Source organism: Janthinobacterium sp. UMAB-56, from assembly GCF_900095265.1.
GTDB lineage: Bacteria > Pseudomonadota > Gammaproteobacteria > Burkholderiales > Burkholderiaceae_D > Janthinobacterium.
Window position 1 is genome coordinate 322970 of sequence record NZ_LT607651.1, and the last position, 114271, is coordinate 437240.

Consider the following 114271-nt stretch of genomic DNA (forward strand, 5'->3'; position numbering starts at 1 on the left):
GAATCCTGAGATTCTGGTCGCTACCCCTGGCCGTCTGATCGACCACATGGACTCGGGCAAGATCGACTTCTCGCAACTGGAAATCCTGGTGCTGGACGAAGCCGACCGCATGCTGGACATGGGTTTCATCGACGACATCGAAAAGATCGTGGAAGCGACGCCAGAAGGCCGTCAAACCATGCTGTTCTCGGCAACGCTCGACGGCGTCGTCGGCAACATGGCCCGCCGCATCACGAAAAACCCGCTGGTCATCCAGATCGCCGGTTCGTCGAACAAGCATGAAAACATCACCCAGCGCGTGCACTTCGTCGACGACCTGTCGCACAAGAATCGCCTGCTGGACCACCTGCTGCGCGACGAATCGCTGGACCAGGCTGTTGTATTCACCGCCACCAAGCGTGACGCCGACACCATCGCCGACCGTTTGAACATCGCCGGCTTCTCGGCTGCCGCCTTGCACGGCGACATGCACCAGGGCGCGCGTAACCGCACCCTGGACGGCATGCGCCGCGGCCAGGTCAAGGTGCTGGTTGCCACCGACGTTGCCGCCCGCGGTATCGACGTGCCAACGATCACCCACGTGTTCAACTACGATCTGCCGAAGTTCCCGGAAGACTACGTCCACCGCATCGGTCGTACCGGCCGCGCTGGCCGCAATGGCCTGGCCATCTCGCTGGTGAACCACGCTGAAGGCATGAACGTCAAGCGCATCGAACGCTTCACCAAGCAATTGATCCCGGTCAATGTCATCGAAGGTTTCGAGCCAAAGAAAACGGCATCGGCACCACGTTCGAGCGCCCGTCCAGGCGGCTGGAAACCAGGCGACAACCGTGGCGGCGCGAAGCCAGGCCAACGCACGTTCAGCAAGCCGGGCGCACCACGCAAGGACGGCGCGCCTAGCACTGGCGGCGGCTACAAGGGCTCCAACCCACGCAGCACCGACGGCGCACGCCGCAGCTACGGCGACCGTTAATCACGGCGCCCCGCCGCTAATAGGCGGCAGGCAATAAAAACGGCCACCAGATCACTCTGGTGGCCGTTTTTTTATGCCAACGGCTGTTACTTCTTCGACACCTTCTGGCGTGACAGCTTGCGCAGCTTGGCTTGCTCGAAGCGCACCTGCTGCTCCGGCGTCTCCAGCACCAGCGGCGGCACGGCCACGGGTTTGCGGTTGGCATCCACGGCGACCATCGTGAAATAGCAGCTGTTGGCATGGCGCACCAGGCGCTGCTGGATATTTTCCGTCACCACGCGGATGCCCACCTCCATCGACGTCGTCCCCGTGTAATTGATCGAGGCGAGGAACGTCACCAGTTCGCCCACGTGGATGGGCTGCAAGAACATCACCTGGTCGACGGACAGGGTGACCACATAACTGCCCGAATAGCGGCTGGCACAGGCATAGGCGACGCTATCAAGATATTTCAGGATGGTGCCGCCGTGCACGTTGCCGGAAAAGTTGGCCATATCGGGCGTCATCAAGACCGTCATCGTCAGTTCGTGGGCCGACCAGTTCATCGCGCTGTCCAAAGTGTTCTCCAAAGGGGAAAATAGGGGGGATGTGAAAACCGGCCCCAGGGGCCGGCGTAGACCTTACAGGCCCAGGGTGTCGATATCGGCCAGCGAGTCGCGGCCCTTGTCGGAAATGTCGTGGCCCTCGCCGTCTGCGCGCGCCACGATGTGGGCTTTCTTGCCCAGGAAATAGGCCACATCCGACTCCAGCTTGGTCAGCGGATCGGTGGCGACTGCGCGCAAGCCCATGATGCAGCGGCGCAGGAACAGCAGTTGTTGTGCTTTCTCGGTGATGGACAGACGGCCATCACGGGCATAGCTGAGCAGCTTCAGGCCCGACAGGCGCTTGGCATTGCGGGCAACGCAAGCGCTGGGGCGCTCGGTCTTGATGCCGCGTGCAACTTGCTCCAGCGCGTCATATTCATCGGTTGTTAATTTCTCGTTCTTCATTACTCTTCCATAAAAGGCCAGGTGTTCGGCCCCCATGGTACGCGCCCCGCTGCGCATCGGCAACAGGCAACGTGAATCAAGCGCCGCCCGCCGGGCGGACGAACGACTGAAACACGCGCGTGATGGCTGTTATTTGTAGCTGCGCAGCAGCAGCCATGCCAGGCCGCAACCAGCCACGGCGCCCGCCAGGGCCAGCGCTGCGAGGTTCTTGCTGGTGATCACGGGGCGCCGGCCCAGGTAGATTTTATTATGCAAGGAATTGCCCACGATGGTCTCCTGTACAAGAATTTTTATGATGTCTCATTATAAGAACAGAATCGTGACGGCCGCATGACACTCAACAGTTAGAGCTTAATTTGTATCCACTCGGCAACATTTATTGACGTTTTTGTTGTTTAAATGGCGTGGCGATGCCGGCTATCGCGCAGTCCATTTCTGATTGGAAATAAACGCGGCGCACGCCGGCCCGCCGCGCGCCATGGCGCGACAAACCGCTCACTGCATCTTGACGGGCGGTGACGGCGGCGACGGCTCCTCGACCGGCACGGGGTCGATCTGTGGCGGCTGTTCCGGCGGCGGCATGAGGGGATCGCCTTCCGGCGGTGGCGGCATATCGGGTTCGGGCGTGCTGTGCGCGCGCAGCGGGGCATGGCGGGATTGTGCTTGCATGGTGACCTCCTTTGCCCCACTGTAACCGATGCGGCCAAATCCTGGCGCCCGCAAGTGACAGGCAAGTGCGGGAACTAAAAGGCGTAGCGCCACTCCAACTTGACAGCTATCTCCTCGTGCGAGTGCAAGCGATCCCCATGGCGCGCAAGAAAATCCTCTTTATGGCCGAGGCAGTGACCCTGGCCCATGTTGGCCGCCCCCTGAGCCTGGCCGAAGGCCTGGACGAGGACGCGTACGAGGTGCACTTTGCCTGCGCCGATGGGTACGACTTTTGTTTCAAGCAAGCCCCCTTCCGGCGCTGGCGCATCGACAGTATTTCATCGCTGCAATTTCTGCAAGCGCTGGCCCACGGCAAGCCCGTCTACACGGAAAGTACCCTGCACGCGTACGTGGAAGACGACTTGCGCCTGCTCAATGCCGTCCGACCCGACCTCGTGATCGGCGACTTCCGCCTGTCGCTATCGGTCAGCGCGCGCCTGCAGCGCATTCCCTACATTACCATCAGCAATGCCTACTGGAGTCCCTACGTGTGCCAGCACTACACGGTGCCCAGCCTGCCCCTGACAGGCATGCTGCCCATCTGGCTGGCCGCGCCCCTGTTCAAGCTGATCCGTCCGCTGGCTTTCGCTGCGCATGCCGTGCCCCTGAACCGCGTGCGTCGCCGCCATGGCCTGCCATCGCTAGGCAGCGACCTGCGGCGCATCTACACGGATGCCGACCGCACCCTGTACGCGGATATTCCGCAACTGTTCCCGCCGCACAACATGCCGCCCACGCACGACTACCTGGGCGCCGTCATCTGGGCCCCGCCGCTCGACTTGCCGGACTGGTGGCAGCGCCCCGAACTGAGCAGCGGACGGCCCATCATCTACGTCACCCTGGGCAGTTCCGGCCAGGGGCAATTGCTGCCGCGCGTGCTGCGCGCGCTGGCGCCGCTGCCCGTCATCGTGTTGGCGGCCACGGCCGGCACCATCCGTGTCGATGCCGTGCCACCGAATGCCTATGTCGCCCCCTTCCTGCCTGGCGACGCGGCCGCCAGGCGCGCCAGCCTGGTGATCTGCAACGGCGGCAGCCCTACCAGCCAGCAGGCGCTGATGGCAGGCGTGCCCGTCATCGGCATCGCCGGCAACCTCGATCAATTTCTCAACATGCACGCCATCGCGGGCACAGGCGCCGGCCTGCTGCTGCGCGCCGACCGTTTCCAGGAAACCGCCTTGCGCCATGTCGCCGCGCGCATGCTCGACGATGGCAGGGCCAGGCTGGCGGCGCGCCAGCTGGCCACGGCCATGCGCGACTATGTGCCGGGGCAACGCTTGCTGCCCCATATGCATGCCCTGCTGGACCCGCTACCGCAGGGCGACCAGGCTTGACAAATGGCGTCGGCTTTTCTTACAGCGCGTCCGGCAAGCCCTGCACCACGTCAACAAAAGCACGCCAAGTCATTGATTTCAAAAGAACCTCATGCGTTGGCATGGAAGTCGCTTGGTACTGGTCATGAGCACCTGCCGACAGGACTCAGGCACGACATCCACTCAACCCCATGATATGAGGTAAGCCAAATGAAACGGTCACATTTAAAACGACTCCCGGGCGCAGCCGCACTGGCCATGCTGTGCGTGGCCGGTAGCGCACAGGCGGGCGGCTACGGCTATTCCTACAACAACATCTTCGGTCTGCAGATCGCCGCCGCGACGGGCTCGATCACCGCCCTGGACAGCACCACCATCTCGCGCAGCACGGCCACCCTGAACGGCGTGAGCGTCATCCAGGGCGGCACAGGCACACTCGACTCGCCACGCGCCAATGTCGGTGCCGTCACCAAGGGCGAGAACGACTTCACGAAACAAGGCCCCTCTGGCAATTACTCGCGCGGCGACGCGCAGATCGTCAGCACGCAATTCCCATCGTTCCCACCGGGCTCGACTTCCACACAGACGGTCAACGTGGCCGAAGTCCACCTGGATACCCCCTCGGGCACGGCCGACGCCTCCGGACGCAATGGCTCGACCACCGGCTTTTCCGTCAACTTCGTGGTCGGCTCGCCCACGGCGACGCTGAGCTTTGACTTCCTGGCGTCGCCGTTCATGCAGGTTTTCTTGCAAAGCAATGTCGGCATCTTGTCCGCGGCGACAGCCAACCTGGTGGTCACCTTCACCATCACCGATGCAAGCGGCGCAACGGTGTTCAACTGGACGCCAGATGGCGTCATCGGCTCCGGTATCTTTGGCGGCTCAGAGAACGCCGATGGCGCCAACCTGAACACCAGCCTGGCGACCACTTTCCTCACGCGCGGCAATCTATTCACCTACGACCCATCCGGCTGCGGCACGCCCACCGGCACCGGGGTGGGCACCGCTTGCGGCAGCAACTTCAGCGCCGTCAGCAATGCCTTAACGGCAGGCAACTACACCCTGACTTTGAACGCCGTGGAAAGCGTAGACCTGGTGAAACAGGCCGCGACACCGGAACCGGGTACCCTGGCACTGCTGGGCCTGGGCTTGGCCGGCCTGGGCTATGCCCGCCGCCGCAAGGTCGCCGGCTGAACCTGGCAACAGGGGGATGCACAGGCGAGGGCTTTCCTCGCCTTTTTTATGCCGCGCCCTGTCGGTTTTCCTTACAGCGCAGCGGCCATATAGCAAGCTGCCGCTGCGCCACCGCCTGAGCAGGAAAGGGATGGCCAAAGGATTTCCATGCATAGTTCTTCTCGCACCCGACTCGCCGCTGCCCTGCTGGCCCTGCTAATGCTGGCATGGCACGCCGGCGCCAGCGCAGCTGCCTATGCTTATTCATACATGAGTGTGTTTGGCCTGGTCATCAGAAACCCCACCGGCGCCACCTCGCTCATCAGTAATATCGACCTGTCGCGCACCACCGCCACGCTCAACGGCAGCAGCATCATCAATGGCGGCAGCAATGAGATCGACGCGCCGCAAGCGGCACGCGGCGCCGTCACCAAGGGACAAAACGACTTTAGCCAGCAAGGCATGGGCAGCGCCGCGTATGCGCGCGGCGAGGCGCAAATCGTCAGCTCGCAAATCCCCCCTTTTCCACCGGGCTCGACCAGCACGCAGGCCGTGAATGCGGCGGAAACTTTCCTGGCGGGCAGCGGCAGCGCCGATGCCTCAGGCAGCAACGGTTCCAGCACGGCGATGGCCGTCAATTTCGTCGTCGGCCAGCCGGGCGCCACCCTGGCCTTCGACTTCCGGGCCCTGCCGTTCATGCAGCTCTACCTGGATGCTGCGGCCGGCGCGGGCTCGGCGGCCACCACCAACATGGCGCTGACCTTTACCATCATCGATGAAAATGGCCAGATCGTCTTCAACTGGGCGCCCGACGGTAAGCTCGGTTCAGGCATCCTGGGCGGCAGCGAACTGGCCGATGCGGCCAGCCTCAATACCGGCTACACGCAAACGCCGCTGACCAGCGGCAGCATGTTTAGCTACGACCCCGGCGGCTGCGGCACGCCCACGGGCACGGGCATCGGCACGACGTGCGGCGGTCAGTATGGCGCCGTCACGGACAATCTCATCGCCGGCAGCTACACCCTGGTGTTGCACATACTTAACAGTTCCGAGCTGGCCTATGTGCCGCGCACCACGCCGATACCGCTACCGGGCACATTGCCGCTGCTGGCGGCTGGCCTGGCAGCGCTGGCCAGCCTGGCGCCACGGCGCCACCGCTGACACTGGCGCCCGCATGGCGTCACGCGCACCTCACTGCACCGTCGTCGCCACCAGCAAGTCTTTTAGCGGACGGCGCAGCGAGCGCGCACTGGCCGCCGGGCCGGCACCGATGCGCCCGAGAAACACAGCCCGCTCAAACGCCACCGCCCCCAGCACCACCTGGCATTGCACGGCCAATGCCTGCGCCATTTCCTGCATGCCATCGGTACGCGAAAAGGTGCGCCGTTCACGCACATAGCGGGCAAAGATCAGCGGCGTCAGTTCCGGCTGCAACTGCAGGCCCAGCTGCGTGGCCGTCAGCCAGAAACGCTGCATGGCGCGGCCGGCCGCCACGTAATCGTCAATGTGGCGCGGTGACGTCTCGGCCAGCAGCACGAAATGCGCGCCGCAATACAGGCCGGGCAGCAAGTCCATCTGCAGCCGCGGGGCAATGGTGCCAGCCAGCCAGGTATTGAAAAAATCCACGCGGCGCCAGCTATGCATGACCCAGCGCATCAGGCGCGCCGTCATCGCGTCGACACCGAGCGCCAGCTCCGGGATGCGGTCACTGCTGTAGCGCGCACCCCATTCGATCACGTCGCGGTGCACCTTGTGCGCTTCGGGCATGGTCAGGCGCAGCTTCGCATTGTCGAACATCAGGCGCGCGCAGGCCAGGCGCGCGCGCCAGCCCTCGAACCACTGCACGGCGTAGCCGGGCGGCAAGCTGGCCGCCAGCACCGCCTTTTCGCTGGCGCGCAAGCTGCGCGTGCTGAGCCGGCGCCGCTGCACGCTGCGCTGCGGCAGGAAGGCCGCCAGCGGATCAGGCAACATGCCGGGGCTGTCGAGCAGGCGCACATCGAAGGTGGGCAGCGTGTCGGGCACGGACAGACGCCGACGCGCCTCCAGGCACAAGCCATGGCTGCTGGCCGCCAGTGCCATGCTTTCGAGCAAGGCGCCCAGCGACAGCTGGCTGGGATGGCCGTCGAGGTCGTACACGCAGTGGCTGCGCGTATCGAAACCATGCACGACCACGTGGCGCGGGTCCACAACTTCAAAACGCCATGGCTGCGTGTTGTCGCCGCTGGGCGCCCAACGCGCCTGCTCGAGGATGTCTTCCAGTACGGGATCGATCTGCGGTGCTTGCGCCATCTACCCTCCCTGCGCTGCGCGGCGCCGCTTGATGATGGCCATCGCCAGGCGCTGCAGCGGATGACGGTTGCCGCCGGGACGCCAGGTATGCACGAGCTTGTTGCGGTAGGCGTCGAAATGCATGCCGTGCGGCGCCGCCATCACCTTGCCCCGTCTTAACAAAATCTTCAACGCTTCCGTGGCGGCCGCCCCTGCGCACAGCTGGCAACCCATGATCGTCGACGGTCCGCGCCGCTCCTTCAGGTTGATGGCGGACGGATCGACCAGGTAGGGGCCGTGCAAGCCGGCCGGCGCCAGCCCGACGAGAAAGCGCAGGGCTTTTTCCTCTTCCGGCAAGTCGCCCCAGCCAAAATACTCTTCGAACGTCATGCCGCCCGGCATAAAGCTGAGCACGGCCGTGCCCATGCCCAGCGGCGCCGCCGTGATGGCAGGGATGCCCAGGCGCGCGCAAGTGGCGAAGGTGGCCTGGCGCGCGGCAAAGGCGAAGAAATCCAGGCCGTCCACGTACAGGTCGACACCGGCAAAAAACGCGGCCAGGTTGCTGTCGTGTACACCCTCGGGAAATGGTGTGATCTCCAGTTCGGGATTGATATCACACGCCATCCGCGCCAGCACTGCGGCCTTGGGCTGGCCCAGGGTGGACATCATGGCGCCGGCCTGGCGGTTGAAGTTGGCGATATCGAAGGTGTCGAAATCGGCGATGTGAAATGCGCCGATGCCCAGCCGCGCCAGGGTCAGCAAGTGCACGCCGCCCACGCCACCCATGCCGGCAATGGCCACGCGCTTGCCGCGCAAGCTGTCTTGCTCCGCCCGCGTGACCCAGCCCAGGTTACGGGAAAATGCCGTGTGATAGGAAAAACCGTCTGTCATGCCCCACCCCTTCTCTTCGTCCACTAAGGGCCAAGAAAGGTTAGACAGACGGTCAGGCGCTAAGTTCCCGCCAGGACGACAGCCTAGCGCGCCAGGCGGCGCTGGGCCGCCGGTCCCGTGCGCGGGGGCGGCGCTGCGTGCCGCGCCACGGCGCCCACTTTGAACACGCTGACGATCTGCGCCAGCCCCGCCGCCTGCTCGTTCATGGCTTGCGCCGCCGCCGAAGCCTGCTCGACCAGGGCCGAGTTTTGCTGCGTCATGTTATCCATCTCGACGATGGCCTGGTTGATCTGCTCGATGCCGGCGCTCTGCTCGGCGCTGGCCGAAGAAATCTCGGCCACGATATCGGTCACATGCTGCACGCTGGAAACGACTTTTTCCATCGTCTCGCCCGCCAGCGCCACCAGTTTTTCACCGGCACCCACTTGCTCGGCGGAACTGTCGATCAATTGCTTGATCTCCTTGGCTGCGGCAGCCGAGCGTTGCGCCAGGTTGCGTACTTCACTGGCGACGACGGCGAAGCCACGGCCCTGCTCGCCCGCGCGCGCCGCTTCCACGGCCGCGTTCAAGGCCAGGATATTCGTCTGGAAGGCGATACCGTCGATGACGGCGATGATGTCGCCGATCTTTTTCGACGAGGCATTGATGACGCCCATGGTGTCGACCACCTGGCTCACCACGCCGCCCGCCTGCGTCGCCACTTGCGAGGCAGAAATAGCCAGCTGGTTGGCCTGGCGCGCATTATCCGCATTCTGGCGCACGGTCGAGGTCATCTCTTCCATGGTCGAAGCCGTCTCTTCCAATGATCCCGCCTGCTGTTCCGTGCGCGCCGACAGGTCGTGGTTGCCCGAAGCAATCTCGCCCGACGCCGTGGAAATGGCATCGGCATCGTTGCGCACCTGGCTCACCAGATGCGCCAGGTTGTCGCGCATGGCCTTGATGGCCATCAACAGGCTGGACGTATCGCCGGGACGCGTGTCGATCTGCGTGGTGAGGTCGCCCTGGGCGATTTGTGCCACGATGGACGCTGCATAATCGGGTTCGCCACCGAGCTGGCCCAGGATACGGCGCAGCATCAGGGTCGCCAGGGCGCCCACCACCAGCATCAGCGCACCGCCGATGGCCAGCAGCACGCCCGCCTGGGCCCAGAATTTGTGGTTGATGTCATCGATATACGTGCCTGTGCCGATGAGCCAGTCCCACGGCGCAAATTTCACCACGGCATACATCTTTGCCACCGGGTCCTTCACGCCGGGACGCGTGCCATCGGCCTGCACCAGGCCGATGCGGCTGCTGGCCAGGGCCGCGCGGTAGCGGTCGCCCGACTGCTGCATATTCTTTTGCGGCACGCCGATGCGCGAGGCATTCGGGTGTACGTACAGCAAGTCGGTGCTGAAATCGCGCACAAAATAATACATCTCGTCCTTGACGAAGCTGCCGATGGCCAGCTTGGCCTGCTGCTGTGCCTGCTCACGCGTGAGCTTGCCCGACTGTTCCAGCGCATACGCCTTTTCCACCGAGGCATTGGCCAATTCCACCAGCACCGTCAATTGCTCGACCCTTTCCGCCATCATGGTCTGGCGCAAGGAATACAGCGAGAATGAAGCGATCAGGACGATGCCCAGCAAGGTGCTGAAACACAGGAGGAGAATGCGCGAACGGAGAGTCATGGGTGCCTGGGTAGAAAATAAAGCGTGGAATTATAAACAATTTCCAGGTGGAAATCTTTTTAAAAAAGCAAAGCGGGCGGCGCTACCAGGCTGATGCCCGGCAGGCACCGCCCGCTGTGTTGTTACTTGCTTGTTACTGGAGGATCACGCCAGCGCTTCCTTGGCCGCCTCTTCCGGTGTCAAGCCGTCGTAGAACTGGTCGGTAAACCACTCGACCTGCTCTTCAATATGGTCCTGCGCCTGCGCCACAGTGGCGCCGCCGGCCACGAGGAAACCTTCGACCTCGATGCACCAGTTGATCAACTCCAGAGTTTCCGGATCGAGCTCTTCTTTCTTAGCCATCGTATTTCCTTGCCTGTTAATTTTCAGTATCACATCAATAAGCGACAGTTTAACAGCTTCGCCACGCTGCCGCCCCTGCCGTTCAACAATGAAGGTTACTTTACTGCAACGTTTTTACGTTCCGGATACAGCACCACCTGTACATAATTGTGCATGTCCAGATAGCGCTGCGCCGCCAGTTTGACGGCTTGCGGCGTGATGGCGCGCACGCGCTGCGCGTAGCGCAGGATGTGCGCGGGGTCGCGCCCCTGGGTTACTGACGCCATCAATTGGTTCATCCAGTAGCGGTTTTCGCGCAGCGACTTTTGCTGGCGCGTGATCCAGTTCAGCTTAACCTTTTCCAGGTCCGCCGCGGACGGCCCCTCCGCCTTCATCTTGTTGATTTCGGCAAAGGCAGCGGCGATCACCTTGTCGACGTTTTCCGGTCCCGTCGGCAAGTTCAATGCCACGGAATAATGGCCATACGGATGCTGGCCCATCGAGGTTTCGAAGCCGCCGCCATAGATCATGCTCATCTTTTCACGCAGCACTTCGATGACTTTCAGGTTCAGCACCTCGCCCAGTGCCTGCAGGGTCAGCTTTTGCTCGTCCGAGTACGCAACGTCGCCATTGAAGGTGATGGAAATCGTGCTTTTGGGCTCACTGCCCATGTAGATATCCTTCTTAACGACACCGGTCACGGGCCGCATGCCCACGTCGCGGTAGGCGTGCGAAACGTCGGCCACGGGCAAGGTGCCCAGGTAGCTGGCGATCAGCGGTTTGATCTTGTCGAGCTCGAAGCTGCCCGTAAAGATGAAGGTCATGTCGCGCGCGCTGGAAAAACGCTGGCGGAAGATGTCCAGCGCGCGGTCCAGGCTCACCTTATCGAAGTCGGCCGCGCGCGGCACGCCATCGACGCGGGGGTTGTCGCCAAACATGGCGTGCTGGACGGCATCGTAAAACACGGCTTCCGGCTGCGCCATGCTGTTTTTCGCCAGGTCTTGCTGCTTGCCGATAAAGGATTGATACAGGCCCGTGTCCTTGCGTACGTCATGGAAATACAGATACACCAGCTGCAACATGGCTTCCACGTCGGCGCTGCTGGCCGAACCGCCAAAGCCTTCGCTCAGTTCGCCCAGCGAAGCGCCCACATTGACCGTTTTTCCTGCCAACACCTTTTGCAAGTCCAGCGGCGCGAGGTCTTTCAGCCCCATGCTGCCGACCACGGCGCTGGCGTAGCGGGCGCTATAGATATCGGCATCGCCAAACAGGGACTGGCCGCCGAAGCGGGTCGAGCCCATCAGCACCTGGTCATTCTTGAAGTCCGTCGGCTTGAGCAGCACGCGCACGCCATTGCCCAGGGTCAGTTCCGTCACGCCGATGGCGCTATTGAACTTCTCCGAGACGATGCTGCCGCCGGCCGGCGGCCCTTCCATCAATTTGCTGGCAAGCACTTTTTCCATGCGCGGTTCGACCTTTTGCTGCTCGGCTTGCGCCACCGCATCGAGCAATTGCTGCTGCGTCGGCACGCTGGCGCCCGCTTTCGGCTCGGCGCCCATGAAGACCACCAGTTTCTTTTGCTGATCGGGAATGACCTTGGCCACCGTCTCATTGATTTCCTGCAAGGTCACCTGCGGCAAGAGTTCCTGCGCGTACAGCAATTCATTGGCGATGCCGGGGATGGGTTCCTGCTCCAGGAAGTTGCGCGAATACTCGGCCACGAAACCGGCCGAATCGGATTTGTCGCGTTCGCTGTACGCGCGCTCGTAATTGCGCAGCATGTTCTTGCGCGCACGGTCCAGCTCATCCTGGCTGAAACCGAAGCGGCGCGCCCGTTCATCTTCTTGCACCAGCGCATCGACGGCCGGCCGCACGCCCCCCTTGCCCAGCAAGGCATACGCGCTGAACGATTCATAACCGCGCACCAGCTTGCCCATGCTGCTGCCACCCTGAATGAAGGGCGGGTTCGCCTGCTGCGTCAATTCCTGCATGCGCGCACTGAGCATTTGCCCATACAGGTTCTCGATCATCTGGCCACGGTAATCGGCAATGGTGGCGGGTTCCTGCGCGGCACGGATCGGGTAGCGGATGAAGACGGTGTCGTCGGGCGCTTCCTTGTCCGTGATCACCAGCGCTTCCGTTTGCGAACGCTGCGGCACTTCCGCATACAGGCGCGGGCGCGGTTTCGCGGGGTTTTTCAGCTTGCCGAAATGCTGGCGTATCATCGCTTCAGCTTGTTTCGGCTCCACATCGCCCACCACCATCACGGCCATCAGGTCGGGACGATACCAATCCTTGTAGAAACGCTTGATGGCTTCCGGCTTGAACGTTTTCAAGACGGATTCCTTGCCGATCGGCATGCGTTCCGCATAGCGCGAACCGTTCAGCAGCTTCGGATACAAGACCTTGTTCATGCGGTCGCTGGCGCCCTTGCCCAGGCGCGCCTCTTCCAGCACGATGCCGCGCTCGCTGTTGATGTCGGCCGGATTGAATTTCAAGCCATGCGCCCAGTCTTCCAGCACGAGAAAACCCTTTTCCAGGTTTTCCTTCTTGTTCGTCGGAATCGGCAGCACGTACACGGTTTCATCGAAACTCGTGTAGGCATTCAAGTCGGCGCCGAATTTCACGCCGATCGATTGCAAATAGGAAATGAGCTCATTGCGCTTGAAATGCGTGGAGCCATTGAAGGCCATGTGTTCCGTAAAATGCGCCAGTCCTTGCTGGTCGTCATCTTCCAGGATGGAACCGGCTTTCACCACCAGGCGCAATTCCACTTTCTGCGCGGGACGGGCATTTTTCTTGATGTAATAGGTCAAGCCGTTCGGCAGTTTCCCGACGGTCACTTCTGGTGCCAGCGGCAGGGGATCGCTCAAACGGATTTCCGCCTGGGCCATGCAGGCGCACGCCAGCAAGACGGCGCCCGAGATCAGGCGTAATTTACTCAGCTTCATGTATTCTCAACGGTAAAATTCAGTAAGCGTACCTTACACTGAAATCGTCTTTCCGCCATTAAAAACAGCTTAGGAAAACCTGCGTTCCCGAGGCAACTTTGCCGAATGACAAACGCAACCTTGCCCCGCCACGCTTTTCATCTGTGCTAAAGTATTGTCGCCGGTCATGTGGACCGGCACAACAATACGTCTTCGGGGCGGGGTGCGATTCCCCACCGGCGGTAAGACCGGCAACGGTCAAGCCCGCGAGCGCTTTCCAGGCACCGCCTGGTGAGGTCAGCAGATCTGGTGTGATGCCAGAGCCGACGGTATAGTCCGGATGAAAGAAGATGTGCAGTAAACGCGATGTCCCATCGACCTGTCGATGCGGCCAGTTGCGTCTATTCGCTTGCCCTGCAGCGTTTTTCGCCTATGCGAGGAGCGTTTCACCATGTTAGTCAACAGCTATACCCTGCTTTCCAACGATCTGGAAGGTCGCATCCAGTCCGCCCTGGCCGCCATGCGTGCCGGCATTCCCGTTATCCTGCTCGACGATTTCGACCGTGAAAACGAAGCCGACCTGATCCTGTCGGCCGAGAAAATCACGCACGAAACCATGGCGTTGCTGATCCGCGAATGCAGCGGCATCGTTTGCCTGTGCCTGCCGACGGATGTCGTCAGCGCGCTGGCATTGCCGCCCATGTCGTCCGACAATGGCAGCCGCTACGGCACGCCGTTCACCGTGTCCATCGAGGCGCGCGACGGCGTCACGACGGGTGTGTCGGCCGCCGACCGCGTCACCACCATCCGCGCCGCCATCGCCAAGGACGCCAAGCCAGCCGACCTGGTGCGCCCTGGCCACGTATTCCCCTTGCGCGCCGCGCCCGGTGGGGTGCTCGAGCGCCGTGGCCATACGGAAGGCTCCGTCGACCTGTCGCGCATGGCGGGCCTGAACCCGGCCGCCGTGCTGTGCGAGCTGATGAATCCGGACGGCAGCATGATGCGCGGCGACGCGATCGAACGCTTTGCCGAACTGCATGGCATGCCGATTCTCACCATCGAAGAACTGGTGGAGTGGCGCAGCACGCGCGAGCAATAAAGCGTCAGGCGGTCACGGCCTTCGGCAGATGCACATGCCGATACACGAGACCGGCCGCCAGGCCATACGCGACGACAATCGTCGCGTATGCCAGCGGCAGGCGCAGCGACCATTCCTGTACCATGTGCAGGATGCTGCCGATCAGCGCCACGCCCACCAGCGCGCCAATTTGGCGGTTCGCATTCAGGGCCGCTGCCGCGCTATTCGCATGCTGCTTGCCGGCCACCCGCATCACGGTGGCCGTCATGGCGGGAATGGCGATGCCGATGGCCACGTTCATGACGGCCGTGCCCAGCGCCAGCCATGCGTACGGCGTTCCCGGACGCAAGCCCATCAGCAACAGCGCCATCGCGGCCCCCACCAGCAAGCTAGCCAGCATGGGCAAGCGCGTGCCATGGCGCGCCGCGATATTTCCCGCCATGAAGTTCCCCACCGTATAGGCCGCCATCATGGGCAGCAGGCGCAAGCCCGACTGCAAGGCATCGGCGCCGCCAGACTGCTGCAAGAACAGGCTCAATAGAAAAAGCTGGCCGAAGACGCAGAAATTGATCAAGAAACCCACGCCATTGGCCGCACCGAAGCTACTGCTATGAAACAGTTCGCGCGGCAACAGCGGATGGCTGCCGCTGCGTTCGCGCCGCAGCAATTGCCCGGCCGACAGTAGCATCAAGGCCGCCGCCGCCAGCACGCCCGGCGACAACCAGCCCAGCACGGGGCCTTCGATCAGCACGAAACTCAGGCCCGCCAGCGCCGCCACGCCCAGCGCATGGCTGAACAGCGACAAATCGCGCGGCTGGCGCGCCGGCGCAAGCAGCAACAGTTGTGCCATGACGATGGCCAGCACGCCCAGCGGCACATTCACCCAGAACACGCTGCGCCAGCCGAACTGGTGCACGAGAATGCCGCCGATCAGGGGGCCGGATGCGCCCGCCACACCCACCAGCGCCGACCAGGCACCCAGCATGCGCGTGCGTTCGCGCTCCTCTTCAAAGCTGTGGGTCAGCAAGCTCAGCGAACTGGGCATGAACAGGGCCGCGCCCGCGCCCTGCAGCAAGCGCGCCACCGTCAGGAAATGCCCGTCGGGCGCGGCACCGCACAACACAGAACCGAGGATGAAGACGCCCAGGCCGCACTGGTACACGGCTTTCGGCCCGTAGCGGTCGGCCAGCGCGCCGCCAGCCAGCAGCAGCGCGGCAAACGTCAAAGTGTAGCCATCGACCACCCAGACCAGGCCCGGCAGCGGTATGGCCAGGTCGAGTGCGATATCGGACAGGGCCACGTTGACGGCCGTGACGTCGAGCATGGCCATGACGAAGCCGAAGGCCAGGGTCAGCAGAATCAAGCCGCTGGCGCGGCGCGGTGTGGAGGCATACATGCTATTCCTTGCAGTGACGACGGGGCAGCCATTATGGGAGCGTTGCGCAATGCAGTAAACAGGCATAAAATCGGCATCGTGATGCAAAAATGCATCATGAACAGCATCAGGAATATCCAATGGAAATCGCTCATGGACTGGGATAACGCGCGCATCTTTCTCGCCATCGGCCGGGCCGGCACCCTGCGCGGCGCGGCCGCCCTGCTGCGCATCGATCAGGCCACCTGCGGGCGCCGCCTGGCCGCCCTGGAGGCGTCCCTGGGCGCCACCCTGTTCCTGCGCACGCCATCGGGCTATGTGCCAACGCCGGCAGGCGAATTGGCGCTCACGGCCGCCGAAGCGATGGAACGGGCGGCCGACAAGCTGCAGCGGGAGATGCAGGGCGTCGACAACCGCCTGTCCGGCCTGGTGCGCGTGGCCACCACGGACACCATGGCCAGCCATTTCGTCATTCGCGCCATGCAGCGGCTGCACGCGGCCCACCCCGACATCCGCATCGTGCTCAACGTGGCGCCCGCGCTGGCCAGCCTGACGCGGCGCGAAGCGGACCTGGCCGTGCGCGGCGTGCGCCCCACCGACCCGGACCTGATCTCGCGTCACCTGGTCAAGCGCAGCCTGGGCCTGTATGCCTCGAAAGCTTATCTGGCGGAACGGGGCGAACCCGTGCGCGGCACGGCGCTGGCCGGCCACGACATCGTCATTTACCACCATTCCGTGACGCCGCGACACGGGGAAAAACTTGCCGGCGAATCCGTCGCCAACGCCCGGGTCGCCATGGAAGTGAACTCGGCGGCGATGCTGCAGGACGCCACGCGGGCCGGCCTGGGCGTAGCCGAGCTGGCCACCCACCTTGGCGACATCGACCCGCAGCTGGTGCGCATCTGGCCCGAGCGGATGGAACCGTACGACGTGTGGCTGGTCATGCATGCCGACCTGAACCGTTCAGCCCGCGTGCGGGCGGCGGCCGATGCGATTATCGCCAGTGTGGGCAGTCCGGCAGCCTAGCGGCACACAATCATTCTCAAAAGAAACTTTATTGCTCATGAGTCTGATAAAATTCGCAACCCCGTCGCGCACAGCCGCCGCCAAGACGCCGCGGGATCCCTCAATCCTCATGGAGAATTTTTATGCTTATCTGGCAAGGCTTCGGCATACTCGGCCCCCTAATCTGTTTTATCGTCGTACTGGCCGCGCAAGCGCTGTTTGGCGCTACCCTGGGCGAGGCCTACACGAAGAGCCACGCATGGACCATGGCCCTGGCCTTCCTGCTGGCAGCGGCCGCCAGCTGGTATGCAGGCGTGCGCCTGAACAGCGCGCCCGGACGCGAACTGATCGACCCGGCCACGCAGGAACGCGTGATCCTGCGCCAGCGCCACACCCTGTTCTGGATCCCGATGCAATACATCGCCGTGCTGATGGTCGTGATGGCCGGCTTCGCCCTGTTCGAATAGGCGCGCACGCCAGACGTGCCCGGCGGACAGACGGATGCTAAGATGCCATGATGACCCCCTTCGTCCCCCTCCTCATCAGCCTGCGCCGCCTGCACCGGACCACCATGGCCTGGCTGGTCAGCTGGTGGCGCATGCTGCATTTCGCCATCCTGGTGTTTTCGCTGGCCCTGTCGCCATCGAGCTATAACCGCGACAACCGCCCCATCCTCGCACACCGCCTGGTCTCGAACACGGCGCCCAACCTGGTGTGGTTCAGCGTCGCCAGTGCACTGGTCAGCCTGGTGCTGATACGCATCGTCGTCGTCAGCGCGCAAAGCTACGGCCTGTCGCGCTACGCGCTGGAAATGGTGGTGCGCGTGCTGGTGCTGGAACTGATACCGCTGACGGCCGCCCTCTTCGTGGCGCTGCGCCTGAGCCTGCCCGACGGCATTGCGTTCGCACAAATGCGCTCTTCCGGCATGCTCGATACCATGCAGCGCCAGGGCGTCGACCTGCTGCGCCGCGAGTACTTTCCGCGCGTCATGTCCGGCATCTTCGCCGTGTGGATGCTGGCCATCGTCAGCTGCGTCACGTCACTGATCCTCGCCTACCTCACCATCTACGGTTTCACGCCGTGGGCGCTGCAAGGCTACACGCGCGTGGTGGGACAGATCTTCAATCCCGCCGTGGCCCTGATCCTGATGCTCAAGGTGATTTTCTTCAGCTTTGCCGTGGCCCTGATCCCGCTTGCCTCCTCGTACTACCCGGACGCGCCGCATGGCAGGCGCAGCGGCCTGTGGGCCGCGCACGGCCTGTCCGAAATGCTGCGCCTGTTTTCCGTCATCCTGCTGATCGAAGTGGCTTCGCTGATGGGCAATTATTACTGATGCCCCGCCGCCACCGCCAGCGATCCCCGAACCATCCATACGAGAGCCAGAAGCCATGAGCCAGAGCCAGCCCCCCAATCCCGACCAGGTCGACGTCACGGCGCCCGCCGGTCTCACGCAAGATGCCATCCTGCCCGCGCCGCCGCCCGTGCGCCACGCCGAACTGAAGGCAGCCATCCTGCTGGTCTTCATGTTCGTGCTGATGGTCGGCTCGGTCGTCTACCTGATGTATGCGCGCGGCGCCTTCGAAGCCACGCAAACGCTGGTGCTGACGGCCGACGATTCCGACGGCGTCGGCGTGGGCGCCGACCTGACCTTTTCCGGCTTTCCCATCGGCCGCGTGCAGCGCATCGAGCTGGCGCCCGACGGCCGCGCGCGCGTCATCATCGATGTGCCGAGAAAAGACGCGCACTGGCTGCGCAGCAGCTCCATCTTCACGCTGGAACGGGGCATCGTCGGCGGCGCCAAGCTGCGTGCCTACAGTGGCATCCTGACGGACCCGCCGCTGCCAGACGACGCCACGCGCGACTTGCTGGTGGGCGACATGGCGGCGGAAATCCCGCGCCTGCTGGCCGCCGCCAAGGATCTGCTCAACAATGTGGCCAACCTGACGGGCAGCGACTCCGCACTCGACGGCACCTTGCGCAATGTGCAGGCCGTGACGGGCAAGCTGAGCGGCCCGGGCGGCGCCATGGGCTTGCTGACGGGCGACGACAAACAGTCGCGCCTGCTGGTCGAGCGGGCCAACGCCCTGCTGATGACGGCGGACCAGCTGGCGCGCCGCACGGATGGCCTGGTGGCCCATGCCGATACGCGCGTCTTTGGCGACAAGGGCGTCATGACGGATGCGCAGGCGACTATCGTGCAGCTGAACGCCCTCTTGGCTGACACGCGCGCCAGCCTGAAAAAGGTCGATGCAGTGCTGGTCGAAGCGCAAGCCGTGGGCGCCAACGCCAGGGCCGCGACTGCCGATCTGGGCCCGCTGCGCGCCGACGTGGAAAGCAATCTGCGCAAGGTCGAGCAACTGGTCAATGACATCAACCGCAAATGGCCATTCAAGCGCAATCCGGAGATCACACTGCCATGAGAAAACGCAATGTCACCTTGTCCTCCCTGGCCGCATTGTTGTGCACTGCGCTCGCCGCCTGCTCCAGCGGCCCGCCCGTGCCGGACTGGAAAATGAACGCGCATAGCGCGGTCGAACGCTACCAGGCCGCCTACCTGGGCGGCAATACCCTGGTCGAGCAGACGGAATTCCGGCGCGCCCGCAGCCAGGTGGCCGGCACGGGCAAGCTCGAACTGGTGGCGCGCATCGAGCTGCTGCGCTGCGCCGCGCGCGTGGCCAGCCTGGCCTTCGAAGACTGCACCGGTTTTGACGCCCTGCGGGCCGACGCGAATGACGCCGACCGCGCGTATGCGGCCTGGCTGGCCGGCAAGGCGCAGGCGGCCGACGTCGCCCTGCTGCCAGAAGCGCAGCGGGCGGCAGCCGGCGCCGGCACGGACACGGCCGCCGCAAGCGCCGTGGCGGCCATCAAGGAGCCGCTGTCGCAACTGGTGGCGGCTGGCGTGCTGCTGCGTTCGGGCCGTGCCACGCCGGCGCTGCTCGATACGGCCGTCGCCACCGCCTCGGACCAAGGCTGGCGCCGTCCGCTGCTGGCCTGGCTGGGCGTGCAGCGCCTGCGCGCCGAACAGGCGGGCGATACGCAAGCGGCGCAGCACATCGCGCGACGCATGGCGATCGTGGAGCAGCCGCTGGCCCCTTGAGCGCACCGATGACCGGCCCAAGGCAGGCAGAATCAGGCATAATCGAGCCAGGATGACAGCTATGCCGTGCAGGCAGCGAGGTGTGACGATGCAGTTCGAGGATTTCGACCTTTCCATTCCCGATACCGGCCGGCATGCCGGAGCGGTGCCTGGCGAAGATGCGTCGGCGGCGACGGCCGTGCGCCTGCAATACCTGCTCGACAATACGCCCTCCATCATCTATTGCACCGTGCCCAGCGGCGACTTCAAGATGACCTTTGTCAGCAACAATGCCTTGAATGTACTGGGCTACCAGCCCGAGGAGATGGTGGCCGATCCCAACTTCTGGTTCGACCACATCCACCCCGACGACGCGCCCGGCATCTTTTCCAGCCTGGCGCAGATCTTCGTCGAAGGCGCGCGCGCCTACGAGTACCGCTTCCGCGTGCGCGACGGCAGCTATCTGTGGATGCACGACAGCCTGCGCCTGGTGCGCGACGAGCATGGCGTGCCGTTCGAGGTGATCGGTTCGCTGACGGACATCACGGAACGCAAGGGCATGGAAGCGATGCTGCAGGCACGCGGCGAGGAGCAGCAACTACTGATCAGCAAGCTGCAGGAAGCGCACAACCAATTGCTGCAGTCGGAGAAAATGGCCTCCATCGGCCAGCTGGCGGCCGGCATCGCGCATGAAATCAACAATCCGATCGGCTTCGTCAACTCCAACATGAGTTCGCTGCAAGGCTATGTCGGCACCCTGTTCGACGTCATCGCCCAATACGAAACGGCGATGCAAGAGCCGCTCGATGGCCCGGCCCTGGCCGCGCACGTGGCACAGGTGCGTGCGCAGGCCGACCTGGGCTTCCTGCAGGACGACATGGTAGACCTGGTGCGCGAATCGATGGATGGCTTGAAGCGCGTGCGCGACATCGTGCAGGCGCTGAAGGATTTTTCCCACGTGGGCGAGACGGACTGGCAAGTGGCCAGCCTGCATGCGGGCCTGGACAGCACCCTCAATATCGTGGCCAACGAATTGAAATACAAGGCGCGCATCGAAAAACAGTATGGCGAGCTGCCGCCGATACTGTGCCTAGCCTCGCAGCTGAACCAGGTCTTCATGAACCTGCTCGTCAACGCGGGCCATGCCATCAGCGGCGAAGGCGTGATCAGCATCCGCACGGGCCACGCGGGCGACTGGGTGTGGGTGGAAATCGGCGACACGGGCGCCGGCATCGCGCCCGAGCACTTGAACCGCGTCTTCGAGCCATTCTTTACCACCAAGGCCGTGGGCAGTGGCACGGGCCTGGGCCTGTCGCTCTCGTACGGCATCGTCAACAAGCACGGCGGGCGCATCGAGGTGGCGTCCGAAGTGGGCCAGGGCACGCGTTTTACCGTACACCTGCCGCTGCAGCCTCCTGCGGCGCTGAAGGTCTAGGCATCCTTCAGGGGCGCATACACGCGAATGCTGAGACGGCCGCCATTCTTGCCTTCGAAGTCGAGCAGCTGGGCAATCACGCGGGCTGTCAGCACGTGTTCGGCGGCCAGCAGCATCAGGCCATCGCGGCTGATCAGGTCGCGCGACAGCACCATGCCCGGTTCCAGCTGGCCAGACAGTACGGTCAGGTCGCGCGCCGGCGGCTCCGTCTCCTCCATGATGCTGCGGAAAGCGGCCACCACGGCCGGATCATAGCGCTTGCCGACGCTGTCGTAGATCAGGCTGCGGGCCTCCTCGGCGCGCAGGCTGCGCTGCACCATGGCGCCGATCTGCAAACCGTCATAGTCCGATGCCAGCGCCAGGATGCGCGCGCCCAGCGGTATCGCCAGGCCCACCATGCCATCGGGAAAGCCGCCGCCATCGTAGCGTTCCAGTTGCGAGCGCAGGATCACGGAGACGGCGCGCAATTCATCGAGCGCCATCAGCAGCTGTTCGGCGCGCAGCGGGTGCTTGCGGAACGCGGCCAGTTGCTCGCCCGTCCAGGCGCTGGCGGGCAGTTCCAGCACATCGTCGCTCAGGCTGAGCTTGCCGATATCCTTGAGCAGGGCCGCGATGAGCACGTCGCGCGCCTCCTGCCCTTCCAGGCCCAGCGCCTGCGCCAGCTTGCGCGCCAGCTCCGCCACCCGCCGCGCATGGCCGACCAGCTTGCCGCCGCGCATCTCGATCAGGTTGGAAAACACCTTGATGGTCGTCACGAACGTGGCCTTCAGGCGCTCATTGGCCGCCTGCACCTCGTCGTGCGAGTGTTTCAGCTGCTGCGTGCGGGTGGCCACCTTCGCTTCCAGGCTGGCGTTGAGCGCCTGCAGCTGCACGTTCTGGCTGGCCGTCAGCGCTTCCAGGCGCAATTTTTCCTGCTCCAGCGCGCGCCGTTCCAGCGCGTGGCGCACCACCAGCACGATATCGTTCTCGTCCCAGGGCTTGGTCACGTAGCGGTAGATTTCGCCCTGGTTGATGGCGTCGAGGATGGACTGGATGTCGGCATAGCCGGTCAGCAGCAAACGCATGGTGCCGGGCCAGCGCTGGCGCACCTGGGCCAGGAATTGCGCGCCATCCATGTGCGGCATGCGCATGTCGGAGATGACCAGGTCCACCGTTTCGCTCTCGAGCAGCGCCAGGCCGGCTGCGCCGCCGTCGGCCGTCAGCACGCGATAGCCGTGCGGGCGGAACAAGCGCCGCAGCGACGACAGGATATTCGGTTCGTCGTCGACGCAGAGGATGGTGGGCGGCGGCGCCGCAGTGCTGGTATGCATGCTGTCCTGTTCAGTCATGGTGCGACGGCCTGCGCCTGGCGCACGGGCAAGGTGATGCGGAAGGTGGTGCCGCGGCCGATGACGCTGCGCACGTCGATGCGGCCATGGTGCTTCTGCACCGTGGTGTAGGCCAGCGACAGGCCCAGCCCCGTGCCCTTGCCGACAGCCTTGGTGGTAAAGAAGGGATCGAAGATGCGCGACAGGTGTTCGGGCGCGATGCCGCCGCCCGTGTCCTCGACCTCGATCCACACTTCCGTCGCATTGTCGCTGCCCGTGCGCAGGGTGATGCGTCCGCGCGCCTCGCCCATGGCGTGGGCCGCATTGACGACCAGGTTCATGATCACCTGGTTCAGTTCGGAAGGCTGGCATTCGATATCGGGAATGTCGCCATACTCGCGCAGCACATCGGCCTTGTACTTGACCTCGTTATTCACGATATTGAGCGTGGTATCGATGCCCAGGCGCAGGTCGGCCCAGACCCACTCCTGCTGCGCATCCGTGCGCGAAAAATCCTTCAAGTCCTGCACGATGCGGCGCACGCGCGAAATGCCTTCCTTCGACTCGCCCATCAGCAACGGTATGTCGCTGCGCAGGAAGTCCAGGTCGATCTGTTCGCGCAGCGCGCGCAGGCGCGCCGCCACCACGGTGTCGGCGACGGCCGGCTCGGCTTCCTCGTAGGCGTCGAGCATGCTGAACAGATCGTCCAGATAGCCTTCCAGGGTGCCGACATTCGAAAACACATAGCCGATGGGGTTGTTGATCTCGTGCGCCACGCCGGCGGCCAGCTGGCCGATCGAGGCCAGCTTTTCCGACTGCAACAGCTTTTGCTGGGCCACCGACAGCTTGCTGTTCAGTTCCGTCAGGGCCAGGTTGCGTTCGCGTAATTCACGGTCGGCAATCTGGCGCTGGCGGATATCGTCGGCCAGGCGCCCGTTCATTTCGGCCAGCTGGGCCGTGCGCTCGGCCACCAGGTGTTCCAGGTTGTCGTGCGCCTTGCGCAGCGCCAGTTCCGCAAGGCGCCGCTCGCTCACGTCGCGCAGGGTTTCGATGGCGCCCACCAGGCGCCCTTGGCGGTCGCGCAGGGGCGCCGCCGTGAAATGCAGCCAGTGGCCGTCGCGGCCGATATCGGCAAAGAAATCCTCGGCCTCGTAGGCGCCGGGAATCACGGGCGAGCGCTGCAGCTTGCCGATATACAGTTCATTTTCGCCCAACGCGATATCGTCGGCCACCAGCAGGTCGGCCAGGCAGGCGCGCGGCTGCGGATAGAAGGCCTTCCAGTGATCGCGCGTGCCGACCATCTCGGCGGCCGTAAAACCCAGCAACTGTTCGCAGGCACTGTTCCAGTGCGTCACCACATGGTCCGTATTGATGGCGAAGGTGGCCACGGGATGGCCATCGAAGAAGGCCGACAGCGCGATGGAATCGGTGTGGCGGCGTTCCGGCGTGGCGGGCAGCGCCTGCCCTGCGTCTGTTTCCATGGCCTCTATCCTGTTCATGCCAGCATGATCCGCGACATTTCATCGAAGGTGTGTTCGGTCTGACGCAACAGCGCAAACCAGGCTTGCTCGTCCAGGACCAGGCTGCGCCAACCCGCAAGCGACAGGGGCGGCACCAGCGCATCGTCGGCACCGGCCAGGTCGAGCGCCAGGGCGACGGCATTGGCCATATGCACGACCAGGGGCAAGCCGCCCGCCTCCAGCCGGTCGATGGCGTGGTGGTCGGCCACCGCCTGCTGTATCGCTGCGGGGAACTTCCAGTAGGCGGCCAGGGCACTGCCCACTTGCGCATGATCAATGCCGATGACGGCCAGTTCCGCCTCGGCCATCTGGCAGTCGTGCGCCTGGCGGTAGTTGCGCACCAGCGCATGCTCGGCGGGGAAGCGCGTCACCAGCACCAGCGTGCCCAGGTCGTGCAGCAGGCCGGCCGTAAAAGCGGTCTCGGGATTGATGTGCAAATGCGGTGCCAGCAGGCGCGCGGCGATGGCCGTGGCCAGCGAATGGCGCCAGAAGGCCTGGAAATCGAAGCCGCCGTTCACCGGCGCGAAACTGCCCGTCAGGGCACAGGCCGTGACGACGGTGCGGATGCTGTGAAAGCCCAGCACGGAAACGGCTTGCGGAATGCTGGTGACCTTCGATTGCATGCCGTAGAACGAAGAATTGGCGATGCGCAAGGTCTTTGCCGCCAAGGCCTGGTCCAGTTCGATCTTTTGCGCCAGCACATGCACGTCCGTATCATCCTGGTCCATGCTCGACAGCAGTTCCAGCACGACCACCGGCAGCGAGGGCAATTCCTGTATCTGGCGGATGATGTGTTCAAAACTGAGCCGTGTCATGCCCCGCTCCCTTGCCGGTAGCGCTGCAGCAGCGCCAGCAGTTCCGCCCCCGCGGAGTCGGGAGGCGTGGCGCGGAACAGCACGGCCAGCCGTGCCAGGCGGTGCAAGCGTTCCTGCTCGGCATGCGCCTGCGCGGCCGGGTCAGTCACTTCTTCGGCGACGATGTGGCAGCGCTCCACATTGCGCCTGCGCAAGGCAGTCAGATTGGCTGCCGTCAGGATGGCGCCCTGGGCCAGCAGCACGGCGCCGCCGGCGTCGCTCAGCACCCGCGCCAGCACCATGCCTTCCTGTGCCTCTTCCATGGAAATTTCGCGTCCGCTTTCACTCATGTGTCCGCCCCATGACGGCTCAGCGTGACCAGGCTGCCGCGCGAGCGCGAATGCAAGCCCATGGGATGGACCGCCACGGCATAGGGCTGGCCATCGATGGCAGCCAGGCAAGGTGCGCCCTGCCCGTCGAACAATTGCGGCAGGACCAGCACCGCCTCGTTGCCCAGCAGGGCCGCGCCGCGCTCGAAGAGGTTTTCCGCCGCCGCGTTGATGAAGGCGATCATGCCGTCCTCGTCGAGTCCGATCACGGGCAGCGGCAGAAATTGTAGTAATTCGCGCGCAATGCCGAGGCTGACTTCGTCGCGGCTGATCTGATGCTGCTGCTGGCGCAGCAGCGCCTGCATGGCGGCATTGGCGGCCGCCAGCGCATGGTTGGCATCGCGCAGCTGTGCATTCAGGCGCACATTGTCATCGTCGATACCCTTCAGACGGAAGGCTTCGGCGATATGCTCGCGCAGCTGATGGTCTTCCCAGGGCTTGGTAAGGAACTTGAAGATGGCGCCCTCGTTGACGGCGTCCGTGACGGCCTGCAACTCGGTATAGCCCGACAGCATGATGCGTATGGTTTGCGGATACAGCAGCTTGGCCTTGCGCAGGAAGTCGGCACCCAGCATGCCGGGCATGCGCTGGTCCGACACGATCACGTCGACCGCATGGCCGGCCAGCACGTCCAGCCCTTCCTGGCCGCTGTTGGCCGTGAGGATATGGTAGGCATCGCGCCGCAGCAGGCGCTTGAGGGAAGCGAGGATATTCGGCTCGTCATCGACCAGCAGCAAGGTACGCGGCTGCGTCGCCGGCACCACAGTGCCTGGCATACCATGCTCATCGTGCACGTCCATCGGACCATCCTCTCATCGCCACGGCGATACGGGAGCTTGCCTGGAGCGGGAATCTGCGGCGCGAGAGATTCTTGCGCGGCAGCCAGCTTGCGTAGAAATTATACGACTAAATATTCCTGTATGGCATTTATCCGGCACTTATCCGCGCCGCGCCGGGCAAGGCGTGTCGCGGTAAAACACAAAGCCGCCCAGGCCAATGGCTTGCGTGTCGTCCTTCACAGCGTACACCAGCGTGTTCCTGGCCGCCTCGACCCTCAGCAGATTCTTGTGCAACACCGTTTGCGCGTGCGCCAGTTCCAACGATGGGGTAGGCGCCAGTTGCAGGCGCAGTTCGGACGTGGCCGCATCATACGACCAGCGGCCCGGGTTGAAAAAGGCGAAGCCGCCGTCGAAACGCAGGCTGCCATCCTTGAACTGGGTCAGGCAAATACCGGGAAATTCGCTGGGCGGGTTATACCAGGTGGCGGCCACGGCCGCATCGGCAGAGGTTTTGCCCGGCATCTGCATGCCGGTGCTGTCGCTCTTGCCGCCCATGCCGGCGCAACCGGCCAGCGCCAGCGCGCAAGCGAGCGCGCCCGCGCGTTTGATGAATGTCATGTGCATTGCCGTCCCCTTGCCTTATAGAAGCACGATCTTAAAGCGGGATGGCTGTCCGTTCAAGCGGCCAGCGCACATAAGACGGATTTAATTGCTCTCGTCCGCCCTGGCGGCCATGGCTGCAGCCTCGCGCAATTTGTCTTTCTTGCTTTTGCGCGCGCCCTTTACGCCGCCATGCACCGTGTCGGTGACGGAGTTCACCGGCGCGGGCAGTTCCGTCGGCTCGAAACCGGCCACCACTTCGCGCACGATGCGCAAGTCGTTGCGGTTCTCGATCAGGCGGAAATGCGCTTCCGTGTCGGCCGTCACGAAACTGATGGCCGTGCCGCTTTCGCCGGCGCGGCCCGTGCGGCCGATGCGGTGCGTGTAGTCGACGGCCGAGCGGGGCAAGTCATAGTTGACGACGGCCGGCAAGCCGGCGATATCGATGCCGCGCGCGGCCACGTCGGTGGCCACCAGCACCTGCAAGCGTCCCGCCTTGAAGTCGGCCAGCAGCTGGCTGCGCGTGCCCTGGCTGAATTCACCATGGAAGGCACCCACGTGCAGGCCCGCGCGCTGCAGCTTGTCGGCCACGTGTTCGGCCGCGTACTTGGTGGCGACGAATACCAGCACCCTGTCCCACTGCTGCTGCAGGATCAAATAGCGCAGCAGCTGCGTGCGGCGCGGCACGTCGACCGTGATGGCGCGCTGCACGATGTCAGGCTGGTCCTGCGGTTCGGACGCCACCTCGATGCGTACAGGCTGCGTCAGCAGGCTGTCGGCCAGCGCCTGCACGCTGTCGGGGAAGGTGGCGGAAAAGAACAGGTTTTGCCGCTGCTTGGGCAGCAGCGCAAGGATGGCGTTGACTTCCTCGCTAAAGCCCATGTCGAGCAGGCGGTCGGCCTCGTCGAGTACGCACAGCGACACGCCGCCCAGTTTCACGGCGTTCTGGCGCAGCAGGTCCAGCAAACGGCCCGGCGTGGCGACGACGATATCGGCGCCGCCGCGCAAGTCCATCATCTGCGGATTGATCGACACGCCACCGAACAGCACGGAAATTTTCAGTTTGACGGGCAGCGGCTTGGCCAGCGCGTGCACGGTCTGCCCCACTTGCGCCGCCAGCTCGCGCGTAGGCACGAGGATCAGCGCGCGCACCTGGCGCGGGCCGGAAACGGGCGCCATCAGCGCCTGCAGCAGCGGCAGCGCGTAGGCGGCCGTCTTGCCGGAACCCGTCTGGGCAGCGCCCAGCACGTCGCTGCCGCGCAGGATGGCGGGAATGGCGGCCGCCTGGATGGCCGTCGGCGCGGCATAGCCGGCCTTGTCAACGGCGCGGACCAGGGCGGGAATCAGACCCAGTGAGGAAAATGGCATAGCGGGCCTTCTTGTATATTCGTAAAGTGAGACCGGCCGCGAATGGCGGCCGGTCGGAATAGCGACAGTATAAGGCAATGACCGTTAACACCCAACCAAACCTACTGCGCGTCGGCATAGGCGGGCTGCGATGCTCACTGTACTATTCGTACAGTTCCGCTTCTCGGCCACCTCTTCCTTCCGCTCGCTACGGTTTGATTGGGCGTCGTTGCGACAATAGATCATTGCTTGGGCAGTTGCAGCTTGGGATAGCCATTCTCATCATAGCCCGGCATGCCGCGGCGGATGGCGTGCGAAAAGTCCGCATCGTCATTCGCGGCCCGCGCGCGCGCCGTGATATGGCCGCCATCGCGCAACTGCTGGAAGCTCAAGCCGGGCACCAGGCCCTTGACGTCGAACAGATAACGATCCAGATAGCCCGAGGCCAGCAGGCGATAGTCGAACGGCAGGCCGGGCACGATGCGGCGCACCATCTCGAAGACGATGGTGGTGCAATTGGCCGTCAGGGTGTTGTAGAACTGCGGCTTGGTCTTCAGCGCTTGCGCTTCGTCCAGGTAAGCGCGGAACAGCGAGCGCATGGCCGCTTTCGGCATCATCACGCGGTACAGATGCATGTCCTCGCCCCGCGCATTCGTACGCACGCGCAGGATGTCACGCTCGTCGGCAGCGATCAGGCTCATCTCGAAATGCTTGAAGAAGCCGCCGATGGCGGAAAAACTCTCGCCCTTTTCCTTGCGGATCTCGATGGAAAACGTCAGGAAGCGCCCGTCCGCAAAGCCGAAGGAGATCAGGGTATGCGCAATATACGGCCCCGTCCAGTACGACAGCGCCGCGTCCACCGTGCGCAATTCGTCGAGGTCGTAGCTGCGCTGCTCCCACCTGACCGTGTAGTCGGTATCGCTGCGCCAGTCGAAATTTCGCACATTGTCCAGGGTGACGCGATTGCCCGCCACCGTGCCCGTGACATTGCGCGCCACGTCGTCGGCCCACACGCGCTGCTGTTTCGGCGCGATCAGGCTCCACCATAGCAGCAGTAGCACGAATCCAGCCGCATACGGCAGCAGCATGCGCGCATCGCCGCGCGTCCACCACAGCACCACGCTGGCCACACCCAGCGCGCCCCATAGCAGCGCGCCGATGCCCTGCGCCGCCGTGCCGCCGGAAAGCTGGTACCACAGCGCCAGTGCGCCCCACAATGCAGTCAACAGGAAAATCAGGGAAACGGCCATTTTGCCGATACAGCCCAGCACGCAGCGGGCACGATGTGATAAGAAAGTCATGCCCTGATTATAAGGGCAAGCGCAACAACAGGTGCGTCCGGACAAGCACTGCCGCAACAGGCCAGGGCGGCAAAATCATTGCTTGCCTGCTAATTTGTTTCATGAGAGCATGTCGCCAGAATTAAATGTATAGACAAGGCATACTGTCACGGCAGCGATGCTCTGGCCGTTCCAGGAGATAGCTTGCAGCCCCCTTCCCTCTACGCCCTCGCCGGCAGCCTCAATTCCGTCTTCATCGTCGTCAGCCTGCTTGGCTTGTGGTCGCAGCTGCAAAAAATCTGGCGGCGCAAGCGCGATGCCGGCCTGGGCGGGGGCAAGACGACGGACATCCTGTCGCTCAACCAGTTCACCGTCAGCTTCCTCGCGTATTGCGCGTTCTTTGTGTATGGCTATTCGATCACGCCATTCAACCACTACATCGCCTGGCCCCGTCTGGTCGCGTCCTTGATCGCGCTGGCCATCCTGTATGAAATCGACCGCGACCGCCGCAGCCTGGCATCGCGCAATGCGCTGCTGGCCTGCGCGCTGCTGCTGTGCGCGGGCGTGGCAGGTTTGCTATTTGGCCCCACCTTCACGGATGAAAAACGCGTGCTGTCGCAAAGCCTGATCGTCGCTGTTACCGTGCTGCTGGCGCAGGGCTATGCGCACCAGATCCGCCTGATCTGGCGCTCGGGCAAGACGGGTGCCGTCGCGTTGACAATGAGCCAGTTCATCCTGGCGATGGATATCAGCACCATCATCTTTGCCTGCGTCATGGGCTTGAAGACAGGCTGGCCCCTGCTGCTGCTCGCCTGCGTCAGCGCCACGACCAAGCTGATCATCATGTGGCTGTTCCGCTGGGAGAAAAACAGCCCCGCCGCGCGCATCAAACGGCAGGCGCTGGCTTGACGCTGGAATAGGAATCTTGCTACCTTTGTTGAAAGGACCGCCATGCAGCTGTCCCCCGCCATCCCCATCCTGCGCAGCTTCTCCGAAGCCAAGGCGCGCGAGTTCTACCTAGATTTTCTCGGTTTTACCCTGGACTGGGAACATCGCTTCGAGCCCACGGCGCCGCTGTACCTGCAGGTGGCGCGGGGCGAGCTGGTGCTGCACCTGAGTGAGCACCACGGCGACGCCACGCCCGGTGCGGCGCTGCTGATCCCCGTCGATGACATCGCCGCCCTGCACGCGGAACTGCAGGCGAAGGATTACCCGTATGCGCGGCCCGGCATCCGCGACGAGGACTGGGGCCGCATCCTGGAAGTGGCGGACCCGTTTGGCAACAAGCTGCGCTTCTGGCAAACGACGCAATAACGCTTACTCCCCGCTCAGTACGCCCATCTCCGCATGCAGGTTCGCCAGCATACCTGCAGGCGCACGGCACGCCCGACGAGCTTGAACGCCAACGCTGCATCTTGCAAAGGAAAAATGACGACGCCTACGGCATCTGGCGCTTGAGCCGTGGCCGCGCCCCCCACACGGTGAAGGTGTGCTGGACGACTATGCGCTGGCGCCGGCCGACCTGTACGCCTACTGCCCGAGCCGCCACCAGTTGCCTGCCAAAGTGCGCGCTTTTGTCAATTTTCTCGGCCAGCAGTTGCAGCCGGAAGCGGCCACGGCGACGGAATCAGGTTAAACTACAATATTGCGATATGGCAATATTATGAAGGAGTAGGTTTTGCTAGTCATACTCGGATTTCTCGTCGTGCTGTTTTCCGTCTTTGGCGGCTTCGCCATGCAAGGCGGCCACCTGGGCGCCCTGTTCCAGCCGCTGGAGCTGCTGATGATAGGCGGCGCCGCGCTGGGCACCTTCTTTGTCGGCAACGACGCCAAGGCCATTCGCGCCACGTTCGCCGCCCTGCCCACCCTGTTCCACGGTTCGCAATACACGAAGGCGCGCTATATGGAACTGATGGGGCTGATGTATGAAATCCTCAGCAAGATCCGCAAGGAAGGCTTGATGGCGGTCGAGGACGATATCGACGACCCTTACCGCAGCGCCATCTTCGTAAAATACCCGTACACGCTGGGTGACGAGCATATCCTGGAATTCATCACCGATTATTTGCGCCTGATGGTGTCGGGCAATATGGACGCTTACCAGATCGAAAACCTGATGGATAACGAGATCGAGACGCACCATGAAGATGCGGAAATGCCGATCCAGACGATTTCCCAGCTGGCCGACGCCATGCCCGCCTTCGGCATCGTGGCCGCCGTCATGGGCGTGGTGCATACCATGGCCTCCGTCGGCTTGCCGCCGGCCGAGCTGGGCGTACTGATCGCGCAGGCGCTGGTGGGCACCTTCATCGGAATTTTGCTTGCCTACGGCTTCATCGCGCCGCTGGCCAGCTTGCTACGCCGCAAGCACCATGAAACGGCGAAGATGTACCAGTGCGTGAAAGTCACCCTGCTGGCCAGCCTGAACGGCTATGCGCCGGCGCTGGCCGTGGAATTCGGCCGCAAGGTCATTTCCGCCACCGAACGCCCCTCGTTCAGCGAACTGGAAAACCACGTGCGCCAGGTCCGCACGAAGAACTGATCCGGCCTGTTTCGCTTGTTCGGCTTGTCCGGCGCCTCAGGCTTCAGGCGCCGTCCAGACCAGGTTCCACAAGTGGCCATCGATATCCTCGAAGCCCTGGTCATACATGAAACCATGGTCTTCGGGCGGATGCGGTATGCGGCCACCTGCGGCAACAGCCTTGGCGATCAGGCTGTCCACCTCTTGCCGGCTTTCGCAACTGAGGCAAATGACGACTTCATTGGCCTCTCTGGCATTCGCGACCGGTTTATCGATCAGCGACTGGAAAAAGGCTTCGGTCGTCAGCATGGCCTCGATGGCGCCGTCGACGATGCTCATGAACGCCGCGTTCTCGCCGCTAAAGCGGGGATTGAAGGCAAAGCCGAGAGCGGAAAAGAAGGCCTTGGATTTGTCCAGGTCCTTCACTGGCAGGTTGAGGATGATCTGTTTGTTCATGGCGCTTCCTGGCTTCCCTGGTGAAGGTGGAATGGGCAAGCGGTGCCTCATCCCTGCGAGGGGTGACGGCATACAAAATCGACACGCTGGCGAACAAATATTCTCCTCCAGAGTGGCAATAAATGAAAGCGTAAAAAGTGACGGGCAAAAGACAGCGTCTGTCAGCTCAAGTCTGAATGACTGCACCGGATACGCCAGTGCGCTTTCGGCCGACTGCTGTCCTTGGCTGCTTCCACCCCGAAGCAGTCGCTGCCGCAACGAAAAATGTTGAGCTCTCCGGCGTCTCTCGTCCAACAATGCCTGAACTGCCTCGCGCGATGACCTTGCAACGTTTCGCGATTAGCCTTTGAGCAACAGCCCGCGTAGTAGTAATTCCAAGGCAGCAACTCCCTCGCTCAATCGCGCCGTGCCTTCGTCACCGTCTGCGATCCAGAACGCCGCTTCTGCCAGACTGCCGTAAATCAGCGAAGCCAGTGCTCGCGGGCTAGCGTCGGCCACGATGCCTCGATGCATCAGCTCCTGGATAATCCCTTGCATCGACTCGACGCAATGGCGCTGCGAGTCTGGTGAGGCACCACCCAGGACCGCCCTGGCATCGCGTAAAACGATGCGCTGAATTTCCGGCTCCAGGGCCATCTCCAGATAGGCACGGCAGCGACTGCGAAAACCCTCCCACAGATCGTCGGCGCGTTCGGAGATGGTTTGCAGGCGGTCGTCCATTTCCGTGTCGATCTGTTCTACCACCGCAAGCAACAAGCCCTTCTTGTCGCCAAAGTGGTGATACAGCGCACCACGCGTTAGCCCTGCCTGCGCGGTGAGGTCATCCATTGATGTGTCGGCATAACCGCGCTCGCTGAACACTTTGCGCGCAGTAGCCAGCAACGATGCACGGGTTTCTTCCATTTCGGCACGGGTGCGGCGAACCATTGCTTCCTCCTTACATACGTAGCGTATGAATGTTTACATACAGTGCGTATGAATATATAATTTATTCATACGTGATGTATGTATTATCACTGCGACGTGTCTCCATTGCAAGCAGGGCATGCCATTGCATAACAGCGACCCGACGCCGCCTGATGCCGGCACAAGCCAATAATCCACTGATCAAATGAAGGATATGAACCATGAGTACCTCTCCCTACGCCGCAACAGCAACCGCTGTCCGTCACCCGTGGCTGGCGGTCACCGCGATAGGCATGGCCACCTTCTCGGTCGTGACGACGGAAATGCTCCCGGTCGGCCTGTTGACGCCGATTGGCGACACCCTGGCGGCCTCTACCGGCACCGCCGGACTGATGATCTCGCTGCCAGCCTTACTGGCGGCCTTGTTCGCTCCGCTGCTGGTGATCGCTTCGGGCAGCCTGGACAGACGCAAAATTCTATGCGGTTTGCTGAGTCTATTAGTGATCGCGAACATTGCCTCGGCATTGGCACACACCATGGCGTGGATGCTGGCTGCACGTGTACTCGTCGGTTTTTGCATGGGCGGCATCTGGGCCATTGCCGGCGGCCTCGCTTCCCGCCTTGTTCCTGCTCCCTCAATCGGCCTGGCAACGTCGATTATCTTCGGAGGCGTAGCGATCGCTTCCGTGCTGGGCGTGCCGCTTGGTGCACAAATCGGCGACTTTGCAGGATGGCGCTGGGCCTTTGCCGTCATGGCGCTGTTTAGCGGCCTGGTACTGGCGCTGCATCTGGCCGTCATGCCCGCGCTGCCCGCTGCCAGTTCGGCGACCTTGCGCCAATTCGGCAAGCAGTTGCGTAACCGGCAATTGCAAGCGGGGCTGCTTCTGACCCTGTTGCTGGTGACGAGCCATTTCGTGGCCTTCACTTTTGTGCGCCCGCTGTTGCTGTCAGTGTCGGGGTTTGATGCGCAATGGCTGGGCGCACTGCTGTTTTTCTATGGCTTGGCTGGCATCATGGGAAACTTCCTGGCCGGTGTCCTTGCGGTGCGGCGCACGGCACCGACCATCAGCGCTATCGCGGGTGGCTTGCTGCTCACGCCACTACTATTCCTGGCAGTCGGCGACTCCAGCATCGGTGGCGGCGTGGTGTTGCTGGCTTGGGGATTAGCTTACGGTGGTGTATCGGTCGGCCTGATGACCTTGATGATGAAGGCGGCGCCCACAGCCGTGGAGATCGTCGCCGCGCTGTATGTGGGTGTCTTCAATGTCGCCATTGCGCTCGGGGCATGGGCCGGTGGACAGGCCGTGGACAGACTGGGCCTCTCCGCCAACCTCTGGCTCGCCGCAGGATGCGCCGCTGCGGCTTTGCTGCTGTCGCTGAGTATCACCGTTGTCGAACACAGAAGGAAGGCTGCCGACAAGGCGCTTTGCTCTGCAACGGACTGAAGCAATACTCAGGGATTTGTGTGCCGGAGCTTTTCCAGTTCTTCAAGCGCGTGGCGATTGCCTGGATAACAGCGCCCCAAGAAATCTACATGTCTGCTGCTGGCCGAAAGCGAGCGGCCAGCATAGCTCAGCGTACAAACTTGCTGCTTTCATCGCACGCAAGACGTTGTTTCCGTTGCCACAATTCCTTGCGCCGCCATTTACGGACTCGGCGCCGTTTCATCCGGGCAGCTGACCTCGTCCTCTGGCGTGTATAAAGTCATCGGCACGCGCTGGCCGTCGACTTCGAGTTCGCGCACTTTCGGCGGCACCAGCTGGAACTCGCCCGCCTGCAGCTTCTCGCGCAGGGGCTTGCAGCGCAGCGCATCCGTGGGGAGTTGCCCGCGCGCGGTCCAGCTGCCGTCTTCCTTTTCCGCCAGCAAGACCGACGAGGCACGCGGGTCGTTGCTGATCAACAGCACGTCCTGCTTGCCATCGCCATCGAAATCAAGCAGGTAGGCGTCACACTGTGGCCCTGCCCGCTTCAAGCAGGCGGGCAAACGCCAGGCCGGGCCCACTTGCGTCCAGTCCTGGCGCAGGAAACTCTCCGGCAACTTCGCCGTCGCCGGGCGCAGGGTCAGGTTGATCGATACGTCACTCAGCGCGCCCGTCTCGTCGAGACGGTTCTGGCGCTTGAGCATAGCCTCGGCGCGGGCCCGTACGATGGCCGCATCCGGCCCCGTCGTGCGTTTCGTCAATTCCTGCAGGGCCACCTGGCCATAACGGGCGCCCTGGAAGCGCAGGTATTCGAAATCGAACTTGTCCACGCCAACCTTGCCGCTGTCGAGGCGCGCCATCTGGCTGGCCACGGAGATACGGGCCGGATCGGCCAGCGGCGAGAACAGGGCGAACAGCACCAGCAAGCTGACAAAGGCGGTGGCCACGTTGACGTTGGCGATCAGGTGCAGCCAGTCGCCATACTTGCCGGCCGCCCAGGCATAGCCGACGGCATAGCAGGTGGCGACCAACAGGCAGGCGGCAGCGATCAGGCGGTCGGCCGTCCAGCCATGCGACATCACGCGCAGGGTCAGCGCATAGATGGCGATGCCCACCACCCACGGCAGCAGCAGACAGGCCAGACGCGTGCCCAGGCGGATGCCGCGCGCCACGCCATGGCCCACTTCGCCGTTCTGGAAGGCGGCATTGATCAGCACCACCAGCACGCCGGCCATGCCCAGCAGCACGGACGCCGCATGGCGCGTGGCCCACAGGCGCTCGAAGCCGATGAAAGGCAAGGTCAGCAGGAAACCGGAAACCAGCACGGCGGCGATCGGCATCAGCCACGACAGCAGCACCAGCAACAAGGTGCGGATGCCGCGCACGATCGATGGGCGCACGTCCGTGATGTGGATGGCGAACGAAAAGGCGAAGCAGATGACGGGAATCACGAACCAGGCCTGGCCCAGCAGTTTTTTCAGGAAGCTGAGCTTGATCAGCAGGAACAACTGCCCGCCCAGCCACAGCACCAGCCACAGGCCCAGCACGAACAGCAGGGAAAACAGCAGCTGGATGCCCAGCTTCCAGGCGATTTCAAAGTAGGTCGGATAGCGGGCGATGCGCTGGCCATCCTGGGCGCTGGCTAGCACCAGGGCGTGGGCGATATAAATGCCCACCACGCAAAAACCGAACAGCTGGGCCGAAATCACGCGCAGCGGCGCGCCCGGCTTGTAGTTACCCCAGATGACGTGCTCGGCGCCGCGCGCCACGTCATGCCAGGCCAGCACGGCCAGCACGGCGGCAGCACCCGCCATCCACAAGGCGATGCGCTTCACCGACATGTGGCCCAGGCTGGACACCAGCAAGATGGGCAGCAGCAAGCTGACCACCATCAACGGCGCCAGCAGATAGGCTTCCGTGGCTGGCCACACCTTGTCTTGCGCCGTGCTGTACAGCCAGTACAGCAGCAAGCCTTGCAGCAGGCCCGTCACCAAGCGGGTCAGCGCGATGCGCGGCGCTACCACCGGATCGAGCAAGGCCATGTTTTTTCCAGCGGCATTTTGCTGCATAGTCATTCCCTTAATATTCGTTTATTGCTGAAAAGCACGGCCATTATTACATTTCATTATAATCATCTCAACGACGATTCACGCCCGCGCCCCTTCCCTAACTGCGGCGCGGCGCAATGGAAGGCTTTGCGCCAGGCCCCAGGCCAGTTCCGGCACGATGAACAGCCACAGCACGGGCTGGCCAGTCACCAGCAGCGCCCAGGCCATCCAGGTGGAAAACAGGACGCGCGCCGCCGCGTCATAGCGGCCGAAGCGCGGCTGCGGGTCAAGAATGCGCAGCACCGACCAGACCATCACGACGCTGCCCAGCAAGCTGCTGATGAGCAAGTGAAACGGTTCGAAGACTGGCAGTGGCACGCCGCCCAGGCCCACGTTGATGGCGCTCAGTTGCTCGCGCATGAGCAGAAACGTCCACGGCGTGGCAAATGCGGCCGTCATGAGCACATCATAAATGGCGCTGGCACGCACCAGGCGGCGGAAAGTAAAAACAGACAACATGGGAACTCCTGTCATTGGAAAGCGCCCATGATCAAGGCTGGAGTACACTCCATGGTCTAGCATTTTCTGAAAGAAAAACACCATGCAGATCGGACAGATGGCGCAGGCGACGGGCTTGAGCCGCGATACCCTGCGCTTTTATGAAAAGCGGGGCTTGCTGCGTGCCCGGCGCGGCACGAACGGCTACCGCGACTACCCGCCCGAGGCGGCTGACTGGCTGCGCTACCTGCGCACGGCGCAGCAACTGGGCTTTACGCTGGCGGAAATCGAGGCGGACATGCCGCTGCTGGCCAGCGCCGATGAACCCGCCACGGCCGCACTGCTGCGCGCGGCGCTGGCACGCAAGCTGGGCGACATCGATGCGCGCATCGCAGGACTGACGCAGTTGCGCAGCGAACTGGCGCGGCGGCTGGAGCCGCAGGCGGCCGCGTGTCCGTTGCGGGGAGATACCGATGCGAATCACTAAACTGCTGCCGTGGCTCTTCCTGCTGGGCGCGGGCGGCGCGCAGGGCGCCGAACTGGCCTGCGGCGACTTCCTGTCCCAGTTGGGAAAAAAGCCCGCGTATCTTGTCTACCAGGGTTGCCAGCAAAATATGGAACGCCAGGACCAGCCGTTCGAGGCCCGCTACCAGGTCGATGGCAAGCATGCGCAGCAGGCGGAAGCATACCTGCGGCGCACCTATGGCTTGCCTCCGCTCAAGCGCTATTGCTGCATGTGGGACAGTACACCCCACTCCTGGCGCGACCGCCGCACGGGCATCGGCTATCTGCTGCTCATGGCGACGGGCGAAACGCTGGTCAGGACGCGCGACGCCTGGCCCGAAATCGATATTTTTTATGTCAATGTCGATGGCTACGCGCAAGACCCCTGACGTAAAAAAACCGCCTGTGCAGCGCAGCAGGCGGTTTTGATGTGGGACAGGACCGTGATTACTTGGCGGCCTTGCGGCGGCGCAGGAAACCCATCAGGCCCAGGCCAGCCAGCAGCATGGCGTAGGTTTCCGGTTCCGGCACGGCGGCCAGCACGGACACGTTGTCGATCACGGCGCCCGAGTAATTGTCGAACGGCGTGCCGGCCTTGGCGGCGCTGGCAAACGACAGGGTCGCCAGGCCGGTGGTGGCGGCCGTGAAGCTCAGGGTATTGCTGTACAAGGTGTTCGAGGCGGCAGCCGTCGAGTAGAAATCGCCTGCCACGCCACCGAAACTGACGCTCACGCCCTGGCCTGCGGGGCCGCCGGAATTGCGCGCCATGTCGAAGCTCAGATTATACGTCTGGCCGGCAACGACGCTGAAATTTTGCGACAGGAAACCCGGACCAGGCGTACCCAGCATGTCGATGCTGTAGCCATCGATGGCATTGTAGGCATTGCGGATCAGGTCGACGGAACTGGCGCCCACGGTCCAGCCCGTAATGGCCGACGAACCGCTGTTGACGACTTTAAAACCGCTATTGAAGGTGTAGCCGGAAGCGACCGTTTCAAAATTGCCATTCGTGATCAGGTTGACGGGGCTGGCGCTGGCGGTGCCTGCAGCAAACAGGGCGACAAGGGCTGCGATGGTGGCGATTTTCATGGTCTGATTTCCTTGCTTTGTTGACATTAAAGTTACCTTAAGTGAAATCATACCTCAGCCATGACGAAAATCAAAGAACTTTACAAAACCATATTTAATGTGAACAATTTGCAACGCCTCGGGAAGCCGATGCGTCGCCTGTGCCGTCAATCGAGTTCCTCGCGCGCCACCAGGATGCCGTCCGCATCGGCGTAGATCCAGTCGCCCGGATGCACGGCCACGCCGCTGAGCTGCACGCGCACGTCGCGCTGGCCGGCGCCTGTCTTGCCGCTCTTGCGCGGATGCGTGGCCAGGGCGCGCACGCCGATCTGGCAGACATTGATTTCCTCGCTGTCGCGGATGCAGCCATCGACGACGATGCCGGCCCAGCCATTGCTTTGCGCCAGCACGCCCAACTGGCCGCCCACCAGCGCGCGGCGCAGGCTGCCGCCGCCATCGATCACCAGCACACGGCCCTGGCCTGGCGTTTCCAGGGTGCTACGCACCAGGGCATTGTCTTCAAACACTTGCAAGGTGGCGGCGGGCCCGCTGAAACGCAGGTGCTGGCCGAAGACGCGGTACACGGGCGGCAGCACGGCCAGGGTGCCATCGTCCAGCATGGCAGCATAGTCGTCGCACAGGTCGGTGGTGGCAAAGGTCATGGGGACTCCATTCGTAGCGGATGGAAACTATTCTATGCCTTTTGCAGCGCAGCGGCACGTGTTTTACCGCCCACGCCCACGGCCGTGGCAATCGCCAGCGCCTGGAACACGCCGATGAAGACGAACAACAGGGCCGGATGGTCGCCATCCATCAGCGCGCCAAAGAACAGGGGCCCGACGGCCAGGCCGCTGTCGAGGCCCGAATACACGACGCCATACACGCGCCCCGTGGCATTCTTCGGTGCTGCCGCACGTATCATCAGGTCGCGCGACGGCCCCGCCACGCCCGACGTCAGGCCGATGGCGCCCATCAGCACCACCGCGCCCCAGGCCGGCACGACGGCCATGGACAGCAGCACGGCCAGTAAGGCAGCGGCGGAAAAGGCGATCGCCACGTTGCGGTCCGGCTGCTTGCTGCGCGCGCCCACCACGCCGCCGGCCAGCATGCCCACGGCCGAAGCCAGCATATACGCCGTGTAGGCGCTGGTGGCCAGCGCCAGGCTCATGCCGTACAACTTGACCAGGGCTACGCTGGCGAAACTCTGGATGCCGCCCAGGGCGATGGCGGTAATGAAGAAGAAGGCAAAGCACATCCATACGGCCGGCAGGCGCAGGAAATCCAGCGTGCCTTCGCCGCCGGACGGCTGGCCCGGCACCGCCCTCTTGACAGGCTGGGGACGGATGGCATGGCGATTCAGGAACAGGATCAGCAGCACGCCGAACGGCAGCACGGCCGCGCATTGCAGCGCGACTCGCCAGTCATACTGGGTAGCGACATAGGTCATGAACAGGGGTGCCAGGGCCCAGCCGATGTTGCCGCTGATGCCATGCACGGAAAAACCGTAAGCCACGCGGGCCGCCGAGACGCGCTGATTGAGTATGGTGTAGTCGGCCGGGTGGAACACGCTGTTGCCCATGCCGGCCAGCATGGCGCCCAGCATCAGCGCCGCATAGCTGTGCGCGGTGGACAGGGCCAGCGCCGATACGCCCAGCAGAAAGACACCGCCAAACAGCACGGCGCGCGCGCCGAAGCGGTCGACGACAAAGCCGGCCAGCGCCTGTCCCACGCCCGAGATGATGAAGAACACCGTCATCAGCAAGCCCAGTTCCGCATAGGACAGGTCGAAGGCCGGTTTCAGCCAGACGAACAGGGCCGCGAGTATCAGATGGTAGAAGTGCGACACGCCATGCGCCAGCCCCACCAGGGCGATGACGCGCGCATCGCTGCGCAAGGTTGGCGGTGACTGCGGTGGCAAGTGCCTTGCCGAGTTAGTTGTTATCATGTCATACCCTGTCTTATACTGGCAAAGCTCAAGTGTATGCAAAATACCATCGTCTGTTTTCCGACAGAACGACATAATTTATCGAATTAAGGCCAAGCTGATGGGTGTACCTATCCTCCACCATACCCGCATGTGTCCGCCACGGGAAGCGCCCAGCGCGACCATTCCCGTGACCATGATCGCGCGCGATCTGCAACCCGATGAATTTCTCTCGCCGCACAGCCACCCCTGGGGCCAGGTCACGATGGCGCTCGAAGGGGTGCTGCGCATCACCGCCAACAACAGCAGCTGGGTGCTGCCGCCCATGCGCGCCATCTGGATCGCGCCCAACGTGGAACATGCGGTCTCGATACTGGAAAAAACCCGCTTGCGCCCCCTGTGCATCCATGCGGCGCGCGCGCCATTTGCCGGTCACGACTGCAAAGTGCTGGAAGTATCGAACCTGCTGCGCCAGCTGATCATGGCGCTGGAACAGCTGGACCCGGGCCAGGAACCGGCGCGCGAAGCGCTGCTGGCCGAACTGATACTCGATGAATTGAAACGCTCGGCCACGCGCCCCATCCGCGTCCCCTTGCCTGCCGACAAACGCTTGAAGACCCTGTGCGACAGCCTGATCGACAAGCCGGGCTCGAACCAGACCCTGGAACACTGGGCGCAGCAGGTCGGTGCCTCGGAGCGGACCCTGGCGCGGCTGTTCGAACGGGAATTGGGCATGAGTTTTGGCCAGTGGCGCCAGCAAGTGCGTCTGGCGCACGCGGCGCCCCTGATCGCGCGCGGCGTGCCGCTGTCGCAGGTGGCCGAAGAACTGGGCTACGCCAGCCAGTCGGCCTTTTCCGCCATGTTCAAAAAGACGTTCGGCAGCTCGCCATCGGCCTTCTTCGCGCAGGGCGACAGAAGGTAGCCACAAGCGCGCCGCGCTTCAGGCCATGAAGTCGAAGAGGGAATTCTTGCCGGTATAGCCTGGCAAGGCCGAGTTCGTTCCCATCTGCTCCTGTGCCGAATACGCCTTCACCAGCGCCTGCGCCTGCGCTGTCAGGGCCTTGGCCAGCACGGCTTTCTTGTTGGTCAGGGTGGTGATGTCCTTGCCGACCGTCTGCCCTTCCTTGCGGATGATGCTCGTTTCGCCCGTCAACTCGCCGATCTTGCTGACGAACTGGTCCGCCACGCCTTTGCCGTTATTGGTGAACATCTTGCTGACGGCATCCGGATCGGCAGCGATGGCCGCCTTGAGTTTTTTATCGTCGAGCACCAGCTCGCCGCTCTTGCCCAGGGTTACGCCGGCACTGCCCAGTATGGAAGCGGGCACGCCCGTGCTGGCCGTGCGCAGCACTTGCTCCATCTGCGAACGCACCTGGCCCAGGGCCGTGTCGGACTTCAAATCGCCCTGTTGCAGGCTTTGCAGCTTGCTGTTGAGTTCATTGTAGGCCGTGACGAAGCTGGCCACGTTGCTGGCAATCTGGCTGCTGTCCTTGGCGATGACGAGGTCGGTCGTGCCTTTTTTCTTCAATTCGATGGTGGCCCCCTCGACGGCCGTCGTCAGGGTATTCGTGGCGCTCTTGATTTCCTTGCCGTCGACCGTCAGCAGCGCATCCTGCGCGGCAGCCGTCTGCTGCATGCCCTTGCCGGCGCCAGGCGCATAGCTGAGCAGATTGCTGACAGCCGCGTCGCCGGACACGCTGATACGCATGCTGCTGTCGGCGCCGCTCTTGCCGTTCAGGGCCAGCGAATAGCCATCGGCGCCCTTCACCACGCTGGCGTCGATGCCTTGCTGCTTGAGCGCGGCGGCGATGCCGTCAAGGCTATTGTTGCTGCTGTCTATCGTCAGCGAAATCATCTTGCCGCTGCCGGGCGTAAATTGCTTGCCGTCAGCCGTGCCCAGTTCGATCTTCAGCAGCGCCGGCGCCCCCGTGCCGATGGCCGAGCTCGATGATTTCTGCGCGCCGCTGAGCAGGGTCTGCCCCTGCGCCAGTTGCTTGACGTTCAGTTCATGGCTACCGCTCACAGCCTTGTCGGTGGTGGTGGCGCTCAGCACATCCTTGGCGCTGGACGTGGCCGAGGTAGCCAGGCCGCTGCCGGCCATGTTCTTGGCCACGGTCTGGAATTTTGCCAGCGCCGATTGCAACTGTCCCAGGCCCGAGAATTTGGCCTGGTCGCGCGCCAGGCTGGCATTGAGCTTGACGACGCCCGTGTTCTGCGACTGCATCTGGCGCTCCACCTTCGCATACACATCGGCCGAGATATTGCCCTGCGTCGTCTGCTGCGTGTTGTTGGTGTAAGCCCTGCTGTTGATGGTCGAATTAAACATGGTAGGCGTTCCCGTCAGGTGTAAGGTGATGGCACACGGTTCAGGTCCTGACCGCGCGCGGCGCAAGAAAAGAAACGCCTGGCGCGCGTGGTGCGGCAAGCTCCCTCTTCTGGTTGATAATTATGCAGCATTGCTGGAATATCAAAACAGCGAACAGAACAGGTTTTTCCTGACTGCAAACCCATATGCACCATTTTAGCGCAATCATTTGCAAGGCGTGTCGGGTTTGCCTCAGCGCATGAATTTCGAGATGGCGCTGCTGACGGCCATGTCCAGCTGCAGGAAAGTGAGTCCCACCTTGAAACCGGCACTGCTGAAAATACAGTGCGAGACGGACGCGCGCGCCTCGATGATGTGCGCCGAGCCATCATAAAACAATTCGAACAGCACCTTGCCCTGCTTGCCTGTTGGCACCGGTTCGGCGATGACGGCCGCCATGCCGCCCGGCCCCACATCGAGGGTGCGCGCCGCCACGGGGCCTGCGCCATCCATTACCAACATTGCCTTGGCACGCAATATCTTGCGTGCGCCCTGCCTTTGTTCAACTGACACTGTATTCCGCTTCTCTATCTATGCATTGTCGATGCGGATTCACGTGGGAATCCATCGGACAAATATTATAGTTCCAAACGGAAATTTTGTTTGACTTGTCTCAAGCTTGGCATTTTTACCATACCAACTTTTACTCGTGATCGCGCAACTTGTTGAACGCTTCATCGATACGCTCGACACCGATGACCTTGATGCCTTCGATGGCTTGCTTAGGCAAGTTGGACTTGGGTACCACGGCCAGGGTAAAGCCCAGCTTGGCAGCTTCGCGCAAGCGCTCCTGGCCCCGTGGCGCGGGGCGGATCTCACCGGCCAACCCCACTTCGCCAAACACCACGAGGCCCCGTGGCAGCGGCTTGTTGCGCATCGACGAGTTAATCGCCAGCAACACGGCCAAGTCGGCCGCCGGCTCCGTAATCTTGACGCCGCCGACCGCGTTGATGAAGACATCCTGGTCGAAGGCGGCGATGCCCGCGTGGCGGTGCGCCACGGCCAGCAGCATGGCCAGGCGGTTCTGCTCCAGGCCGACGGACAGCCGGCGCGCATTCGGCAAGTGGCTGGTATCGACCAGGGCCTGGATTTCCACCAGCAAGGGGCGCGTGCCTTCCTGCGTCACCATCACGCACGAGCCCGGCACCTGGTTGTCGTGCTGCGACAGGAACAGCGCGGACGGGTTCGACACCCCCTTCAAGCCCTTTTCCGTCATGGCAAACACGCCCAGCTCATTGACGGCGCCGAAACGGTTCTTGATGGCGCGCACCAGGCGGAAGCTGGAATGGGCGTCGCCCTCGAAATACAGCACCGTGTCGACGATGTGTTCGAGCACGCGGGGGCCGGCCAGCGCGCCCTCTTTCGTCACGTGGCCCACCAAGATGATGGTCACGCCCGTCTGCTTGGCCGCCCGCGTCAGCTGCGCCGCACATTCGCGCACTTGCGCCACGGAACCGGGCGCCGAGCTGAGGGCGTCCGAATACACGGTCTGGATCGAGTCGATGACCACCACTTCCGGTTTCAGGTCGTTCAAGGTCGACAAGATCTTTTCCAGCTGGATCTCCGCCTGCAATTTCAGTTCCTTGGCATCGATGACGAGGCGCTTGGCGCGCAGGGCGATTTGCGCGCCCGATTCCTCGCCGCTGACATACAGCACGCGCTTGTGGTGCGACATGTTCGCCAGCGCCTGCAGCAGCAGGGTCGACTTGCCGATGCCGGGGTCGCCGCCGATCAGCACCACGCCGCCCGCCACCATGCCACCACCCAGCACGCGGTCGAATTCCTCGATGCCCGTACCGAAGCGGGGCACGTCGATGGCGTCGATATCGTCCAGGGACAGCACGGGCGCCGTCTGCGCCAGCGACATATGCTGCGGGTTCGAATAACGGTTGTTGCCGCCCGTCTCGGGCAGGCTTTCCACCATGGTGTTCCACTGGTTGCACGAGGTGCATTGCCCCATCCATTTATTACTGATGGCGCCGCAATCGCTGCAGGTGTAGATGGTCTTGACTTTTGCCATGGTGTACTTTGCTCGTGAAAAGTGAAACTGCTGGTTATATATACAGTAGAATCACAGTATATACAATTCGCCGCTCGCGGTCACGCCTCGTTCACGGGCACGCGCGGCGCCAGCGCGCACATCAGCTCGTAGCCTATGGTGCCGGCGGCCAGGGCCACCTCGTCGATCGGCATGCCCTGGCCCCACAAGGTGACGGAACTGCCGACTTTTGCAGCCGCCACGTGGGTCAGATCGACCATCAGCATGTCCATCGAGACCCGGCCGATGAGTCCCGTGCGCACGCCATCGACCAGCACGGGCGTGCCTTCGGGCGCGTGGCGCGGGTAGCCGTCCGCGTAGCCGCAAGCGACCACGCCCACCTTGATATTGCCGGCCGCTTCGTAGCGGCTGCCATAGCCCACCACTTCTCCGGCGGCGATCTCCTGGATGCCGATAATACTGCTGCGCAAGGTCATCGTGGGCAGCAAGCCGAACGCTTGCGCGGACGTGCCGCCGGTGGCGCCGCTGGGCGTGCCGCCATACAGCATGATGCCGGGGCGCACCCAGTCACTGTCGAGCTGGTGCAGCAGCAAGGCGGCCGAATTGCACAGGCTGCGCGGCAAGCTTGTGCCGATGCTGGCCTCCCCGGCCACGAAGCGCAGCATCTGTTGTTCCAGGGGCAAGCGCGTGGGTGCCGCTTCATCCGCATTGGCAAAATGCGTCATCAGGGTGATCGTGCCGACACAGGGAATGGCGCGCAGGCGCGCATACGCGGCGGCCACGGCTTGCGGCGTGAAACCCAGGCGATTCATGCCCGTGTTCATCTTCAGGTGGACATCGATGGCGTGCGGCAGGCGTGCCGCTGCCAGCATGGCAATCTGTTCTTCACAATGCACGCTGCCGTTCAAGCCGTACTGCGCCATCACGGACAGATCGCTGGCATCGAAAAAACCTTCCAGCAGCAAGATGGGCTTGGTCCAGCCCAGCTCGCGCAAGCGCACGGCATAGTCGACCTCGACCAGCGCCAGGCCATCGGCGGCGGCAAAGCCCCGCATGGCCCGCTCCAGGCCGTGGCCATAGGCATTCGCCTTGACGACGGCCCACACCCTGGCACCGCGGGCGCAGGCACGGGCGCGCGCCAAATTCTGTTGCATGGCATCGAGATGGATGGTGGCGATGAGGGGCCTGGGCATATGCGTCGTTCACGGCAGGTGGGAAAGTCGTATTTTACCGGATGGGCTCGATGCGGGGCGGCCAGCCAGCGAGGTGGACCGGCACGATGGCCGCCCACGACAGTATGTATAAAATGCTCACATATATGTGTATTTTTCTACGGCAGAATAATTAAAGTTCACTTAGACAAGACTATACAAGGCAGCCCCTGCCAAACTTGGGGTTTGCCGTTTTTTCGTGGTATAAAGCAAGCCAGATATGATTTCAGGCATTCCAGAATGAATCGTGGTTTTTATACCATCATGGCGGCGCAGTTCTTTTCTTCGCTGGCCGATAACGCCCTCTTTTTTGTCGCCGTCGATTTATTGGTGTCCATGAAATCCCCGGCGTGGATCACGCCGCTACTGAAACTGTCGTTCGTCCTGTTTTACGTGCTGTTGGCCGCTTTTGTCGGCGCCTTCGCAGATGCATTGCCGAAAGGCAAGGTGATGTTCATCGCCAACCTGGTCAAGATCTTCGGCTGCGCCCTCGTCTTCTTCCACGTACACCCGCTGCTGGCCTACGCCGTCGTCGGTTTTGGCGCGGCCGTGTACTCGCCCGCCAAATATGGCATCCTGACGGAACTGCTGCCGCCGGAAAAACTGGTCGCGGCGAATGGCTGGATCGAAGGCTTGACCGTCACCTCCATCATCCTCGGCACCGTCATGGGCGGCGCACTCGTCAGCGGCCACGTGTCCGACCTGCTGCTATCGATCGACATTCCCCTGATCGATACGGGCATCACCAGCAAGACGGAAGCGGCCTTGTGCGTGGTAGTCGGCATCTATGTGCTGGCGACCCTGGCCAACCTGAAGATTCCCGACACGGGCTGCGTGTATCCGCACCAGGAACGCAATCCTATCAAACTGATTACCGATTTTGCCAATTGCTATTCCATCCTGTGGAAAGACAAGCTGGGCCAGATCACCCTGGCCGTGACGACCCTGTTCTGGGGCGCTGGCGCCACCTTGCAACTGATCGTGCTGGAATGGGCCAAGCAATCGCTGAACATGCCGTTCGACAAGGCGACCAGCCTGGTGGGCGTGGTGGCCATCGGCGTGGCCGCCGGCGCCGTGCTGTCGGCGCGCTTCATTCCGCTGCGCAAGTCGCTGACCGTCATTCCGCTGGGCATCGCCATGGGCGTGATCGTCATGATGATGACGCAAGTACACTCCGTGTGGATCGCCTACCCGCTGCTGATCTTGATCGGCGCCCTGTCCGGCTTCTTCGTCGTGCCGATGAACGCCCTGCTGCAACATCGCGGCCACGTCCTGATGAGCGCAGGCCATTCCATCGCCGTGCAGAACTTCAATGAAAACCTGTCGATTCTGACGATGCTGGCCGTGTATTCGATCATGATCCGTTTGCACCTGCCGCTCAATATCATCATCACGCTGTTCGGCCTCTTCGTTGCCGGCACCATGTACATGATCATGCGCAGGCACAAACTGAACCAGGCGGAGCACGACAATTTGTCGCTAATAGGCGAGCAAAAACACTAAACCCAAGCAAGGGCTGGGGTCGGCCCCTGAGGGTCTGACCCCGGATGTCGTTTTGGGTTGAGAAGTTTAAATCGGTAAAGTACCAGCCAGCCGCCGCGCAGCAGCCTGTTCCGTCCAGTCAGTGGGCACGACAAAACCACGCGTGCGTTCCACTTCCCAGCCTTCGACATTGTCCACCGTGGCCACCATCACCGCCTGCGTCAAATCAAACAACTGCACGCGCAAGGCCTCAACATCCAGCACTTCCACGTCGCGCCCCTTGAACGGCGCCAGCCATTGCAAGCGCGGCAGCACGACATAACGCTGCTGCGGCAATTGTGGTGGCGTGCACCAGAAGCCGTGCCCATGTACCTGAGAAATACCGTCCATGCCGGGCAGCGCGCCTGCCGCATAAAACAGCCAGCCCTTGACCAGCGCCTGCGCCGTACGCACGGGCTGCGCCAGCAGACTTTGCGCGGCCGGATGGCGCGACAAGGCCAATTGCTTGTCGAGAATCTTGCGCATCTTCAAGCCCAGGGTATCGGCCAGGTTCGGGCCGATCAAGTGGTTGAACACGCCGGGATCGGGCGCACCCTCCAGCAGATAAAACTTGGTGGCGAATTCCCAGTGCAACAAGTCGCTGCCTTCATGCAGCAGGAAATCGAACTCGCCCACCGTGTCGTTGCGGTTGACTTGCACTTGCAAGCCATGCGCTTGCAGCAGCCCATGCTGCTCAAAATAAAAGGCCAGCAGCTTTTCAGCATACAGGCCCAGGCGGGAATAGAATTTCGGCCCCAAGGCCGCATCAAGCGGCGATGGATCATCTTGCAGCGCACCCAGCCACGCGGCGACAGCAGGCGTGACGGGCGCGAGGCTGCCGATGCGCCCGCCCCAGTGGGGACTGGACGGGTCCAGCAAATCGGGCGAATCGAGCAGCCAGGCCAGCGCACGCACGCGGGGGTGCGTCAGATGGCCCCAGCGCTGTTCGAAGCGGGCCTGGAAGGTGCCGACGGCGGTATCAACCACCGTGCGTGCTTTTCGCCAGGCATAGATCGGCCCAGGCACGGGCCTTGACCTTGCCCGTCTCGTCCTGCAACAACATTTCCGGATGGAAGGTGGCGACAAGCGAGGCATTGCCCAGCTGGCGCACCTTGCCGCGCACGGGTTTTTCGCCAGGATGGATGCCGGCGGCGGCCATCGACCCCAGGGTGAGGATGGTGCGCGGCTGCAGCAGGGCCAGTTCGCGCTCGAAATACGGGCGGCAGGCGGCGGACTCCGATTCAGTGGGCAAACGTTCCTGGCCCGCCTCGTCGAGCGGACGGCATTTCAGCAAGTGGCTAATGTACACATCGCTGTCCGCATCGACAGCGATAGCTTTCAGCATATTGTCGAGCAACTTGCCCTGTTCGCCCGGCAAGGCGCGCCCTTCGCGTTCTTCCGCGCGCGACGGGCTGCTGGCCAGCATCAACCAGGTAGCCTGGCGCCCGCCACGCCCCATGACGACGCCCTTGCGCGTCTTGCACAAGTCGCAGCGCGCGCACTTGGCGACGGCGGCCGTCAAGCCTTCCCAGTCGAGTGCGGCGATGTCGGCGTCGCTCAGCTGTTTGGCCGGCGGCGGTGGCGGCGCATCGTCGAACCAGGCCGTGTCGCCAGGCGCAGCGACGGGAAGCGGCGTAGCGGCAACGGTGACGGGCGCTTCGGCCTGCACCTCGACAACCACGTTGGCAACCACCTCGGTGGGCACCTCAATCACGGCGTCGTCGGCGGCGGCCACCGGCGCCGCCACGGCGACGTCCATTTCCACGGCTGCGACAAGGACATCAGCCGCCTCCGGCACGGCGCCCTGGCGCAAGCGCCACAGGGGGCCGACGCCCATTTCATCGAGGAAAACGGCGCTGCGGCTCATAAGGTATAACGCATCACGATGGCGTCCTCACGTTGCGAGTTGCTGGCCGGATAGTATCCCTTGCGCCGGCCTATCTGTGCAAATCCGTAGCGCTGGTAAATATCGAGCGCGCGCACATTCGACGGGCGCACTTCCAGCAGCATCGATTCCATGCCCAGCTGGCGCGCGCAGGCGCAGGACTGGTTCAGCAGGAAACGGCCCAGTCCCTGGCCCTGGATGGCGCCCTCGACGGCCACGTTGAGCAAGTGCGCCTCGTCGACGACCAGCATCAGCAAAAAATAGCCGAGCAAAGTGCCGTCCACATCCCGCAGCACCCAGGCCGGGTAACCGCTCTTGAGGGAATCGATGAAGTTGCCGTGCGTCCAGGGATGCGGATACACACGCTGCTCCAGCGCCAGCACCTCGGCCAGGTCCGCCTCCCGCATCGGCTGATAGTCGAGGCGCAGCACGTCCCAGCCTGCCGCACTATTCGTATCCTGGCCCGCTACGCTCATCGTGCCGACTCCGCAGCGGCCTTCGCTGCCTGCATGTCCTGGCGTTCCGCACTCGTGTAGGCGATCTTGTTGCGCAAGTACAAAGGTTGCGCCTCGGCCGCCGTTACAAACTGGCCTGCCGCAAAGGCGATGCGCGCCAGCTGCGCCACCTGCTCGGCATGCGGCATGATGGCGGCGTCGGCCGTGGCGGCGCACGGCAGCATGGCCAAGGCGTCGGCATAGGCCGCGAAACCATTGCCGCAACCGACGACAGCGCCTTGCGGCGCCACGCCGGCCGGCGCGCTCAGGGCCGGCGGCGCAACGATCTGCAAGCCATCCTGGTAATCGTATTGCGCCCAGTACACTTCGCCCATGCGGGCGTCGAGCACGGTCACGATGCGCTGCGCGCCATGCTGCTGGTGGCACGCCAGGGCCATGGCGTCGAGGGTCACGACGGGCACGACGGGCAAGTTGGCGCCGTAGGCCAAGCCTTGCGCGATGCCGCAAGCCGTGCGCACGCCCGTAAACGAGCCGGGGCCGGAGCCGTAGGCGATGGCATCCACGTCGGCCAGGGTCACGCCCGCTTCGGCCAGCAATTCCTGCACCATCGGCAGGATGGACTGGGAATGGGTACGCACGCCCGACGAGGCGCGGGACAGGACGACATCGCCGCGCAGCAAAGCGCAAGAGGCGAGTTCGGACGATGTTTCAATAGCAAGCAGGGTGGGAAGTAAGGTAGACATAGCGTATTTTACCTTGCCGCGCCATGGCGCGGCACTCCCCGCTGCGGCAAGCCGTGACCAGCCGTGCAGCAATCAGGCGGATGCGGCTTGAGGCGGCTTGCACTGCGGGCCCGCGAGGACGGCTATAATGAAAGACGCAGCTTATTATTTGACCGGCATCAAGTCTGCCGCGCCAGGTAGTCGCTTAGCAACATCGTCTTTCCACTCTTGCCCTGGTCCGTTCCGTGAATCCACTTCTTGCTAAACTGCAACCATATCCATTCGAAAAGCTGCGCCAGCTGTTTGCCGGCGTGACGGTCAATCCCGAGTATGCTCCCATCAGCCTGGGCATGGGCGAACCCAAGCACCCGACGCCGTCCTTCATCGAGCAAGCGCTGGTTGACAATATCCATGGCCTGGCCAGCTATCCGACCACCATCGGTTCGGAAGCCTTGCGTAGCGCCATCGCCGCTTGGCTCGAGCGCCGTTATGGCATCCCCAAGCTCAATCCTGCCACGCAAATCCTGCCCGTGAACGGTTCGCGCGAAGCGTTGTTTGCGCTGGCGCAAACGGTAATCGATCCGTCCGCCGGTTCGTTGGTGATTAGCCCGAATCCGTTTTATCAGATCTATGAAGGTGCGGCCTACCTGGCAGGCGCCGAACCGTATTTTGTCAATTCCGACCCCACGCGCAATTTCGGCTGCGACTACGACGCGGTGCCCACTGCCGTGTGGGAAAAGGTCAAGCTGCTGTTCCTGTGTTCGCCGGGCAACCCGACGGGCGCCGTGCTCACCCTGACGGACTGGGAGCATTTGTTCGCCCTGTCCGAGCGCTACGATTTCGTCATCGCCGCCGACGAGTGCTATTCCGAGATTTACCACGGCGACACGCCCCCGCTGGGCGCGCTGCAGGCGGCGCACATGCTGGGCCTGTCCACAGTCGAGCGCCCGTATGCGCGCCTGGTGGTGTTTTCCAGCCTGTCGAAGCGCTCGAACGTACCGGGCATGCGCTCGGGCTTCGTCGCCGGCGACGCGGAAGTATTGAAAAAATTCCTGCTCTACCGAACCTACCACGGCGGCGCCATGAGCCCTGCCGTGCAGGCGGCCTCCGTCGCGGCCTGGAACGACGAAACCCATGTCGAGGAAAATCGCGCCAAGTACCGCGCCAAGTTCGACGCCATCACGCCGCTGCTGCAAGCGGTGATGGACGTGCAATTGCCGGACGCCGGCTTCTACCTGTGGGCCGACGTCAGCCGCACGGGACTGTCCGACACCGAATTCGCGCAACGCCTGTACGCCGAATATAATGTGACGGTATTGCCTGGCAGCTACCTGGCGCGCGACGCGCACGGCATCAATCCGGGCCGCAACCGCATCCGCATGGCCCTGGTGGCCGAAACGGCCGAAGGGCTGGAAGCGGCACTGCGCATAGTAAAATTCTGCCAGCAGCTTTCCGCATCCGCATCAACTCCGCATTAACCAATACATAAGACATCATCATGAGCCAACAACTGCAAAACATCATCGACCAGGCCTGGGAAAACCGTGCCGAGATCAATCCGGGCAACGGCACGGCCGAACTGCGCGACGCCGTCTCACACGTCATCAATGGCCTGGACAACGGCAGCATCCGCGTGGCGGAAAAAACCACGGGCGACTGGGTTGTCAACCAGTGGGTCAAGAAAGCCGTGCTGCTGTCGTTCCGCCTGGAAGACAACGTCGTGCTGCCATCGGATGGCACGATGCAGTTCTACGACAAGGTGCCGACCAAGTTCGCCAACTACACCGCCGCAGACTTCGCCAAGGGCGGTTTCCGCGTAGTGCCGCCTGCCGTCGCCCGCCGTGGCAGCTTCATCGCCAGGAACGTCGTGCTGATGCCGTCCTATGTCAACATCGGCGCCTACGTCGATGAAGGCGCCATGGTCGACACCTGGGCCACCGTCGGCTCCTGCGCCCAGATCGGCAAGAACGTCCACCTGTCCGGCGGCGTCGGCATCGGCGGCGTGCTGGAACCGATGCAAGCGAACCCGACCATCATCGAAGACAATTGCTTCATCGGCGCCCGTTCGGAAATCGTCGAAGGCGTGATCGTCGAAGAAAACTCGGTCATCTCGATGGGCGTGTACATCGGCCAGTCGACCAAGATCTACGACCGCGCCACCGGCGAAGTGACCTACGGCCGCGTGCCAGCCGGTTCCGTCGTGGTCTCGGGCAACCTGCCTTCGGAAGACGGCAAGTACTCGCTGTACTGCGCCGTGATCGTCAAGCGCGTGGATGCAAAAACCCGCGCCAAGACCGGCATCAACGAGTTGCTGCGCGGTATTTGATGACTGCGCCGCAAGGCGCACGTCATACCCTGGATGTCCCGCCTGGTCGGGACATTTTCATTTCCGGCTAGCCACTTCAATCGTCCCGCTGCCCTCTTCCATCCTGTCCTATACTGGATGGCATGCATACTCCTCGCGTCTTGATCGTCGGCGCCGGTCCTACCGGCCTCATGCTTGCCTTGCGCCTGGCGCGCCATGGCGTCGATTGCCGCATCATCGACAGCAATAGCGGTCCGGGCCAGGCGTCGCGGGCCATGGCCGTGCATGCGCGCACGCTGGAGTTTTACCAGCAGCTGGGCTTTGCCGATGAACTCGTCAACCTTGGCATCAAGATTAATGCCATGCACATCCATGAAGGGGGCGAGGAACTGGTGAAACTGGCGCTGGGCGAGATCGGCGAAGGGCTGAGTCCCTACCCTTTCGTGCTGAGCCTGCCACAGGACGAGCATGAACGCTTTCTCATCAGCAAGCTGGCGGCGGCCGGCGTGCATGTGGAATGGAACGTTACCCTGGACCTGTGGACGCAGGACGATAGCGAAGTGCAAGCCATCCTGCTCAACAATGGCGAGCGACAATATTGCACGTTTGACTATATCTGCGGCTGCGACGGCGCCCGCAGCAAGGTCCGCGAAATCGCCGGTTTCGACTTTTCCGGCGGCACCTACGACCACCTGTACTACGTGGCCGATGCCCAAGTGGCCGGCAACAATACGGATTTGCACGCCCACCTGGGCGCGAACTCGTTTGCGCTGATGTTACCCGTGCGCACCAGCGGCATGCAGCGCCTGATCGGCATCCTGCCCGACCGCCCCGATGGCGCGCCGGCGCCCGTCTTCGACGATGTGCGCGAACAGGTGCAAGCCTTGCTGGGCATCCAGGTCGAGCATGTGAACTGGTTTTCCACGTATAAGGTGCACCACAGGGTGGCGGCGCAGTTTCGCGAACGGCGCTGCTTCATCCTCGGCGACGCGGCCCATTTGCACAGCCCCGTGGGCGGCCAGGGCATGAATACGGGCCTGGGCGACGCCGTCAATCTGGCGTGGAAACTGGCACAAAAACTGCACGGACTAAGCAACGACGCCTTGCTCGACACCTATGAAAGCGAGCGCATCGTGTTTGCCCGCAAGCTCGTCGCCACCACCGACCGCGCCTTCCAGGCCATCGTCGCGCAAGGCTTGGCCGGGCAATTCCTGCGCCGCTGGCTGGTGCCCCATGCGCTGCCCTTCCTGTCCAGTTTCGGGCGGGCGCGCCGTTTGCTGTTCCAGACGGTGTCGCAAATCCAGATCAGCTATGAAGACAGCGCCCTTTCCGCAGGCCACGCGGAGTACCTGCGCGGCGGCGACCGCCTGCCATGGTTCTCGGACGGCACGCAAGACAATTTCACGGCCCTGCGCAGCATGGCGTGGCAATTGCACATCTATGGCGAGCCGGCGCCAGCACTGCTGGCCGAGGCGCGCGTGCTGAAGCTGCCCGTGCATTGCTACACGTATAACGTGGCCGCCAAGCTGGCCGGCCTGGGCCGCGACGCGGCCTACCTCGTGCGCCCGGACGGCCATATCGCGCTGGCCCTGCACCAGCAGGAAAGCGGCGCCCTGCGCGCCCTGGCCCTGCGCCTTGGCCTGCATTTTGGTCCGGCAGAGATGCGCAAGGCGGCGCCACGGCCCGTGCAGGAAAAATAAAGGGGGCATGCTGCACTGCCGCATCGACTGCGTATCGACTGTATAATATCGGCTACCATCGCATTCATCCCTGGCGCAAGCGCCGCGATCAAGCGAACCGCATTCATTCCCCTTAGCCCTGCCCATGACGACCATTACACTCTACGGTATCCCCAACTGCGATACCGTCAAAAAGGCCCGCACCTGGCTGGCCGCGCAGCAACGCGATTTCACCTTCCACGACTTCAAGAAACAGGGACTGGAACGCGCCACCGTCGAAGCATGGCTGCAGCAATTGCCGTGGGATGTGCTGGTCAACAAGAAAGGCACGACCTGGCGCGCCCTGTCCGACGGGCGCAAGGCATCGATCACCGATGCGGCCAGCGCGCTGGACCTGATGCTGGAAAACCCATCCATCATCAAGCGCCCCGTGCTGGACAAGGATGGCCAGTTCAGCGTGGCATTTTCAGATGCACAGTATGCAGCCATTTTCGGGCTGTAATTTTCACTTAGACAGAAGCACCCCGCGCTACGCCATGACCACCTCCAAAACCCTCGGCCTGACCGAAAAACTGATCGCCCTGTCCTCGGTCACGCCCGATGACAAGGGCTGCCAGCAGCACCTGATCGATCTGCTCACGCCGCTGGGCTTTGTCTGCGAGACGATACAGTCGAACGACGTCACCAATCTATGGGCACGCCGTGGCACCACCTCCCCCGTGTTCGTCTTTGCCGGCCATACGGACGTGGTGCCCACCGGCCCCGTCGAACAATGGCGCTCGCTGCCCTTCATTCCCACCCACCGCGATGGCAAGCTGTACGGCCGTGGCGCGGCCGACATGAAGACCTCGATCGCCGCCATGGTGGTCGCTTGCGAGGAATTCATCGCCGCCACGCCCCAGCACACGGGTTCGATCGCCTTTCTGATCACCAGCGACGAAGAAGGCCCGGCCACGGACGGCACCGTCATCGTCTGCGAGCAACTGAAGGCGCGCGGCGAACAGATCGACTATTGCCTGGTCGGCGAGCCGACCTCAAGCGCGGACCTGGGCGACATGATCAAGAATGGCCGCCGGGGTTCGCTGTCGGGCCGCTTGACGATCAAGGGCGTGCAGGGCCATATCGCCTACCCGCACCTGGCGAAGAACCCGATCCATGAAGCGGCGCAGGCGCTGGCCGACCTGGTCGAGGAGCAATGGGATGCGGGCAACGAGTATTACCTGCCCACCTCGTGGCAAATGTCGAACATCAACGCGGGCACGGGCGCCAACAACGTGATCCCGGGCGACATGGTGATCGACTTTAACTTCCGCTTTTCCACGGCCAGCACGGCGGAAAACCTGCAGGAACGGGTGCACGCGATCCTCGACAGGCATGACTTGCAATACGATTTGCAATGGACCCTGAGCGGCCTGCCCTTCCTCACGCCGCGCGGCACCCTCTCCGATGCGCTGTCCGCCGCCATCCTGGAAGAAACCGGCATCACGACGCAGCTGTCGACCACGGGTGGCACCTCGGATGGGCGGTTTATCGCGCAGATCTGCCCCCAAGTGATAGAATTCGGGCCGCCCAATGCCAGTATTCACAAGATCGACGAGCACATCGAACTGCGCCACATCGATCCCCTGAAGAATATTTACCGGCGCACGCTGGAGCATTTGCTGCCCGCCTGAACCAGAATACCGAGGCCCGTCACGGCGGGCCAGAACACTGTCTTTTCGAGAATGCCATGAGCCCGAACCCATTTTCCACGCCACGCGACCTGCTGCGCTACGCCGTTACCCGTTTCAATACCGCCAAGCTGTTTTTCGGCCACGGCAGCGCCGAAGCGTTCGACGAAGCGGCCTATCTGATCCTGCACACCTTGAAGTTGCCGCTCGACAAGCTCGAACCCTTCCTCGATGCCAAGTTGCTGCCGTCGGAAATCGCCAGCGTGATGACGGTCATCGACCGCCGCAGCATCGACCGCGTGCCAGCCGCCTACATCACCAAGGAAGGCTGGCTGGGCACGTACAATTTTTATGTGGACGAGCGCGTGATCGTGCCCCGCTCCTTCATCGCCGAGCTGATCCCTGAATACTTTTCGCCATGGGTGGCGGAACCGGAAGCCGTGGAAAACATCCTGGAACTGTGCACCGGTTCTGGCTGCCTATCCATCATGATGGCCGATGCTTTCCCGAACGCCAGCGTCGATGCGGTGGACATTTCCGCCGATGCGCTGGCCGTGGCCAAGCGCAACGTCGACACCTACAAGCTGCAGGACAGGGTCAAGCTGATCGAGTCGGACCTGTACACCAACGTGCCGGCCAAGAAATATGACTTGATCATCAGCAACCCGCCGTACGTGAATTCCGCGTCGATGGGCGCCCTGCCCCAGGAATACCTGGCCGAACCGCAAATCGCCCTCGACGGCGGCAGCGACGGCATGGACCTGGTGCGCAAGATCATCGCAGGCGCGGCCGAGCGCCTGACGGACGACGGCATCCTGATGATTGAAATCGGCAACGAACGCGCATACGCGGAAGCGGCCTTCGGCGAGCTGGGCCTGACCTGGCTGACGACGAGCGCCGGCGACGACATGGTGTTCCTGCTGACGGCCGAACAGCTCAAGCTGGCATAAGCGCTGGCGTAAGCGCGCAGCGCCTTAATTTACAACACAAAGAAAAAAATGATACGTTTCCTACAAGTAAGCCTGATGCGCGGCATCAAACCGTTGCTCGAACAAGTCGATGTCACCCTCAATCCGGGCGACAAGATCGGCCTGATCGGCGCCAATGGCGCGGGCAAATCGAGCCTGTTCGCCATGATGCGTGGCGAATTGCACCCTGACCAGGGCGAGATCGATTTCCCCGCCAAATGGCGCGTGGCTTACGTGGCGCAGGAAACACCGCCGCTGGACCGTGCCGCGCTCGACTATGCGATCGATGGCGACATCACCTTGCGCAAGCTGGAAGCAGAACTGGCGCGCCTGGAGTCCGAGCCGGCAACGTCGGAAAACGGCATCGCCATCGGTGAAATCTACAGTGCGATGGCCGATGCCGACGCCTACACCGTGCAGTCGCGCGGCGAGCAATTGCTGCTGGGCCTGGGCTTTACGCTGGACCAGATGCAGCAACCGGTGGCCAGCTTCTCCGGCGGCTGGCGCATGCGTTTGAACCTGGCGCAAGCGCTGATGTGCCCGTCCGACCTGCTGCTGCTCGATGAACCGACCAATCACCTGGATCTGGACGCCATCATCTGGCTGGAAGACTGGCTCAAGCGCTACGCCGGCACCTTGCTGATCATTTCCCATGACCGCGACTTCCTCGACGAAGTGGTCAACGTGGTCGTGCATATCGACGAGCGCAAGCTGAAGCGCTATTCGGGCAACTACTCGAGCTTCGAGCGCCAACGCGCGGCGCAGATGATACTGGCCGCCGGCGCGCTGGAAAAGCAGCAGCGCAAGCGTGCCCATCTGGAATCGTTCGTGAACCGCTTCAAGGCGCAAGCCTCGAAGGCGCGCCAGGCGCAAAGCCGCATGAAGGCGCTGGCGAAGATGGAAGAACTGGCGCCCCTGCGCGCCGCTGCCGAATTCTCGTTCGAATTCCGCGAGCCTTTGAGCGCGCCGAACCCGCTGCTGGTGATGGAAGACGTCGATGCGGGCTACAAGATCGAGAACGAAGCGACGGGCGAAATCACGCATAAAACCATCGTCAACGGCATCAAGTTTTCGCTGCAGATCGGCCAGCGCATCGGCTTGCTGGGCCAGAACGGCGCCGGCAAATCGACCCTGATCAAGACCATCGCCGGCGAACTGATGCCTTTGAGCGGCGACGCCACCATGGGCAAGGGCTTGAACATCGGCTACTTCGCCCAGCACCAGGTGGAAATGCTGCGCCACGACGAATCGCCGCTGTGGCATCTGTCGAAGATCGCCCCGACCGTGCGCGAGCAGGAACTGCGCAACTTCCTGGGCGGCTTCAACTTCCCCGGCAACATGGTCACGGCCTCGATCGCGCCGTTCTCGGGCGGTGAAAAAGCCCGTTTGGCGCTGGCCCTGATCGTCTGGCAGCGGCCGAACCTGCTGCTGCTCGATGAACCGACCAATCACCTGGATCTGGAAACGCGCGAAGCGCTGACGGAAGCGCTGGCCCAGTTCGAAGGCACCCTGGTCGTCGTTTCCCATGATCGCCATTTGCTGCGCGCCACCACCGACGAATTCATCATCGTTGCCGACGGCAAGCTGCAACCGTTCGACGGCGACCTGGACGACTACAAGGATTGGCTGTTCAAGACCAAGCTGGGTAAAGGCACGGACGTGCTGCCGGCCGCCGGCAAGGCCAACAAGACGGACTTCCCCGTGACTTCTTCCGTACCTTCGCCGGTAGCGGCCACCCCTGCCGCGCCCGTGCGCGACAAGCGCCAGGAAGCGGAAGATCGCCAGAAGGCCGCCGCCTTGCGCAAGCCGATCGAAAACAAGATCAAGCGCCAGGAAGAGCAGATCGCCAAGCGCAACGCGCAAAAGGCGGAAACGGAAGCCAAGCTGGGCGAACCGACCATCTACGACGCGGCAAACAAGGCCAAGCTGAAGCAATTGCTGGCTGACCAGACCTTCTTCACCAAGGACCTGGCGCAGCTGGAAGCGGAATGGCTGGACTTGCAAGACCAGCTGGAAAAGCTCGGTTAATCAAGTGACGACAAAAGACGACCCACGGGTCGTCTTTTTTCTAGGCCGCCTGCATGGGGCTGGGGCTGCGGATCGCCATCAGGCGGTCGATGTCGACGAGGATCAGCCGGCGCCCCGCCACCGTGCCCAGACCCAGCAAATAATCGGCTTCCGCCTCGCCCAGACCTGGCACGGCAGCAATGTCGCCGGACGCCAGGCTGACGATATCGGTAACGCCATCGACCACCATGCCCATCACGCCATTGCTCAACTGCAAGATGATCACGTCGCTGGCCGGGTCGGGTACGGCGTGGGCGCTGCCGAACGCGGCGCGCATGTCGACGATGGGAATGATCACGCCGCGCGAGACAGCCACACTCTGCAGCACCTCCCCTTCCGAGGAAAAACGTTCGAGTTCCTTGAACGGGCGCAATTCCCGCACGCAGCGGTAATCGAGGCCATACTCCAGGCCGCCCAGCCGGAAGCTCAAGTACTGCGTCAGGTATTGGGCCGCTGCGGCGCCCGGCCTAGTCGTGGGCTGCATGGTATTCCTTTCATCCGGTAAGCGCTGCCAGGATGCGCAGTGGCGCAACGTTGGCCCATGCTAACGAGCATCCCCGCACCCGGCGTTGAGAAACATCAACTTTCCCGGGTGCATGCTCAGCCCCGGCGTCCAGCCTTGCGCCGGCGCAGCCATCTTCCCTTACAATACCCCCATCGTTTCCCCACAGGCAGGCCATGCAACACCTCGTCAACCCCGCTGAAGTTGAATTTTCTGCCATCCGCGCCCAGGGTCCGGGCGGGCAGAACGTCAACAAGGTGTCCAGCGCCATCCATTTGCGCTTCCCCATCGCCGCCTCGTCGCTGCCGCAAGCGTACAAGGAGCGGCTGCTGGCCTTGCGCGACAGCCGCATCAGCAAGGATGGCGTGCTGGTGCTCAAGGCGCAGCAGTCGCGCAGCCAGGAGCAGAACAAGGAAGAAGCCTTGCGGCGCTTGCAGGAAATCATCGACAGCGTGACCTTCCTGCCCGCCGTGCGCCGCGCCACCAAGCCCACGCGCAGCTCGCAACGGCGGCGCCTCGACAGCAAGAGCACGCACAGCGTGCTGAAGCAGTCGCGCGGCAAGGTTATCGACTGATTACGGCGGCGGCTGGTAAGTCCAGTCCAGGTTGCCTGTGCTGTCGGCAAACACGGGCTGCGTGGCCGGCGTGGCGCTGCGCAGCAGGGCCTTGATTTCTTTCGGCGGCCGGTCGTAGACCTTGGCCGGACCAGCCGGCACGACCATGGCGCGTACCGTCGTCTCGCCATCGACCAGCCCCAGGGTGCAGCGCGACTGGCCGGCCGTCGCTTGCCGCTCCTGGCGCACTTGCGCCACCAGTGCCAGCATCTGCGCGTGCAGGATTTCCGACTGTTTCACCTCCACGCGCAGGCGCGCCACTTCCTTCAGCACGGGCGCGATGCGCGCGGCCAGCTTGTCGTACTGCATTTGCTGCGCCGGTTGCAAATGCAGCTCGCCGCGCCGCAACTGGCCCGCCAGGGTCAAGTAGTTGCGCACCTCGGGCAATTGCGCAATGGCGTCGATTTCCTGCTGGCGCTTGTCCTGCATCTGCTGGTATTGCGCGGCGCGGGCCAGGCTGTCCGTGATCTTTTGCTCCAGGGCGCTCAGGTCGGGCACCAGCGGGAATAGCAGCATCTCCACCTGCTTGCGGGGACCGGCGCTGCCGATGCGAATGGTGCGCGCCGCCACGGCGCACCCTTCAGCCAGCTCAATGACGACCTCGTCGGCGATGATTTCGCAATTGCTGGCGCTGTCGATCACCACGCGCGTGCCGGCAATGACGCAGCTTTCGGCGCGGTGCAAATGCACTTCGCCGCTCAGCGCCTGCAGCACGGAACCGGAGGCCACACCCTCGACGCGCACATCGCCATGCTCGTTGAAGGCCGTGCCGCCCACCAGGTTACGCTGCAGCCATATCAGCCCGCCATGCGAATGCAAATGGCCATACACGTCGCCATGGATGGTGATGTCGCTGCCGTCGATCTGGCGCTGCTCCTGCACTTCGCCATACTCCTCATACGCGGCGCGCAGCTTCAAATTGCCCGTGGTGCGGCTGCTGACACCTTCGCGGCTGACGATCTTGTTTTCAATCGACATCTTGCCGTGCTCATCAACATTCACATAGCCATCCTGGGTGGCCACGATGAACTCGCCATCGCTGAAATGCTCGACCGCCGTGCCTGCCCCAGCCACCGTAGCCAGGTCCAGTTCCAGCGGCGCGGGTGGCGGCAGCAGCGTGCCGGCCAGGTCGTAGCCAGGCAAGCCGGGCATGCCCGGCAGCAGACGCAGCAGGCGCGCGTGTTTTTTGACTTGCGGGAAGCGGTTCTTGAAGCTGAGCAAATCGAGGCGGCCATCGGAGCGTTCGCGCGGCGCATCGTCGCGGTGCATGCCTTGCGACACTTCAAGCAGCTGGGCGTCGCGCCCAGGCTGCGGCGGCAGCACCCGCGCCACCGTGATGCGCTCGGCCTTGCCGCTGGCGAGCATGGCGCGCACGGCCGCGCCATCGATGCCATAGTGCACGCCCTGGCACCACAGGTCGGCCACCAGCTCATCAAACTCGCGGCGGGCCGGCACTTGCCCATCCGCCTCAAGAGGCAGCGCCTCAAAGTAAAAGTCGGCGCTGTCGCCACGGACCTTGAGCTGTTTATACAGCGCACGGCGCTGGGGCGGGAATGGCGCCACGCGCGCGGCGATGCGCAGCAAGGCGTCGCCCTTGGGCGCAGCGCGGGGCGCGGGGGCATGGAACAGGGTCAGCAGGAACAAAGCGTAATCGAGGCCGGCCAGCAACTGCCCCGACTGGAACAGCTGGTCAACGGCGGCGCGCAGCTGCGCCGGCGCCAGCGACAGGTCCAGGAACACGCCCTCGTCGCGCCGGACGAGGCCATGCGGCAAGCCTGCCGCATGGCTAGCATCAGGAACGGGCGTATCGTCGTCGCTCACCACTTGCCTCCACAACGTAGTGAATTGCTTGAGTGCACTGGAACAATATCACGGGCCGGGGCGGCGTGCCTAACTCGGCAAAAAAGCGGGCGGCCAGATGCAAACAGGGCCATGTCTTGCGAGATGGCCCTGTCGGATGGGGTGTGCGATGCCTAGCGGCGCGGCGGATTCGAATAAATATCCTGGCCCACTTCATTGATCTGGCGGCGCAGGTCGCGCCGTTCGTCGGCCGTCATGCGGCCCGTGCGGCGCGAGGCGTCGGCGCCCTCATTGGCATGACGCTGCTCTTCGGCGCGCGTGTCGAAACTGCGTGCGTCACGCTGTTCGCGCAGTCGCGTATCATTGCTACTGGTGCGCTGTACCTGCTCATACCGCTGGGCCTGCATCTGCTGCTGGTCGTCACGCCGTGGCGGCGGCTGGTTTTGCGCTGACGCCAGGCTGGCGGCAAACACGGAGCAAACGGCAAACGCGGACATCACAAGCGAAGTTGTACGTGCGGCAATAGCTGCGCTGGGAGCGGCGTGAATTTTTTTAGTAAAGATATTCATTGAGTTCCTCTTCCGCAATGCCGTATAAACTTAAAGCTGATTTCCACTGTGGCCCCAGTGTATGATGCTTTACACGGTGCAGTAAGAGTAATTGGGTAAAGTTTGTAACACTTTGTAATGGGTCGCCACAGCCCCTTGCCGACGCCGCGCGAGGCGTTACTATAGCAACTAATATACGATAACACGACACCTTAAATGACCACAACCTCCACTTCCGGCAGCAATACCACAACGCAATCGATCCATGGCCATCAAGCAAAAATCATGGTGGTCGATGATGATGTGCGCCTGCGCGACCTGCTGCGCCGCTACCTGACCGAACAGGGTTTCAATGTCTTTACGGCGGAGAGCGCGACGGCCATGAACAAGCTGTGGCTACGCGAACGCTATGACTTGCTGGTGCTCGACCTGATGCTGCCCGGTGAAGACGGCCTGTCGATCTGCCGCCGCCTGCGCGGCGCGGGCGACCAGACGCCGATCATCATGCTGACAGCCAAGGGCGAGGACGTCGACCGCATCGTGGGCCTGGAAATGGGCGCCGACGACTACCTGCCGAAACCGTTCAACCCGCGCGAACTGGTGGCCCGCATCGGCGCCGTACTGCGCCGCAAGGGTCCCGACGAAATCCCCGGCGCGCCGTCGGAAACGCCGCAAACCTTTGAATTCGGCGACTTCGTGCTGGACCTGGGCACGCGCACCCTGAAAAAGAATGGCGAAACGGTGCCCCTGACCACGGGCGAGTTTTCCGTGCTAAAAGTGTTTGCCCGCCATGCGCGCCAGCCCCTGTCGCGCGAGAAACTGATGGAACTGGCGCGCGGACGCGAATACGAAGTGTTCGACCGCAGCCTGGACGTGCAGATTTCGCGCCTGCGCAAGCTGATCGAACCCGATCCGTCGAGCCCGCTGTTCATCCAGACCGTGTGGGGCCTGGGCTACGTCTTCATCCCGGACGGACAGCCGCGCTGATCGCAGGCGAGGCATGATGAAGCTTGTTCCCGATATCAGCCTGGCACGGCTGAAAAGCGGCTTGTTCTGGCGCACCTTTTTGCTGCTCGGCACCTTGACCACGGTGAGCATGATCACCTGGATCGGCATGATTTCGGTCATCCAGCGCGAGCCGCAGGCGCAGCAGATTTCCGCCCAGATCATTTCCGTCGTCACCATCACGCATGCGGCACTGACGCACTCGGCGCCCGAGCTGCGGCGCGAGCTGTTGTTCGACCTCGTCAGCAACGAAGGCATCCGTATCTTCTCGCTGGAAGAGGACGACCGCATCGAGCCGCCGTCCGACAATTACCTGATGCCCGACATCGAGGCGCTGGTGAAGGCCAAGCTGGGCAAGGACACGCGCTTTTCCGCGCGCGTCAACGGCGTGGCCGGCTTCTGGGTCAGCTTCAAGATCGACGACGACGAGTACTGGCTGATGCTGGACCGCGAGCGCCTGCGGGGCTTGACGGGCTTCCAGTGGCTGGGCTGGGCCAGCCTGGTGTCGCTGCTGTCCCTGCTGGGTGCGGCCATCATTTCCAGCCTGATCAATCTTCCCCTGTCGCGTCTGACGGTGGCCGCGCGTGCGATCGCCAAGGGCAAGCAGCCGGCGCCACTGCCGGAAAAGGGACCAATCGAAATCATCGAGGCGAACCGCAGCTTCAACCAGATGGTCGATGATCTGAAACAAGTGGAATCGGATCGCGCCGTGATCCTGGCCGGCATTTCCCACGATTTGCGCACGCCGCTGGCGCGCATGCAGCTGGAAGTGGAAATGGCCAATCTGTCGGACGAGGCGCGCATAGGCATCCAGTCCGATATCGGGCAGATGGACGCCATCATCGGCCAGTTCCTCGACTACGCCAGGCCGACAGAAGCGTCGAGCTTTACGGATGTCGACCTGAGCGGCTTGCTCAGCGACATGACGCGTGAAGCCATGCGCCTGCCGGACGTGAAGATCAACGCCAATATCGAGGAAGGCGCGCATGCGATGGGCAACCCCATCGATCTGCGCCGCGTGCTGAACAACCTGATTGAAAATGCGCGCCGCTATGGCAAATCGCCGGACAGTGACGTGACGGAAATCGACATCGCCTGCAATGTACGCACCAGCCACGGCGCGAAAAAGGTCATCATCGAGGTGCAAGACCATGGCACGGGCGTGCCGACGGACAAGATCGAGCAGCTGATGAAACCGTTCACTCGCCTCGACACGGCGCGCGGGCAGGCAAATGGCGCCGGCCTCGGCCTGGCCATCGTCGAGCGCGTGCTGCTGCGCCATGACGCCGAACTGCAAGTGCGCAACCGCGAAGGCGGCGGCCTGGCGTTTCAGATCAGCTTGCCGGCGGTGTGAGACACCCGGCGCAGGCAGAGGTGGACGATAGCCTAGACCTGGCCATCGTCGAGCGCGTGCTGCTGCGCCATGACGCCGAACTGCAACTGCGCAACCGCGAAGGCGGCGGCCTGGCGTTTCAGATCAGCTTGCCGGCCGTCTAACATTGAACGGCACGAGCGTGCCGTTCAATGACTTTCAAGCCGACGCCTGCTCTTGCGCCAGCAATTTACTCATCAACAATTCCGTCGCCCCGTAGCCGTACAGGGAATCGCTTTCCATGCCCGGCGTATCGAAGGGGATCGATTCCTCGCGGTTCAGCTTGGCAGGGTCCGCGTCCGCATAGCTGGCGCGCCAGGCACGTTGCAAGGACTCGTTGCGGCGGATAAAGGCCGGCATGGGCCAGGCATCGCGCTCCCAGTCGCGGCTGTCGCCCAGCATGGGCCAGCGCTCGTTGAGCAGGGCCATGTCGCCCGTGCGCAGGCGGCGCACGGCCTGTTCCGGCCGCAAGCCTTCCAGCTCAGCGAGTGTCGGCAAGACATCGCGTCGTGGTCCGAACATATACGCCAGCATGATGCGCCCGGCAGGCGCCGTTCGCGCCACCACGCCGACGGCATAACCGCCGCCCGGCAAGGGCACGGCAAACCAGCTGCCTTCTCGGTATGGTAATGATCTCATCGTTGCAAACTCCCCCCAAAATCGTGTTCGGGGCACAGTCTACGCGAAGCGATGCGAATGTGGCGCATGGTACGTCACGGCAACAAACCAATAGTTACAATATTTTCTCGTCATAGTGATACTGGGCAACAATCGGCCCGGCCTTGAACAACGCTTCCTTCATGGCCGTGTCCAGGCGCGCATCGCGGCGGCGCATCCATTCGAGCAGCATGGCCGCTTCCTTGCGGCTCGTGTCGCCCGCATGCGCGAGCACGCGGCGCAGTTCCGGGTCCGTGCATGCCTCGAAGCGCTGGCTGTTCAAGTCCAGCGCCTGCAGCGCGGCGATGGTGGCGCCGATGGCGCGGTGCATGTCGAGCGCGGTGGCCGGCAAGCCGGATTCTTCCAGTGGGGCGGTGGTCATGCGCATTCCTTTTCGCGTGGTGGTGACATCGGCTGCATTCTCCACCGCGCGGACGAAAAGCTCAAGCGTCCACGACACGTTTTCCGCTGTTCGGCCATAATCATGGCTCAGCAACAGCCTAAACCTCAGCGGCAGGAGCCCCATGTTCAATTTCGACTTTTACAATCCGACGCAAATCCTCTTCGGCCAGGGCCAGATCGCCGCCATCACGGCGCTGATCCCGCCGCAGGCCAGGGTGCTGATGACGTATGGCGGCGGCAGCATCAAGCAGAACGGCGTCTACGATGAAGTCAGGGCGGCGCTGGCCGGCCATACCTTGCTGGAATTTGCCGGCATCGAACCCAATCCCAGCTATGAAACCCTGATGCAGGCCGTGGCCATGGTGAAAAGCGAGCGCATCGATTTCCTGCTGGCCGTCGGCGGCGGTTCCGTGGTCGATGGCACCAAGTTCATCGCCGCCGCCGCCCTGCATGAAGGCGATGCCTGGGACATCCTGGCGAAAGGCGGCAAGATCGTCGAGGCCGCCCTGCCCTTCGGCACGGTATTGACCTTGCCTGCCACCGGCTCGGAAATGAATGGCTCGGCCGTGATCACGCGCAAGGCCACGCAGGAAAAACGCTCGTTCATGAGCCGCAAGGTGTATCCAAAGTTCTCCGTGCTGGACCCGTCGAAAACCTTTACCTTGCCGCTGCGCCAGGTGGGTAATGGCGTCGTCGATGCGTTTGCGCATGTCATGGAACAGTACCTGACCTACCCTGTGAACGCGTCCGTGCAAGACCGCTTCGCCGAAGGCATTTTACTCACCCTGATCGAGGAAGGCCCGAAGGCCCTGTCGCACCCGGACGACTACGATGTGCGCGCCAACGTGATGTGGAGCGCCACCCTGGCCTTGAACGGCCTGATCGGCGTGGGCGTGCCGCAGGACTGGTCCACGCACGCCATCGGACACGAATTGACGGCCCTGTACGAGCTTGATCACGCGCAAACCCTGGCCATCATCCTGCCCAGCATGCTGCGCGTGCGCAAGCAAGCCAAGCGCGCCAAGCTGCTGCAATACGCGGCCCGCGTGTGGGGCCTGGACGGCGGCGACGAAGATGGCCGCATCGAGGCGGCCATCGCGCGCACGGAATTCTTCTTCCGCCACATGGGCGTCAAGACGCGCCTGGCCGACTACGGACTGAATCATGCCAGCGTGGATGCCGTCGTGGCTGCCCTGGAAGCGCACGGCATGACGGCCCTGGGCGAACAGCGCGACATCACGCCCGCCGTCAGCCGCAAGGTGCTGGAATTGAGTCTGTAGCTTAGTTTATAGAATCTGCCACACTGTTGTAAAACGGTCAGCCAGGTGGGACAGTTGGCCGTGCTTCATGCTAAGCTATGATTTCGCTAGGGGTCCTGGAGTCGTTATCCGGGTGAGAGATACCCTTCGTACCTGATCTGGATAATGCCAGCGAAGGAAAGCGCAAAGTACCTCCCTCCTTTGATAGCTCCTGCGTTGGCGCCAGCCGAACAAGCAGCCTGCCGTACTTCTTCCCAAGAGACGGCTTGAACCACGAGCAATCTATGTCCACACCGAATTTATCCGTTTCTGTATTGACCCTGGCGATACTGCACGCGTTTGCCGCGCCCGCCTTTGCCTCCGACGCATCCGACCCGCAAGCCCAAAGCATGGCCGAAGTCGTCGTCACGGCCAGCAAGGCACCGGCCGCCAAACGCGCCTCGGTGGGCGGCTTTGCCGACGCGCCGCTGCTGCAGACGCCGGCGTCCGTCACCGTCATTTCGCAGAAAGACATGCAGGACTTGCAGATCCGCAATCTCAGCGATGCCGTCAAGCTCGACACCAGCATCAACGACGCCTACAACGCCGTCGGCTATGCGGAACAGTTTTCCATCCGCGGCTTCAAGCTCGACAACAATTCCAGCTACCGCAAGGATGGCGTGGCCATTCCCGGCGACACGCAAATTCCGCTGGAAAACAAGGAACGCATCGAAGTGCTGAAAGGCCTGGCCGGCTTGCAGGCGGGCGTCGCCGCGCCGGGCGGCGTGATCGACTTCATCGTCAAGCGCCCGACTAGCGCGCCGCTGCGCACCGTCACCGTGGAAACGCGCGAGCGGGGCACCCTGTACGGCGCCGTCGACCTGGGCGGCCGCCTGGAAGACACGCGCTTCGGCTACCGCGTCAACGTCGCGGCCGAGCGCCTGCGCTCCTACATCAAGGGCGCGGATGGCAATCGAAAATTCATTTCCGGTGCCTTCGACTGGCAAATCTCGCCGCAGGCGCTGCTGCAACTCGATGCCGACTACCAGGACAAGGCGCAGGCGACGGCGCCCGGCTTCCAGTTGCTGAATAACACCACTTTGCCGACCGGCATCAGCGCCGACGCCATGCTCAACCTGCAGCCGTGGACGCGCCCCGTGGAAACCGTCACCAGCAATATCGGCCTGCGCTTCCAGTACGCGTTCAATGACGACTGGCACGCCACCCTGTCGGCCAACCAGCACTCGTTCAAGCGCGACGACTACACGGCCTTCCCGTATGGTTGCAGCGGGCAAGACTTGTACCCCGGCTTTTGCGGCAATGGCGACTATGACGTGTATGACTACCGCAGCCTGGGCGAGACGAAAAAGCCGCTGAGCGCGCAAGCCATGATCCAGGGCAAGTTCGCCACCGGCTCGCTGCGCCATGAATTCACGGCCGGCGTCTCGACCTTCCGCCGCAAGGACCGCGCCGGCCTGTACGTCTACGACTGGGTAGGCGTGAGCAACATCTACCGGCCGCAGATCGTCGGCACGTCGCCCGGCGTCACGGGCCCCGTGCGCCTGGTGCGCAAGGATACCGAAAACTCTGTCTTCGTGCAGGATATCGTCAGCCTGGCCCAAAACTGGAAGCTGCATGGCGGCTTGCGCCATATCAATGTCGACGGCTACCAGTATGTGCTGAAAGCCGACACGGAAATCCGCGCCAAGCACGACTTCCTGCTGCCCAACATCGCGCTCGTCTACACCCCGCTCGACAATGTCTCCGTGTATGCGGCCTACTCGCAGGGCATGGAACATGGCGGCACGGCCGACCGCAAGGCGATGAATGCCAACGAAGAACTGACACCGAGCCGCTCGAAGCAGATCGAATTGGGCGTGAAGATGGATGTGACGCCCGACTTCATGCTGGCGGCCAGCCTGTTCCAGATCCGCAAGGGCCTGGAATTCCAGAACGCCGCCGGCTACTTCGTGCGTGAAGGCCAGGCGCAGCACCGTGGCCTGGAATTGTCGGCCCAGGGCAAGCCGACCCGCGACCTGAACCTGGGTGTCTCGCTGACGGCCCTGAACAGCCAGCAGTCGGGCACGGGCGAAGCGTCGCTAGACGGCAAGCGCGTGCCCAACGTGCCCGCCTTCAAGGCGGCCGTGCATGCGGACTACGCCGTGCAACAGCTTGCGGGCTTGAGCGTCAATGGCAGCTGGGAATATGCGGGCAAGAAAGCGTTTGAGTACACCAACACGACATTCGTGCCGTCGTACAACGTCTTCAGCCTGGGCGCCGCCTACGCCACGCGCATCGCCGGCACGCGCGCCGTGCTGCGCGCCGCCGTCAACAACGTGGCCGACAAGTTCTACTGGCGCGACGTGACGCCGGAATCGGACGGCTATCTGTATCCGGGTGCCAGCCGCACCATGAAAGTGTCGGCGCAGTTCGACTTTTAATTGAGGGCAATGGCTGGCGCTGCAGCAAGCGCCTGCTGCAGCAAAGGCGCCGCCTGTTCCAGGCGCGCCTCCAGGCTGTCGTGCAGCACGTGGTAGACGATGCCACGCGCGTCCAGTTCATCGAGCAGGTAGCGGTAGATCAGCTGGCGCACGGCTTCCGACTCGCGCTGCAAGCCGTCGGCCACCCACGGGCTGTCGGGCGCCGTCACCAGGGTCAGGTCGTACCGCGTGGCATCGGCCAGCGCCGCCAGCGGCGCGTCCGCGCCGTCGAAATAATGGCGGCTGTAGACCACCGTCATCAACGGCGTCGTGTCGCAAAACAAGAAATGGCGGGCTTGCGCGGCAGCTTCCGCTTCGCGTTCGACTTGTGTCAACGCAATACCATACTGGTCGGCCGCGACGGGCACCCTACCCTGGGTGGCCACGAATTCGCGCAGGTATTCCGGCACCCAGACGGTGCCGTGACGCTCTGCCAGGGCGGCCGCCAGGGTCGACTTTCCCGACGATTCCGCGCCCAGTATCGCCACGCGCATGCAAGGAGCCATCACTTGAGTACCATGGCGTCGGGCGCTGCGGGCGCCGACTTTCTCCACGCCAGCAAGCCGATGATGGCCATCACCACGAAAAAGGCGTACAGCACGGCCGTCAGGGTCAGGCCCTTGTGCAGATACAGCCACACATACAGCACGTCGACGATGATCCAGGCGATCCAGTTTTCCAGCTTCTTGCGCGACAACAGGAATTGCCCCACTAGGCTGCCTGCCGTGAGGAAACCGTCCGCATGGGGCACGTCCGTGTCCGTCGTCGTCAGCAGCCAGGCGATGAGCAGGAAGCCGACCAGCCAGCCTGCGGCGCAGGCCAGCCAGCCGCGGCCATCGAGGCGCGTCACGGGCAGGGTCCTGCCGCCGCTGGCCGGATGCAGCCACTGGTACCAGCCCCAGAACGAGACGCTGATGAACAGCAGTTGCAAGGCCATGTCGCCATACAGGCGCGACTCGAAAAACACGAAACCGTAGGCGGCCGAGGAAATGATGGCGAACAGCCACGCCCAGTGGTTCTGGCGGATGTTCAGCGCGACGGTTGTCAGTGCCAGGACAAAGGAAATCAGTTCAAGCGGCGTGGTGGCAAAACCCAGCAGGAGAAGCGTATCGTTCATGGGAATCGTGATGAGGCTGGTGGTGCAGTATGCAATACCGGCCATGAATAAGCAAGATTGCCCGCAGCGTCACGCCCCTGTCCCGGCTCAATGCGCTCACGCAAAGCCGCGCTTGACGGCGCGCGCCAGCGAGCGCTGCACGATCAGCTTGTGGAAAGGCCGGATCAGCAGGATGTAGGCGCGCCCCACCCCGTTATGGCAATGCACGACGCTCGACAGGGTCACGCTGCCATGCCGCCCCGTATCGCGGTGGCGCAGCACCGACAGGCGGAAGTCCAGGTGGCGGTCGTCCTCGCCCACGATGACTTCATCGTCGCTGACGGCGTAGATGCGGAAGATGCCGATGCGACCATCGCGCTGGGCCGTCAGCTGTTTCGACGTCTTGATGCCGAACAGCGACACGATGGCGTCGCGCAGCACCATCAGCCACTGCGCCCAGCGCGGCTGGCTGCCCAGCAGCACGCGCGCCAGGCTTTGCATGTCCATCTGGCGCGCGTGTGCAGTCGGCAAATCGACGGCATACGCGTCGGCCAGGTTGCTGCCCGGATACAAGGGGGCGATGCCGGCGCCCGGCGGCAAGGCCACGGCGCGGACGGCGAGGTTCATCTCTTGCATGTGCTCTCCATGTTTTCAGTGATAACATGACCATCATACACCACAATGTGAACAGCGATAACATAGAATGACAACAACGAGCACCTACCATCATGGCAACTTGCGTGACAGCCTGGTCGCCGCCACCATCGCGCAACTGGCGCTGCAACACGACGCCACCCTCTCGCTGCGCGAACTGGCGCGCACGGTGGGCGTGTCGATCGCCGCCGTCTACCGCCACTTTCCCAGCAAGGAAGCCCTGCTGGCCGAGGTGGCTGCGGCCGGCTTCGCCAGCCTGATCGCCAAATGGGAGGCAGAACTGCCGCCACCGGGCAGCCTGCCCGCCGAACAGCGTTTTCAACTGCTGGGCCAGCAATACATTGAATTCGCCCTGGCCGCGCCCGCCCACTACCGGCTGATGTTCGAACACCAGGACGTGCGCCAGTTCCCCGCCCTGCAGGATGCGGCGCAAGCGTGCTTCCAGTATGTGCTGCAAACGGCTGGCGCGGCCGTGCGCGAAGCGGGACTCGACCCGCGCTGGGACAAGGCCGCCGCCAGCGCCGGCTGGTCGCTGGGCCACGGCTACGTGATGCTTTTGCTGAGCGGGCGCCTGGCCATGGCGGATAGCGGCGACGAGCTGTCGCCATCCATGGTGCCGCGCTTCTTTCAGTTGCCGGTGGAAGCGCTGCAGCAAGCCCATCAGCAAGTTAAGCAGGAAAGTGACATCGAACGCTGACAGCAATCGGCCGCCACGCGGCCACGCGCTGATGGCGCTTTCCACTTTCTGTCGACAAGGCACTGTCCGATTGCACAAAGATGATAAAAATTGATCATCATGTACTGCGTGCAAGCCGATCAGACGTAAGATGGGGACGGGATCCATTCCATTCACACCGATAAAAGAGTGATGAAAATGAACGTTGTCAGGCTGTTTGCCATTGTTGTTGTGACCGTGTTGGCGCAGCCGTGCCAGGCAATCAACGAAACGCTCAAGATTGAAACCATTCACGGCCCGCCATGGGGATTCATTGCCAACGATGGTCGGCCCACCGGCATGATGTACGAAATCGGCAATCGCATCGCGGAAGTGGCCGGGCTCAGCTACACCAATTCCCTGGTCCCCTACCCCAGAACCGCCGCCGATATTGAAAACGGGAGCGCCGACATGACCATACGCTTCGGCAACGAGCAGATGACGCGCGGCGCCGTAGCGGTAGGCATCGTCCTGTCCATGCCCATCATCCTCGTAGGCCCCGCTGGCAAGAACTACAGCAAGCTGAGCGAATTGCACGGCAAGACCGTTGGCGTGGTACGCACCAGCAATTATGTGGCCCAGTTTGACACCGACAATTTGATCCAGAAATATCCTGTCAATGACTACCTCACCATGGCAAAAATGTTGGCCATGCGACGTTTGGACGCGGGCATAGGTTCCAGCGTGGGCCTGTTTTACGGCGCGTCTATGGCCGGTGTCAAAGCGGAGGAAATTGGCGTCCCGCTCGTGCTGGGTAGCAACGATTTCATCGTCTTCCTTTCCAGGAAAACCGCAAGGCCGGAAACGATACTGGCACTCAAAGAGGCGATCAGAAAACTCTCGGCCAATGGCGAAATGAAGCAGATCATGGGCAAGTACACCAATTCCTTCAGCAGCAATCTGCCAGAAAAATAAACCGTGTACTGACAGCGGCGCGCCCACAAAAAAACCGCATCCCCAAGTCAGGCGGATGCGACTTTGCATGAGCGCAAACTAACCCTTACTTCTTCGCAGATTGCATCGCCTGCGGATACTTGATCGTCATTTCCGTGAGCAAGTTGTCCGCATGGTCCACTTCTTTCATCACCCACAGCATGTAGCGGATGTCGAGGTGGATGGCGGCGGGCGGACACCCTTTGCGGCATGCAGCAAGGTATCCCTGTCGCCATTCCAGGGCGGCAGATCGGCGGGGGGCAGTGGCAATACCTTGTCCAGATTAGGAAAGCGCGCGTTGGGATTGAATCCCAGTTCACGATTAAGTACGCCGTAACGTTCCGCTCTCGCTTTATCAATGCAAGGAGCCAACATGGTTGCAAGATTAAATGGATCTCCGAACTCAATCTCCAGTTTGTTTGCGCACTTTTCGCAGCCGAATGCTACTCCCTCATGTAGAACTTTAAGAGCAAGTGCTTTGGTTTCTAGCGTACGCGGCCCGCTAACTCTCCCTGAGGCCATTCTCGGGGAGGAATACATGTAAGATAAATTATATGCAACTGGTCCGTACCCTTGGGAAAATGAACACTCCATCATTTTTATTGCAACAGGAATATTAGCCCAATACCCTGCGCCCTCATTTGCAGGGCCCACATTTAGTTTATCTGACAAAAAATCCATCGCTTGAGGATTACCCATCTGCGCCGCCTTTTGCCAGAAGGCATAAGCACGAGTGATGTCGCCGTCAACGCCGGTGCTATTCGCATAATACGTCCCCATTCGGTCATAAGCCGCTGGTATGCCCAGCCGCATCGCCTTTTCCACCAGTTGCACCGCTTCTGCCTCTCCATGCAAGGGATCGCGTCCTTCCACATACAGGCTGGCCAGGTTGAGCATCGCCTTCCAGTGCAATCGTTCTGCCGCTTGACGCGTCAAATCGACAATTTTTTTGTAATCGCGGTCTTCCACGAAAATTTCAGGATCTTCCATGGCGCGTGCTTCGAGAAACCAGTCCTCGGCTTGCGCATCGATGGGCGGCACCTTGCTCGCCTCGATTTCACAGATAAAATCCGCGACATGGGGATTGAAAAGCGGCAGGCTTTGGTTACGTGGCAGGACTTCTTTCGTGTCGTTTGGCATTTTGCAGGCAAGCAGGCAGCACAAGAAGATAAGCGACGCCAGGCGTCCTCTCGTGGCACCCATGCTGGATTGATTGCTATCCACTGCGTTATCCAAGACCAGGAAGGGATCTATCCATCAAATGCCACGTCACGTCGCCATCTGGCAAGTCCAGCAGCCAGTCGCGGCGCGGTTGCGGGAACGGCGCGCCTTGGGTCAGCCATGCCTGGCGCCAGTACTGGTTGACGATGGCCTGCAACGGATGGTCGGCCGCTACCCACGGTTGCCAGACGCCGCTGGCCGGACATGCCTGGTCGCAAGCGCAGCTCAACCATGGCTCGGGCCGCGCCACCTCGCGCAGCAACCCGCGCGCCGCGCGCGGCTCCACGGCGCCTTGCTTGTGCCGTATCGTCAGGCACTGTTCCCACGTCACGGGGCCATAACGACTCTTTACGTCGGCATCGAGCACGCTGAAATGGCGGAACTCTTCGCCTTTGCGCAACAGCCGGGGCGGCTCCGTCAAACCCTGCCCAGCGGCCGGTTGCCAGTATGCGGAAAATGGCACAATCGCCGCGTCGCTGTGCAAGCCGGTGGGACGCAGCGCATAGTCGGCGGCAAGGAAATACGGTTCTTGTAACAGCGAGGCGGCGCTTGGCTGCGGGATGGCTGGCGGCGGGCGGACACCCATGGCGGCGTCGAGCAGGCTCTTTCGTTGTCCATCCCACGGCGGCAGATCGGCCGGTGGCAATGGTAGGATTTTATCGAGGTTGGGAAAGCGGCGATTGGGGTTGAAGCCGAGGGCGTTACTAAGCATACGATATCGCTCTCCACGAGCCTTGTCCACATATGGCGCCAGCATATCGGCAAGATCAAAAGGCGAACCAAATTCAATTGCCAATGCATTTGCACAATCCTCACAACCAAACTTAACACCTTCATGCAATACCTTTAATGCACGATTTTTTGTTTCTGCATTCCGCGAGCCATTTATTTTTCCACTGGTGGCCCGTGGAGACACATACAAATAATGCAAATCAAATGCTGCGGGACCATATCCTTGCCCAAATGCACATTCCAGCATTTTTGTCGCTACGGGAATATTAGACCAATAGCCCGCCCCTTCACTGGCGGGTCCAACATTTAATTTATCCGCCAAAAATGCCATCGCTTGAGGATTACCCATCTGTGCTGCCTTTTGCCAAAAGGCATAGGCACGCGTGATGTCGCCGTTGACACCCGTGCTATTCGCGTAATACGTCCCCATCCGGTCATATGCTGCCGGTATCCCGAGCCGCATCGCCTTTTCCACCAATTGCACCGCCTCTTCCTCACCATATAAAGGATCGCGCCCTTCCACATACAGGCTGGCCAGATTGAGCATCGCCTTCCAGTGCAACCGCTCTGCCGCTTGACGCGTCAGAGCGACGATTTTTTTGTAGTCGCGGTCTTCCACGAAAATTTCAGGATCTTCCAAGGCGCGTGCTTCGAGAAACCAGTCCTCGGCTTGCGCATCGATGGGCGGCACCTTGCCCGCCTCGGTTTCACAGACAAAATCCGCGACATGCGGATTGAAAAGTGGAAAGCTTTGGTTGCGCGGCAAGACTTCTTTCGTGTCGTTTGACATTTTGCAGGCGCCTAAAGTGAAAATCAGGAAAACTGCCAAGATAAAAAAAGGCAGGGGAAGGGGGAAATTTTTATACTTTTTCATGCTCACCCCAAACGTGTCGTGGAGCTGCGTTTGTCTTCCAATGGCAGCAAAAAGCCAGTCATTTTTTTATCTGCAAAATTTTCAGAATACGAATTTTTTTCCCTCGATTATCTTTCATTAATTTCACCCAGTTCCCGTAAGCATCCACAATCTCCGCCTTCGTCCCACCCCCGCCATCGACCAATCCCCCGCTATGCATGCGCCACACCCGCTTGCGCAAATCGCGGGCCACGCGGTGGTCGATGGTGGCGATATTGATTTCGCTGTCGACGGCCATGCTGCGCTGGTTCAGGTTGGCGCTTCCCAAGGTCATGAACACGTCGTCGACCAGCATCAATTTGGAATGGATGTAGATTTCACGGTAACGCCAGCGGTCCTTGTCAAACGCGCTGACATTGAGCATGGCCACCGAGACCTTCAGCCCGAAGTCGCTCTCGAGCGTCATCGTGCCGGGTTTGTTGATGCCGTTGGAGTGCTGCACCACGTCGGGCAACTTGACTTCCGCCTCGGTGGAAATGCCGAATCCTGCCCTGACACGCCGGGTTTTCGGTCGCTTGTTGTAGTCGTCGATCATGGTGTTTTGCCCCGTCATGCCAGCGTGCTGCCCCAGTGTCGCCAGCGTGTCATGGGTGCGCGGCACCATCTGCGCCCGTTCGGGCACCGGGATGACGATGAATACGTGCATGACCGGCATATCTTCAAGACTCTTGCCCGCCTTGACACTGCCGGCCTTCCAGGCGGCGACCACTTTCTTGCGCTCGGCCAGCAAATGCCGGGCCCAATCTTCATACTGGAAATACTGGTTTTCCACATACAGGTAGCCGGCCGCCAGGCTGGCCTGGGTCACGGCGCGAAAATAGGTTTCCTTGATCGTCTTGTCTTGCTCCTCGGGCTGCGTCAGGACGATCTGCACGGTGGAGTCATCCGGCCCGGCCTTGCGCAACAGCTGGGCCGGCGGGTTTTTACATGATGAATACCAACTCACGCATTCCCCGGCGGCCTGATGCGTGCGGTCGTCGATCGCGCGGTCCCATGCCTTCACGAAATTGTTGTACAGCGCGATAAGCGCACGGCCGCCGTCAATGCGGCAGGCGTAATCCTGATACGGTTTCAGCGTGGCGAACCCGCCGTCCGCGGCCATTCCCTGCAAACACTCGCGCCGCTCGTTCACGCCGCCCTGTTCGCGGCGCGTATCGTCGAGCAGATGGGCCGTCGTATCCCAATAATCGGTCACCGAGTTCAGGCCCATCACGTAACCGACGGCCTTGGAACCCTCTTCGTGGGCGAAATCGATCAGGACCGGCTTCTGGTGGTGCGTACCCAGGTATTGCATGCCGGGCTTTTCGATTTCTCCCATCGTCAAGCCGTGCGGCTGGTTGATTTCGGTCGCGATGCTCTTGCTGATCGCGGCGCTGTCGCCGTGCCGCAAGCGAACCTCCAGGCCCTCCAACAAGCCATGGAACGCGGCCGCATACCAGCTGTGGCAATATTCTTCACGCGCCATGATCGGAATATACTCGGGCCGGACGTATTCGGCCCAATAACCATTGCCTAAAACATGTTTCTTGTTTTGGACCGCATCGTGCAACATCGCCAGGCTGGCTTTTGCACTGATGTCGTCGGCGCGCTGTCCACCGGTTTTCCATGGCGAGGTGCCGTGCGAATAGCCCGGCATAGTGCGCGCTATCGGCGAGCCGATCCGGTCATACCAGATCAGCAGGCGCACCCTGACGTAACGTCGCGTGGCGGCGATCAGCAAGTCGCCAAACGTTTCGCCACGCGGCCAGGTGGCGCTGTTGCCGCGCACCAGTTCCATGCCCGGGTCGAAACCCCAGCAGCACAGGTCAATGGACTTTTTAGCCTTGGCGATCTCGGCGGCGATGTCGGCGAACCCCTCCTGTCCGCAAATGAACAGCGTCAGCTTGTTGTTGTGCGTGATCGGGTGGCTGGCCTTGCCTTTCAGGTTACGATTTTCCAGCAGCCACTGGAGCGAACTTGTCGCGCTGCGGCCGACTTCGTCGATGTGGGTGGTTTCGATGCGACCGCTCGATTCCGGCATGATGCTCTCCCGTCAGTGTGGTGAATCATTGAATCCCGCGGCCATCGGCGGTGTCGTCGAGTGCGCGCAAGCCGCGGTTCGACAGCTTGTGTTCGCCGTCCGGCGCCGCGTTCGGGTCGAAGCGCGCGCTCGCTTGCAATGAAAACTCTTCGCCATTGCCAAGGACGACACGGTAGCGCGGCGTGCCGTCCTGGTGCGCGATCAGGATGCGGCCGAATTCATCGGTCAGGCCTTGCTCGACTTCGGCCTCTCCGTTGTACAGCGTGTACGGCACATTGGCGTACTGGCCGCCATCCGCATGGGCCTGTATCGTATGCTGCAATTGCCCCGCGACCGGCGCGATGGGGGGTTCCAGCTCCGGTTGCGGCCGGTTCTTGGGCGCCAGCGTTTCCAGGTTGCCATGAAACAAGGTCGGCGACGCGGTAAAAAACTGTACCTTGTCGCTAATTTCAAGCATGCAATTAGCGCCATGCAGGCGCACGCCTTTGCGGCCGCGAATATTCACCCAGTCGGCCTGGCTGATCAATTCCAACACCTTGTTGGCGACGATATCGACCGCATCGGTTTGCGCCGCGATCTGCACCGGGCCAGCTGCAGCGATCAGTTTCATGCCAGCCTTGTGGACGAACAGGCGCAGCGCTGCGCCGATGCTGGCGAACAGGCCGCCGCCTGCCGCCAGCGACAGGTCGCATCCGGTCGTCAGCGCGGTGTGCTCGGCGCTGGCGATGTGCGTCGATTGCGCGCTCGTCGTTTCGATCCCGGCCGGACTGGCCAGCACCAGATGCGGCTTGGATAATTCGGGAAATGCGTTTTCGCCACTGCCGCCACCGCCCTTGATCGCGGCATGCTGGGCATTGAGCACATCGGCGGCGGCGCCCTGCTGGGCGGCACTTTCTTGCGCGCCGTAATGCTGCGCCAGGGCAGCAAGCGCCTTGTGCCGCTCAGCAGCCTCGGCCAACCTGCGCAAGGTTTCATCCATGCTCTTGATATGTGAGGCGGCGCCAGGGCGCGCTTCGGTGGTCAGCAACATGCCGCGGCCGGCGCGCGCCACGCCCCAGGCGTCTGACGCCAGTTCCCAGCCTTCGCCACGCGCATCCTTGCGCCCGCTGGCGTCTTCGATGCGGCTGATGCAGCCGAGCGACAATTGGCTGTGCTGATGATCGCTTTTCAATTGCGCCTGGATGCGCTGGTGCGTATCGTCCAGTACCAACTGGTTGCCGCGCACGCCGTAGCCGCCGCCAGGCATCAGCTCGGCGCTGCGCCAGCCGCCCAGCATACGTTGCCCCGGCAAGTTCCACGGCGGCGCATGCTTGCCGTTGTACACCGCGCCGACAATGACGGGACGGTCGATATTGCCGTCGAGAAACTGAATCAGTACTTCCTGGCCAATGCGCGGCAACGCGATCTGGCCGAACGCCTGGCCCGCCCAGGGCGTCATGACCCTGATCCATGGCGAACTGCCCGCGTCGAACTTGCCCAGCCGGTCCCAGTGGAATTGCACCTTCACCCGGCCCAGCGCGTCGGTATGGATGGTTTCGCCTGCCGGCCCGGTGACAATCGCCGTCTGCACGCCGGGCAAGGCACAAGGCGTGCTGTTGAACTGCCGCCCCGGATACCAACGGATGCTCTTGCGGATGCAGCTAAAACGGTTTTCATAATGCGACTTCGCACCCGTCCCTGCCTGGTAATTGTTGCTGGCGATATGATCGACCGACAGGATCAGGTATTCGCGCGAGCCGATGTCCGGGCGCGCCGCTTCACCTCTGGCCGGGATGGCTTGCTTGCCGCTGAAGTGTCCGCCCAGCGTGAAACTGCGCCCGGCCTGGGCGCAGCGATGATTGCCGCCAGCTTCGAAGGTTTGCACCTCGCAGTTATGCGCCTCCAGGCGGCGTTGCGCCAACGCTTCGCCGTCACCCATGTCGGCATAGCCATAGCCGGTGTTTTGATACAGTTCATGGGCAAACACGTCGCCCTGCTGGTGCAGCGCATAGCCGCTGGCGCAGCTGGCATACGGATGCTTGTAGTTGAAGCTGGCCAGGGTGAGCGAGCCTGAAGCGATCTTCCGTATTGCCCGCCAATCGCGTATGCCGTCGCCCTCCAGCGAGCCTGCGCCGTTGCGAAACAGCATCGCGTCGGCTTCGCAGGCATCGCTGTCGCTTGGGTCGATGCTATCGCTCAGCCAGGTATTGTCGCCCAAACAGAGCGTATGACCGTCGGCGCGATGTTCATACCAATAATGGATACCCTGGTCTTCCCAGCGCCGGTGCAAATGGTTGTAATCGGTTTCATTATGCTGGTTGGCGCAGCTTAATATCGCTTTTTCCTCATGCAGCCGGTTTTGCCAGTCGCGCTGCACATAATGATCGAAGGTCGTTTCGCTGATGTCGATGACCGTGCGTTCGTGGAACGAGACGTTGTCCATGCGCAGCCTGGAAAACGCCAACCAGGGTTGCAGCACCATCTGGTAGAACGCGAAACCGCCATCGCTGCGCAACAAGCGAAATTCGCCGACATAACCATTGAAATGGCGCAAGCTGGCGTCATCGCGCACCATCGAAATCGTGACCATGCGCCCCATCATCGCGGTCAGGGGAATGTGGAGATTGTCGGACAGCAGTTCGGCGTCGAAGCGGAAGTCGCGTGACATTTCCTCGTGTGCCCGCAAGCTGTTGACCAGCAGCGCGGTATCGGGCGGCCCATCGTCGCGCGGAAAATCCATGCGTAGCAAGCGGCTGTCCTGGACTCGCATGCCCGCTCCGAAAAGGCGCGCCAGATCGGCCGCCAGCTTGCCATCATCCATATTGCCTCCGTCGGACTTGTTCCCCTGGCCCATGCTAACCATGGTGAACGCTGGCATATTGATGGAACTCAAACTAGTTGCCCATACGTAAAAAAGCCGCATCGGCCCAGTCGGCGGATGCGGCTTTGCGCTAGCGCAAGTTGAAGCTGAATATTACTTCTTGGCAGCTTTCGGATACTTGATCGTCATTTCCTTGAGCAAGTTGTCCGCGTGGTCCACTTCCTGCATCACCCACAGCATGTAGCGGATGTCGAGGTGGATGGCGCGCGTGATGGCCGTGTCGAAGTACCAGTCCTTGGTGATCGATTCATACGTCGAATCGAAGTTCAGGCCGATCAACTCGCCACGCTTGTTCATCACGGCCGAGCCGGAATTGCCGCCCGTGGTGTCGGCGCTGGTGAGGAAGTTGACGGGGACCGTGCCCAGCACCGGATCGCGGAACTGGCCGTAGCGCTTTTCCTTGACGGCGTCGAGCAGTGCTTGCGGCGCTTCGAACGGGGCCTTGCCGGTGACTTTCTCGACGATGCCTTCCACGGTCGTAAACGGTCCCTTGCTAATGCCGTCGCGCGGCGAGTAAGGCGAGACCGTGCCATACGTGACGCGCAGGGTCGAGTTGGCGTCAGGATAGACCGGCTTGCCCTGCGATTTCTTCCAGGCAATCACAGCTTGCATGTATTGCGGAATCACGCGTTCCAGGTTGCCGTCGATTTCCTTGCGGCGCTCTTCCAGCGCCCGTTCCACCGGCTGCAGCTTGACGGCCAGTTGCATGAAGGCATCGTCGGACTGGGCAACAGCGGCCTGGTCCTTTTCCAGCCAGGCCAGGCGCTTGGCCGTGTCGGCCAGTTGCGTCTGCTGGTACAGGGCAGCCACGGCCGCTGGCGCCGGCAGCAGCGCGTCCAGGCCTTGCGGATGGCTCTTCGCCGCTAGCTGGGCGTAACGCGTCAAACCCGCTGCAAAGCGCGCCTGGTCAACCTTGTTGACATACGACTGCTCCAGGCGCGCCAGGCGGGCCTTGATGAAGGCCAGGTCGCGCTGCTGGAATCCCGATTCGCGCTCGGCGTCCGCTTTCTGGCGCTCCAGCGACAAACGGTAGATGGTGCGCGCGCTTTTCAGCAAGTCGCTATTGGTGGCCACGCTCCAGGCGAACTCTTCTTCGCTCAAGGCCATGTCGCTGGCGATCGCCGCATCCAGTTCGGCCAGCAGGGTGCTCGACACGTTCGGCTGCTTGGCGTACCAGGCGCGGAACTCGGCATACTGCACATCCTTGATGGCGGCGATATCCTTGCGGGCGAATCCGTCGAGCAAGCCCTGGGTTTTCTTCAGCACGTTGTTGATGCTTTTGACGACGCTGGCATAGCGCACGGCAGCGGCCGCGTCGCCATTCGTGGCGTCGGCCATCACGGCCAGGTCGGCTTGCAGTTCGGCTACTTTCAGGGGGAAAGCCGTATCGCGCGCGAAGCGGATTTCCGCCGGCAGCTTGTAGCGGCTGGTGCGCCCTGGGTAGCCCGCCAGCAAGATGCCGTCACCGGCTTTCAAGCCTTCGGCCGAGACGACCAGGAAGTCCTTCGATTTGTACGGCACGTTATCGGGCGACGGGTCGGCCGGACGGCCATCCTTGCCCACGTAGGCGCGCAGGAACGAGTAATCGCCCGTGTGGCGCGGCCATTCGTAGTTGTCGATGTCGCCGCCGAAGTTGCCGATCTTGTCCGATGGCGCGTACACCAGGCGCACGTCGCGTATCATCATCTGGCGGATGCGGTAGTACTCGAGGCCGCGGTGGAAGGCGGGCACGGAGCAGCGGTACATCTTGTCCGTTTCGCATTCGGCGATCAAGTCCTTGACGCGCTTTTCCACGGCTTCGTGGCGCGCGCGGCCCGTCATGTCGGCCGTCAAGCCTTTGAGTACGCGCTCGCTGACGTTCTCCACCTTGTCCGTCACATACACGAGGCTGTTCGGGCCGCCCGGCAGCTCGCTAGCGCGCGTCTTGGCCAGGAAGCCATTGGTGATGTAATTGTGTTCCGGCGTCGAATTGCGCTGGATGGCGCCATACGCGCAATGGTGATTCGTCACCACCAGGCCCGCGTCGGAAACGAAGGCGGCCGAGCAGCCGCCCAGCGACACGATGGCGCTCATCGGGTGCTTGCTCAGGTCGGCCAGTTTTTCTGCAGGAATTTCAATGCCGACCCGTTTGAGTTCGGCTTTCAGCTGTGGCAGCTGATGTGGTTGCCACTGCCCTTCGTCGGCGTGTGCGCCGGCGAACGCGCCCAGCAAGGCGACGGGTAAAACGATTGTTTTGAACAAGATATGCCCCTCCATAAATAGCAGGCGAAAGTATAGCCTGTCCAGGGGGCGTGAGTCGGCAAAAATTAACCCCTTGCAATTTCTGTATCAGGCGGCCGGCCGCCCCGCATCCCGCAGGGGAATGTGCAGGGCCAGGCGGCAACCGGCGCCCGACGCCGGCATGCCCACCTCGAAGTGCCCGCCCAGCGCCGTCACCCGCTCGGCAATGCCGATCAGGCCGAAGCACTGTTTCTTGCGCTGCTGCAGCGGCGTGATGCCGATGCCGTTGTCGCTGATGGCCACATACACGGCGCAGGCATCCGAGCTGAGCTCGATCTCGACCTGGCTGGCCTGGGCGTGGCGCATGACGTTGCTGAGCGCTTCCTGCACGATGCGGAACAGCACGATCTCGACCTGGCTGCCGATGGCGGCAAACAGTGCTTCGTCGCGTATCAGCAGGCGGCAGGCGACGCCGCTGCGCTTGCGGAAGTCGCCCACCTGCCATTCGATGGCGGCCTGCAAGCCCAGGTCCAGCGCCATCGGGCGCAGCTCGTTCATGATGCCGCGCACGCTCTTGATGGTGGTGTCGACATTGCTGAGCACGGCGCCAACGCGGCGGTGCAGGCGCGGATGGGACCCCTCGGTGCGCGCGCTGAGCATGGAAATATCGATGCGCAGCGCCAGCAGGTTTTGCCCCAGTTCATCGTGGATATCGCGCGAGATGCGCTTGCGTTCGTCTTCCTTGGCCGTTTCCAGGTGCAGCGCCAGCTGGCGCAGCTGCGCGTGCGAGCGGCGCAGGGCGCCATCCATCAGCTTGCGTTCGGTGATGTCCGTGTGCGCCACCACCACGCGCAGCGGCCCCTCGCCGCGAAAACGGCTGATCCTGGCCTGCGACCAGCGCGGGCCGGCGCGCGTGGCAAACTCATACTCGAGTGCAAACGTCCCGGCCGTGCCGGCAATGACGGAGCGGATGCCGGCCGCCAGCTCGCGTCCGGCGCTGCGCTGCCAGCGCGGGTCCGTCTCGCAAAACTCCAGGTACTGTAGCGGCCGGTGCGGGTGACCGACGAAGGCCAGGCAAGCCTGGTTGGCGTGCACGACGCTGCCAGCCTGGTCCAGCACCAGCACCCGGTCCGTCAGCGAATCGATGGTGGCGTGAAAGAAGCGCTCGGCATCGCGCAAGGCTTCCTGCGCCCGCTCGCGCTGGTGCACTTCCAGCTGCAGATGCTGGTTAGCTCGCAGCAACTCACCTGTGCGGTCAATGACCCTCTGGTCCAGCTCGCGGTGCAGTGCGCGCAAGTCCGCCTCGGCCAGCTTGCGCTCGGTGATATCGGAAAACACGCCGACAAAATGGCTGATGGCGCCGCCCGGCGCGCGCATGGGCGTGATCGACAGCGCTGCGACGAAACGCTCGCCATTTTTTCGCCGGTTCACCAGTTCGCCATGCCAGTTGCCATCCTGGTGCAGACTGCGCCACATGGCTTCATAGAAATGCGGCAAATGCGTGCCGCCGCCGAGGAAGGACGGATCGCGCCCGATGGCTTCCTCCGCCTGGTAGCCGGTGATGGTGGTGAAGGCGGGGTTGACGGAAATGATGCGGTTGTCGCTGTCCGTCACCAGCACGCCTTCGCGGATACTGTCGAGGATGACGAAGGCGCGCCGCAAGGCCGCTTCGCGCGCATGCTCGTCGCACAGCTCCGTCACCAGCATGCGCGCCGTGGCGCTGGCCGCGTCGAACGGTTCACTCATGGCGCGCCCGCTCCTGCTTTGCCGTCTGCCACGGCGCAGGAAATGCCGTTTTTCCGGGTAAAGATGATCATGTTGCGGATCTCTTTGCAGACCAGGCAATTGTCCTTGTGCTGCCAGAAAAACCGGCCCTGGTGCGCGCAATGCCGCTTTCCTGCGTCACGTTCACCAGGAAGGCGCCGATGGCCACCAGCGGGAAATCGATGGCGGCCACCTCATGCGCCGGAGCTTTGCTGTGTTTGCTGCGTGTCATCGTCGGCAAGAATGCAGCCACGGCCAAAGCGTCAGGCTGGGAATGGATAATCTTGCATTCTAGCACTCAAGATGCGCAGAAAAACACGAATGTGGCGCAGGTTTTTCGGCCCGCGCCAGCCTGCCGCCTACTGCGCCGGCGGCGTATGCCAGCCGCCGCCCAGCGACTGGATCAGGGCCACGGCCGTCGTCTGGCGGTCCGCCTGGGCCTGCACCAGCGAACGGCGCGCCGACAGGGCCGTCACTTGCGCCGTCACCACGTCCGTATAGCCGACCTGGCCCGCGTTGTAGCGGTTCAGCATTTGCTGCTCGACCTGGTCGGCGGCCGACGACGCCTGCTGGCGCAAGGCCAGCTGCTCGGCCAGCGCGCGCGTGGCCGACAACTGGTCTTCCACGGCGCCAAAGGCGGCCAGCACCGTCTGACGGTAGCGCGCCACAGCCGCCTCATGGCCCGCCCTGGCGGCATCCACGCTGGCCGTGGTGGCACCCGCGTTGAACAAGGTTTGCGCGGTCGACACGCCCAGCGACCACAGGCTCGACGATGCATTGAACAGGTCGCCCACACGGCTGGCGCCGGAACCGTAGGAACCCGTCAGGTTCAGGCTAGGATAGTAGGCGGAGCGGGCGATGCCGATCTGCTCGTTGGCCACGGCCACCCTGCGCTCGGCGGCGGCGATGTCGGGGCGGCGCTGCAGCAGGGTCGACGGCACGCCCAGCGGCACCTCGGGCACGGTCAGCGTCCACGGCGCCACGGCCAGGCTGAAGTCGGACGGCGCTTTCCCCAGCAGGATGGCGATCGCGTGTTCCAGCTGCGCGCGCGCGCGCACCTGGCTGGACAAGTCGATCTGCGCATTGGCCAGCTGCGTCTGCGCCTGCAGCAGGTCGGACTTGGCGGCGATGCCTGAATTGAAGCGGTTGCTGGTGATGTCGAGCACGCGCCGGTAGCCGGCGATGGTGGCGTTCAGCAGTGCGATCTGCGCATCGCTCTGGCGCAGCGAAAAATAATTGGTGGCCAGCTCGCCCTGCGCCGACAGGCGCGCGGCGGCCAGGTCGGCCGCGCTGGCCGCCGCGCTGGCGTCCGCCCCTGTCACGCCGGCGCGCAGCTTGCCCCACACGTCCGGCTCCCACGACGCGCCGATGGCCGCCTTGAAATTATTGTTCGTTTGCTGCTCGCCCCCGCCACCGGAACGGGAACCGCTGCCCGTCAGGTTCACGGTCGGGAACAGCGAAGCGCGCTGTTCGCGCACCAGCGCGCGCGCCTGCTCGTACGAGGCGATGGCGGCGGCCACGTTCTGGTTCGAGATGTCAATGCCTTCGGCCAGCTGATTCAGCTGCGCGTCGCCGAACAGCGTCCACCAGGGGCCGCGTTCCAGGGTGTCGGCCGGCGCGGCAGGCTGCCAGCCGGCCGCCTCCTTGAACGTTTGCGGCGCGGCCGCTACGGGCACTTCATACGCGGGACTGACGGCGCAGCCGGCCAGGAAAACAGCGGCGGCCAGGGCCAGCAGGTGGCGTGCGGGGACGGCGGACGGGATAGGTTTTACTTGCTTCATGATTGTGTGCTCGGGTTATCTGGCCCAGGAATGCGGCTCAATTGCTGCTCGTCGGCGCCGCGCGTGCGCAGCTTGTCGAGCAGGATATAGACCACCGGGGTGGTCAGCAATGTGAGTAACTGGCTGGCAATCAGGCCGCCGATGATGGCGACCCCCAAGGGCTGGCGTAGCTCTGACCCCTCGCCGAAACCGATCGCCAGCGGCAAGGCGCCAAGCGCCGCCGCCAGGGTGGTCATCAGAATGGGGCGGAAGCGCAGCAAACATGCTTCGCGCACCGCTTCCACCGCTGTCAGTCCGCGCGAACGCTCGGCTTCCAGCGCGAAGTCGATGATCAATATAGCATTTTTCTTGACGATACCGATCAACAGGAACACGCCGATCAGGGCGATGATGGAAAACTCCATGCGGAACAGCAGCAAGGCCAGCACGGCGCCCACCCCCGCCGACGGTAAAGTCGACAGCACGGTGATCGGATGGATCAGGCTTTCGTACAGGATGCCCAGCACGATGTAGATCACCACGATGGCCGCCAGGATCAACAGCGGCTGCTCCTTGTTGCTGTCCTGCGCGCTCTTCGCCGAACCCTGGAAGCTGCCGCGCACATTCACCGGCATGCCGATTTCCGACTCCGCCTGCGCCACGGCGGCCTGCCCGGCGCTGAGCGGATAGCCGTCGGCCAGGTTGAATGACACGGTGGTGGCCAGTTCGCCGCCCTGGTGGTTGATCGAAGTCGCCGTCGAGCTTTCGGCAAAGGTGCTGAACGACGACAGCGGCACCATGTGCGCCAGGGTCGTGGACAGGGCCGAGCCACTCGACGGATCGCGCGCCGCCGTCGTGTTCGACGGCGCCGCGCTCGTCGTCGCTGTGGTGGTGGCCGAGGTGGCGGCGCTGGCGGCGACGGCCGCAGCATTCGACGCCGGCACATACACGGAGCGCAGCGCTTCCGGGCTTTGCGCATAGCGCGGCGCCACTTCCATGATCACGTGGTACTGGTTCAGCTCATCGTAGATGGTCGCCACCTGGCGCTGGCCGAAGCTGTTGTACAGCGCATTGTCGATATCCTTGACTTGCACGCCCAGCTGCGTGGCGCGGTCCTTGTCGATTGACACAAAGGTTTCCACGCCGTTTTCCGCCTGGTCCGTGTCCACGTCGATCAGGGCCGGCTGCTGCTTCATCTGGTCGGCCAGTTTCGCCGCCCATTTCTTCAGGTCCGCCTGGTTGTCGCTGATCAGGGTGTACTGGTAAGTGGAATTGCTGGAGCGCCCGCCCATGCGCAAATCCTGCACGGGGTTGAGGAACAGCGAAATGCCCGTCACCTTGGCCAGTTGCGGACGCAGGCGCGCGATCACGGCCTGGCCCTTGTCGGTGCGCTGCGACGCGGGTTTGAGGTCGATGAACATGAAGCCGCCCCCCGCCCGTCCGCCGCCCGTAAAGCCGACGACGGTGGCGACGGCCGGATCGTCCTTGATGATGTCGACCAGCTGGCGCAACTTGCCCTGCATGGCCTGGAACGAGATGCTCTGGTCGGCGCGCATGCCGCCGTTGATCTGGCCCGTGTCCTGCTGCGGGAAGAAGCCCTTGGGCGCGGCCGCGAACAGGTACACGTTCAGGCCGACGACGAAGACGAGGATGGTCATCACCAGCGCGGCGCTGGACAGGGCCCAGTCCAGGCAGTGCTCATACACGTTCAGCATGTGCCCGAAACCCCGTTCGAAGCAGCGCGCGACAAGGCCGGGCGGCTTGTGCTGCGCGCCGCTTTTCAGCAGCCAGGCGCACATCATCGGCGTGGTCGTGAGCGAAATGACCAGCGAAATCATCACAGCGGCCGACAAGGTGACGGCAAACTCGCGGAACAGCCGCCCCACCTGGCCGCCCATGAACAGCAACGGGATGAAGACGGCCACCAGCGACAGGCTGATCGACAGCACCGTGAAACCCACTTCGCGCGCGCCCAGCAGGGCCGCCTTGAAGCGGTCCATGCCCGCCTCGATGTGGCGCTGCGTGTTTTCCAGCACCACGATGGCATCATCGACGACAAAGCCGGTGGCCACCGTGAGCGCCATCAGCGACAGATTGTTCAGGCTGAAACCGAGCATGTACATCACGCCAAAGGTGCCCAGCAAAGAGACGATGGTGGCCACGGCCGGGATGATGGTGGCGCGCACGCTGCGCAAAAAGGCGCTGACCACCAGCACCACGAGCACGATGGAGAGGACCAGGGTGAATTCGATCTCGTGCAGGGACGAGCGGATGGAATTGGTGCTGTCGGACGCCACCTGCAGCTTGATGTCGCCGGGCAGCTGCGCCTGCAGTTGCGGCAGCAGGGCGCGCACGCCGTCCACCGTGGAGATGACGTTGGCGCCCGGCTGGCGCGTGATCAGCACGATGACGGCCGGGTCGCCATTGAACAGGCCCAGGGTATTCGTGTTTTCCACGCCATCGACCACTTCGGCCACGTCGTCGAGGCGGATGGCGGCGCCGTCGCGCCAGGCCACCACCAGGCTGCGGTAGTCGGCTGCGCTGCGCCCGCCCGAGGCCGTGCTGGCGCCAGAATAGATCTGCAGCCTGCGCTCGTCGCCGGAAATCGCCCCCTTGGGCCGGTTGGCGTTGGTGGCCTGGATGGCAGCGCGCACGTCTTCCATCGACACGGCATAGTGATTGAGCTGGTAGGGCAGCAGTTCCACGCGCACGGCCGGCAGCGAGCCGCCGCCCAGTTCCACGTCGCCCACGCCCTTCACTTGCGCCACCTTCTGCTGCACCAGGTTCGAGACGGCATCGTAGATCTGGCCCGGCGTGCGCGTCTTCGACGTCAGCGCCAGGATGATCACGGGCGCGTCGGAGGGGTTGGCCTTGCGGTAGGTCGGATTGCTGCGCAGGGTGGCCGGCAAATCCGCGCGCGCGGCGGCAATGGCCGCCTGCACTTCGCGCGCGGCCGAATCGATCTTGCGGTTCAAGTCGAACTGCAGGTTGATGCGCGCCGAACCCGTGCCAGATGACGATGTCATTTCGTTTACGCCCGAGATCACGCCCAGGCGCCGTTCCAGCGGCGTCGCCACCGAGGTTGCCATGGTCGCGGGACTGGCGCCGGGCAGGCTGGCGCTGACGGAAATGGTCGGATAATCGACCTGCGGCAGCGGCGAGACGGGCAGCACGAAGAAGGCGCCGATGCCCGCCAGCGCGATGCCGATGGTCAGCAGCACGGTGGCGATGGGACGCTTGACGAACGGTTCGGACAAATTCACGCGGCGCTCCCCGCATTATCGGCCGGCTTGTCCAGGTTCACGCCACTTGTCTGCGGCTTGCCCGCAAAGCGCTGGCCCAGACGGTCGAAGCCCAGATAGATGACGGGCGTGGTAAACAGGGTCAGCACCTGGCTGACGATCAGGCCACCGAAGATGGCCAGGCCCAGCGGACGGCGCAACTCGGCGCCCTCGCCCCAGCCCAGCATCAGCGGCACCGCCGCGAACAACGCTGCCAGGGTGGTCATCAGGATGGGACGAAAACGCAGCAGCGCCGCCTGGTGGATGGCTTCCTGCGGGCTCTTGCCCTCGTCGCGTTCGGCCTCGATGGCAAAGTCGATCATCATGATGGCGTTTTTCTTGACGATGCCGATCAGCAGGATGATGCCGATGATGCCGATCACGCCCAAGTCCTGCCCCGAGATCATCAGCGCCAGCAAGGCGCCCACGCCTGCCGACGGCAGGGTCGACAAAATTGTCAGCGGGTGGATATAGCTTTCATACAGCACGCCCAGCACGATGTAGACGCAGACGACGGCGGCCAAAATGAGCCACAGCTGGTTCGACAGCGAGTTTTCATACGCGCCGGCCGCCCCCAGGAAGGTCAATGTGACCGAGGCAGGCAAGGCGATGTCTTTCGCCGCCGCGCGGATGGCGTCGACGGCGCTACCCAGCGCCACGCCTTGCGTCGTATCAAAGCCAAGCGTCGTGGCCGGGTATTGCGCCACGTGCGTGATCTGCAGCGGCGCCTGTTTTTCGCTGACGCTGGCAAAAGCGGACAGCGGCGTCGACTTGCCGGAACCCGTGCGCACCTGCAGTTCCGACAGGTCGGCCGGCGTGGTGACGATGCCGGGCTGCGCTTCGAGAATCACGCGGTACTGGTTGGTTTCCGTGAAAATGGTCGAGATGATGCGCTGGCCGAAGGCGTTGTACAGCGCGTCGTCGACCGTGGCCGTGGTCACCGACATGCGCGCAGCGCTGTCGCGGTCGATGGCCACCGTGACGGCGGCGCCCGTGGCGCCGGCATCCGTGACGACGTTGCGCAACTGCGATTTTTCGCGCATGCGCGCCGCCAGCTTGCCGGCCCACTCGGTGACGGTGGCCGTGTCGGCCCCTTCGAGCGAAACGCGGTACTGCGTCGGGCCCGATTCCGCATCGATGGTCAAGTCTTGCGTCGGCTGCAGATACAGGGTCACGCCGGCCACCTTGGCCACGCGGTTGCGCAGGCGCTCCATGATGTCGTCCTGCTTGCCGCTGCGCGAACGCTTGAGGTTGATCAGCATGCTGCCCGTGTGCAGCATGGTGTTGTTGGCCGCATCGACGCCCACCAGGGAACTGAGGGTATCGACAGCGGGATCTTCCAGCAGCGCGCTGGCCGCTGCCTGCTGCAAGCTGGCCATGCGTTCGTACGAGACGGCTTGCGAGGTTTCGATGCGCGCCTTCAGCTGCCCCGTATCCTGCGTGGGGAACAGGCCCTTCGGTATCGTGATGTACAAAATCACTGTCAGCAGCAAGGTGGCCAGGGCCACCAGCAGGGTCAGGCCCTGGCGTTTGAGTACCCACACCAGCGCATGGTCGTACTGCACGATGACACGGTCAAGGTAAGCCTGGATGCGCTGGCCCGTGGCGCTGACCTTTTCATCGGCGTGGCTTTTCAGCCAGCGCGCCGACATCATCGGCACCAGCGTCAGCGACACCACGGCGGAAATCAGAATGGTGATGGCCAGGGTCATGGCAAATTCACGGAACAATCGGCCCACCACATCGCCCATGAACAGCAGCGGAATGAGCACGGCGATCAGGGACACCGTCAGCGAGATGATGGTAAAGCCGATCTGCGACGCGCCTTTCAGGGCGGCGGCCATCGGCGTCTCGCCCTCTTCAATGTAGCGGGCGATATTTTCGATCATGACGATGGCGTCATCGACGACGAAACCGGTGGCGATCGTCAAGGCCATCAGGGACAGGTTATTCAGGCTGTAGCCGAGCAAATACATGACGCCGCAGGCGCCGATCAGCGAGATCGGCACGGACAGGCTGGCGATCACCGTGGCGCGCAGGCTGTGCAGGAAGGCGAAGATCACCAGCACCACTAGCAGCACGGACAATAACAGTTCCATCTCCACGTGTTCGACGGAGGCGCGGATGCCCGTCGTGCGGTCACTCAGCACGTCGAGCTTCATGGCCGCCGGCAGGCTGGCCTGCAAGTCGGGCAGCAGGGCCTTGATGGCGTCCACCGTCTTGATGACATTGGCGCCCGGCTGGCGCTGCACGTTCAGGATGATGGCCGGCTGCTTGCCGGACCAGGCGCCCAGGCGCGTGTTTTCCGCGCTATCGACCACGTTGGCCACATCCAGCAGGCGCACGGGGGCACCGTTTTTATAGGTGATGATCAGGCGCTTGTAGTCTTCCGCCGTCACCAGCTGGTCGTTGGCATTGATCGTGAACGAGCGCGTGGGACCGTCGAAACTGCCCTTGGCGCTATTGACGTTGGCCGCCGTGATGGCCGTGCGCAGGCTGTCGAGGCCCAGGCCGTACGAGGCCAGCAACTTGGTATCGCCCTGGATGCGCACGGCAGGACGCTGGCCGCCCGAGAGCGACACCAGGCCCACGCCGTTGACCTGGCTGATCTTCAGCGCCAAACGCGTGTTGACGATATTCTGCACCTGCGTCAGCGGCATCGTGTCCGAGGTGATGGCCAGCGTCAGCACGGGCGCGTCGGCCGGGTTGATCTTGGCGTATACCGGCGGCGCTGGCAAGTCGGTGGGCAGCAGCGAGCCGCCCGCGTTGATGGCGGCCTGCACTTCCTGTTCGGCCACGTCCAGGGTCTGGCCCAGGGTGAACTGCAGGGTGATGATGGAGACGCCGGCGGCGCTGGTGGAACTCATGCGCTGCAAACCCGACATCTGCCCGAACTGGCGCTCCAGCGGCGCCGTGACGGTCTGCCCCATGACTTCGGGACTGGCGCCCGGGTACAGGGTCTGCACCTGGATGGTGGGGAAATCCACCTGCGGCAAGGCGGCCAGCGGCAGGAACTTGAAGCCGACCAGCCCCGCCAGCACGATGGCCAGCATCAGCAGCGCCGTGGCGACGGGGCGCTTGATGAAGGGAGTCGATGGACTCATTGCGCTGCGCCCTTCGCTGGCGCGGATGCGGAAGCCGCTGCCGATGCGCTGGCCGCGCCGTCAGCCGGCTGGCGGCGGTGGCGGCGTTCGCCGTTCGTGCCAGTGGCACCGCCGGCGGCACCGCGCGCGCCGGCAGGCTTGTCGCCCGCCAGGGTGACTTTCGCGCCTTCCTTCAGGCGGTCGGCACCTTCCGTGATGACTTGTTCGCCCGCCTCCAGGCCGGCACGGATTTCCACCATGTCGGTCGTCGCCTGGCCCCGCGTGACCATGCGCACGGTGACGGTTTTATCCGCTTTCAGCACATACACGAAGTCGCCATTATTGCTGTGGCGCAGGGCCGTGACGGGCACCAGCACGGCGCCGGTGATATTGCCCAGCTCCAGGCGCACGTTGACAAACTGGCTGGGGAACAGGGCCATCTTGTCATTCGCGTAGCGGGCCTTGGCCCGCACGGTGCCCGTCTGCACGTCAACCTGGTTGTCCAGCGCGCTCAAGCTGCCTTGGTCCAGCGTGTGCGTGCGCGTGCGGTCCAGCGCCAGCGCCGCCAGGGCCGAACCGGCATTCAGGCGCTCCTGGATGGTCTGCACTTTATCCTGGGGTACGGAAAACTGCACGTCGATGGGCGAGAGCTGCGTCACCACGACCACGCCGCCCGCGTCGCTGGTGCTCACCAGGTTGCCGATATCGACCACCTTCAGGCCCGCGCGGCCGCTGATCGGCGACACCACTTTTGTGTAACCCAGATTCAGCCTGGCCGTGCCTTCGGCGGCGCGGTCCGTCATGACAGTTCCTTCCAGTTGCTTGACCAGGGCTGCCTGCGTATCGACGTCCTGGCGCGCGATGGAATCCTGGCCCAGCAAGGTTTGATAGCGCTTCAGGGTCAGGCGCGCGTTCTCCAGCTGCGCTTCGTCGCGCTGGCGCTGGCCCGTGGCCTGCATCAACGCCATCTCGAACTGGGCAGGGTCGATCTGCGCCACCACCTGGCCCGCCTTGACCATGCCGCCTTCCTTGAATTTCAGCTCCTTCAGGATGCCCGACACCTGCGGACGCACCGTCACGGTGGACGCCGCCGTCACGGTGCCCAGCGCATCGAGCACCACGGGCAGGTCCGACTTCACGGCCGTGGCCACGCCAACGGTGGTCGAGGGAGCGCCGCGGCGTCCGCCTGCCCCCCCCGGCCCGCCGGGTCCGCCTGGTCCGCCCATGCCTGGGCCGCCCTGGGCGCTGCTGCCCGAATGGGTCAAATACCAGGCACCGCCGCCCAGCGCGGCCATCACTGCCAGCGCGATGACGCTGCCGACGATTTTCGAGCGGCGGCTGCGCCGTGGAGTATTGGGTGCTGTCTGCGAATCCATCGCTTATCCTTGTATAGGCCGCTGGCACGGCGAGTCTGTGGCGCCGGCCGAGGTGGGACACACTCAAGCCGGACGACCGTTTTTCGGGGTTGAATTAGCTGCAAAACGTGAGGGAGTCAAGAGCTGAAAATCAGCTGAAAAAGCTGTGCCCCCATCGTGAAACGACTCTAGCATAGTCATGTTTCTGATTCATTTCGATTTGAAACAATTGCACAGGCGCCAACCGCCGGGCGTTACCAGCCAGCGGGCAGTACGGCGCAGCACAAAGGCGGGGACGATGGAAAAATCAGGCTTGCGGGGCCAGGAGGCGCAGCCGCGGCACACGGCGCGCGACGGACAGGTCGATACAAACTCGCTACAAAATTCCCGCCTGCGGCCTTGACACGGGCCGGCGCGGCCATTTTTGGAGGGAATTCGGAGGGGATGCGGCAGCCAATCTTTACCTGGCTTTACAGCGTCATGCCGAGGATGACGTCCTGGTAATCGGTGCGGCCCACGCGAAACGTGCGCCGGCCCAGTTGCGCAAAGCCGCAGCGTGCATAAAACGCCAGCGCGTCGTGGTTTTCCGCATACACGCCCAGCAGCACACGCCCTGCCCCGCCGGCGCGCGCCTGCGCCAGCGCCGCCTGCATCAGGCGTTGCCCCACGCGCCGGCCCTGGAAACGGTGCAGCAGGTAGATGCGCTTGATTTCCAAATCATTTGGCTGCGGGTCGGCCACCGGCAGGCTGGCGGGGCTGAGCACCAGATAGCCCACGGGAGCACCACCGGGCGTGGCCTCGGCCAGCCATAAACGCATGGCCGGCAGCGCCAGCCAGTCGCGGTACAGCTGCACGTCGTGCTGGCGCTGGCAATGGGCGATGATGTCGGCGCCATCGAGGATGCCGGCAAACGCTTCAAGAAAGGTGGCCTGCCCCACCAGCGCCAGCGCGGGTTCGTCTCCCTTGACGCACGGGCGAATGGCGATCGCCGTGTCAGTCTGTGTACTCATGTCGTTTGCCATGCCTTGCTCCTGATATGAAACAAGCCGGGCGAAGCCGGCTTGGGATGCTGTTTAGGTAGGTGTTACTTGCCGCCCAGAGGCACCTCGCACAAGCAGTGCGTGAGGGCCATGAACGGTTTGTGCTCGCGCGTGATACCCGACAGCCAGCTCAAGTCCTGCGCCATGCCCAGCGCCGCGTCAGCCGGCAAGCCCGTCGTGGCCAGGCCCAGCTTCACGTGCTCACCCAGGCCCAGCGTGGCCATGGCCCTGGAGCCAAACATACCGATCAGGCGGTCCACGTTCGATGTTTCCTGCTCCAGGTAGGTCACGCGATAGTCGCTGCCCAGCTTGGCGCGCTTGGCCGCCGACGCCAGTGCATCGCCATAGCTGCCGATGCGGTCGACCAGATTGCGCTCTTTCGCCTGCAAGCCTGTCCAGACGCGGCCCTGCGCCACGTCATTGATCTTTTCCGGCGTCGTCTTGCGCGCCTTGGCAGCCAGGTCCAGGAAGTTGCCATACACATGGTTGATCGACCCCTGGATCACTTGCGCGAAACGGGGATCGAGCGGACGCAGCGGGTTGCCCGCGTCGGCCAGCCAGGTGGTGGGCGAGCCGGCCGTATGGATGCCCAGCTTGTCGACCACCTTGTCGGCCGTCGGCAAAATCGCGAACACGCCGATGGAACCGGTGATGGTGGCCGCGTCGGCGATCACTTCATCGGACGAGGTGCTGATCCAGTAACCGCCCGAAGCGGCCACGTTGCCCATCGAGACGACGACCGGCTTGCCGGCGGCACGCGTCAGTTCCAGTTCGCGGCGAATCAGTTCCGAGCCGAAGGCGCTGCCGCCCGGCGAATCGATACGCAGCACGACAGCCTTGATCGACTTGTCTTCGCGTGCCTGGCGGATCAAACGCGAAGTGGACAGGCCGCCGATGGCGCCCGGTGGCGCAATACCATCGCCGATTTCACCGGAGGCGATGACCACGCCGACGGCGTCGCCCATGTGCACGGGACGCAAACGCGCCAGGTAATCGCTGTAATTCACCTGGCGGAAGTTCGTGCCTTCCGTGTTTTTGGCACCGCGCGCCATCATGAACTGGCGCAGTTCATCGCGCGTTTTCAGGCCGTCGACCAGCTTGGCGTTCAGCGACAGCTTGCCCAGGTCGCCGCCGGCCGCCGTCATCAGATCGGGCAGCGCATCGATCGCTTGCATGATGGCGCCGGCAGGCAGTTTGCGCGCTTTTTCCACGTCCGCCGTATAGGTGGCCCACAGGCCGTTGTTCAGGTAGCGGTCCGCTTCGGCCGCCGCTTCGGATGGGCCGTTGGCGATGAACGGCTCGGCCGCGCTTTTATACGTGCCCACTTTCAGCAGGTTCACCGTCACGCCCACTTTGTCGAGCGCGTCGCGGTAGTAATTGCGGTAGCGGCCGAAGCCTTCCAGCATGACGCCGCCCATCGGGTGCAGGAATACCTCGTCGGCCTTGGCCGCCACCAGGTACTGGCGCTGGTTGTAGCTCGAACCCCAGGCCGTGACTTTCTTGCCCGTGGCGCGGAAGCGTTCCACGCCGGCCGCCACTTCGCGCAGCGAGGCCAGGCCGCCGCCCTGCAATTCATCCAGCAGGATCACCATGGAACCGATGTTCTTGTCCTTGGACGCCGTGTCGAGCACCGCCAGCACGTCGCGCAGCTGCACGCTTTTCCTCGCTTCGCCGCTGACATTGGCCAGCACCGCCTCGCGCACGCCACCCGGGGTTTCCTCGACCAGCGGGCCTTGCAGGTCGAGTACCAGGGTGGTCTTTTCCGCCAGGGGCTTGGCGCCGCCGCCAAAGATGGCGATCAGGATGGCGATGACGATCAGCAGAAAAATCAGATTGACGACCACGCGTCGGGTGGCGTCCAGCGCGCGCCAGAATGCGCCAAAACCGCGGCGCAGCGGCGGGAAGGGGTTGAGTGACATTGATGCTCCGTGAGTTTATGTACCTAAAGGAAACCAATATAACTGAAAACAACTGGAATCGTCTTATTTTGACAAGTGCGCCGCACCTTGGCCAGCCTGCGCTGGCGGCGTGGAAATAAGGAACAGGCCAGCCAGCACCAGGGCGCCATTCAGTATCAGCAATTCCAGTCCGAGGCGGTAATGTGCGAACAGCCGCGCTTGCTCCCCTTCGATCAGCGCGCACAGCAGCGGCCCCGCCACGGCCACCAGCGGCACCCAACGGTCGCGCACGCCGCGCCGGCTCAGCAGGCCGAAGCCGAACAGGCCCAGCAGCGGACCATAGGTATAGCTGGCCAGCTTCAAGATCACGCCTATCATGCTGGGATCGTCAAACCACTTGAAGGCCATGATCAGGATCAAAAACAGTGCCGCAAAACCCAGGTGCACCTTGCGGCGCCAGCGCATCTGCACGGCGGCACTCAAATCCTGCCTGCGCTGCAGGCCCAGAATATCGATGCAAAAGGTGGACGTGAGCGCCGTGAGCGCCCCGTCCACGCTGGGAAACAGGGCGGAAATGAGGGCGATGAAAAAGATCAGCTGCACCATGGCGGGGAAATGCCCGAGCACCACGGCGGGGAACAGTTTGTCGCCCGTCGCCGTCACGCCGGCCAGCGGCGCATACAGGTGCAGCAAGCCGCCGAGGAAGAGGAACAGCAGCAACACGCACGTGAGCACGACGGTCAGGCTGAGCATATTCTTTTGCGAATCGCGCAAGGACCGCACGGAAATGTTCTTTTGCATCATTTCCTGATCCATGCCCGTCATGGCGATGGTAATGAACATGCCGGCGATAATGTGCTTCCACACATAGGCGGGGCTGTCCGGGTCCAAGTTGAAGATGCGCGTGAGCCCTTGCGCGCGCATGCGTTCGAGGCTGTCGACAAGGGTCAGGTCCATCTCGCGCAGCAAAAACACGCTGCAGATCACGAGGCCCGCCAGCATGCACGCCGTTTGCAGGGTATCGGTCCAGACGATGGTCTTGACGCCACCCTCGTAGGTGTAGAGCAGGATCAACAGCAGCACGACGCCAGCCGTCAGCCAGAATGGCACGTCAAAGCTGTCGAGTATCGTCGCCTGCAGGATATTGACCACCAGATACAGCCGCGCCGTCGCGCCCAGCAGGCGCGACACGATGAAAAACGCCGCCCCACTCTGGTAGGAACGCCGTCCCAGGCGCAGCTCAAGGTAGCGGTAAATCGACGTGAGCTGCAGCCGGTAATACAGCGGCAGCAAGATGAACGTGATGGCAAGATAGCCCAGCACATAGCCGATCATCAGCTGGATGTAGCCGAAACCGTTGCTCCCGACGGCACCGGGCACGCTGATGAAGGTGACGCCCGTGAGCGTGGTGCCGACCATGCCGAAGGCCACTAGCATCCAGTTGCTGTCCTTGTTGCCGATGAAAAAACTGTCGTTGGTGGCGTGGCGCGACGTGCGCCACGCGACGCCCAGCAGGATCAGGAAATACGCGAGGACGACGGAAAACAGGATGGTGGGGGACATGGGCGATGCGCAGCAGATGGAAAGTGGGCTGCAATATACACGGGATTGCCGCGCCCGTTGCAAGCAGGCTTCAGCAGCCGCTCGGTTTCACGTGCTCCACTTCCAGCCCGAACCACGGACGCAAACGCGTGCCGACGACGTTGCCGACGAAGGCGCAGACCAGCCACAGCCAGCCGTGCACGCTGCCCGAGACGATACCGCTGAAGTACGCGCCGATATTGCAGCCATACGCCAGGCGCGCGCCGTAGCCGAGCAGCAAGCCGCCGACGATGGCGGCGATCAGCGAACGGCGCGGGATGCGCCACACGGGTGCGTAGCGGCCGGCCAGGGCCGACGCCAGCATGGCGCCCAGCACGATGCCGATATCCATCACGGAAGTCTTGTCTTGCATCAAAGGCGCGGCCAGGGCGGCGGCGTTGGCCTTGGTGGACCAATAGGCCCAGCTGGCCGTGTCGATGCCGACCACGGACGCGGCCTTGGCGCCCCACAGGGCAAACGCGGACGTCACGCCCCACGGCTTGCCCGACAGCGCCAGGGTGGCGAAATTGAGTACGACGAGGGCAACGGCGCCCGCCACCAGCGGCCACGGACCATGCAGCCACGGCGACGCCTGCGCCGGGCGCAGGGGCGTGGCGACGAGCTTGCCATGGCGGCGCTTTTCAACGTAGACCGTGAGGCCGGCGATCAGTGCGAAGACGCTCCAGTTCAGCACCAGCGCGGGCGCCAAGCCCAGGCTTGTGACGAGGGAAATGGGTTTCAATTGCGGCAACGCCGTCCAGAATGGCATGTGCGCCGTGCCGATCACGGAGCCGACGATGAAGGCTGCCAGGGTGATGAGCATGCGCGTGCTGCCGCCACCGACTGTGTAAAGCGTGCCGGAGGCGCAACCGCCGCCCAGTTGCATGCCGATGCCAAAGAGGAAGGCACCGACAATCACCGAAGTGCCGGCCGGCGAGACCAGGCCCGCCACGGGCGTGCCGAACAGGGTGCCGGCCGACAGCGCGGGGAAGAACAGCGCCACGCCCACGGCCAGCATCAGCATTTGCGCGCGCAAGCCGTCGCCGCGCCCATCGGCAATGAAGACGCGCCAGGCCGAAGTAAAACCGAAGGCCGCGTGATACAGGGTGATGCCGAGCAAGGCGCCCACCACATACAGCGCAGACTGGGTGGCGCCGACGCTCAGCGCCAGATACCAGGCACCGAGCACGATGAGCAACAGGGCAACGCCCAGCGGTTTCGGATTGAGGGCGGCGCGCAGGCGCAGGGGTGACATTGCGGTATCGGGCATGGGGAGTAGGGGCCAAAGGAAAGTAAGCCCCATTTTAAGCCATCCTCTCGCCCGTGCCGGCAACTTGCTTGCAGACCACGCCGGACAACGTACGGTTTAGTGCCCTACAGCATGGATCGACTTTTCACCGCCAGCATCTGCGGCAACGGGAATCGGATTCAGCCGGTCCATCCGGCCGCTCAGGGCCGTCAAGCCGAAGGCACCGAGCACGACGAGGGCACCTATCCAGCCCGTGTGTACCAGGCCCAGTTGCTCCACGATCAGGCCGCCGCCCCAGGCGCCACCGGCGATGCCCAGGTTAAAGGCGGCGATATTCAGGCCGGAAGCCACGTCCACGGCGCGCGGCGCGAAGTGTTCGGCTTGCTGCACCACATACACTTGCAATCCGGCCACGTTGCCGAATGCCACGGCGCCCCACAGCAGCACGGTGATGACGACAAGCACCGGATGGGGCGCCGTAAAGGTCAACAGCAGCAACACAAACGCCAGCAGTAAAAAGATCAGTTTCAGGGCACGCACCGGACCCTGCTTGTCAGCCAGCTTGCCGCCCCAGATATTGCCGAATGCCACGGACACGCCATACACGAGCATCACCGCGCCCACGGCGCCGGCACTGAAACCCGACACTTGCTGCAAAATCGGCGCCAGATACGTGAAGGCGATGAAGGAGCCGCCATAGCCGACGGCCGTCATGGCGTACACCAGCAGCAAACGCGGCTGGCCCAGCACCTGCACCTGCTGCAACAGCGAGGCCGGCTTGCTGTGGGCGATGCTCGAAGGCACGTACAGCAGGCTGCCGATAAACGCCACCAGTCCCAGCGCCGAAACGGCGAGGAAGGTTTCGCGCCAGCCGAAGTGCTGGCCGATGAAGGTGCCCAGCGGCACGCCCGTCACCAGGGCCACGGTCAAGCCCGAAAACATGATGGCGATCGCGCTGGCCGCCTTGTCCTTCGGCACCAGGGACGTGGCGATGGTCGAGCCGATGGAAAAGAATACGCCATGCGCCAGCCCCGTCAGGATGCGGGCGATAACGAGGGTTACGTAACCGGGCGACTTCCAGGCCAGCAAGTTACCCAGGGTGAACAAGACCATCAAGGAGAGCAGCAGGGTCTTGCGGGGGATCTTGCCCGTCAGGGCAGTCAGCACGGGCGCGCCGACGGCGACGCCCAGCGCATACAGGCTGACCAGCAGGCCGGCCGACGGCAGGTTGACACCCAGGTCGGCGGCGATGGTGGGCAACAGCCCGACGATGACAAACTCGGTGGTTCCGATGGCAAATGCGCTGAGGGTCAGCGCGAGCAAGGCAATGGGCATGACAAACTCCGATAAAAGATGTTGGCACGCAGTATCGGGGTTTTCTTTGTGGCGAAAAATACTTGATCAGGAAGAAGATAATTGCGCTGAAATCAAGAATATGCGGATCTGCTACACTGGCCCGATCGAAACCGGAGCCCTTGCATGAATTCAGAAAAACTGGCGCTGCTGCTCACGCGCGAAATGCCATATGGGAAATATCAGGGGCGGCTGCTGGCCGACTTGCCGGGACACTACCTGGGCTGGTTCGCGCGCGAGGGCTTCCCCTCGGGAGAACTGGGCAGTTTAATCGCGCTGATGTACGAGCTCGATCACAATGATTTGCGCAGCTTGCTCGACCCGCCGCGCACGCGCAAGTCGCCGTGGCGGCCGGGCGAGTAAGGCAGCGCTTAAAACTGGCGCACCTTCTTTGCCAGCATGGCGCTGAACTCGCCATTTTCCACCAGCTTTTGTAGCTCGCTGGCGCCACCGATCAGCACGCCATTCACAAAAATCATGGGGAAAGTTGGCCAGCCCGTCCACATTTTCAAGGCATTGCGGCGGTGCCACTGGTTCAAATAGCTGCCGTATTGCAGGTACTGGTAGGGCGTGCCCAGCACGTCGAGTATCTTGCGCGCCTTGCGCGGAAACGGATTGAGCGCCATGCCGACCACCACCACCTGGTGCGCGGCGATGGCAGCCTGCACCTCGCGCACGATGTCCGTATGCTTGCTGCCGATCAAAGGGCGGGCGGCGGGATGGATCTGGGCTTCGTCGAGGATGGCGCGGGTCATGAAAGTCCTGGGGTCAGTGGCACGTGGCGTGCGGGTCACGCATTGTGACACGCGCACGGGTGGGCGTGGGCGACACTGCGCTTCATCTCTTTTTAGCATGAAATATAGGCTAGGAATCAATGCCATTTCTGGGTGCGACATCGCGCCCCTCAATAACAGTCGCTGTCGAATACGGTGACCGAGTATGCCAGCCAGGCAGCAAGAAGGCCAGGCTCAGGCAGATGTGAATTTTCTTGCTCCCCCATCGTCCAGCTCCCACATGCGTGCCCGCTGATGATGCCAGTGCGCAGGCGGCAACCCCTGGATCGCACTCAGAACAGTTCGTCGAGCAGCAAGTGAAATTGCTGCTTTTCTTGATCGGCATCAAGGACCCCATATTGCTGCAACAACCTTTGCTGTAGCGCAGCGTCCGACTCACCGACGCTGTCGCGCGCCCACGCATACCCTGCCAGTGCTGCGCGCAGGTGGGCGGGCATGGTGGCCATTACGGCGGCTTGTTTCTTTTTGGAGATAGTCATTTGCCTGGACTGTGCCCTATCCCAGCGGCACGTGCAAGCCCATCTTGAGGCAGGTCAGTGCCACCGAGGTGCGGTAGCGCCGGATATTGTCGTCGCCGCCGAACAGCCGTTCCGTCAGCGCCTCGTATTCGGCCATGCTGCTGGCAGTAATGATCAGCAGGTAATCGGCCTCGCCCGTGATGCCGTAGCACTGCTGGATGGCCGGTTCGGCCATGATGCGCGCGCGCATGGCGGCCGTGCGCAGCGGGTGCTCGTCGTGCAAATGCACTTCCACCGTGAGTATCAGCGGGCGGCCCAGGCTGCTCGCGTCGAGCACGGCCACTTCTTGACGGATCACGCCGCTTTCGCGCAGGCGGCGGATGCGTCGCTGCACGGCCGGTGCGGACAGGTGCACGACCTGGGCGATTTCGCGCTGCGAGGTCGTGTTATCGCGCTGCAAGATGTCCAGGATCGCCAGGTCGAAGGCATCGAGGGCGAGGGCAGGCGTGAGCGAAAGTTGCGTCATGGTGGTCAAAATGCAGTGCAAATATCAGAGCAGACACAATAAACTTTCACTATTCCGATATCAAGCCTTTTATCACCATGCCCTTACGCCGCTACTCCTCCCTGATTCCCCTGCTGGCCATCCTCGGCTCCGTCACCTGCCTGGGACTGGGCACCTCGTGGGCCAAGCACAGCCTGTTCCCGCTGGTCGGTGCGCAGGGCACGACGGCCGTGCGCGTGGGCTTTTCCGCCCTGCTGCTATTGCTGTTCTGGCGCCCTTGGCGCTGGCAGCTGAGCCGTGCCGACTTGCGCACGGTGGCCCTGTACGGCGCGGCGCTGGGCTTGACGAACCTGTGTTTCTACATGGCCCTGCGCACGATCCCGTTCGGCATCGCCGTGGCGATCGAGTTTTCCGGCCCGCTGGCCGTGGCGCTGCTGGCGTCGCGCCGGCCGCTCGACTTCGTCTGGGTGGCCCTGGCCGTGGCGGGACTGGCGCTGCTGCTGCCGCTCGGCCACGACGTCAGCAATCTCGATCCTACGGGCGTGCTGTTCGCGCTGGGGGCCGCCGTCTGCTGGGCCACCTATATCATCTTCGGCAAGCGCGCCAGCCATTTGCATGCGGGCCATTCCGTATCGCTGGGCCTGGCCATGGCCGCGCTGGTGGTGGTGCCCGTGGGCGTGATGCACAGCGGCGGCGCCCTGCTCTCGCCCGTGGTGCTGGGCGTGGGTCTGGGCGTGGCCTTGATTTCCAGCGCGATACCGATCTCGCTGGAAATGGTGGCCCTGAAGCGGCTGACGCCGCAAGCCTTCGGCATCATGAGCAGCATGGAACCGGCCGTCGCCGCCATGCTGGCCTTCATCTTGCTCGATGAACGGCTGGACGCACCGCAATGGCTGGCCATCGCCATGATCATGGCCGCTTCCATGGGCAGTTCGTATATGGCGCAGCGCCAGAGACGGGCACCGGCCGCCGCCGTGCATACCTGAAGCTTCATGCACGACCGCACCCGCCGGCGGCAGCAATTAAACGGCCACCGCCTCCAGGCGCAGTTGCCTGCCCTCGCCCAGCATCACCTCGAATTCCGCTGCCGGCACTGCCGGGCTGAACAGGTAGCCTTGCAGCTGGTCGCAGCCGAGTTCGCGCAAGAAGCGCATCTGCTCGGCCGTTTCCACCCCTTCGGCGACGATTTCCTGGCGCAGTTGCTGCGCCATGGTGACGATGGCGCGGGCGATGGCGCAATCGTTTTCCTCGAAAGGCAAGCCGATGACGAAGGAGCGGTCGATCTTCAGGGTGCTGATGGGGAACTTCTTCAGATAAGCCAGGCTGGAATAGCCGGTGCCGAAGTCGTCCAGCGCCAGCGCCAGCCCCATGGCCACCAGCTGGTTCATGATGTCGATGACCTTGTCGGCACCGCGCATCAGCAGGCTTTCCGTGATTTCCAGCATGATCTGATCGGGCCGCACCTGGTAGCGTTCGAGCACGGCCGCTATGCGCGCCGGCAACTGTTCGTCGAACTGGCGCGCCGACAGGTTGACGGCAATGGCCGGCATGTGCAGGCCACGGTCTTCCCAGTTGCGTATCTGCCGGCACGCCTCGTCCAGCACCCAGGTGCCCAGTTCGAGGATCAAACTGGTTTCCTCGGCAACGGGAATAAAGACGCCAGGCGAGACCATGCCGCGCATCGGATGCTTCCAGCGCAGCAAGGCTTCTGCGCCCACGATGCGGCCACTGGCCAGGCTCACTTTGGGCTGGTAATGCAGTTCCAGCTCCTTGTCGCCCAGCGCCAGCCGCATTTCACTTTCCAGGCGCAAATGTTCCTTGGCGCGCCGGTTCATGTCTTCGCGGTAAAACAGGAAGGTCGATTCGATCGTCTGCCCCGCCTTGGCCACGGCCACGTCGGCAAAGCGGAACAGGGCCGGCGCTTCCAGGCCATCTTCGGGATACACGGTGATGCCGATGCTGGCGCCCACGTGCAGGGCGTGGGTGTCGATAGTGATCGGCGCTTCTAGCAGGTTGAGCAATTTCTGCGCCACATTCGCCGCATGTTCGCGCTTTTCGATGTGCAACAGGGCCACGACGAATTTGCTGTTGTCGACCCTGGCCAGGATGTCTGCCTCGCGCAAGGCGCCACGGAACAATTGACCGATGGCAATCACCAGCTGGTCACCCACTTCATGGCCGAGCGTGTCGCTGATGGAACCGATGCGGCTGATGTCGATGACCATCAGCGCGCCATGCGTGCCCTGGCGTTTCGCTTCGGCCAGGCCCTGGTCTACCAGCTGGTTCAGCAGGCAGCGATTGGGCAAGCCTGTCAGACTGTCATAATTGGCCATGCGCTGCATGCGCGCCTCGGCATCCTTATGCGCGCTGATGTCGGAAAAGAGGGAAAACACATGGCTGATTTCACCAAATTCATCGCGCACGACGCTGATGGTGACATCTTGCGGGAACAGTTCGCCATTCTTGCGCTTGCCGATGATTTCGCCGCGCCAGGAGCCGTGCCCGCGCATGGCGGCGCGCACCTTGGCGCGGAAATCGGGATCGTGCACGCCCGAGCGCAGCAAGTCCGGCGTGCGGCCGATGGCTTCGGCCGGCGAATAGCCGGTGATGCGGCTGAAGGAACTGTTGATGGAGACGATGCGCTCTTCCGCATCCGTGATCAGCACCGCTTGCTCGCTGTCTTCGATGATGCGCGCGTGCAATTTGACCTTGTCCACGTCGGGCAGCGGCTCGCTCATGGCCGACAGGCGCACGGCCATGCCGCACGCCTTGCCGGCCTGGTCGAGGATCACGTGGCGGTGCATGCGCAGCCACGTCGCCATGCCCGACTTCTTGCGCCGGCGCACATCGGTGGCCACGTCGCCCTGGGTGAAATGCAATTCCAGCACGCTCGCTTCCGCGTCGTCTTCCGGATACAAAAACAGGATGTGCTGGCCCAAGGCTTCCAGTTCGGAATACCCGAACATCTGTTCGGCGCCATGGTTCCAGCCGATCAGGAAACCATCGGGATCGATTTCCAGCAAGGCGTCGGCCGGCGCCACGCGCACCACGGGCCGGCTGGCGCCGCGCAAGCGCTCCAGTTCCTCCTCCAGCCGCGCCATGGTGGCGGCCTGCTGCGGCCCCGTCTGTTCACGGGCATCCTGGGCCAGGCGCAGACACAGCGCAACCTTCGATTCAAGCATGGCAACCCCACTCTTGGGCCAGGTCAAGGGAAACTATCAGGGGCGCTGCGGTGTGTGTAATCATCAAAATCCCACTACGGGGCGTGGAGGTCGGGCGGCAAATACTGTGAATATGGTAACTGAAAAGTGTTGGCGTATGTCAACATTTTAAGACCTGCGCAGAATGGCACGCCAGCGTATCCCAGCCTTGTATCACGCGCGGCCCGGCAGATGCTGCGCCAGGCGGGCAAACACATCCGGTTCGCGCATGCGCGCCATCCACCAGCGCAGCGCGGCGCCATCCTCGCCCACTCGCCAGGCCAGATAAAACGTTTCCGACGGTTTCGGCTCTTCCACGGCCTTTTCCACCAGCTGGCCACGGGCAATGGCGGCGCGCGCGCACGGTCCCGGCAAGAAGCCGAAGCCCAGTCCCAGCACCTGGTAGTCGAACTTGACCTGCATGGTCGGCACGCTCAAGGCATCTTGTCCCAGCAACAGGCCCACGGTGCGCGGCGCCATCTGGCGCGCCGAATCGGCCACCACCACCGCCCGGTGCTGCTGCAGGTGGCCGCGCGACAAGGGCTCGGGCACCTGCGCCAGCGGGTGCGTGGGCGCCACGACAAACACGAAGTCGAGCATGCCGATAGGCTGCGCGATATAGCCGCCGCCGGCTGGACCGTCGCCGGGCGCACCCACCAGCAAATCGACCCGCCGGTCCAGCAGCGCTTCCCAGGTGCCCGACAGGGTGTCTTGCGACAGGCGCAAGCGCGTCTGCTGCGCCACGTCATAGAAGGCGCGCACGTCGTCGGCCAGGGCCACGGCGGAAAACATGGAGTCGATGCCGATGGACAATTCCGTTTCCCAGCCGGAAGCCACACGGCGCACGCGGTGCTCGAGATCCTGCGCCGCCTTCAGCAGATAGCGGCCCTCTTTCAGCAATTCCTGGCCGGCCGCCGTCAGCATGACTTTCGGGCCATTGCGCTGGAACACTTGCACGCCCAGGTCATCTTCCAGCTTGGCCACCGTATAGGAAATGGTGGACGGGACTTTGTGCAGCTCCTTGCCGGCCGACGAGAACGATCCGCGACGGTCGATGGCGTCGACGATTTGCAAGGCTTCCAGGCTGAGTCTTAACATTCGATTTTTTCGATCATAGCACGGTAGATTTTCCGTTTTTCTTTCCGCGCTGGGCGGCCTATACTTTCTCCATCGTACAGCGAAGGGCAGCACAGGCGCCACGGCAACTGTCAGGCAACGGTCCTTCGAAATTATCGCACATTCACTTATAGAAACGGAGTCCACCATGTTACAGATTCGTCATAGCGAAGAACGCGGCGCCGCCAACCACGGCTGGCTCAATTCCCACCACAGCTTTTCCTTCGGCAGCTACCACGATCCGCTGCACATGGGCTTTGGCCCCCTGCTGGTGATCAATGAAGACCGCGTCACGCCAGGCCAGGGTTTCGGCACGCACGGCCACCGCGACATGGAGATCATTTCGTATGTGCTCGACGGCGCACTCGAACACAAGGACAGCATGGGCACCGGTTCCGTGCTGCACTACGGCGATGTGCAGCGCATGAGCGCCGGCAGCGGCGTGCGCCACAGCGAGTTCAACCATTCTGCCATGGACGGCTTGCACTTCCTGCAGATCTGGATACAGCCGAACGTGACGGGCATTCCACCCAGCTATGAAGAGAAACACTTCACGCCGGAAAGCAAACGCGGCAAGCTGCGTTTGATCGCCTCTTCCGACGGCCGCCAGGGTTCCGTGCTGATACACCAGGATGCGGCCATCTACGCCAGCATCCTGCAGGAAGGCGAACAGGCCGAGCATGCGCTGGAGGAAGGCCGCCTCGCCTATGTCCACCTGATCCGCGGCAGCCTGGTGGTGAACGGCACGCCCTTGAAAGCGGGCGATGCGCTGAAACTGACGCAGGAAGCCAGTGTGACGATTACCCAACCGGAAGATGCGGAATTTCTGCTCTTCGACCTGCCTCAATAATTGATGAATATAAAGAAAAAGGAAACCAGCATGAAAAACAATACGGATATCCTGCTCCCCCTCGGCCGTGCCGCCCTTGGCGTGCTGTTCTTTGTCTCGGGCTTGCTGAAAATCGGCGGCTTTGCGGGCGTGGCCGGCTACATGGCCAGCCAGGGCTTGCCAATCGCCAATATCTTGCTGGTCGGCGTCATCGTCCTGGAAGTGGGCGGCGGCCTGCTGCTGATCACGGGCTGGCAGGCGCGCTGGGCGGCACTGGCGCTGGCACTGTTTTTGATCCCGACTACGGTGATCTTCCACGCCTTCTGGAGCGCCGACGCAAGCCACTTCCAGGACCAGTTGACCAACTTTTTGAAGAATCTGTCCATCTTTGGCGGCATGCTCTTACTGGTCGAACGGGGATTCGGCAAGGCCAGCCGTCTTGCAAAAGCCTGATCCGCCCGCAACTAGAGCAATATCACCAGGCATTCCAGCCTTCAAATCTCAGCCAGGGGGATGGTTTCCCCTGCTTTTTGGTATGATGACAGGGCGCGCCGGCACCGAAGTGGTGTCGCGCGCCTTTATTTTTGAACATTACCTATATGAGCACAACCATGCAAAGCGGCGCAGACCTCCTGGCAACAGGCGAATTGGATTACACGACTTCCTGCGCACTGCCGACGCCGTGGGCCCAGTTCACCTTGCACGCCTTTGTCGAGCACGCCACGGGCAAGGAACACCTGGCCATGGTGCTGGGCGATATCGGCAACGGCGAACCGGTGCTGGCGCGCGTGCATTCCGAATGCCTGACGGGCGACGTACTGTTTTCCCAACGCTGCGACTGCGGCGCGCAGCTCGAGGGCGCCTTGAAACGCATCGCCGAGGAAGGCCGCGGCATTTTGCTATACCTGCGCCAGGAAGGGCGTGGCATCGGCCTGATCAACAAGATCCGCGCCTATCGCCTGCAGGAAGCGGGCGCCGACACGGTGCAGGCGAATGAACAGCTGGGCTTCAAGGCCGACGCGCGCAACTACACCTTGTGCAAGCCCATGTTTGCGCAATTCGGCATCAACAGCCTGCGCCTGATGACGAACAACCCGCGCAAGATCGCCGCCATGGAAGCGCTGGGCATCACGGTAGCCGAACGGGTGCCGCTGCTGGTGAACCGCAATGCCTTCAACCAGCACTACCTGAATACCAAGCAAAGCAAGCTGGGCCATATGATGACGCCGGAAACGGCGCCGGCGCTGGAAGACGGCGCCCTGTAATTGCCGCACCGGCTTGCCGCACCGGCTTGCCGCGCCGGCTTGCCGCACCGGCGCGGCGGCGCGTCAGCTGGGCGCCGGCCCGCGCCCGCTTCGCTCCTGCTCACGCACAAAGGATGCATGAAATTATCTAACTACGCCTTCCTGCTGGCCTGCCTGTGCGCTGGCGCAGGCGCACACGCGGCCTCGCCCCCAACGGCAGCCGCAGCCGCCACCGCTTCGACTCCCCCCGCCAAACCGCCGCCTGCCACCGCCGCGCCCGCCGCCACCGAACATGCGGCCCTGCCGCCACCGTCATCGGCCGCGCAAAAGTTGTACACGGCCGCGCGCGCCGATATCCTGCAAGTGCGCGTACTGCTGAAAAATGGCCGCACGCAGTCCTCGGTTGGCTCGGGCTTTTTGATCGGCACGGGCGACCTGGTGGTGAGCAATTATCACGTCGTATCCCAATTCGCACTCGACCCCGATACCTACGTGGGCGAATGGGTCGACACCAGCGGCCAGCGCGGCAATGTGGAATTGCTGGCCGTCGACGTGCTGCACGACCTGGCCGTGCTGCGCGTGAACCGCCATGGCACGGGTTTCTTCAAGATGCCGGATGCACTGGCGCCCCTGACTCAGGGCCAGTACCTGTATTCGATGGGCAATCCGCTGGACCTGGGCTTCGCCATTTCGGAAGGCGCGTACAACGGCGTCGTCACGCGCAGCTTTTACGACCAGCTGATGTTTACGGGGCCGATCAATTCCGGCATGAGCGGCGGCCCCAGCGTCACCGCGAATGGCGACGTAGCCGGCGTGAATGTGTCGAAACGCCTCGATGGAGAACTCGTCAGTTTTCTCGTTCCCGCCCGTTATGCCCAGCAGTTGCTGGCCAAGGTCGCCCTGCAAGGCAAGGCGCCGAAGGACTTCAAGCCTTTGGTGACGGCGCAGCTGCTGGCGCACCAGGACGTCATGCTGGCGCGCCTGCTCGATACGCCCTTGAGCCTGAAAGCCATGGGCCCGTATCGCGTGCCCGTGCGCGAGTCCGACCAGATGCGCTGCTGGGGCCGCTCCAACGTCAAGTCCGACAAGCCCTATATGCTCGACAACACCAGCTGCGCCATGGAATCGGCCATCTTCATTTCCGGCGCCCTGCAGACGGGGCAAGTGTCGATGCGCCATGAATTCCTGCGCAGCAGCGCATTGAGCGCACTGCGCTTTTCGGAACTGGCCAGCGCCTCGTTCAAGAATGAAAGTTTCGGCAGCTACAAGAGCGCGCACCTGACGGGCCCCCATTGCACCGAACAGTTCGTCAAGAACGCCACCCTGCCCCTGCGCGCCGTCCTGTGCGTGCGTGCCTACCGCAAGTTTACAGGCCTGTACGACTTTGCCCTGCTGGCCGCCAGCACCGATGAGCCACTCATGAGCCTGCAAAGCCGCATCGATGCGCGCGGCGTATCCTACGCCAACGGCATGCGCGTCACGCGCACCTTCCTCGAAGCGCTGTCGCGGGAAAGCAGCCACAAGCCATGAAAGCACCGTACTTCATCGAAATCCTCGCCGATAATGGCGACGTGCAGCAGCGCCAGTGCATCGCCGCCCTGCCGATCCGTATCGGCCGCGGTTACGACAACGACTTCATCCTCGACGACGCGCATACGGCGGCCGAACACGCCATTGTCGAAGACGACGGCGCAGGCGGCCTGCTGCTGCGCGACCTGGGCAGCCAGAATGGCGTGATCCACCAAGGCCAGCGGCAAGTGCAAGTAGCCTTGAACGGCAACAGCATCGTGCGCCTGGGCCACACGCGCCTGCGCGTGCGCGCCAGCGACCACCCAGTTGCGCCCGAGCTGAGCGATACCACCAGGCATGACTGGGAAGGCTTGCGCCCCGCCGTCGCCGGCCTGGCCATGATCGGCGCCTCGGCCGCCTTCAGCAACTGGCTGAGCGATGCGGAAGCCTTCGACCCGATTTCTTACCTGATGGTCATCGCCTCCGCGCTGGCGGGCGGCCTCGTGTGGGCGGCTATCTGGGCCGTGGCAAACCGCCTGTTCGGCCATGTGGCGCGCTTCGGCCGCCACCTGTTCATCATCGGCTGCGGCTTGCTGGCCATGGAAGTGTGGGAACTGGGCAGCAATGTGGCGGCGTATGCGCTCTCGCTGGAAGTGCTGACGCGCTACGGACGGCATATGTTCATCCTCATCGTCTGCGCCATGATCTACTACCATTTGTGCACGATCAAGCCCCAGCACCCGCGCCGCTTCGGCCTCGTTGCCATCGTGCTGGCCATCGTCGGCTCGACCCTGATTTTGCTGAACAACCTGCAGATCAGCGGCCGCCTGGCCGACGAAGCCTATATGTCGGCGCTCTACCCGCCGGCCTTGCGCCTGAGCCCGAATCACACGACGGACGCCTTCTTCCGCGATGCGGCCGGCCTGCAGCGCGGCGTCGACGCCGAGCGGGGCAAGGCCGCCAAGGGCGCAGACGAAGACGAAGACAGCGGCGATTAAGTAGCCATCAAGCAAAAAAGCCCGCCGTGTCTGCACAGACCGGCGGGCTTTTTTACGCGCGCCGTACGGCGCGCAGAATCTCGCTGCTTAGAACTTGGCTTCCTGCTTGCGGCGTGCCGTAAAGCCCAGCAGGCCCAAGCCGACCAGCAGCATGGCATAGGTGGTTGGCTCAGGGACGGCCGAGATCAAGCCGTCATTCGCGCCGAAGCTGGCGAAATTGTTATTGCCCGCCTTGAACTGCGCTTGCTGGCCGCCATCGCAGCAGCCTTCCAGGCCATAGATGCTCAGGGTATGGTTGCCGGCCGTCAGGGTGCTTGAACCACTGAAAAACTGGCTGCCATTGTTGTAGTTACCTGCCCACCACATGTCGTTGCTCTTGAAGTCCAGCGCCACGCCATCGAGGAACAGGGCGCCGCCCTTGCCGAAATCGACGCCGCTGCGGAAGCTCCAGGCGCCCGCATCGGCCGCGCTGACGCCAAAGTTGATCACCGACTTGAAGGCGATATTCGAGCCGCTGCCGAACAAGCCGCTGTTATTCACGTTGTTATAGTTGGCGATGGTCGTCGTGCCATAGCCGGCGCCCGGCGTGGCCACGGCGCTATCCACCACGGACTGGTAAGCGGCGGCGGAAGCTTGCGCGCCAGCATTCGAATAGCCGGTGGAGAGGGTGATGGTGCTGGCGTTCGCGTGGGAAAACACAGCGATAGCGATCAGGGACAGGGCGATTTTAGGCAAGTTTTTCATGATGGTATCCAGTAAGTAAGTATTCAGTGGGCGCAGCAAGGGGCGCTGGAGCTGAATACACGCTGCATTGAGGCGTGTCGGCTTAGCGCGAGCAATTGCAAGGATGAGCGGTCGGGGACGTAGCTTCCGCAGCACTACGCGGACTTGCGGCGTGCCATGGCGGCACTGCAAGCGTCCTGGAAAGGGTTCGGGTTCCCGGGACAAGGCCAGACAGTTGACGGGTCAGTTAAAACGTTGAATCTATTCTATCTTAAATTCCATGAGGAAAAGTATTTTTCTTTTTGCCATGTAAAATATATTTATAGCAAGCACGCATCAAACAGGCAGAATAGCCTGGAGAACCGAGCCGCGCGAGCAGTACAGCCGTCGCCCGGCTTGGCGCGCTGTCGCACCAGCACCACAAATGCGCGCGCCAGTGTCGCATCTTGCGCATTTCTTTTCGCATGCTGCTGCACCACGCAGCGAAACAGCATGGCAGAATGTAGTCACGCTGCTACCGATCCGAACAGGGGGAAAGAGGAATGGTTGACCTGGAAGAACTACGCTATCTGGCACTGTCGTTTCCCGACACCACCGAGGAAGAACACCACGACCGTCCGGCCTTCCGCGTGGGCGGGAAAATCTTTGCCACCCTGCCCGATGACGAGCATATCAACGTGCTGCTCGATGCGGAAGCGGCGCATATCGCCACCGTCATCACGCCAGCGGGTTGCGAAAAGCTGTGGTGGGGCGAACGGCTGGCCGGCATCACGGTGCGCCTGGCGGACGCCGAGCTGGACATGCTGGCCGCCGCCCTGACGGCCGCCTGGCGGCGCAAGGCTCCCAGCGCGCTGGCAAAGAGCATCAACCCAACAGGGTAGTTACAACGGCCAATTGCGTAGCAGCAGGCCTACCATTTTCTGCAATTGCTCGCGCGATACGCCTGCCGCCGCCTGGATGGCCATGCCCTGCGACAGGGTCACGACAAAGCGCGCCTGCTGCTCCGGGCAAGAATCGGGCGGCAAATCCCCTTCTTCCTTGGCGCGCCGCAAGCGGTCGCGCAATTTGATTTCACCGCGCAGCCGGCGCGCGAACAACTCATCACGGATCGGCAAGGCATCGTCGCTGCAGGCGAGCG

Annotated in this window: 106 protein-coding genes, 2 pseudogenes and 2 riboswitches (2 of these 110 cut by a window edge); of the genes and pseudogenes, 43 read left to right on the forward strand and 65 right to left on the reverse strand. The window is 62.9% G+C overall.

Annotation, left to right across the window (positions count from 1 at the left end):
• Window positions 1–973, forward strand: partial view of a DEAD/DEAH box helicase gene (locus K0F85_RS01480; protein WP_219114225.1) — the 3' portion only. The gene continues 434 nt to the left of window position 1, outside the view; only the last 973 of its 1407 coding nucleotides appear in the window; its start codon lies off the left edge, out of view; it ends in the stop codon at window positions 971–973.
• Between the two features lie 86 nt (window positions 974–1059).
• Here the strand turns inward: K0F85_RS01480 and K0F85_RS01485 are convergent, their stop codons facing one another.
• The 4 genes from K0F85_RS01485 to K0F85_RS01500 form a co-directional block, all read right to left on the reverse strand.
• Window positions 1060–1518, reverse strand: coding sequence for an acyl-CoA thioesterase (locus tag K0F85_RS01485; protein ID WP_096238581.1), 459 nt, complete (start codon window positions 1516–1518; stop codon window positions 1060–1062).
• A gap of 75 nt (window positions 1519–1593) precedes the next feature.
• Window positions 1594–1962 (reverse strand): hypothetical protein, encoded by a 369-nt coding sequence (locus K0F85_RS01490; RefSeq protein ID WP_219114226.1) that lies wholly within the window; start codon window positions 1960–1962, stop codon window positions 1594–1596.
• 129 nt (window positions 1963–2091) lie between these two features.
• A complete protein-coding gene (locus K0F85_RS01495; protein ID WP_170840448.1) occupies window positions 2092–2229 on the reverse strand; it encodes a hypothetical protein in 138 nt (45 codons plus the stop codon).
• Window positions 2230–2457: 228 nt separating this feature from the next.
• Complete coding sequence (locus K0F85_RS01500) at window positions 2458–2631, reverse strand: hypothetical protein (protein ID WP_219114227.1); 174 nt, start codon at window positions 2629–2631, stop codon at window positions 2458–2460.
• Between the two features lie 137 nt (window positions 2632–2768).
• On the opposite strand from K0F85_RS01500, the gene K0F85_RS01505 reads away from it, so the two are divergent.
• The 3 genes from K0F85_RS01505 to K0F85_RS01515 all read left to right on the forward strand — a co-directional run bounded on the left by K0F85_RS01505 (window position 2769) and on the right by K0F85_RS01515 (window position 6314).
• Complete coding sequence (locus K0F85_RS01505; RefSeq protein ID WP_219114228.1) at window positions 2769–4001, forward strand: glycosyltransferase; 1233 nt, start codon at window positions 2769–2771, stop codon at window positions 3999–4001.
• Window positions 4002–4190: 189 nt separating this feature from the next.
• Window positions 4191–5174, forward strand: a complete 984-nt coding sequence (locus K0F85_RS01510; protein ID WP_219114229.1) for an EDSAP-1 family PEP-CTERM protein — start codon at window positions 4191–4193, stop codon at window positions 5172–5174.
• A 147-nt stretch (window positions 5175–5321) separates the two neighbouring features.
• Window positions 5322–6314 carry an EDSAP-1 family PEP-CTERM protein gene (locus tag K0F85_RS01515; RefSeq protein WP_219114230.1) on the forward strand — a complete coding sequence of 331 codons (993 nt, stop codon included), beginning with the start codon at window positions 5322–5324 and terminating at the stop codon, window positions 6312–6314.
• Window positions 6315–6344: 30 nt separating this feature from the next.
• Here K0F85_RS01515 and K0F85_RS01520 read toward each other — a convergent pair whose 3' ends face one another.
• From K0F85_RS01520 to K0F85_RS01540, 5 genes are all read right to left on the reverse strand, one after another.
• On the reverse strand, window positions 6345–7442 hold the full coding sequence (locus tag K0F85_RS01520; protein WP_219114231.1) for a nitroreductase family protein: 1098 nt from the start codon (window positions 7440–7442) through the stop codon (window positions 6345–6347).
• Window positions 7443–8312 (reverse strand): ThiF family adenylyltransferase, encoded by an 870-nt coding sequence (locus K0F85_RS01525; protein WP_219114232.1) that lies wholly within the window; start codon window positions 8310–8312, stop codon window positions 7443–7445.
• Between the two features lie 83 nt (window positions 8313–8395).
• Entirely contained in the window at window positions 8396–9982 is a 1587-nt protein-coding gene (locus tag K0F85_RS01530; protein ID WP_219114233.1) for a methyl-accepting chemotaxis protein, read from the reverse strand.
• A gap of 144 nt (window positions 9983–10126) precedes the next feature.
• Window positions 10127–10324, reverse strand: a complete 198-nt coding sequence (locus tag K0F85_RS01535) for a hypothetical protein (RefSeq protein WP_010399555.1) — start codon at window positions 10322–10324, stop codon at window positions 10127–10129.
• A gap of 95 nt (window positions 10325–10419) precedes the next feature.
• Window positions 10420–13254, reverse strand: a complete 2835-nt coding sequence (locus K0F85_RS01540) for a pitrilysin family protein (RefSeq protein ID WP_219114234.1) — start codon at window positions 13252–13254, stop codon at window positions 10420–10422.
• A gap of 184 nt (window positions 13255–13438) precedes the next feature.
• A riboswitch (FMN riboswitch) is annotated at window positions 13439–13589 on the forward strand.
• Window positions 13590–13684: 95 nt separating this feature from the next.
• Here K0F85_RS01540 and ribB point away from each other — a divergent pair.
• The gene (ribB, locus tag K0F85_RS01545; RefSeq protein WP_219114235.1) at window positions 13685–14332 is read left to right on the forward strand and encodes a 3,4-dihydroxy-2-butanone-4-phosphate synthase; all 648 of its coding nucleotides are present in this window, start codon (window positions 13685–13687) and stop codon (window positions 14330–14332) included.
• 4 nt (window positions 14333–14336) lie between these two features.
• Here ribB and K0F85_RS01550 read toward each other — a convergent pair whose 3' ends face one another.
• Entirely contained in the window at window positions 14337–15707 is a 1371-nt protein-coding gene (locus K0F85_RS01550; RefSeq protein ID WP_219114236.1) for an MFS transporter, read from the reverse strand.
• Window positions 15708–15839: 132 nt separating this feature from the next.
• Between K0F85_RS01550 and K0F85_RS01555 the strand changes: the two genes are divergently transcribed.
• From K0F85_RS01555 to K0F85_RS01580, 6 genes are all read left to right on the forward strand, one after another.
• On the forward strand, window positions 15840–16712 hold the full coding sequence (locus tag K0F85_RS01555; protein WP_219114237.1) for a LysR family transcriptional regulator: 873 nt from the start codon (window positions 15840–15842) through the stop codon (window positions 16710–16712).
• Window positions 16713–16834: 122 nt separating this feature from the next.
• A complete protein-coding gene (locus K0F85_RS01560; RefSeq protein ID WP_219114238.1) occupies window positions 16835–17158 on the forward strand; it encodes a hypothetical protein in 324 nt (107 codons plus the stop codon).
• A gap of 47 nt (window positions 17159–17205) precedes the next feature.
• Window positions 17206–18024, forward strand: coding sequence for an ABC transporter permease (locus K0F85_RS01565; RefSeq protein ID WP_219114239.1), 819 nt, complete (start codon window positions 17206–17208; stop codon window positions 18022–18024).
• Between the two features lie 55 nt (window positions 18025–18079).
• The gene (locus K0F85_RS01570; RefSeq protein WP_257572451.1) at window positions 18080–19111 is read left to right on the forward strand and encodes an MlaD family protein; all 1032 of its coding nucleotides are present in this window, start codon (window positions 18080–18082) and stop codon (window positions 19109–19111) included.
• Entirely contained in the window at window positions 19108–19788 is a 681-nt protein-coding gene (locus K0F85_RS01575) for a hypothetical protein (RefSeq protein ID WP_219114240.1), read from the forward strand. The genes K0F85_RS01570 and K0F85_RS01575 overlap by 4 nt, the downstream gene beginning before the upstream one ends.
• 88 nt (window positions 19789–19876) lie before the next feature.
• Window positions 19877–21202 carry an ATP-binding protein gene (locus tag K0F85_RS01580; protein ID WP_219114494.1) on the forward strand — a complete coding sequence of 442 codons (1326 nt, stop codon included), beginning with the start codon at window positions 19877–19879 and terminating at the stop codon, window positions 21200–21202.
• Here K0F85_RS01580 and K0F85_RS01585 read toward each other — a convergent pair.
• The 8 genes from K0F85_RS01585 to K0F85_RS01620 all read right to left on the reverse strand — a co-directional run bounded on the left by K0F85_RS01585 (window position 21199) and on the right by K0F85_RS01620 (window position 29239).
• Window positions 21199–22512 carry an HD domain-containing phosphohydrolase gene (locus K0F85_RS01585; protein WP_257572452.1) on the reverse strand — a complete coding sequence of 438 codons (1314 nt, stop codon included), beginning with the start codon at window positions 22510–22512 and terminating at the stop codon, window positions 21199–21201. The genes K0F85_RS01580 and K0F85_RS01585 overlap by 4 nt on opposite strands.
• A gap of 14 nt (window positions 22513–22526) precedes the next feature.
• Window positions 22527–23990 (reverse strand): ATP-binding protein, encoded by a 1464-nt coding sequence (locus K0F85_RS01590; RefSeq protein ID WP_219114242.1) that lies wholly within the window; start codon window positions 23988–23990, stop codon window positions 22527–22529.
• Between the two features lie 14 nt (window positions 23991–24004).
• Window positions 24005–24844 carry an HDOD domain-containing protein gene (locus tag K0F85_RS01595; RefSeq protein ID WP_219114243.1) on the reverse strand — a complete coding sequence of 280 codons (840 nt, stop codon included), beginning with the start codon at window positions 24842–24844 and terminating at the stop codon, window positions 24005–24007.
• Window positions 24841–25173: a hypothetical protein gene (locus K0F85_RS01600; protein WP_219114244.1), complete on the reverse strand. Its 333-nt coding sequence runs from the start codon at window positions 25171–25173 to the stop codon at window positions 24841–24843. Before K0F85_RS01600 ends, K0F85_RS01595 begins: the two co-directional genes overlap by 4 nt.
• Window positions 25170–25988 carry a response regulator gene (locus K0F85_RS01605; RefSeq protein ID WP_257572453.1) on the reverse strand — a complete coding sequence of 273 codons (819 nt, stop codon included), beginning with the start codon at window positions 25986–25988 and terminating at the stop codon, window positions 25170–25172. The genes K0F85_RS01600 and K0F85_RS01605 overlap by 4 nt, the downstream gene beginning before the upstream one ends.
• A gap of 162 nt (window positions 25989–26150) precedes the next feature.
• The gene (locus K0F85_RS01610) at window positions 26151–26609 is read right to left on the reverse strand and encodes a hypothetical protein (protein ID WP_219114246.1); all 459 of its coding nucleotides are present in this window, start codon (window positions 26607–26609) and stop codon (window positions 26151–26153) included.
• 87 nt (window positions 26610–26696) lie between these two features.
• Window positions 26697–27959 carry a DEAD/DEAH box helicase gene (locus K0F85_RS01615; protein ID WP_219114247.1) on the reverse strand — a complete coding sequence of 421 codons (1263 nt, stop codon included), beginning with the start codon at window positions 27957–27959 and terminating at the stop codon, window positions 26697–26699.
• A 221-nt stretch (window positions 27960–28180) separates the two neighbouring features.
• Window positions 28181–29239, reverse strand: a complete 1059-nt coding sequence (locus K0F85_RS01620; protein ID WP_219114248.1) for a DUF4105 domain-containing protein — start codon at window positions 29237–29239, stop codon at window positions 28181–28183.
• A 183-nt stretch (window positions 29240–29422) separates the two neighbouring features.
• On the opposite strand from K0F85_RS01620, the gene K0F85_RS01625 reads away from it, so the two are divergent.
• The 4 genes from K0F85_RS01625 (at window position 29423) to motA (ending at window position 31760) form a co-directional block, all read left to right on the forward strand.
• Window positions 29423–30127 (forward strand): hypothetical protein, encoded by a 705-nt coding sequence (locus K0F85_RS01625; protein WP_219114249.1) that lies wholly within the window; start codon window positions 29423–29425, stop codon window positions 30125–30127.
• A 42-nt stretch (window positions 30128–30169) separates the two neighbouring features.
• Window positions 30170–30532 (forward strand): glyoxalase superfamily protein, encoded by a 363-nt coding sequence (locus tag K0F85_RS01630; RefSeq protein WP_219114250.1) that lies wholly within the window; start codon window positions 30170–30172, stop codon window positions 30530–30532.
• Window positions 30533–30707: 175 nt separating this feature from the next.
• The gene (locus K0F85_RS01635) at window positions 30708–30854 is read left to right on the forward strand and encodes a hypothetical protein (RefSeq protein WP_219114251.1); all 147 of its coding nucleotides are present in this window, start codon (window positions 30708–30710) and stop codon (window positions 30852–30854) included.
• A 42-nt stretch (window positions 30855–30896) separates the two neighbouring features.
• Window positions 30897–31760: a flagellar motor stator protein MotA gene (gene motA, locus K0F85_RS01640; RefSeq protein WP_219114252.1), complete on the forward strand. Its 864-nt coding sequence runs from the start codon at window positions 30897–30899 to the stop codon at window positions 31758–31760.
• A 36-nt stretch (window positions 31761–31796) separates the two neighbouring features.
• Here the strand turns inward: motA and K0F85_RS01645 are convergent, their stop codons facing one another.
• Together K0F85_RS01645 and K0F85_RS01650 are read right to left on the reverse strand one after the other, a co-directional pair.
• A complete protein-coding gene (locus tag K0F85_RS01645; RefSeq protein ID WP_219114253.1) occupies window positions 31797–32195 on the reverse strand; it encodes a VOC family protein in 399 nt (132 codons plus the stop codon).
• A 339-nt stretch (window positions 32196–32534) separates the two neighbouring features.
• Window positions 32535–33122 carry a TetR/AcrR family transcriptional regulator gene (locus K0F85_RS01650; RefSeq protein WP_219114254.1) on the reverse strand — a complete coding sequence of 196 codons (588 nt, stop codon included), beginning with the start codon at window positions 33120–33122 and terminating at the stop codon, window positions 32535–32537.
• Between the two features lie 200 nt (window positions 33123–33322).
• Here K0F85_RS01650 and K0F85_RS01655 point away from each other — a divergent pair, with 200 nt between their 5' ends.
• Window positions 33323–34546 (forward strand): MFS transporter, encoded by a 1224-nt coding sequence (locus tag K0F85_RS01655; RefSeq protein ID WP_219114255.1) that lies wholly within the window; start codon window positions 33323–33325, stop codon window positions 34544–34546.
• Window positions 34547–34746: 200 nt separating this feature from the next.
• On the opposite strand, the gene K0F85_RS01660 is transcribed toward K0F85_RS01655, so the two are convergent.
• Window positions 34747–36591 carry a DUF4153 domain-containing protein gene (locus K0F85_RS01660; RefSeq protein WP_257572454.1) on the reverse strand — a complete coding sequence of 615 codons (1845 nt, stop codon included), beginning with the start codon at window positions 36589–36591 and terminating at the stop codon, window positions 34747–34749.
• Between the two features lie 78 nt (window positions 36592–36669).
• Window positions 36670–37089: a hypothetical protein gene (locus K0F85_RS01665; protein ID WP_219114256.1), complete on the reverse strand. Its 420-nt coding sequence runs from the start codon at window positions 37087–37089 to the stop codon at window positions 36670–36672.
• Window positions 37090–37171: 82 nt separating this feature from the next.
• Between K0F85_RS01665 and K0F85_RS01670 the strand changes: the two genes are divergently transcribed.
• Window positions 37172–37555: a MerR family transcriptional regulator gene (locus tag K0F85_RS01670; protein WP_219114257.1), complete on the forward strand. Its 384-nt coding sequence runs from the start codon at window positions 37172–37174 to the stop codon at window positions 37553–37555.
• Window positions 37542–37961: a DUF4952 domain-containing protein gene (locus K0F85_RS01675; RefSeq protein WP_219114258.1), complete on the forward strand. Its 420-nt coding sequence runs from the start codon at window positions 37542–37544 to the stop codon at window positions 37959–37961. The genes K0F85_RS01670 and K0F85_RS01675 overlap by 14 nt, the downstream gene beginning before the upstream one ends.
• Window positions 37962–38019: 58 nt before the next feature.
• Here the strand turns inward: K0F85_RS01675 and K0F85_RS01680 are convergent, their stop codons facing one another.
• From K0F85_RS01680 to K0F85_RS01690, 3 genes are all read right to left on the reverse strand, one after another.
• Entirely contained in the window at window positions 38020–38661 is a 642-nt protein-coding gene (locus tag K0F85_RS01680; RefSeq protein WP_219114259.1) for a choice-of-anchor C family PEP-CTERM protein, read from the reverse strand.
• 146 nt (window positions 38662–38807) lie between these two features.
• Window positions 38808–39302, reverse strand: coding sequence for a ribonuclease E activity regulator RraA (rraA, locus tag K0F85_RS01685; protein ID WP_219114260.1), 495 nt, complete (start codon window positions 39300–39302; stop codon window positions 38808–38810).
• A gap of 32 nt (window positions 39303–39334) precedes the next feature.
• Window positions 39335–40585, reverse strand: a complete 1251-nt coding sequence (locus tag K0F85_RS01690) for an MFS transporter (RefSeq protein WP_219114261.1) — start codon at window positions 40583–40585, stop codon at window positions 39335–39337.
• Window positions 40586–40685: 100 nt separating this feature from the next.
• On the opposite strand from K0F85_RS01690, the gene K0F85_RS01695 reads away from it, so the two are divergent.
• On the forward strand, window positions 40686–41486 hold the full coding sequence (locus K0F85_RS01695; protein ID WP_219114262.1) for a helix-turn-helix domain-containing protein: 801 nt from the start codon (window positions 40686–40688) through the stop codon (window positions 41484–41486).
• Window positions 41487–41504: 18 nt separating this feature from the next.
• Here K0F85_RS01695 and fliD read toward each other — a convergent pair whose 3' ends face one another.
• The 4 genes from fliD to alr all read right to left on the reverse strand — a co-directional run bounded on the left by fliD (window position 41505) and on the right by alr (window position 46121).
• Entirely contained in the window at window positions 41505–42890 is a 1386-nt protein-coding gene (fliD, locus tag K0F85_RS01700) for a flagellar filament capping protein FliD (protein WP_219114263.1), read from the reverse strand.
• Window positions 42891–43121: 231 nt separating this feature from the next.
• Window positions 43122–43442 carry a PilZ domain-containing protein gene (locus K0F85_RS01705; protein WP_257225035.1) on the reverse strand — a complete coding sequence of 107 codons (321 nt, stop codon included), beginning with the start codon at window positions 43440–43442 and terminating at the stop codon, window positions 43122–43124.
• A 130-nt stretch (window positions 43443–43572) separates the two neighbouring features.
• Window positions 43573–44949: a DNA repair protein RadA gene (radA, locus tag K0F85_RS01710; RefSeq protein WP_219114264.1), complete on the reverse strand. Its 1377-nt coding sequence runs from the start codon at window positions 44947–44949 to the stop codon at window positions 43573–43575.
• An 80-nt stretch (window positions 44950–45029) separates the two neighbouring features.
• Window positions 45030–46121, reverse strand: a complete 1092-nt coding sequence (gene alr, locus K0F85_RS01715; protein WP_219114265.1) for an alanine racemase — start codon at window positions 46119–46121, stop codon at window positions 45030–45032.
• 258 nt (window positions 46122–46379) lie between these two features.
• Between alr and lplT the strand changes: the two genes are divergently transcribed.
• Window positions 46380–47642: a lysophospholipid transporter LplT gene (gene lplT / locus K0F85_RS01720; RefSeq protein ID WP_219114266.1), complete on the forward strand. Its 1263-nt coding sequence runs from the start codon at window positions 46380–46382 to the stop codon at window positions 47640–47642.
• Between the two features lie 66 nt (window positions 47643–47708).
• On the opposite strand, the gene K0F85_RS01725 is transcribed toward lplT, so the two are convergent.
• From K0F85_RS01725 to tsaB, 4 genes are read right to left on the reverse strand one after another with little or no spacing between them, the layout of a single operon-like run.
• Entirely contained in the window at window positions 47709–48647 is a 939-nt protein-coding gene (locus tag K0F85_RS01725) for a DUF1853 family protein (RefSeq protein ID WP_257572455.1), read from the reverse strand.
• Window positions 48640–49527 carry a uracil-DNA glycosylase gene (locus K0F85_RS01730; protein ID WP_219114268.1) on the reverse strand — a complete coding sequence of 296 codons (888 nt, stop codon included), beginning with the start codon at window positions 49525–49527 and terminating at the stop codon, window positions 48640–48642. The genes K0F85_RS01725 and K0F85_RS01730 overlap by 8 nt, the downstream gene beginning before the upstream one ends.
• Entirely contained in the window at window positions 49524–50021 is a 498-nt protein-coding gene (rimI, locus tag K0F85_RS01735) for a ribosomal protein S18-alanine N-acetyltransferase (RefSeq protein WP_219114269.1), read from the reverse strand. The genes K0F85_RS01730 and rimI overlap by 4 nt, the downstream gene beginning before the upstream one ends.
• Window positions 50018–50743 (reverse strand): tRNA (adenosine(37)-N6)-threonylcarbamoyltransferase complex dimerization subunit type 1 TsaB, encoded by a 726-nt coding sequence (gene tsaB / locus K0F85_RS01740; RefSeq protein ID WP_219114270.1) that lies wholly within the window; start codon window positions 50741–50743, stop codon window positions 50018–50020. Before tsaB ends, rimI begins: the two co-directional genes overlap by 4 nt.
• A gap of 224 nt (window positions 50744–50967) precedes the next feature.
• Here tsaB and dapC point away from each other — a divergent pair, with 224 nt between their 5' ends.
• The 7 genes from dapC (at window position 50968) to K0F85_RS01775 (ending at window position 59372) form a co-directional block, all read left to right on the forward strand.
• Entirely contained in the window at window positions 50968–52200 is a 1233-nt protein-coding gene (gene dapC, locus K0F85_RS01745) for a succinyldiaminopimelate transaminase (RefSeq protein WP_219114271.1), read from the forward strand.
• Window positions 52201–52220: 20 nt separating this feature from the next.
• Entirely contained in the window at window positions 52221–53048 is an 828-nt protein-coding gene (dapD, locus tag K0F85_RS01750) for a 2,3,4,5-tetrahydropyridine-2,6-dicarboxylate N-succinyltransferase (protein WP_219114272.1), read from the forward strand.
• A gap of 122 nt (window positions 53049–53170) precedes the next feature.
• Window positions 53171–54727, forward strand: a complete 1557-nt coding sequence (locus K0F85_RS01755; protein WP_219114273.1) for an FAD-dependent monooxygenase — start codon at window positions 53171–53173, stop codon at window positions 54725–54727.
• A 124-nt stretch (window positions 54728–54851) separates the two neighbouring features.
• Window positions 54852–55208: an ArsC family reductase gene (locus K0F85_RS01760; RefSeq protein ID WP_219114274.1), complete on the forward strand. Its 357-nt coding sequence runs from the start codon at window positions 54852–54854 to the stop codon at window positions 55206–55208.
• A gap of 34 nt (window positions 55209–55242) precedes the next feature.
• On the forward strand, window positions 55243–56379 hold the full coding sequence (dapE, locus tag K0F85_RS01765; protein WP_219114275.1) for a succinyl-diaminopimelate desuccinylase: 1137 nt from the start codon (window positions 55243–55245) through the stop codon (window positions 56377–56379).
• Window positions 56380–56435: 56 nt separating this feature from the next.
• Window positions 56436–57326 carry a 50S ribosomal protein L3 N(5)-glutamine methyltransferase gene (gene prmB, locus K0F85_RS01770; protein ID WP_219114276.1) on the forward strand — a complete coding sequence of 297 codons (891 nt, stop codon included), beginning with the start codon at window positions 56436–56438 and terminating at the stop codon, window positions 57324–57326.
• A 48-nt stretch (window positions 57327–57374) separates the two neighbouring features.
• Entirely contained in the window at window positions 57375–59372 is a 1998-nt protein-coding gene (locus tag K0F85_RS01775; RefSeq protein ID WP_219114277.1) for an ATP-binding cassette domain-containing protein, read from the forward strand.
• A gap of 40 nt (window positions 59373–59412) precedes the next feature.
• On the opposite strand, the gene K0F85_RS01780 is transcribed toward K0F85_RS01775, so the two are convergent.
• On the reverse strand, window positions 59413–59895 hold the full coding sequence (locus K0F85_RS01780) for a chemotaxis protein CheW (protein ID WP_219114278.1): 483 nt from the start codon (window positions 59893–59895) through the stop codon (window positions 59413–59415).
• A 194-nt stretch (window positions 59896–60089) separates the two neighbouring features.
• Here K0F85_RS01780 and arfB point away from each other — a divergent pair, with 194 nt between their 5' ends.
• Window positions 60090–60488 carry an alternative ribosome rescue aminoacyl-tRNA hydrolase ArfB gene (arfB, locus tag K0F85_RS01785; protein ID WP_219114279.1) on the forward strand — a complete coding sequence of 133 codons (399 nt, stop codon included), beginning with the start codon at window positions 60090–60092 and terminating at the stop codon, window positions 60486–60488.
• On the opposite strand, the gene K0F85_RS01790 is transcribed toward arfB, so the two are convergent.
• A complete protein-coding gene (locus K0F85_RS01790; RefSeq protein ID WP_219114280.1) occupies window positions 60489–62348 on the reverse strand; it encodes a flagellar assembly protein A in 1860 nt (619 codons plus the stop codon).
• A 152-nt stretch (window positions 62349–62500) separates the two neighbouring features.
• On the reverse strand, window positions 62501–62896 hold the full coding sequence (locus K0F85_RS01795; protein ID WP_219114281.1) for a hypothetical protein: 396 nt from the start codon (window positions 62894–62896) through the stop codon (window positions 62501–62503).
• A 264-nt stretch (window positions 62897–63160) separates the two neighbouring features.
• On the opposite strand from K0F85_RS01795, the gene ompR reads away from it, so the two are divergent.
• From ompR to K0F85_RS28500, 3 genes are read left to right on the forward strand one after another with little or no spacing between them, the layout of a single operon-like run.
• Window positions 63161–63862 (forward strand): two-component system response regulator OmpR, encoded by a 702-nt coding sequence (ompR, locus tag K0F85_RS01800; RefSeq protein WP_223278807.1) that lies wholly within the window; start codon window positions 63161–63163, stop codon window positions 63860–63862.
• A gap of 13 nt (window positions 63863–63875) precedes the next feature.
• Window positions 63876–65234: a sensor histidine kinase gene (locus K0F85_RS01805; RefSeq protein WP_219114282.1), complete on the forward strand. Its 1359-nt coding sequence runs from the start codon at window positions 63876–63878 to the stop codon at window positions 65232–65234.
• A gap of 20 nt (window positions 65235–65254) precedes the next feature.
• Window positions 65255–65377: a hypothetical protein gene (locus K0F85_RS28500; RefSeq protein ID WP_257572456.1), complete on the forward strand. Its 123-nt coding sequence runs from the start codon at window positions 65255–65257 to the stop codon at window positions 65375–65377.
• A 34-nt stretch (window positions 65378–65411) separates the two neighbouring features.
• Here the strand turns inward: K0F85_RS28500 and K0F85_RS01810 are convergent, their stop codons facing one another.
• Window positions 65412–65891, reverse strand: coding sequence for an Imm26 family immunity protein (locus tag K0F85_RS01810; RefSeq protein WP_219114283.1), 480 nt, complete (start codon window positions 65889–65891; stop codon window positions 65412–65414).
• A gap of 94 nt (window positions 65892–65985) precedes the next feature.
• On the reverse strand, window positions 65986–66291 hold the full coding sequence (locus K0F85_RS01815) for a hypothetical protein (protein WP_257572457.1): 306 nt from the start codon (window positions 66289–66291) through the stop codon (window positions 65986–65988).
• A gap of 142 nt (window positions 66292–66433) precedes the next feature.
• Between K0F85_RS01815 and K0F85_RS01820 the strand changes: the two genes are divergently transcribed.
• Together K0F85_RS01820 and K0F85_RS01825 are read left to right on the forward strand one after the other, a co-directional pair.
• Window positions 66434–67591: an iron-containing alcohol dehydrogenase gene (locus K0F85_RS01820; protein WP_219114285.1), complete on the forward strand. Its 1158-nt coding sequence runs from the start codon at window positions 66434–66436 to the stop codon at window positions 67589–67591.
• Between the two features lie 78 nt (window positions 67592–67669).
• Window positions 67670–67767: riboswitch (TPP riboswitch) on the forward strand.
• An 87-nt stretch (window positions 67768–67854) separates the two neighbouring features.
• A complete protein-coding gene (locus tag K0F85_RS01825; protein ID WP_219114286.1) occupies window positions 67855–69990 on the forward strand; it encodes a TonB-dependent siderophore receptor in 2136 nt (711 codons plus the stop codon).
• On the opposite strand, the gene K0F85_RS01830 is transcribed toward K0F85_RS01825, so the two are convergent.
• The 3 genes from K0F85_RS01830 to K0F85_RS01840 all read right to left on the reverse strand — a co-directional run bounded on the left by K0F85_RS01830 (window position 69987) and on the right by K0F85_RS01840 (window position 71761).
• Window positions 69987–70523, reverse strand: a complete 537-nt coding sequence (locus tag K0F85_RS01830) for an ATP-binding protein (RefSeq protein WP_257572458.1) — start codon at window positions 70521–70523, stop codon at window positions 69987–69989. The two genes, K0F85_RS01825 and K0F85_RS01830, sit on opposite strands and share 4 nt — an antisense overlap.
• A gap of 11 nt (window positions 70524–70534) precedes the next feature.
• Entirely contained in the window at window positions 70535–71146 is a 612-nt protein-coding gene (pnuC, locus tag K0F85_RS01835; protein WP_219114287.1) for a nicotinamide riboside transporter PnuC, read from the reverse strand.
• Window positions 71147–71242: 96 nt separating this feature from the next.
• On the reverse strand, window positions 71243–71761 hold the full coding sequence (locus K0F85_RS01840; RefSeq protein ID WP_257572459.1) for a DUF2867 domain-containing protein: 519 nt from the start codon (window positions 71759–71761) through the stop codon (window positions 71243–71245).
• A 67-nt stretch (window positions 71762–71828) separates the two neighbouring features.
• Here K0F85_RS01840 and K0F85_RS01845 point away from each other — a divergent pair, with 67 nt between their 5' ends.
• Window positions 71829–72476, forward strand: coding sequence for a TetR/AcrR family transcriptional regulator (locus tag K0F85_RS01845; RefSeq protein ID WP_219114288.1), 648 nt, complete (start codon window positions 71829–71831; stop codon window positions 72474–72476).
• Between the two features lie 171 nt (window positions 72477–72647).
• Window positions 72648–73409: an ABC transporter substrate-binding protein gene (locus K0F85_RS01850; RefSeq protein ID WP_219114289.1), complete on the forward strand. Its 762-nt coding sequence runs from the start codon at window positions 72648–72650 to the stop codon at window positions 73407–73409.
• 85 nt (window positions 73410–73494) lie between these two features.
• Here K0F85_RS01850 and K0F85_RS29175 read toward each other — a convergent pair.
• From K0F85_RS29175 to K0F85_RS01935, 17 genes and pseudogenes are all read right to left on the reverse strand, one after another.
• Window positions 73495–73614: pseudogene (locus K0F85_RS29175) on the reverse strand (S46 family peptidase); the annotation flags it as partial.
• A complete protein-coding gene (locus K0F85_RS01860) occupies window positions 73578–74630 on the reverse strand; it encodes a tetratricopeptide repeat protein (RefSeq protein ID WP_374198635.1) in 1053 nt (350 codons plus the stop codon). The gene K0F85_RS01860 and the pseudogene K0F85_RS29175, both read right to left, overlap by 37 nt.
• 25 nt (window positions 74631–74655) lie before the next feature.
• A complete protein-coding gene (locus K0F85_RS01865; RefSeq protein ID WP_219114292.1) occupies window positions 74656–76254 on the reverse strand; it encodes a tetratricopeptide repeat protein in 1599 nt (532 codons plus the stop codon).
• 58 nt (window positions 76255–76312) lie between these two features.
• Window positions 76313–78313 (reverse strand): phosphatidylserine/phosphatidylglycerophosphate/cardiolipin synthase family protein, encoded by a 2001-nt coding sequence (locus tag K0F85_RS01870; RefSeq protein WP_257572460.1) that lies wholly within the window; start codon window positions 78311–78313, stop codon window positions 76313–76315.
• A 25-nt stretch (window positions 78314–78338) separates the two neighbouring features.
• Complete coding sequence (locus tag K0F85_RS01875; protein ID WP_257572461.1) at window positions 78339–81113, reverse strand: type VI secretion system Vgr family protein; 2775 nt, start codon at window positions 81111–81113, stop codon at window positions 78339–78341.
• Window positions 81114–81266: 153 nt separating this feature from the next.
• Complete coding sequence (locus K0F85_RS01880; RefSeq protein WP_374198630.1) at window positions 81267–83414, reverse strand: S46 family peptidase; 2148 nt, start codon at window positions 83412–83414, stop codon at window positions 81267–81269.
• Between the two features lie 87 nt (window positions 83415–83501).
• Window positions 83502–85139: a PAS domain S-box protein gene (locus K0F85_RS01885; RefSeq protein WP_257572462.1), complete on the reverse strand. Its 1638-nt coding sequence runs from the start codon at window positions 85137–85139 to the stop codon at window positions 83502–83504.
• 67 nt (window positions 85140–85206) lie between these two features.
• Window positions 85207–85389, reverse strand: coding sequence for a hypothetical protein (locus K0F85_RS01890; protein ID WP_219114295.1), 183 nt, complete (start codon window positions 85387–85389; stop codon window positions 85207–85209).
• 127 nt (window positions 85390–85516) lie between these two features.
• Window positions 85517–86938 (reverse strand): efflux transporter outer membrane subunit, encoded by a 1422-nt coding sequence (locus K0F85_RS01895; RefSeq protein WP_219114296.1) that lies wholly within the window; start codon window positions 86936–86938, stop codon window positions 85517–85519.
• Entirely contained in the window at window positions 86935–90180 is a 3246-nt protein-coding gene (locus K0F85_RS01900) for an efflux RND transporter permease subunit (protein ID WP_219114297.1), read from the reverse strand. Before K0F85_RS01900 ends, K0F85_RS01895 begins: the two co-directional genes overlap by 4 nt.
• The gene (locus K0F85_RS01905) at window positions 90177–93302 is read right to left on the reverse strand and encodes an efflux RND transporter permease subunit (protein ID WP_219114298.1); all 3126 of its coding nucleotides are present in this window, start codon (window positions 93300–93302) and stop codon (window positions 90177–90179) included. The genes K0F85_RS01900 and K0F85_RS01905 overlap by 4 nt, the downstream gene beginning before the upstream one ends.
• The gene (locus K0F85_RS01910; protein ID WP_219114299.1) at window positions 93299–94657 is read right to left on the reverse strand and encodes an efflux RND transporter periplasmic adaptor subunit; all 1359 of its coding nucleotides are present in this window, start codon (window positions 94655–94657) and stop codon (window positions 93299–93301) included. Before K0F85_RS01910 ends, K0F85_RS01905 begins: the two co-directional genes overlap by 4 nt.
• A 449-nt stretch (window positions 94658–95106) precedes the next feature.
• A complete protein-coding gene (locus K0F85_RS01915) occupies window positions 95107–95646 on the reverse strand; it encodes a GNAT family N-acetyltransferase (protein WP_219114300.1) in 540 nt (179 codons plus the stop codon).
• 74 nt (window positions 95647–95720) lie between these two features.
• Window positions 95721–97595 (reverse strand): signal peptide peptidase SppA, encoded by a 1875-nt coding sequence (gene sppA, locus K0F85_RS01920; RefSeq protein ID WP_219114301.1) that lies wholly within the window; start codon window positions 97593–97595, stop codon window positions 95721–95723.
• A 63-nt stretch (window positions 97596–97658) separates the two neighbouring features.
• Complete coding sequence (locus K0F85_RS01925; RefSeq protein WP_219114302.1) at window positions 97659–99137, reverse strand: sodium:solute symporter; 1479 nt, start codon at window positions 99135–99137, stop codon at window positions 97659–97661.
• Window positions 99138–99207: 70 nt separating this feature from the next.
• A complete protein-coding gene (locus K0F85_RS01930; protein WP_219114303.1) occupies window positions 99208–100425 on the reverse strand; it encodes a YeeE/YedE family protein in 1218 nt (405 codons plus the stop codon).
• Between the two features lie 96 nt (window positions 100426–100521).
• On the reverse strand, window positions 100522–101739 hold the full coding sequence (locus K0F85_RS01935; protein WP_219114304.1) for an MFS transporter: 1218 nt from the start codon (window positions 101737–101739) through the stop codon (window positions 100522–100524).
• A gap of 144 nt (window positions 101740–101883) precedes the next feature.
• Between K0F85_RS01935 and K0F85_RS01940 the strand changes: the two genes are divergently transcribed.
• On the forward strand, window positions 101884–102120 hold the full coding sequence (locus K0F85_RS01940; protein WP_219114305.1) for a DUF3820 family protein: 237 nt from the start codon (window positions 101884–101886) through the stop codon (window positions 102118–102120).
• 8 nt (window positions 102121–102128) lie between these two features.
• Here K0F85_RS01940 and K0F85_RS01945 read toward each other — a convergent pair whose 3' ends face one another.
• The 3 genes and pseudogenes from K0F85_RS01945 to K0F85_RS01955 all read right to left on the reverse strand — a co-directional run bounded on the left by K0F85_RS01945 (window position 102129) and on the right by K0F85_RS01955 (window position 103535).
• Window positions 102129–102512: a glutaredoxin gene (locus K0F85_RS01945; protein ID WP_076571986.1), complete on the reverse strand. Its 384-nt coding sequence runs from the start codon at window positions 102510–102512 to the stop codon at window positions 102129–102131.
• A gap of 311 nt (window positions 102513–102823) precedes the next feature.
• Window positions 102824–102928: pseudogene (locus K0F85_RS29180) on the reverse strand (APH(3') family aminoglycoside O-phosphotransferase); the annotation flags it as partial.
• 118 nt (window positions 102929–103046) lie between these two features.
• Window positions 103047–103535 carry an Lrp/AsnC family transcriptional regulator gene (locus K0F85_RS01955; RefSeq protein WP_219114307.1) on the reverse strand — a complete coding sequence of 163 codons (489 nt, stop codon included), beginning with the start codon at window positions 103533–103535 and terminating at the stop codon, window positions 103047–103049.
• A 77-nt stretch (window positions 103536–103612) separates the two neighbouring features.
• Between K0F85_RS01955 and K0F85_RS01960 the strand changes: the two genes are divergently transcribed.
• Window positions 103613–104500, forward strand: a complete 888-nt coding sequence (locus K0F85_RS01960; protein WP_219114308.1) for a DMT family transporter — start codon at window positions 103613–103615, stop codon at window positions 104498–104500.
• 36 nt (window positions 104501–104536) lie between these two features.
• On the opposite strand, the gene K0F85_RS01965 is transcribed toward K0F85_RS01960, so the two are convergent.
• Window positions 104537–106696 (reverse strand): bifunctional diguanylate cyclase/phosphodiesterase, encoded by a 2160-nt coding sequence (locus tag K0F85_RS01965; RefSeq protein WP_219114309.1) that lies wholly within the window; start codon window positions 106694–106696, stop codon window positions 104537–104539.
• 192 nt (window positions 106697–106888) lie between these two features.
• Complete coding sequence (locus K0F85_RS01970) at window positions 106889–107812, reverse strand: LysR family transcriptional regulator (RefSeq protein ID WP_219114310.1); 924 nt, start codon at window positions 107810–107812, stop codon at window positions 106889–106891.
• Window positions 107813–107978: 166 nt separating this feature from the next.
• On the opposite strand from K0F85_RS01970, the gene K0F85_RS01975 reads away from it, so the two are divergent.
• The 5 genes from K0F85_RS01975 to K0F85_RS01995 all read left to right on the forward strand — a co-directional run bounded on the left by K0F85_RS01975 (window position 107979) and on the right by K0F85_RS01995 (window position 112410).
• Window positions 107979–108680, forward strand: coding sequence for a pirin family protein (locus tag K0F85_RS01975; RefSeq protein ID WP_219114311.1), 702 nt, complete (start codon window positions 107979–107981; stop codon window positions 108678–108680).
• Window positions 108681–108710: 30 nt separating this feature from the next.
• The gene (locus K0F85_RS01980) at window positions 108711–109112 is read left to right on the forward strand and encodes a DoxX family protein (RefSeq protein WP_219114312.1); all 402 of its coding nucleotides are present in this window, start codon (window positions 108711–108713) and stop codon (window positions 109110–109112) included.
• 158 nt (window positions 109113–109270) lie between these two features.
• The gene (gene ribA / locus K0F85_RS01985; RefSeq protein WP_099378311.1) at window positions 109271–109924 is read left to right on the forward strand and encodes a GTP cyclohydrolase II; all 654 of its coding nucleotides are present in this window, start codon (window positions 109271–109273) and stop codon (window positions 109922–109924) included.
• Window positions 109925–110041: 117 nt separating this feature from the next.
• A complete protein-coding gene (locus K0F85_RS01990; protein WP_219114313.1) occupies window positions 110042–111433 on the forward strand; it encodes a serine protease in 1392 nt (463 codons plus the stop codon).
• The gene (locus K0F85_RS01995) at window positions 111430–112410 is read left to right on the forward strand and encodes an FHA domain-containing protein (RefSeq protein ID WP_219114314.1); all 981 of its coding nucleotides are present in this window, start codon (window positions 111430–111432) and stop codon (window positions 112408–112410) included. Before K0F85_RS01990 ends, K0F85_RS01995 begins: the two co-directional genes overlap by 4 nt.
• An 87-nt stretch (window positions 112411–112497) precedes the next feature.
• On the opposite strand, the gene K0F85_RS02000 is transcribed toward K0F85_RS01995, so the two are convergent.
• Window positions 112498–113154: a CCXG family PEP-CTERM protein gene (locus K0F85_RS02000; protein WP_219114315.1), complete on the reverse strand. Its 657-nt coding sequence runs from the start codon at window positions 113152–113154 to the stop codon at window positions 112498–112500.
• Between the two features lie 521 nt (window positions 113155–113675).
• On the opposite strand from K0F85_RS02000, the gene K0F85_RS02005 reads away from it, so the two are divergent.
• Window positions 113676–114014: an MmcQ/YjbR family DNA-binding protein gene (locus K0F85_RS02005; protein WP_219114316.1), complete on the forward strand. Its 339-nt coding sequence runs from the start codon at window positions 113676–113678 to the stop codon at window positions 114012–114014.
• On the opposite strand, the gene K0F85_RS02010 is transcribed toward K0F85_RS02005, so the two are convergent.
• Window positions 114015–114271, reverse strand: the end of a protein-coding gene (locus K0F85_RS02010; RefSeq protein WP_219114317.1) for a TetR/AcrR family transcriptional regulator. The gene runs 364 nt beyond the window's last position; the window shows 257 of its 621 coding nt (coding positions 365–621); the start codon falls outside the window, past its right edge — the gene reads right to left on this strand; the stop codon is at window positions 114015–114017.

Bases quoted from the DNA above. Each gene is read 5' to 3' on its own strand.
- K0F85_RS01485 (WP_096238581.1), bottom strand. From the start codon at position 1,518: ATGAACTGGTCGGCCCACGAACTGACGATGACGGTCTTGATGACGCCC.
- K0F85_RS01490 (WP_219114226.1), bottom strand. From the start codon at position 1,962: ATGAAGAACGAGAAATTAACAACCGATGAATATGACGCGCTGGAGCAA.
- K0F85_RS01500 (WP_219114227.1), bottom strand. From the start codon at position 2,631: ATGCAAGCACAATCCCGCCATGCCCCGCTGCGCGCGCACAGCACGCCC.
- K0F85_RS01505 (WP_219114228.1), top strand. From the start codon at position 2,769: ATGGCGCGCAAGAAAATCCTCTTTATGGCCGAGGCAGTGACCCTGGCC.
- K0F85_RS01510 (WP_219114229.1), top strand. From the start codon at position 4,191: ATGAAACGGTCACATTTAAAACGACTCCCGGGCGCAGCCGCACTGGCC.
- K0F85_RS01515 (WP_219114230.1), top strand. From the start codon at position 5,322: ATGCATAGTTCTTCTCGCACCCGACTCGCCGCTGCCCTGCTGGCCCTG.
- K0F85_RS01520 (WP_219114231.1), bottom strand. From the start codon at position 7,442: ATGGCGCAAGCACCGCAGATCGATCCCGTACTGGAAGACATCCTCGAG.
- K0F85_RS01525 (WP_219114232.1), bottom strand. From the start codon at position 8,312: ATGACAGACGGTTTTTCCTATCACACGGCATTTTCCCGTAACCTGGGC.
- K0F85_RS01530 (WP_219114233.1), bottom strand. From the start codon at position 9,982: ATGACTCTCCGTTCGCGCATTCTCCTCCTGTGTTTCAGCACCTTGCTG.
- K0F85_RS01535 (WP_010399555.1), bottom strand. From the start codon at position 10,324: ATGGCTAAGAAAGAAGAGCTCGATCCGGAAACTCTGGAGTTGATCAAC.
- K0F85_RS01540 (WP_219114234.1), bottom strand. From the start codon at position 13,254: ATGAAGCTGAGTAAATTACGCCTGATCTCGGGCGCCGTCTTGCTGGCG.
- ribB (WP_219114235.1), top strand. From the start codon at position 13,685: ATGTTAGTCAACAGCTATACCCTGCTTTCCAACGATCTGGAAGGTCGC.
- K0F85_RS01550 (WP_219114236.1), bottom strand. From the start codon at position 15,707: ATGTATGCCTCCACACCGCGCCGCGCCAGCGGCTTGATTCTGCTGACC.
- K0F85_RS01555 (WP_219114237.1), top strand. From the start codon at position 15,840: ATGGACTGGGATAACGCGCGCATCTTTCTCGCCATCGGCCGGGCCGGC.
- K0F85_RS01560 (WP_219114238.1), top strand. From the start codon at position 16,835: ATGCTTATCTGGCAAGGCTTCGGCATACTCGGCCCCCTAATCTGTTTT.
- K0F85_RS01565 (WP_219114239.1), top strand. From the start codon at position 17,206: ATGATGACCCCCTTCGTCCCCCTCCTCATCAGCCTGCGCCGCCTGCAC.
- K0F85_RS01570 (WP_257572451.1), top strand. From the start codon at position 18,080: ATGAGCCAGAGCCAGCCCCCCAATCCCGACCAGGTCGACGTCACGGCG.
- K0F85_RS01575 (WP_219114240.1), top strand. From the start codon at position 19,108: ATGAGAAAACGCAATGTCACCTTGTCCTCCCTGGCCGCATTGTTGTGC.
- K0F85_RS01580 (WP_219114494.1), top strand. From the start codon at position 19,877: ATGCAGTTCGAGGATTTCGACCTTTCCATTCCCGATACCGGCCGGCAT.
- K0F85_RS01585 (WP_257572452.1), bottom strand. From the start codon at position 22,512: ATGCATACCAGCACTGCGGCGCCGCCGCCCACCATCCTCTGCGTCGAC.
- K0F85_RS01590 (WP_219114242.1), bottom strand. From the start codon at position 23,990: ATGGAAACAGACGCAGGGCAGGCGCTGCCCGCCACGCCGGAACGCCGC.
- K0F85_RS01595 (WP_219114243.1), bottom strand. From the start codon at position 24,844: ATGACACGGCTCAGTTTTGAACACATCATCCGCCAGATACAGGAATTG.
- K0F85_RS01600 (WP_219114244.1), bottom strand. From the start codon at position 25,173: ATGAGTGAAAGCGGACGCGAAATTTCCATGGAAGAGGCACAGGAAGGC.
- K0F85_RS01605 (WP_257572453.1), bottom strand. From the start codon at position 25,988: ATGCCAGGCACTGTGGTGCCGGCGACGCAGCCGCGTACCTTGCTGCTG.
- K0F85_RS01610 (WP_219114246.1), bottom strand. From the start codon at position 26,609: ATGACATTCATCAAACGCGCGGGCGCGCTCGCTTGCGCGCTGGCGCTG.
- K0F85_RS01615 (WP_219114247.1), bottom strand. From the start codon at position 27,959: ATGCCATTTTCCTCACTGGGTCTGATTCCCGCCCTGGTCCGCGCCGTT.
- K0F85_RS01620 (WP_219114248.1), bottom strand. From the start codon at position 29,239: ATGACTTTCTTATCACATCGTGCCCGCTGCGTGCTGGGCTGTATCGGC.
- K0F85_RS01630 (WP_219114250.1), top strand. From the start codon at position 30,170: ATGCAGCTGTCCCCCGCCATCCCCATCCTGCGCAGCTTCTCCGAAGCC.
- K0F85_RS01645 (WP_219114253.1), bottom strand. From the start codon at position 32,195: ATGAACAAACAGATCATCCTCAACCTGCCAGTGAAGGACCTGGACAAA.
- K0F85_RS01650 (WP_219114254.1), bottom strand. From the start codon at position 33,122: ATGGTTCGCCGCACCCGTGCCGAAATGGAAGAAACCCGTGCATCGTTG.
- K0F85_RS01655 (WP_219114255.1), top strand. From the start codon at position 33,323: ATGAGTACCTCTCCCTACGCCGCAACAGCAACCGCTGTCCGTCACCCG.
- K0F85_RS01660 (WP_257572454.1), bottom strand. From the start codon at position 36,591: ATGCAGCAAAATGCCGCTGGAAAAAACATGGCCTTGCTCGATCCGGTG.
- K0F85_RS01665 (WP_219114256.1), bottom strand. From the start codon at position 37,089: ATGTTGTCTGTTTTTACTTTCCGCCGCCTGGTGCGTGCCAGCGCCATT.
- K0F85_RS01670 (WP_219114257.1), top strand. From the start codon at position 37,172: ATGCAGATCGGACAGATGGCGCAGGCGACGGGCTTGAGCCGCGATACC.
- K0F85_RS01675 (WP_219114258.1), top strand. From the start codon at position 37,542: ATGCGAATCACTAAACTGCTGCCGTGGCTCTTCCTGCTGGGCGCGGGC.
- K0F85_RS01680 (WP_219114259.1), bottom strand. From the start codon at position 38,661: ATGAAAATCGCCACCATCGCAGCCCTTGTCGCCCTGTTTGCTGCAGGC.
- rraA (WP_219114260.1), bottom strand. From the start codon at position 39,302: ATGACCTTTGCCACCACCGACCTGTGCGACGACTATGCTGCCATGCTG.
- K0F85_RS01690 (WP_219114261.1), bottom strand. From the start codon at position 40,585: ATGATAACAACTAACTCGGCAAGGCACTTGCCACCGCAGTCACCGCCA.
- K0F85_RS01695 (WP_219114262.1), top strand. From the start codon at position 40,686: ATGGGTGTACCTATCCTCCACCATACCCGCATGTGTCCGCCACGGGAA.
- fliD (WP_219114263.1), bottom strand. From the start codon at position 42,890: ATGTTTAATTCGACCATCAACAGCAGGGCTTACACCAACAACACGCAG.
- radA (WP_219114264.1), bottom strand. From the start codon at position 44,949: ATGGCAAAAGTCAAGACCATCTACACCTGCAGCGATTGCGGCGCCATC.
- alr (WP_219114265.1), bottom strand. From the start codon at position 46,121: ATGCCCAGGCCCCTCATCGCCACCATCCATCTCGATGCCATGCAACAG.
- lplT (WP_219114266.1), top strand. From the start codon at position 46,380: ATGAATCGTGGTTTTTATACCATCATGGCGGCGCAGTTCTTTTCTTCG.
- K0F85_RS01730 (WP_219114268.1), bottom strand. From the start codon at position 49,527: ATGAGCCGCAGCGCCGTTTTCCTCGATGAAATGGGCGTCGGCCCCCTG.
- rimI (WP_219114269.1), bottom strand. From the start codon at position 50,021: ATGAGCGTAGCGGGCCAGGATACGAATAGTGCGGCAGGCTGGGACGTG.
- tsaB (WP_219114270.1), bottom strand. From the start codon at position 50,743: ATGTCTACCTTACTTCCCACCCTGCTTGCTATTGAAACATCGTCCGAA.
- dapD (WP_219114272.1), top strand. From the start codon at position 52,221: ATGAGCCAACAACTGCAAAACATCATCGACCAGGCCTGGGAAAACCGT.
- K0F85_RS01755 (WP_219114273.1), top strand. From the start codon at position 53,171: ATGCATACTCCTCGCGTCTTGATCGTCGGCGCCGGTCCTACCGGCCTC.
- K0F85_RS01760 (WP_219114274.1), top strand. From the start codon at position 54,852: ATGACGACCATTACACTCTACGGTATCCCCAACTGCGATACCGTCAAA.
- dapE (WP_219114275.1), top strand. From the start codon at position 55,243: ATGACCACCTCCAAAACCCTCGGCCTGACCGAAAAACTGATCGCCCTG.
- prmB (WP_219114276.1), top strand. From the start codon at position 56,436: ATGAGCCCGAACCCATTTTCCACGCCACGCGACCTGCTGCGCTACGCC.
- K0F85_RS01775 (WP_219114277.1), top strand. From the start codon at position 57,375: ATGATACGTTTCCTACAAGTAAGCCTGATGCGCGGCATCAAACCGTTG.
- K0F85_RS01780 (WP_219114278.1), bottom strand. From the start codon at position 59,895: ATGCAGCCCACGACTAGGCCGGGCGCCGCAGCGGCCCAATACCTGACG.
- arfB (WP_219114279.1), top strand. From the start codon at position 60,090: ATGCAACACCTCGTCAACCCCGCTGAAGTTGAATTTTCTGCCATCCGC.
- K0F85_RS01795 (WP_219114281.1), bottom strand. From the start codon at position 62,896: ATGAATATCTTTACTAAAAAAATTCACGCCGCTCCCAGCGCAGCTATT.
- ompR (WP_223278807.1), top strand. From the start codon at position 63,161: ATGGTGGTCGATGATGATGTGCGCCTGCGCGACCTGCTGCGCCGCTAC.
- K0F85_RS01805 (WP_219114282.1), top strand. From the start codon at position 63,876: ATGATGAAGCTTGTTCCCGATATCAGCCTGGCACGGCTGAAAAGCGGC.
- K0F85_RS01810 (WP_219114283.1), bottom strand. From the start codon at position 65,891: ATGAGATCATTACCATACCGAGAAGGCAGCTGGTTTGCCGTGCCCTTG.
- K0F85_RS01815 (WP_257572457.1), bottom strand. From the start codon at position 66,291: ATGACCACCGCCCCACTGGAAGAATCCGGCTTGCCGGCCACCGCGCTC.
- K0F85_RS01820 (WP_219114285.1), top strand. From the start codon at position 66,434: ATGTTCAATTTCGACTTTTACAATCCGACGCAAATCCTCTTCGGCCAG.
- K0F85_RS01825 (WP_219114286.1), top strand. From the start codon at position 67,855: ATGTCCACACCGAATTTATCCGTTTCTGTATTGACCCTGGCGATACTG.
- K0F85_RS01830 (WP_257572458.1), bottom strand. From the start codon at position 70,523: ATGCGCGTGGCGATACTGGGCGCGGAATCGTCGGGAAAGTCGACCCTG.
- pnuC (WP_219114287.1), bottom strand. From the start codon at position 71,146: ATGAACGATACGCTTCTCCTGCTGGGTTTTGCCACCACGCCGCTTGAA.
- K0F85_RS01840 (WP_257572459.1), bottom strand. From the start codon at position 71,761: ATGCAAGAGATGAACCTCGCCGTCCGCGCCGTGGCCTTGCCGCCGGGC.
- K0F85_RS01845 (WP_219114288.1), top strand. From the start codon at position 71,829: ATGACAACAACGAGCACCTACCATCATGGCAACTTGCGTGACAGCCTG.
- K0F85_RS01850 (WP_219114289.1), top strand. From the start codon at position 72,648: ATGAAAATGAACGTTGTCAGGCTGTTTGCCATTGTTGTTGTGACCGTG.
- K0F85_RS01860 (WP_374198635.1), bottom strand. From the start codon at position 74,630: ATGGGTGCCACGAGAGGACGCCTGGCGTCGCTTATCTTCTTGTGCTGC.
- K0F85_RS01865 (WP_219114292.1), bottom strand. From the start codon at position 76,254: ATGAAAAAGTATAAAAATTTCCCCCTTCCCCTGCCTTTTTTTATCTTG.
- K0F85_RS01870 (WP_257572460.1), bottom strand. From the start codon at position 78,313: ATGCCGGAATCGAGCGGTCGCATCGAAACCACCCACATCGACGAAGTC.
- K0F85_RS01875 (WP_257572461.1), bottom strand. From the start codon at position 81,113: ATGGATGATGGCAAGCTGGCGGCCGATCTGGCGCGCCTTTTCGGAGCG.
- K0F85_RS01885 (WP_257572462.1), bottom strand. From the start codon at position 85,139: ATGAGTGAACCGTTCGACGCGGCCAGCGCCACGGCGCGCATGCTGGTG.
- K0F85_RS01890 (WP_219114295.1), bottom strand. From the start codon at position 85,389: ATGACACGCAGCAAACACAGCAAAGCTCCGGCGCATGAGGTGGCCGCC.
- K0F85_RS01895 (WP_219114296.1), bottom strand. From the start codon at position 86,938: ATGAAGCAAGTAAAACCTATCCCGTCCGCCGTCCCCGCACGCCACCTG.
- K0F85_RS01905 (WP_219114298.1), bottom strand. From the start codon at position 93,302: ATGAGTCCATCGACTCCCTTCATCAAGCGCCCCGTCGCCACGGCGCTG.
- K0F85_RS01910 (WP_219114299.1), bottom strand. From the start codon at position 94,657: ATGGATTCGCAGACAGCACCCAATACTCCACGGCGCAGCCGCCGCTCG.
- K0F85_RS01915 (WP_219114300.1), bottom strand. From the start codon at position 95,646: ATGAGTACACAGACTGACACGGCGATCGCCATTCGCCCGTGCGTCAAG.
- sppA (WP_219114301.1), bottom strand. From the start codon at position 97,595: ATGTCACTCAACCCCTTCCCGCCGCTGCGCCGCGGTTTTGGCGCATTC.
- K0F85_RS01925 (WP_219114302.1), bottom strand. From the start codon at position 99,137: ATGTCCCCCACCATCCTGTTTTCCGTCGTCCTCGCGTATTTCCTGATC.
- K0F85_RS01930 (WP_219114303.1), bottom strand. From the start codon at position 100,425: ATGCCCGATACCGCAATGTCACCCCTGCGCCTGCGCGCCGCCCTCAAT.
- K0F85_RS01935 (WP_219114304.1), bottom strand. From the start codon at position 101,739: ATGCCCATTGCCTTGCTCGCGCTGACCCTCAGCGCATTTGCCATCGGA.
- K0F85_RS01940 (WP_219114305.1), top strand. From the start codon at position 101,884: ATGAATTCAGAAAAACTGGCGCTGCTGCTCACGCGCGAAATGCCATAT.
- K0F85_RS01945 (WP_076571986.1), bottom strand. From the start codon at position 102,512: ATGACCCGCGCCATCCTCGACGAAGCCCAGATCCATCCCGCCGCCCGC.
- K0F85_RS01955 (WP_219114307.1), bottom strand. From the start codon at position 103,535: ATGACGCAACTTTCGCTCACGCCTGCCCTCGCCCTCGATGCCTTCGAC.
- K0F85_RS01960 (WP_219114308.1), top strand. From the start codon at position 103,613: ATGCCCTTACGCCGCTACTCCTCCCTGATTCCCCTGCTGGCCATCCTC.
- K0F85_RS01965 (WP_219114309.1), bottom strand. From the start codon at position 106,696: ATGCTTGAATCGAAGGTTGCGCTGTGTCTGCGCCTGGCCCAGGATGCC.
- K0F85_RS01970 (WP_219114310.1), bottom strand. From the start codon at position 107,812: ATGTTAAGACTCAGCCTGGAAGCCTTGCAAATCGTCGACGCCATCGAC.
- K0F85_RS01975 (WP_219114311.1), top strand. From the start codon at position 107,979: ATGTTACAGATTCGTCATAGCGAAGAACGCGGCGCCGCCAACCACGGC.
- K0F85_RS01980 (WP_219114312.1), top strand. From the start codon at position 108,711: ATGAAAAACAATACGGATATCCTGCTCCCCCTCGGCCGTGCCGCCCTT.
- ribA (WP_099378311.1), top strand. From the start codon at position 109,271: ATGCAAAGCGGCGCAGACCTCCTGGCAACAGGCGAATTGGATTACACG.
- K0F85_RS01990 (WP_219114313.1), top strand. From the start codon at position 110,042: ATGAAATTATCTAACTACGCCTTCCTGCTGGCCTGCCTGTGCGCTGGC.
- K0F85_RS01995 (WP_219114314.1), top strand. From the start codon at position 111,430: ATGAAAGCACCGTACTTCATCGAAATCCTCGCCGATAATGGCGACGTG.
- K0F85_RS02000 (WP_219114315.1), bottom strand. From the start codon at position 113,154: ATGAAAAACTTGCCTAAAATCGCCCTGTCCCTGATCGCTATCGCTGTG.
- K0F85_RS02005 (WP_219114316.1), top strand. From the start codon at position 113,676: ATGGTTGACCTGGAAGAACTACGCTATCTGGCACTGTCGTTTCCCGAC.